Raw genomic sequence first — 115343 nt, forward strand, 5'->3', positions numbered from 1 at the left:
TCGCTGGAGTCCGCCTCTCGTTTCAAGCAACTTTTATACGTCAACCCCAGCTTACGGTGATGAACCATATAATTATAATTTATTATAATCTTTGTAACTGATAATTGGTCTAAAATGGTATAATGATAGTGTATATGTTTTATTAAAAGTGTTTTTGAAGGTCATATTATGTCTAAATGGAAATGTACAATAGACTTTAAGAGGTTTAATTATAAGTAATCAATAAGAATCTCAAATATATAGTGTGTTGTCGCTATATAAGCATTTAAAAACGGCATTGTAAAAGAGTGAATATATGCTAAGGAGTTTTAGATGTAGCTATGAGCGTGCTAAATAGTGTAGAAAATAGAATGACTGAAAAACAACAATCTATTCAAATGCTAACTAGTTTTTTAAATGATTGGGCATTTGAAAATAAAATATGAATTTTTGAAAAATGAAATATTATACTTAGCTTTGAAGAATCCAAATGCTGAAAACGAGTTGCAGTTAATTATAATTCCTGAAAGTTGACTTCCTAGCGGAGGCGTAAAGAAGTGGGTAAATAATTATTTAGCGCTACCATCCACTTTCAAATTAGATGTAATTGCAGCTGAGAAGTTTAGTGAAAGTTATAAAGATTCCAACTGTTGCAATACTGAAATAACAATTTTTGATTTCACCTTAGAGGAGAAAAATACGTTCAAAAATTTATTTCTTCCAAACAGCAGTACTAAGCTATGGTTAGGAATATACGATGAATATTTAAGTAGTAAATATGAAATTGTAAATAATAAGAGAAAAGATCTTAGTAATAAATATAAAGCGCTTTTTTATAAGGAAATATTCAAAGTTAATAAAAACAAAAAGGTTTGTGTGGTAAGTCCATTCACATACGGGAAATCAGCATTGATTAATAGCCTTTTAGGACAAAAGATTTTAGAGGAGGATATTTTAGTTAAAACGGCAAAAGTGACAATTATAAACCATCATACACAGTTTTGGCTAATGAAAGATGGTAAACATCTATTTTTAGAAAAATATGCGGATGTGTCTAATTATTTAACTAGGTTAGGTTACTTAGCCTCTATCAATGAAGAGCAAGGACATATTATTCATGCAACTGTTAATAATCCGATATTAGACAATCTAATTTTAGTTGATACACCAGGATTATTTGGTAAATTTAGTAATCATGACAAAATTACGGTTCATCACCGTAAGCTGGGGTTGACGTATAAAAGTTGCTTGAAACGAGAGGCGGACTCTAGCGGGAAAAGCGCGAGCCTCAAGACTCCGCAGTCGTGAGGCACGAACGACGAGGAGTCTTGAGCCGCGCCCGCGGAAAGCCTGCCTCGACGTGAAAAACAACCCCAAGTTATGGTGAAGAGCCAAAATTACGGAAAATATTATTAAAGATGTTGATCATATTGTTTATTTATTAAATCCGACGCAATTAGGATTTGAGCCATACACACGTAAAATTGTAGAATGGCAAAAAAATATAATAAGCGATGCATTTTTGTGATGAACAAAATGGACTTAGTCAGAAATGAATCTGACCGTCAGCGGTTAATAGAAGAATTTGATGGGGAATTAGGTCGATTAGTAGAACATGATGGAATTATTTTAACATCCGCGTATAGCGCATTAAAAGCGAGATTATATAAAAATAATAAAGTCGATTTAGTCACTTTAAAAAAAGATCGTTTCATTTCAGTAAATAAAGATGGAGAGGTAATAAGTGGTCGCAGTTTTACGGAGGATTGTGTAGAACTTCTAGAAAAAGAAAGTGGTATTACACAATTGGAATCGTATTTCAAAAGTATATTCGGAGGGTGAAAAAATTGAAAATTAGTTTATATGCAGCACAAAAGGCAATAGCTGATGATTTTATTGATTTTGTTGGTAGTGAATTTAGTTTTGAATATGAATGGAAACCTCTAAATGAAGAAAGTAAAGTTGGCACAGTTCCACATTTTTCCTTATTCCTATTAAGCTTACAAAGTGCTAATAGTTTATGGCTAAAAGAGCGTGTTAAGCAATTGTTAGAGTTAGGTGCACATGATCAAAGTATATATTTTATATTAATGAATAAAGAAACGGTATCTAAAAAGTCAGATATAGAACTTGTAATTACAGATTTAAGTAATCAGTTATCTAACTATTTAGTTAATCCACAAATTGATGTCATTTCATTAAAGGTATTTAAAGCGTTTAATGAAAAAGAAGAACGCTTTATGTATTACGATTTTGCATTAGAAGAGTATCGTACGATTAAGCAAATAGTGGTAGGCGATGCAGATGATTTTCAAGATTTCTTAAATTATCATGGCCAAGGTCAAGTGTTAAATAGGCTACAAATTTGGTCGAAAAGTCCGTATTTATTATTTTGGAAAAACGATGAAGTGTCAACAGTCGTAACATATAGTGTTCCAAATATTATTACAGATAAGTTACAACAACTAGCTAGAATCCAAGTAATAGAGACAAAAACATTAGATGAATTTAATATGTTAAAACAAGATCAGCAAGTAATTTCTTTACGATACGTAGCAGAGGATGAAATAAATGAGCAACTAGCATCAAATGAATTTTTGTTTGGAAAATCTAAGACGAATCCTCAAATACAATATTTCGATGAAGAAGTATATACATTAAAAAAATTACCTAAAGATAAGCTAGCTCAAATGGTAGATTTAGTCTTTTTAGATTCTAAGGGTTACCCTAAGCCTAAAAACAAAATTCAAAATTGGGGCGCTGAATTAGAAAATATTTCAGGTTTTACCCAACTAATAAATGAAGTTAAGGCGAAGTTAGTATGATCCAATTAACAAGAAAGAGTTTTGAAGAGATGAATGAAAGTATTAAAAATATTTTACAAGAAGCACGATTTTTAGAAGAAGCTTTAATTTTGGAAAATAAAGAAGTTTTTGTGAAATCATTAAATACAAGCCTATTCAAAATTGCAGTAATCGCACCATTTAGTACAGGTAAATCCACTTTTATCAACAGTCTTTTAGGTTTTGATTTACTTTCAACAAGTATTTTAGTAGAAACAGCTGCCATTACAACAGTTAAATACGCAGAAAGTCCACGTGCTGAAATTAATTATAATGATGGGTCACAAAAAGTTATTAAGAATATAGAAGATTTGTTTGAGTTTAAAGAAGAAATAAGGCGTTATACAGCTGTAAATCGTGACAATGACAAGTTTGAAGTAGAAGATGAGATTAGCCATGTTGATATCTATTGGCCAATTGATTTATGCAAACATGGTATTGAAATTGTAGATACTCCAGGATTATTTGCACAATATGAAAAACATAGTGATATTACATTAAATATTTTAAAATCAGTAAATGCTGTTATTTTCCTTATGGATCCAACAACAATTGGTGAAGTGAATTTCATGAAAGTTATTCGCGAATATGTAGAAAATGCGAAAAAAACGACTATGGATAACTCGGATAAGCATATTTTCTTTGTCGTTAATAAAATTGACCAATATCCCAATGCAGAGGTAGAAAAAGCATATACTGAATTAAAGAAAGTGCTTGAAAACGTAGTGAAGTCTCCAAAAATCTTCAAAGTTTCCTCTTATTTTGGGCTAATGGCAAAAATGTATGAAGATGGACATATTACACTTATGGACTTGCGAAAAGCTAAGAATATTAAATTCGTGGATCATGAAGGTTTTCCTGTATCAGGTAGGTCAATAAATGAAAAAGATGTACGAACGATTAAACGTATAAGTAACATTCAATCAATATATGATAGCTTAGTTACTTACTTTGAACGACAATATATTCAAAAAGTATTCCAAGAAGCTCAATTGTCAAAAGAAGTACTAAGTTCAACAAATATTAAAGAAAACTTAAATCGATTAAATAAAGATATATCCAAGGTTGCAGTAATTGGACCATATAATTCTGGTAAAACTACTTTTATTAATAGTCTGATAGGGAATGATTTACTTTCAACAAGTTTTTCTGAAAATACTGCTACTATTACAACGATTAAATATGCAGAAAGTCCACGTGCAGAAATTAACTATTATGATAAATCACAAGTAATTATTCATGGAGATCAGGATGATTTATTCAGTTTTAAAAATGAGCTTAAAAATTACACAGCATTAATTTATAAAGATGAATGTGAAGTAGAGAGTTCTATCAGTCATGTAGATATATATGGTCCTTTTGATTTATGTAGAAATGGTGTTGAGTTTATAGATACACCTGAATTATCTATATCATCTGAAGAACATAGAGAATTTTTGGAATTTACAAATACTGTGGTTTTTATTGTTGATCCGGGGCATATTAATTGTCAATATTTCGTTCTCGAATATGTTGAGAAATTGAAAAGAATGTTTATTGAGAATTCAAACATGCATATTTTCTTTGTAATTAATAAAATAGATCTTTATTCAGCTAAAGAGTTAGAAAAAGCCTATAATGACTTGAAAGTGCTACTTAAAGGTATAGTTAGCGCACCAAAAATCTTTAAAGTTTCTTCTTATTTTGCTCTAAAGGCAAAAATGTTTGAAGAAGGTCATATTAGCATTAATAAACTACAAAACAGTAGGGGTATAAAATTTGTAGATGTGGAAGGATTTCCTGTATCAGGTAAATCGATAAGTGACGGTGATGTACCAACGATTAAACGTATTAGTAATATTCAATCAATAGAAGATAGCTTATGTATGGATATTGAAGGCCAAAATAGTTGCTTAATTCAAGAAGCGTGGCAAAAATTAAATGGCGCAATTGAGTTAGAACTTGAAAAGGTAGCAGAGGAAATACAATTAGAAGAACATCGCCATAGAAAAAAAATTAAAGCTTTAAAAGATAAAGTAAAGAAATTAAATATGTATTCCAGAAAAGAAATTAAATCTGGAGGGTTAACTTAAGCTTTACACAATTAATTCATAATACTGGAGTGAAATTAACATGATTCAATCAACGAGATTGAAATTTGAACAAACGAATGAATATGTTCAAAAGGCGCTACAAGAGGCGCAATTGTCAGAAGAGGTTTTAGTTTCAACAGATATTGAAGCCAGTTTAAATCGATTAAATAACGGTATATTTAAAATTGCAGTGGTTGCACCATTTAGTGCGGGTAAATCAACTTTTATCAACAGTCTTTTAGGTTTTGATTTACTTTCAACAAGTATTTTAGTGGAAACAGCTGCTATTACAACAGTTAAATATGCAGAAAGTCCACGTGCTGAAATTAATTATAATGACGGGTCACAAGAAATTGTTGAGAATATAGCTGATTTGTTTGAGTTTAAAAAAGAAATAAAGCGTTATACAGCTGTCAATCGAAATGGTGACGATTTTAAAGTAGAAGATGCAATTAGCCATGTTGATATCTATTGGCCAATTGACTTATGCAAAAATGGTGTAGAAATTGTAGATACGCCAGGGTTGTTTGCACAATATGAAAAACATAGTGGTATTACATCAAATATTTTAAAGTCAGTAAATGCTGTTATTTTCATTATGGATCCAACAACAGTTGGTGAAGTGAATTTCATGAAGGTCATTCGTGAATATGTAGAAAATGCGAAAAGAACGACTATGGATAACTCGGACAAGCATATTTTCTTTGTCGTTAATAAAATTGACCAATATCCTGAGACAGAAGTAGAAAAAGCATATACTGAATTAAGAAAAGTGCTTGAAGGGGTTGTAACAGCTCCGAAAATTTTCAAAGTGTCTTCTTATTTTGGGTTTATGACGAAAATGTATGAAGATGGTCATATTACAATTAATGATCTTCGAAGAGATGAGAATATTAAGTTTGTAGATGATGAAGGCTTCCCGGTATCAGGTAGAGCAATAAATGACGCCGATGTGCCAACGATTCAACGTATTAGTAATATTCAATCAGTATATGATAGTTTAGGTATTTATTTTGAAGAAAAGAATGGTTATTTAATTAGTGAAGTATTCCAAAAGTTAAATCGTGCAATTGAATTAGAGATGGATACTTTAACGAAGCGTCTACAATTAGAGGAAAAACGTTATAAGGATCAAAGTGGTGAACTGAAAGAAAAGGCAGAGAAATTAAATACGTATTTCAAAAAAGAAATTTCAACTTTAAAAATGAAAATTGAAGAAATTATTGAGTACAATTTAAATGACTTGTCATCTAGGAAATCAATTATGAGTAAGCTTCGTCAATTATTCCATAGTGACGCAGCTGATACAGTAGAGGATGTTCGTAAAGAGTTTAATGCTGAATGGCGTAAATCTAAGCGTAACATAACTAAGAATAATGCAGATGATGTATTAGAAAAATATTTTAATATTATTGATTTGAAAATTGAAAATATAAAGCAACAATATCATCAAATGAGCTTTAATATTATTTCAAAAACTCTTGTATCAACAGTTCATCAATGTGAAGAGTTAATACAAGAGCTTGAAGAAAATTTCAAACGTCATTTTGAAAATGAGTTTGATATCGAGCAATCTAGTATTTCTTTCTTTAATTTCGATGAATTAATTGAAGAATTATCACAAGAAATTGAAAAACTTTTTAAAGGTAATTCATCTTCTGAAATCTATGAGGATATAGATGGAAATCTGGTTAAAATGAAATCTAATAACACTAGATTTGAACGTAAAAAAGGAGTAGTTAATTTCTTTAAGAGTTGGTTTGGTAAAGAAGAACGCATTACGATTTTTGAATTAGATGATTTTGTTGCAGACATTTCTAAAGAAGTTGATTATGCGTTGGATACTTTACAAGAAGAATTACATGATGCGCTAAGATCAGCACATAAACATATTAGTACAAATTTAGATAACGATATAATAGATATGTTAAATAGCCAATTAATTAAAGGACGTTTAGAACAATTCGGTCAATGGCAAACTAAACAGCTTACTTTATTATTCAATGAAACAAAAGTATCAAAAGAAAGTTTTAAAGAATTGAAAACTTTAAGTATAAATAAATGTGAGAAATTAGAAGAGTTACTAAATCATAATCGAAGTGCATTCGAAAATATAAATCATTTAGAAATGGAGGTTTTATGATGAATTTTGGTGATTTTGAAGTTGAAATCAAAAAATTTTTTGACGAGAATTTTAATAATTTAAAGCGTACAAAAGTTAGTAATTCAGAAAGAGCATTTACGGAGTTGCTTTTAACTGAACATGCAGATACTAATAATGCGATTAGAAGTGTTATGAAGAAAGTAATAATGGCAGCACGTGCGGAATTTGTTAAATTAACGGATGAGTTAAAAGGATATGAATTAGGAGAACAATTTAAAAAATCTGTAAAAGTTCCACAGTTAGAAATGATTAAAGTAGATTTTAATAGAGAAAGTGCGAAGGATACTAAAGGTACCGTTAATCAAACATATAAAAATACTCAAAGTGCAGCGGATAAATTTAAGCAAGGTTCACCAGTGAATCAGGAAAAAAAGAACAACGCAGCCCAAATGGCAGGGATTGCAGCTGCGGGGACAATAGTAGTTGGGACACCTTTATTGACAGCCTTAACACCGCTTGGAATAGGCACAAGTCTAGTAATAGCAGGAATCTCAGCAATCGTAATAGGCAGTATCGTTTACATCATCTTCAACGTACAGGACGAAAGTGGCAACGTCCAACAAGTGAAGATGCAACAGTCGACAACTCGCCCAGGGGCTACTAATACAACTTCTGCACAACCAGTGAAAAAGACGATGGATAAAGCTTCTGTTGATTTAATGTTAGATGCTCGAAGAGCAGAAGCAGAGTTAGCAGTGGAAAACGCGATTCAGCAGGCGGAAATAGAATATAAAAAAATTATTGCACAGTTAAATGCATAAGGAGGGTGTAGCTATGCTAGAGAGAACAACAATTGAAAAGTTTCAAGTAACTCAGCAGGATTTTTATAATCGCCAACCTAAAAGCATTAAAGAAAGTATTCAAGCTACTAGTAAAATTTCGTATTTTTACAGCGTTTCGGAGGTTTTTATTGAGCAGCAAAACGAAGTAACAGTGGAGCAGCAATTAAAGGAAAGTGCTAATGCTTTTGCAAAAGCACTTTCAGCTGTAAAAGGTCGCACTGCGTTTATTTTATCAGGCAATGGACAAGGTAAAATAAGCTTAGCTATAGCAAATTCTCAAAATGATTTACAATTACATGCTTTAGTAGGCTCTATTAAAGGGACTCTAAACTATTCGAAAATACAGCTTCCAGAGCAACAATGGAGTAATTATGCTGCGTTAACCTATACACCCGCTTTAGACTTAGAGGAAGAACGAGCATTTGTGTCTGTAATCGATAGCTTCTTGAAAGCGAATTGGCGCACTGCTTTTGAAATTCGTATCGTTATTCAACCAACGGACCAAAGCGAAACATTATTGACATTGTCATCAATGTATGAAGAAGCTTATCCTCTGCAGCAAATTCAAACATCTCTTTCTACTTCGGAAAGCATACAGAAACAAAAAAGTAAGAGCCATACCACAAATGAATCATTAATTTTAGCAGGGCGTAATATGGGGGAAACGGATAGTGAAACAGTTAGTAATGACACTTCTAATGATCGCTCGACAGAATACAAAAGCTATGCAATCGAACGTTATTGCGAGCAAATTTCATATTTAATGGATCGCCAGCTATTAGCAAAATCTATTGGTCAATTCCAAGTAGGGATTTATGTTGCTTCTAATAGAGTGACAGAAATTAATAGCTTACAAGCAGCTATTCAACAATCTAGCTTTGAAAAGGAATTCGGTGAAGGTGTAAAGATTCATACGTTACCGAATATTAAGCAATGCTTTGAACATTTTGTTTTCCCAAATGAAGAATCAGTATTTTCACCTGTTCAAGGCTATACATCACAAATAACAAGCGTTTTAACAGCCCATGAATTAGCTAGATTAGTTCAATTACCAAGTCAGTCTTACGATGGCTTTGAAGTGAAAGCGTTAAATGACTTTGAAGTGAACGCATTGCCTTATGAGCAAGAAGATGTTATTTGGTCAATTGGAAAGCAATTTGTACGTAATGTTTTAACTGAAAAGAAAGTGAAGTACAGCTATTCAAATTTGCGCCGCCACTGTTTGATTAGTGGTATTACTGGAAGTGGTAAAACGAATACGGTGATGTCTTTATTGAAGGATAGCCCTGTACCATTTTTAATTATTGAACCTACAAAACAAGAGTATCGCCATCTATTAAGTGTAGATCAATCAGTTAAAGTATATACACCAGGGAACGAGAGAATATCTCCTATTCGATTAAATCCGTTTTATTTCCCACAAGGGATTTCAGTGATGAGTCATATTGATTCGTTGAAAGCAGTGTTTATGTCTGCATTTTCAATGTATGCATCGATGCCGAATATTTTAGAGCAATGTTTGTATTCGATTTACCAAAAAGTCGGTTGGGATTTAAATCAATCGGTGAATGTATTTGCAAATGATGGTGTTGAGCTAGCTCATTTTCCAACACTGGAATTATTATATGAAGAAATTGATTCATATTTAGATCAATCTGGCTATGCAGAGGAACAAAAATCGAATATTCGAGCAGCTTTATTAACACGTATTAAAAGCTTGATGACAGGCAGTAAAGGAAAGCTACTTAATACACAAGAAACAATTGATTTTGCTGATTTATTAAATTCAAAGGTTGTCATTGAATTAGAAGAAATTGCTGATGAAGATGATAAAGCGTTAATTATGGGCTTATTCTTTATTCGATTATCAGAGCAGTTTAAAGTAGACGCTGATGAAGTGTTAGATGCTGAATTAAAGCATTTTACAATTATTGAAGAGGCGCATCGTTTATTTAAAAATCATGAGGAAAGCTCGAATCCTGAAATTGCGAATACTAAAGGCAAAGCGGTTGAATTTTTCTGTAATATTTTAAGTGAAATTCGTTCAAAAGGCGAAGGGATTATTATTATTGACCAAGTGCCTACTAAATTAGCGCCAGACGCATTAAAAAATACAGATACAAAAATTATTCATCGATTAGTTTCACAAGACGATGCAGAATATGTTGCACAAGCATTAGCAATCGCAAATGATGAAGATCTTTTGTTCTTATCGCAACTAAAGCGCGGGGAAGCGTTATTTTTCACGAGTGGAATGTATAAAGCTGGACATGTGCTAGTAAATGCGTCTAAGTCGAATTTATCTTATGTAAAAGAAAGTAAAGTTAAGCAGGTCGCAGAGCAGTATAATTCGTTTGTGATGAATGCAGAAGTAGAACATCCGATGGCAGAATATATTTTGCAACAAAATGAGCGTTTGACGAGTACGATGTTAAATGAGTACAGAAGATTTTATCATAATGCATTGTACGGTGATATGTTTAAAATGAACGATGTAGTAGCTAAATTTATCCACGGTCTTTCTCGAAACGTTGAAAAAATAGGCTACCTCATTCCAAAAGAACAACATACACAATTTATTGTAACGCTATGTAATGGCTTAACTGAAAAATATTTAAGTACGCGTGTGTATTTCTCGAATTTCAAGCATATCAAAGATGAAGTAAGTTATTACTTAAACTTGTTGTTAAAAAATCATGATTACATTTGGTCTGAAAATGAGTTACAAGTATTTGAACAGCAACGAATTAAATTAATTCATCCTTTATTAATCAATGCAACGGAGCTTTTACTGTTCGATGAAGAAAAGTATGAATGGATGGAATCAAGTAGAAAAGTTGTAGATGGTGAAGTTATTTACTTAGCGAAATATTTAGAACTAGCAGGTGTTCTTTCAAATGTAGATTTGAATAGTTCAGCAACAGACAACGCGGCTAAAGTTTTTGAGAAAGCGAATAATTTATTGCAAGAAGAGTTTATCGTATGGTCATGGAATGATTATACAAAGCAATTACTATTAAGGACTTTAACGCAACTATTTGGCTGGGAATCAAAAAGCTTACTTGTGCAGTTTGAAATATGGTTAGAAAAGGAGAGTATGTCATGTCGGTACTAGCAACTATATTCGGTGGCGCTGCTACTGAAGGTGTTAAAACAGCAGCTATCACAGAAGGTACGAGAGCAACAGTTATAACACCAGAAATTGTATATGGTAACTTAGAAAGTACGATGGCAATGCCTAATTTGGAAGTTAGCAACTTAGATAAGGTTGAAGCTACCAAAATATCAGCTGAAACAGTAAATGTTGAACTAGTTGAACGCTATAAAACGGTTGATGAAGCGTTAAAAGGAGCTTCTGAAGCAGAAAAAGCAATTTATGAAGAAGCCGGTTTAGAAAAAACATTGGTTAACGAGCGTGAAGTATTAGCTCGTACAGATATTGATTATGAAGCTAAAGATAAATTTGGTCAAACGAATTTAGAACGTATGGAACAAGGGTTAGCCCCTGAAATAGATGGAAAGAAAGTTGAACTTCATCATATTGGTCAAGAAATGGATTCACCATTAGCAGAACTAACACGTCCAGAACATCGTGGTGAAGGGAACTATTCTATTTTACATGATGTAGATAAAGAAAGTACGATTAATCGTAACGCCTTTAATGCAGAAAAAGAAGCACATTGGAAAGCGCGTGCAGAACAAATTAAAACCGCTGGAGGTACATCATGAAATTAAAGCAACTATTTCAAAATAAAAAAGTATTATTTACTGGTGGCGTGGAATTATCTGAAGTGGAAAAAGCCGAAAAAGAATTATCAGTAAGTTTTCCAGAAGATTATAAAGAGTTATTAATTGAATATGGAGCAATTTCAGTAGGGTCTCATGAAATTTCTGCATTAGGTGTAGAAGGGGATTTAAATGTAGTAGAGTTAACAAAAGAAGAGCGTGAGTTTGCTCCTAATAATGAATTACAAGAATATATTGTTATTCAAAATTTAGGTATTGAAGGATTGTTAATCGTTTTAGATTCTGAGGGAAATGTATACGAGTATGTTAATGGGAAATTTAAAAAGATTTATAAAGATTTTTATTCATATTTAAAAATGGAAATTTGTGTGTGATTTCAAATTAAAGTCTCCGTAAGCATTTTTCATAAACCTTATTAATTCCTTTGTAAGAGCTATTTTTGACCCTTCAAAAAGCCTTTCAACCGTTGAATTAATAAGGTTTTCCTGTTTTATAGTCCGAATCCCCGTCGTCTCCATACAATATGAATTAGCCCGAATTTCTTGAGTATTAAGAAATTCGGGCTTTTTTATTTTCTTTAATAAAACGTTACGTATTTGCAAACTGTACAGATCAAGCCAGTTATGTAATTGTTACTCATCAAAATAACGATCGACTAGTTCCTCATCGTATAAATCCGCCATCATAAATACAAGACCATCTGGATTCGATGTTGCTGCTTCCTCTTCAATTAATGGAATAAAGCCTCTGTTTACATACCAATCGTATCGCTCAATCAATGCTTCGAGTGTGATGTAGCGTTCATTTACGGTGTGAGCCACTTCAAAGATTTGGTAAAGCATTGCTGTGCCATATCCCTTTTTTTGAGCTGTAATGGATGTTGCAATACGAGCAATATCTAAGCAAGGAAAGTCGAGTTGTTCTCCTGCAATTTCAACTTGCAATGTCGATTTTCGTAAACTAAAAAAGCCTACTAACTCATCTTGATCGAATACAAGTGTCGTACTGCATTCTTTCGTAATGGTGAGGTAATAGGCTTCTTGTTTTAGGAAGTTTTCAATACTCGTATTGCCACATTTAAAACGTTGGATTTGCGAGAAATCCTCAAGTGTAATGAACCTACTTTTCAAATTCACGTTGTTGCTCCGTCCATTTCTTCATTGCGAGTGCTTTACGCTTCTCTAATTGCTTTTGATGTTGTTCAGCTCGCTTCAAAAAATTGAAGGCATCGTTACCTTTAATGACGGGACGTTTACGTATTTCTACTGCCATCATAATCACCCCTCTATGCTTTAAGTATATTAATTTTTGAGGCGAATCGCAAATGGCAAAGGGTGCTGTAGTAAGTACAACAAAATGTTGTTAATCCTTGTACAATAAAGGAAAATGGTTAAAAAGGAGATTTCAATGAAAAAGTTATTTATGCGAGGTTTACTCGTTATGGCGGTCGTTAGTGTCATTGCAGCGATTGCGTTTTACAGCTGGGCGATGGCGACGTACGGACCGAGTGAGGAGTTGCAACAGCTTGTACAGTTAGATGAAGTGGCAGTTGTGGACGATGCGCTCGTATTTGAACCAGGCGAAGCGGCGCGAAATGGCATTGGTGTGGTGTTGTACCCTGGTGCGAAGGTTGAAGGAGCAGCGTATAGCTATTATGCGCAGCAACTGATGAACGAAGGGGTGACCGTTATCATTCCGGCGATGCGGTTGAACTTTGCGCTATTTAGTCCGAATGTGGCGGCGGATTATGTCGAGCAGTTTGCGCATATTGATCGTTGGGTTGTCGGTGGGCATTCGCTCGGTGGGGTTGCAGCGGCAATGTATGCAGCAGAGCATGAGGTGGACGGGTTGCTGTTGCTCGCATCGTATCCGAGTGACGGGACGAATTTGCGTGAGGCGACGTTTCCAGTGCTGTCGTTGTCTGCGGAGTATGACGGTTTAACGACGCGAGCAGACATTGACGCGTCTAAGGAGCGATTGCCTAAGCATGCGATGTTTGTGGAAATCGCAGGAGGTAACCACGCGCAGTTTGGCATGTATGGTGCGCAAAAAGGTGATGGTGCGGCGACGATTTCAGCGGTGGAACAGCAAGAGGCGATCGTTACGTGTACGCTGGAGTGGTTAGCGCAGTAATTTCTGAAATTGGAGGAGCTAGCGATGAAGGATGAACGTTTAATTGAAGTATTTAATGCATGGGAAGAATTAAGTCAAACACCGGATACGATCATTGCTTATCACTCACGTCTAAAAAGTATTATTGATGAGGAAGCGAAGTTAGATTACGCTGAGCATAAGGGTATCGAAAAAGGAATTAAACAAATTGCGAAGAAGATGATTGATAAAGGTAAGAGCAATGAAGAAATTATGGAGTTTACGGATTTAAGCGTTGCGGAAATCGATCGTATACGACATGAAAAGTAGTAGAAAACCCATGAGCCTGTTGAGTAGCTCATGGGTTTTTTTGTGCTGTTATACTTGAACAAAGCAACGATCGTATTGTAAATGGGTTGGTTTGCGGTCAAGCCATAACGGTGCGTCTAAGTCGAAGTATTTAATGTTTGGATGGGCCGCAGCGACTTGTGCAGCAGCGGCAACGGAAATACATGATTCCATCATACTGCCAATCATGCAAACGATGCCTTTTGCTTCGGCAATACTTGCAATTTTCATCGCTTCTGCAATACCGCCACATTTCATTAGCTTAATGTTAATTAAGTCAACGTAGTCGCCTTCAATTAATGCGAGTGCATCGTGGGCAGAAAATAAGCTTTCGTCTGCCATAATTGGCGTTGTGACGTGTTCTTTCACATATTTCAGTCCTTCCCAATCATTTGCACGTACTGGTTGTTCAATAAATTCAATCGGATAGTTTTTTTGTTCAAATTGTTTAATAATATGAACGGCTTCTTTCGGCTTCCAACCTTGATTTGCATCTAAACGTAGAACGATATTTTTAGGTATAACGGAAGTAATTGCTTCAATTCTTTGTATATCGAGCAACGGGTTGTCACCGACTTTGATTTTTAATGTAGTGTAACCTTCAGCAACAGCTTGCTTAGTCGCTTTTTCCATATTTTGAATCGTATCAACACTAATTGTCATACATGTTTGTAGCGATTTTTGGCCACCTAAATATTGTGGAATCGAAATACCTAACATATTGCAATATGCGTTATGTAAAGCAATATCTATAGCAGCTTTAGCACTCGTATTATTAATACAGCACTTTTGAACGTTTTGTAAAAGCTCATTGAAGTTCACAATTGATTTCCCAATAATACTTTGTTTGATTGGACCTAATAACGCGGCTTCAATGCTTTCGCGGCTGTCTCCAGTAATGACATATGTCGGCGCAGCAGCACCAATGCCTGTTATGCCGTTCTCAAGCTGAATTGTTACAATAACATTTTCAATTTGATGCACTGTACGTAGCGCAGTAATAAAAGGTGTTTTTAAGGCGATAATTTCTGTTGCCACTTGTAAATCCTTAATGATCATTCGTAACTCTCCTTTACAGTAGCGATAAAATTTTACCGATAGCCATCCCGAAATACGTACCTAAAAATGAGCCCATTAATGCCATAATGACGCCGACTGGAATAAGCGCTTTATTGTAAGCGGCGGCGAGCATAGGTGCGGAAGCCATTCCGCCAATATTAGCAAGACTCGCAATACCTAGTGTGAATAAGTCGAGTTTGAATAATTTACCTAAAATAAGCATAATAATTAAATGAACACCCATAATTAAAAAGCCTGAAATAATATAAATCGGTGCTTGTGCAATATCAGAAAAGTCTGAGTGTGAAGCAATTAATGCAACGACGATGTATAGCATTACGTTCGATACATCAAACGTACCTGGAATTCGTGACAATGGTGTTAATGCTAAAATTAAACCTAATACAGAAGCGATTACAATTGTCCATGTCGTACCGTTAATAATATCTCCGATGACCGGTAATTGATTACCGAAGAAACTAGATAATGAAGAAACAAGTAAGCCAATTCCTAGTAAGTATAAAATGTGCTCGAATTTTGCGCCTTGATCGTCAGTAATGTTATCTGTATTTAGATTAATTGTGTTCGTAAAGCTAGTATCCGCTTTCGTCCATTTGTTAAAGCGATCTGCAAATGGTACGAGCCAAAACATAAACATAACCCATACAGCATAATTGATTGTATCCATCATTAATACGTAACCGAATATTGTTTCGGGTACGTCTAAAATACTTTGTAGTGCGACCATGTTCGCAGAGCCACCTGTCCAACTACCGGCTAATGCACCGAAAGCTTTCCAAGTATCCTCTACATAAAATGATTGTAATAGCGCATAAACTAGTACGAAACCACATGCGATACTAAACACCGCAACAGCAAATGAGCCTAACATTTTAGGTCCAAGTTTAATCACAACTCGAATATCACATTTCAGTAACATTAAAAATAGCATCGCCGGCAGTAGTGCCCAACGTACGTTACTATACGCTGCTTCTGTTGATTCATTCGATTCGAATAACCCAAATGTTTGCATTAATGCAGCTCCGATGTAAATGAGGACAATGCCAGGAATAAACTTCATAAATTTTGTTTTGCCAAACTTCTTTTCAATGAAAACCATCACAGCAGCTAGTGCAACGAGTACACTCACATACATAAACCCATCTTGAATCATTTTCCTAATCTCCTTTCAAACTATGCATTATAGGGGACTCACTATGCTTTAATACAAATAAAAAAATCCAGTTCACTGTAATAGCAAACTGGATTTCACCTATGTTGTTTTAGGTAAAGCAGTGATTTGATTATATTTTCTTTGCACATCTTTAAAGGCAACGAGCAACGCTTTTTGTGAAGAACCAAAGTAGCGATTTTGTATATTGCTAACGATTTTCTCGTCGTTAATATTGTAGTTCACGAGGAGCGAAGCGATAAATTTAACAGTCAATGATACGGTAGCAGAGCAATCTACATCTACAATAATACCGTTTGATCGATCCACTGCTACACCTAAAAAGAATTGATTATATTGCTTTGAAATCGGATTATTTTGAGAAACTTGTGCATCTCCAATAACGTAAATAATTTGATCATGGAACATATTGTGATATTCCCCTTAAAAATTTTATAGGCAAATATAGCGATAGGTAAAGACCCGACTATACTTATATAAAATTACTTTTATTTATTATAACTTTTTATTGAATATTCTTTCAATAGTTTTTGGAAATAATGATAGTATTTATAATTTAAGTACAAACTTTTCTATTTATACAGGTCTGGTGATTAGCCACTTTTATACAGCTGAATCGGTTGTTTTCACCAGCAAAACTGACATGAATGCATCATCGTAGTGGCACGGAGCGTACGGTGAGCCCTAGGTACTTTTGCCTCGAGTAACCGCAGAGGCAAAGCGAACCGCTATACGCGAAATGCCAGTTTAATAGTTAATCAACACGCTTGATACTTTTTCGGAGTGGCATATTTTTCGTTTAGGACGTTTTCTATTGTTCATGTATGAAAGAAAAAGGCATACAGCAATATTTACTTATAACTTTAGGCGCCAGTGATGAAAGTTTAATCGAAGCACTTAGCAAGTAGTTATTCCATGCAAAATAATTATTTGCTAAACTGTTAGTGAATTATTGTATGGAGAGGTGAGTATCGTGGGAGAAAGTATTTTCACGCCGATTTTCATTGGCTTTGTTGTGAATGTAGCTTTGTTTTTCGTTGTGCGATATGGGCTGAAGCGGAATTTTCGCCAAGCATCGCGCATTACACTCATTGCGGCGATCGTCGTCGGCATTAGTTCGTTGATCGTGTCGGGCTGGCAAGGAATAGGTATTGGCGTTGTGAGCTTAGGGATGTTTAGCTGCAGCGTATTATTGTATGTGCTTAGCTTTTTACCATCGAATCAGTAGCGAAAGAAGTATAGAAGTGTATACAGTTTATGCATAATAAGTACTATACAAAAGGTGTACTTAACTATTAAAATAGAACGAAAAAGCTGCTTAATCAGTTGAGTATTAAGTAGCTTTTTTACTGTATTTATAAAAAAATAGTTACTTCTTTGTGAACAAAAATGGTAGAAATTTCGGAAAGATGAACATAATAGAAATTATGTGCATATTTATAGGAAATTATATCATTGGAGTTGTATAGCGCATAAGTAAAAACCATGTTATGTTATTCAAGGAAATGCTATATTTACAATGAAAAAACATTTTGAAGGTAAAATTTAGAGATTATTATAGAGGAGAACACAAATGAATACAGTGCGTACAATGAATTTAAGCAACGCGTTACACCCGACTTTACAAAACTATTTAGAAACGTTACCTTTATTCCACGACATGTTACCAGACTTAGGGATTGGGTTAACCGATACGGAGAAGTGGCTTACATATTTGCCTGGTGAAAAAATTGATATCGGTGCAAGAGCGGGTACGAAAATTAATCCGAAAGAGCCTTTAGCTGATTGTATTCGTAAAAACATTACAATTCGTGATGAAGTGCCACCTGAGTTTTTTGGACTTCCATTTACCGGATTAGCAGCACCAATCGTACATGAAGGTCGAGTAATTGGCGCATTAGCGGTGCAATTGCAGCGACAAAATGAAAAGAAGCTTCGATGCATTTCAGATCAAATTTTAGATGCACTTGGCAATGCGAACAATCGTGTAGAAGCGATTACGACAAGCTCAGAAGGTTTATCAAAGACGAGTGATAAATTGTTAGCGCAATCGACACATGCGATGGCAGAAGTGAAAAATACAGACGAAGTACTAAACTTCATTAAACGCGTAGCTGATCAAACGAATCTTTTAGGGTTAAATGCAGCGATTGAAGCAGCACGTGCAGGGGATAAAGGGCTTGGGTTTGCGGTCGTTGCCGATGAAATTCGAAAGCTGTCGTTTGAAACCGTTTCTTCTACAGAAAAAATTCGACAAACGTTAACGAACATTCAAAACGCAGTGAACGAAATTACTGCATCAATTCAAGAAGTTGTCGTTGTCGGACATGAACAAGCATCGTATACAGATGAAATTTCAGAAATTTTCACGAAAATTGAAACGATGAGTAAAGAATTAAATAAATATGCATCTGAATTATAATGATGAAAAAAGACTCTTGCACGATTCGGCAAGAGCTTTTTAGCATAATAAGCGTGTTGCGGCTCGCTTTGTTTTTTGCGATTACTTGAGACAGAAAAACATATGCTCCTGCGATTACTCGTCGCAAAAAACATTTTAGCTGTTCTTTAAGGGGTGCGAATGTGCAGCATTATTTCTAGCTTGTTGCTGAAAGTTATGAAGTTCACTGTATAAAAATGGCGTATCAACAGATCTGTGTTCATTTTGTTATTTTTAACGTTTTCGTTGAGTAAACTGCGACCGTCCGCTTATAATGAAGCAAATTGTGAAGGCGAGGGGAGCGTATGGGATGGTTAATGTTATACGTCATCGTGTTACTTGTGCTGGCCATTGTCGCAAAACGGAATGTGTCAAAGCTAAAAGGCTAGACGCGTCGTAAGGAAGCTGCGGTGGCTAGGGAAGCATTATACGAGCTATCATGATGTATATGTGCCGAAAGCAAACGGTGAGCTTACGCAAGTTGATCATATTGTGACGTCACCATTTGGCATTTTTGTAATCGAGACGAAAAATTATCGAGGAATGATTTTTGGTTCGGAGCACGATAAATATTGGACGCAAATGCTCGGGTCGCATAAGTTTTCGTTTTACAGCCCTATTTTTCAAAATCGTGCGCATGTCAACGCAGTGAAGTATGCGGTGAAGCGAAATGTGCCGATTCATTCTGTCATCGTATTTTCGAACGAGGCGACGCTTAAGCTGCCAACGTTTGAACAAGCAACGGTCATTTCGCTAAAGCATGTACGAAAACAGTTAAAGCAGTATGACGAGCCGCTAATTGCTTCACAAGAGCTTACAGCGATTAACGAGGCGCTGCAGCAGCTCATGTCACAAACGATGTTTGAAAAATGGAAAAAAAAGCGTCGTCATTTGAAGCAGCTAAAGCGTGCTCGTGTACGTTCAAGATAGAAAAAATATGAATGAGTTCGTAGACGAGCATGCAATCGTTGAACACTTTGTTTGTAAAACGATTAACGGCATGAGCAATCGCTTCAAGCAAAAAGCGCCGCCTACATGTCAGAGCCGTTTATATAACGACGAAAAACCGAGCGTATGTGAGTGCGCTCGGTTTTTTTACGTTTATGTGGTGAATTGATTAAGCTGTTGCTCGAACGCCTCTGTTTGGTGACGAATGGCGTCTGTTGAGCTATGGATCGTATGAATTTCTTGTGATTGTAACTGCATGGACTGTGCGACTTCTTGGAGCTGACTAGACGTTTGCTCGATATGACTAGAAATGCCGGTAATCGAAGCGGACACTTGCTCAGAGGAAGCGGATAGCTGTTCTGATGCAGCAGACACCTCTTCCATTTCCTTTTGAATTTGGACGATCGCGTCGTTAATTTGTATGAACGAGTTACCTGCTAAGTTGAGCTGTGTAACGCTTTCTTTCACCGTTTTTAAGCTGCTATGTACCGCATCGTTTACGTCTGTCGTATCTTGTTGAATTTCTGCTGTGAGCGATACAATTTCTGTTGCGGCGCTCTTTGATTGCTCTGCAAGCTTACGAACTTCGTCGGCGACAACCGCGAAGCCTTTACCGTGTTCGCCAGCACGTGCCGCTTCAATTGATGCATTTAATGCGAGTAAATTCGTTTGATCTGTAATCGTCGTAATGACGTTTGACATTTCCTCGATTTTTGCAGATTGATTTACGAGCTTTTTCATTAAATCGTTCGTCGCCTGTGTAATTTCATACACGCCTTGCACTTGCTGTTCCGCCGCAGTAATCGTTGCGACCCCTTCATTTGCAAGATTTGTCGTTGCGACGGATAGCTCTAGCACTTCATGTGTTGATTCAGCAACCTTTTGTAGCGCCTGTGTCGTTTCCTCCATCACGAATGCGCCTTCCTTTGATGACGTCGCAATATGCGATGCGCTACTATGCATGTCATTTGTGTCCGCTGTTACTTCCTCAATTGATTGGGACACGTTCGACATGGAATGAAACATTGTCATTGTCGATGTGTTTAGCACATTCGATGTTTTTTGTAACGTATGAATAAATTCGTGCAGCTTATTTTTCATCATATTAAACGATTGTCCGAGTAATTCGACTTCATCGCCTGTATGAAATTGTACATCGCTTATGTTGAGGCGACCGTCCGCGATATTAGCCATCGAGTCGTGTAGCTGTAAAACTGGTTGAACAATTTGTGCATTCGTGCGACGAACAACGCGAACCCCCATATAAATTGCAATGCCGATAATGATGACAAACACAAATAGCGTCATAAACGAGATCGTATTTGTAATGTTAGTTGCAGAGTCAAATGAGCTGCTAATACGTAATGAAAAGGCGGTTGCCTCCTGTAAAAGTGCTTCTATTAAGCTCTCCTCGGAGTCGTGCAGCATCGCAATCGCCTCATCTGTACGCCCCGCTTGCTTTAATGCGACAACATCATATAAAAAGGATTCGTATTGTTCGATAGAGTCGTTTAAGTTATGTAGTGCATCTTTAGATTCCTGTTTGAAAAATAGTGCGTCGAGCGTCGTTACTTTTTGCTCGATGTTGGCTGTTAACGCCTCGAACTTAGCGAGCCCATTTTCATTGCCAAGTAAGTAGCTTTCGATGTATGCTTTTTCTTCAATGACATGACGTTCTAATTCTTTCGTGTACTCGATTTGATCGACACCTGTTTCAACAGTGGTGCTGTAAATTGTACCGACTGCTTTTAGCATCACTAAACTAATAATACTTGTTAAAATAGTAAGTAAGATGAGGTGTGTAAATGATTTTTTAAGTTTTCTTTGTATAGACATATGCATTCTCCTTCAATAACTGTAGTGTGATGTACATGAGGCAGCTATGTAAAACTACATGCCTGTCGTGCTATAGAAGGGAATAGAGTTCCTATATGATATGTGACGGAGATGTGAGTAGCATCTATAGCGCAAAAAAAGTTGTATTTTTCGAATATACGTATTATTTTAAAGTAAAATCATCTTGTATACAAGTTAGTGCTGTATAGAACATTTGAACGTTTTGTGTACAACTAAAGGACTATTATTTAAAAAGGTTATATGCTGTATGTTACTTTTGGTATGTTTAGTTGCACCGATATACATATAAATATTGTGAAGAAGTATACAATTTTAAAGCTATATTTCGAAGTAACATGTAGATGAATGTTCTGAAAATGAAGGTGGCGATATTTGTTACTAATGTAACGTCTTATCAATACGCTCAATAGACGGTGAATATTAACTATTCGACTCTTTACGTCATGTTCGCCGCCGAGCCGCAATACGTTCACTGCTCAGTTACTGGCTAATTAACACGTTTAATATAAAAATAGAAGTGTACAGGCATTTAGGAGGAATTGTAATGGAAGAACCATTAGCGAAGAAAGCATATTTTGTGTTAGAGGAGCAATTCATTAAAGGCTACTACATGCCAAATGAAAAGCTGTCGGAAAACCAACTATGCAAGCAGCTAAACATGAGCCGAACGCCGATTAGGCAGGCGCTCAGTCAGTTTATTGAAAAAGGATACATTACATCGGTCGACAAAAAAGGTATTTTCGTCAAGCCGATTTCAATTAAATATGCGCTAGATTGTCGAGATGTTGTGATGGTGCTAGAAAAGGAAATGTGCAGCCGATTATCGACATGTTATGAAGCGATTCGTTTTGACGAGTTACAGCAAATTATTGAACAGCAAAAGCAGGCGCAAGTAACGAACGATTACTATTTTTATTTGCATCATCATTTTGAGTTTCGCGCAACATTGTTTCGATACGTTAACAATAGTGCGTTGACGAATGCATACAAATATTTAGTGAAAGATATGATTCGCATCGCAATGGTTATTTGGCGCAAAACGGCGGAAAAGCAACATTATTCGCTTATCGAAAAGGATTACCGTTTTTTAACGTGCTTGCACGACAAAAATTTCGAAAAGCTTGCAGAAATTTGTTGTGATCCGTATACGTTTGAAATCGATGCGCTAAAAAGTAGCATGTATAAAATGTTTTTAGCCGACCCTGATTTTGTCGAGTAATTATCCATAAAGGGATTATATAGTAAACCAACGAACAGCGGTGCCATGACCAGTGAAGTCGATTTTGCCTGCTTTACGCAGCTCAGCAACGACTTTGTTAATGGTAGCCAAGCTGACATCTGGGCATGCTTGCTGAATGTGCGCTTTTGTAAACGGTTCAGTTTGTTTGACGATGAACGCTTCGACGCGCTGTGCTTTTGTTTCGACTTTGCGTTTTGGCGTCGGTCGCTCAGGGCTTAAAAACGCTTCTGCTAACGGATAAAATGTTGTTAAATCCTCAGATGACAATGTTAAGTAGCGAGGAAGGTTTGTTGCTGTTAAATTAGCTTTACTGCCTGCTGCTGTAATGTCTTCAGCAGAAGGAAGCGGATTTAACTTATATTTTGATTCGTACGTAATGATCAAGCTATTTGCAATGGCAGATGCAACGAGCTCACGTAATTGAAAATCAGATAAATGCTCGTAGCGGTCCGCAAAAAGCATTGCTTGATGATAATGGAAAATGGCTTGTTTATCATCGTCAAGCACTTGTAAAAGCTGAGCGATGGATAAGTGAGATTCAATTTGCATGTAGTCGAGCGCAATCGACTTTTCGTAAGCCGCCATCGCAAGTTCAGGTCGTGCGCCCATTTTATATACATTGCCGAGCTTGTTCCAAAGTAGTGCATTTTGACGGTCTTGAGCAATGAGGGTTAAATAATGCTCCTCTGAATCAGTTCCAAACGTTGGTCGAAAGCCATCTGATAACATATTTTCACCGAAATGAACAGGAAAACTCACGTATGGACTTAGCATAGCTGCCATTATAAGTAGCTGAATATCGAGTGGTTCTTCCCAACAACCAGCAGCGTTACATTGCTTACAGCGAAAATATCCTGAATACTGTTTGTCTTTTGGCTTTTCAGGATTTACGGCAATGACGCCGACATCGTATTGACCTTTTGCTCCGCATTGTGTGCAGCGAAGCATCATATTGTTTTTACCAAATGGTAGTTCAAATTTACGGATGTGATTGACAACGGATTTTACGTAGACACCGCCTAAATGTTTGAATGTTGGTTTCTCGGGAACTTTAGCTGACGAGTCGTCCAACAAAGCGTGAATAAATTTCGGATTAATTTGTTTGCTCATACAGCACCTCCATTTTTCATTTATTGTAACAGAGAATGAGCGTAAAAAATGCTATAATGGCTGCAAGAAATATTACGATTGGTTTGGTAGGTGTACATATGTTTAAGAAAAATTTATTGAACAAGTTACATGTCGATGAACAAAAACTAGAAGCGGCGAAAGCATCGACAGCGAGTTATTTCGGCGAGCTGAAGTCGATTATGACGAAAAAGGACGAGGAAGAAGCGAAGCAAGTGGAAGAGCCGCAAGCAACCGTTTCTGAACAGCCGACTGACCGTGACAAAAAGGCGTTGTTTACATATAAGCAAGGCGATAAGGAAATTGTGGTTGAGAAAAACGACGTGCTTGACACAGCGGAGCTACTTATTGACGTGTCGAGTCCACGTAGTGCAGCGAAGCGTTTAATAAAAATGATGCGAGATTAATCGAAAGAGCCGTTCGAAATGTACTTTCGAGCGGCTTTTTTTATGTGTCGCTTCATTAAAAAAACAATTCTGTAAATTGAATTTTCTAACATTTCAAACGATTGTTGTTGTACGATAGTGTTAATTTGTTTATCACATCAATATGATGAAGTTTGGAAGGAGATTATTATGTCAATTACATTTTATTCAGGTGAAAATATTCCGTTAGAGATGCACAAAGTACGCATCGTGCAAAAATTAAACTTACCTCCAGTCGAGGATCGTGTTGCCGCGATTCGCGAGGCGGGATTTAACACATTCCTTCTGAAGAACGAAGATGTTTATATGGATATGTTAACGGACAGCGGCGTAAACGCGATGTCTGACCGTCAGCAAGCGTCAATGTTAGAAGCGGACGATAGCTACGCAGGCTCAGCGACATTTACGCGCTTATCAAATAAATTAACAGAGCTATTCGGTACAAAATATTTCTTACCGACACACCAAGGTCGCGCATGTGAAAACATCATTTCACAAGTGCTCGTAAAGCCCGGTCAAACGGTGCCGATGAACTATCACTTCACAACGTCAAAAGCGCACATTACAGTAAACGGCGGTACAGTAGAAGAAGTGTTTAAGGACGAGGCGTTAAACTTAAACTCAGAAGACTTATTCAAAGGGAATATGGACATTGAGAAGCTAACGACGTTAATCGAAGAGCGCGGCGCAGAAAACATCGCGTTCGTACGTGTTGAATCCGGCACGAACTTAATCGGTGGTCAGCCACACTCAGTAGAAAACTTAAAAGAAGTTCGCGCAGTATGTGACAAGTACAACTTAAAATTAGTGTACGACATCAGTTTACTAGCAGATAACTTATACTTCATTAAACAACGTGAAGATGCATATAAAGAGAAATCAATTCGTGAAATTACGCGCGAGCTTGCAGACCAAGCGCACATTTTATACTTCTCAGCACGTAAGCTAGGCTTTGCACGTGGTGGCGGTATTATTACGAACAGCGAAGAGGATTACTTAGCAATGCGTGAGTTCATTACGCTTTACGAAGGGTTCTTAACGTACGGTGGTATGTCAGTTCGCGAAATGGAAGCGATCACAGTTGGTCTTGACGAAACGATGGACGAGCAATACATTTCACAAGGTCCTGAGTTCATTAAGTTCATGTCTGATGAATTACAGAAAAAAGGTGTGCCAGTCGTATTACCAGCTGGTGGCTTAGGCTGTCATATCGACGCATCAAAATTCCTTGAACATGTACGACAAACGGATTACCCAGCTGGCGCACTAGCAGCAGCGATCTACATCGCAAGTGGTGCACGTGGTATGGAGCGCGGTACGATGTCTGAGCAGCGTGACGAAAACGGCGTCGAAACGTTAGCGCACATGGAATTAGTACGTATGGCAATGCCACGCCGCGTATTTACGTTATCACAAGTGAAATACGCAGTAGACCGCATCGCTTGGTTATATGACAACCGCGAGCTAATCGGCGGCATGGAATTCGTTGAAGAGCCGAAAGTGTTACGTTTCTTCTTCGGTAAACTAGAAGCGAAAACGGATTGGCCGGAACAATTAGCGGCGAAATTCCGCGCTGATTTTGGCGATAGTTTATAATAATGAAACCTACTTCTCGAGCTGAGGAGTAGGTTTTTTTATGAACGCCTATAGTATAGCGAATCGTCTCTTTATTTTCATTTATACTGGATCTTGTCACACATTTTATGTACACTTAGTAAAATAGTAACAATTTCATGTGAGGATGGTTTCAATGACGATTAAAAGCTATAATTTTTACTCTGTCGAAAAATACTTAATGTCAAATACATATTATGTTCCTGATTATCAGCGTGAATATTCGTGGGTTACCGAGGAGCAAGTGCAAGATTTTTGGGTGGATTTAACGGATTTAATATTACATGAGCGTGAAAATCACTTTTTAGGTCAAATTGTTGTGCATGAAGATATGGAAACGAGACGTAAATATATTATTGATGGGCAGCAACGTTCATCGACGTCTGTTATTTTCATGTCCGTATTGCTGTCGTTGTTTGATGAATTATGTAAAGAAACAGGAAAAGAAGCGGCACGCAATAAAGTAGAGGATATTCGCATTCAGATTATCGGGCGATGGAGTGAAGAAGAAAACGATTTGAAATTCCATATGGGAAAAATAGATAATGAGTTTTTCCGCAACTATATTCAACGTAGCCAGCCGTTCCCGGAAGTCATCGGTGAAAGCTCGCATAAGCGAATTCAATCTGCATACAACTTCTTTTACAAGCAATTGCATAGTATTTTAGAGAAAGTACCAATTGACGAGCGTTATGACACACTTGTTACGTACTACAGGGCATTTAAAGATCGCTTTACTGTTATGTATGTAGAAACAGATGATATGAACGAAGCGTTTATTATTTTTGAGACGTTAAATGCTCGCGGCAAAGAATTAGAAACTGCGGATTTATTAAAAAATCACTTGTTTAAAATTGCAGCATCACAAATTAATGATGTAAAAAATAAATGGCTATGTATGCAAAATCAAGCAGAAGGAATAGAGTTAACGAAATATATTCGAACGTATTGGAACGCGAACTATCCGTTTACGCGCGAGCGCGAGTTATATAAACATTTGAAACGACACGTAACGAATTCGGCGGCGAGCATTCAATTTACAAATCAGCTCGTACACAATTTAGATGTGTATAAAGTGTTAGTCGATCCACAAAACGAAAGCTTTTTTGCGGATAAGGAAGTAGAGATGTATATTCGTAATTTAAAAATGTTAAGTGCAAGCACTTATTATCCACTTATTTTAGCGATGTATAATAAAGGCTATGACGAGGCACAAATAAAGGAAGTGCTAAAAGCGATTGAAAGCTTCATTGTACGAAATTGCGTCATTGCAGGACGTGTCGCGAATAAGTATGAGCTGACGTTCTCTAAAATTGCACAGCAAGTAAGTGACAAGCAATTGAGTGTATGTGATATTTTAGGTGAGATGCGAGTAGATGTAATTACAGATGAAGAGTTTGAAAGTTATTTTGTCATTGCAAATATTAAAAGTGCACCGGTCGCTAAATTTATTTTGCGCAAAATTGCGGACTATGAGCAAAAGGAACTTATTATTAACCCGAGCAATAAGGACATTCATTTAGAGCACATTATGCCAAAAAAATTAGGCAAATGGGATGTATCAGAAGAACAACATCAAAAGTATTTACATCGCATCGGCAATTTAACGTTGTTAGCAGACGAGTACAATACGTCGATCAAAAACAAACTGATTTATGAAAAGTCTGAAACGTATCGCGTGTCGAAAATTGAGATGACGAAAAAATTAGCAAACGTTCATGAATGGAGCGCTTCAACAATTGAAGAGCGCCAGCGAGAATTGTTCGACATTGCTAAACGTGTATGGCCTGCATTTTAAAGCTTTCCTAAAAGAATTCTCCTTCCTCAAGCATGAAAAATAAATAAAAGTATCAGGTCTGTTGATACGCCACTTTTATACAGCTGAATCGCTTGTTTTGAACAGCAGAATGGGAATTATTGCTGTTTTGTTCGTCGGATTTCCACATCGGGGCAAGCTTTTTCGCTTTTCCTGCTGGAGTCCCTACATTGTTTCGAGTCTCATGCGCATTATAAACTTCAATACCTTCTCTATAAATTAAATAAAGCCCCCGTTATTGAAAGTATGCATACTTTTAATAATGGGGGCTTTTTTACACATGTATACAAGGTTAAATATTTGTTAATAGGAATGTGTTCCTATTTTGAGTTTTTTTTGTTGAAGCGTATAAGAAAGCGGTTAATGTTAGCTTTTTTTACGATTTAATATTAATATACAAGGATAACTTATGTCCTATATAGGAATGCAATCTCATTTTAAAAGGAATTAAATGGTACTATAATCTTATGTATAGAGAAAGAGCAGGTGTAGAGGATGGATTATGATGAGCATGTACAAAATGCGCAATATGTCGTGTTTAAAATTAACAATCAATTATATTCCCTTTCTATTGGAGAAGTCGTTGAAATTTTAAGAGTACCAGAAATTACAGCCGTTCCGGGAACACATTCCGTGATTGAAGGTGTTATTAATTTGCGAGGTAATATTATTCCGATTGTTAATTTGCACAAGCGCTTTAACATGCCGCAGCTGAGTGAACGAACGAAAAAAAGTCGCATCGTCATCGTGCAAGGTGAGCAGGAGCATATCGGTTTCATTGTAGAGGAAGTACATATGGTCACAAACTTTGATGAGGATCATATTGAGGAACCACTAGGACAGGCGTTAGAGAAAGAAATTTTTGTTAATTTTGCGAAATCAGACGGACGAGTAATCGGTATTTTGAACTTAATGAAAGTGTTGTACGAATTAGAGAAATAAAATTGCAAGTGTGTTGATACGCTATTTTTATACAGCTGAATTGCTTGTTTTCAGTAGCAACACAAAGATGAAAACGGCATTTAGTGGCATGGAGCGTGCGGCGAGTAATCGCAGGAGCACACGTTTTTCTATCTTGAGTAATCGGACAGACAAAGCGAGCTGCAATGCGCGAAATGCCTAATCAACACGCTTTATAAAGTTGTTCTACAATGAGAGGAATGCAATCACCGAAAGATAAGAAAGTTTACCTCGACGTGTAAAGCAGCCTAATAGATGAGGAAGAGCTAATAGAAGATGGCGGTGAAGCAATGGGTGGATTTGATTTATCGGATTATTTAGGTGTGTTTTTAGATGAAGTAGATGAACAGCTGCAAATATTAGATTCGGAAATATTAATGCTTGAAAAAGATCCGTTTAACGAGAAAACGATTCAAGTAATTTTTCGTGCGGCACATACGTTAAAAGGCTCATCGGCAGCGATGGGCTTTGAAAAGATGAAGGAGCTTACGCATCATTTAGAAAACATTTTCGATAACATTCGACAAAATAAAATGACTGTGACGACGAGTTTAGTCGGCTTAATTTTTAGTAGTACAGATTTATTGCGTCAGCTGAAAGAAGAAATTGTAGCGGGGGCAAGCGATGTAGTCGATATCGAACCGATGCTGCGCAAGTTAAAGCTACAGCATGCGCAAAAAAGCGGGCAAACAGAAGGAACGAATGAGGCGCATAAAAAGCTTGCACTTGATGAATACCAACAGCTTGCAGTTAATGAAGCAGTTGCAGCAGGGCAGCACGTATATGACATTCACATTACGTTAGCGGACGATTGCGTGATGAAAAGTGTTCGCGCATTAGTGACGCACAATCATTTAGCGGAGCACGGCGATATCGTTGTCATTGAGCCGGCAGTTGAAGCGATTGAAGCGGTCGAAACGTTTGACGGTGTGATGCAATGCGTGTTTGTGACGAACGATGAGCGACAGTCGTTGGACGGTGTATTAAATCAATTAACGGAAATAAAAGCGTGTACAGTGCAGCAACTGAGCGAAAAGGTGAGCGAAAGCGTAAAGCAACCGGAAGCAATTGAGCCAGCAGACAAAGTGGAGAAAGTGCTACCGCCGAAGTTGAAAGTGCCAGCAACAGTGCGAGTAGACGTTGATAAGCTAGAGCTGTTAATGAATTTAGTCGGTGAGCTTGTCATTGATCAAACGCGCTTAGTCGATGTGCGCGGACGTTTTGCACAAAAAAACATTCATAACGAAGTCGAGTTTGAAATGCTTGATGATGTGACGAATCATTTGAATCGCGTCGTGTCGGAGTTACAAGAAGGCATGATGAAAACGCGTATGATGCCAATTGAACAGCTGTTTAATCGCTTCCCACGCATGGTACGAGACACGGCAAATACAGCGCATAAAGAAATTGACTTCATTATTGAAGGGAAGGAAACTGACCTCGATCGTACGTTAATTGAAGAAATTGGTGACCCGATTATTCATTTATTGCGCAACTCAATCGATCACGGTATCGAGCTACCAGAGGAACGATTAGCACAACGTAAACCGAGAAAAGGACGCGTCGTTTTAAGAGCAGCACATGAGGAAAACCACGTTGTCATTACGATTACCGATGACGGAAAAGGTATCGATGTGGACAAGGTGAAGCAATCGTCGGTAAACAGAGGTTTGTTAACGGCGGAAGCGGCAGAACGTTTAAGCGAGAAAGAAGCATTGTTTTTAATTTTTAGTTCAGGCGTGTCGACAGCTCAAAAAGTGACAGAGCTATCTGGTCGCGGCGTCGGCATGGATATTGTAAAGTCACATATTGAAAAGCTAAACGGTATTATTGACATTGAATCGACTCCTGGACAAGGAACGGTGTTTACAATTCAACTACCTTTAACGTTGGCAATTATTCGCTCGTTGCTCGTGAAATTTGCGGATCGTACATTTGCGATTCCACTTGCGAACGTCATTGAAATTGTACGTTTAAATCAAGATGAAATTCAAGAAATTCAGCATAAAGAAGTCGGTGTCATTCGAGGAAGTATTTTGCCGCTCATTCGAATGGATGAAGTGTTGCATGTACGTCAGCCAGAAGAGCGCGTTCATCGCAAGCGCGAATTTGTTATTGTCGTTGGTGTCGCAGATAAACGAATTGGCTTAATTGCAGAGCGCATGATTGGAAATCAAGAAATCGTCATTAAATCGCTCGGTTCTTACATCGGTACACCGAAACACATTTCGGGGGCGACAATTATGGGTGATGGTAGCGTGGCGCTTATTTTAGATGTGGCATCAGTCATTAAAGAGCAAGGGGCACAAACGATTGAGTCACATGCAATCGAACGGGCACAGCAAATTGTAGAGGACAATGAGCTCGTGACGTTTATGTGTAAAGATGAGGCGTACGGTATTGATATTCAGTATGTAAAAGACATTATTGCGGTGAAAAAACTTACGAGTGTAGCAAACGCATCGAACGAGCTGCTTGGCATTTTACAGCTGCGCGGCAACATGATGTCGGTATTTGATTTACGCGCACTGTTGCACGTAACAGCGACGCCGCAAACGAAAAAATCGCGCATTATTATTATTGACTATAACGGAGTAGAGTTTGGATTACTCGTAGATGAAGTAGCACAAGTATTGAAGCTTGGCGATGTACAAATCGAAGAAGTACAGCATAGTGCACGAACGACACAAACAAATATTATTCAAGGCGTTACGCAGCTACAACAACGCGCTATTTTCATTTTGGCGCTTGAGAAAATTGTCGCGACCGTCGTCCTTGAACGATAAAAGGAAGAAGGAAACAAAATGGGCTTTTTTAATAAATCAAAAATTCAAAAGCAACAATTTATTCGTTTCATTAATGAGATCGAAAGTGAAATGCTGCTACTCGAGCAATCTATTACAAAGCTAAAAAACGGTAAGTCACAACAACATAACACCGTTCAACATATTAACGCCGCGATAACGCAATTAATGACGTCAGTGCAAAACGTCGCAACGAATGCAACGGAGCTAAAAGATGACAACGCACAAGCGGTTCATAAGCTAGCAAGCGTTGCACAAGAGCTAGCACAGCTAAATAAAGAAATGGAAGGCAATTCGTTATCGCTGCAAGATATTTCTGCTGTATTAGAAGAAATGACGGTGCAAACGGAGCAAGTTGCAAGCAATTCAGTTGAAATGAAGAGCAGCGCGAGCACTGTATCTGAATCGATTCAAGAAATAGCGGCATCGATTGAGCAAGTAGCAAGTAATAGCGCCCATACGACAAATGCCATTTCCGCTATTTCAAGCTCGGTAAATACGATGAAGCAGTCGATTGGCAACGTTGAAGAAAGCACGCAAAGCTTAAATGGTTCGACGACAATAATGTACGACACGATGCAACATGTTGTAAATTCTGTGAAGCACGTAAAGGAGAATGCGAGCAATTCTTCAACAGCTGTTGAAAACATTGCGACGACGTTACATGAAGTAAGCAATTCAATTATCGGTGTGCAGCAAAATGCAGCGTCATTAGCAGCGATTACAGAGCAGGCAAACTACGCCATTCAAGAAATTGCAGCAACGACAACACAAGTAGCAAACAACGCTGCAACGACGACACTTTCTGTAGAGGAAGTAAGCAACGGCATTGAAGAAATTGCACAATCGACCGCTCAGCTAGTCGATAACGCGCTTAGTTTAACGCAATCAGCACAGGAAACGAGCGTCGGCATGCAAGAAATGGCCGCATCGATTGAGCAAGTGACGAACAATACGTTGAATACGACGACAGCAGTAGAGGAAGTATCGGCTGCAATTGAAGAAATAGGGACGCAAATTCGCATGGTTGCAAACAATGCTGAAGTGTTAACGAATTCGTCAACAGCAACAGGAGTGGCAATCGAACAGCTAAGCGCTTCTATTCAGCAAGTGTCAGGAAACGCAGGTAGCACGGCAAGTTCAATCGAGCAAATTGCCGCATCGTCTGAGCAGTTAAACAACACGAGTGCGACGATTTTTGACAATATGCAGGAGCTAGCGACAAATGTAGGTGAAGTGTCAGCAGCTACTCAAGAGATGGCGACGTCAATTGAGCAAGTGTCAGGCAATTCACGCAGCACATCAACGTCGATTGAGGAAGTGTCAGCTGCAATCGAGGAAATGGGTAGTCAAATTCAAGGTGTTGCACGCAATGCGGAATCGTTAAATGGTTCGTCTCTAGAAGTGTCATCATCTATTCAGGAGCTTGCGGCCTCGGTCGAGCAAGTAGCAGGTAATGCGGAAACGACAGCAGCGTCAGTTGAACAAATGTCAGCATCGATTGAGGAGATGAGCTCATCGATTGAGGACGTAGCGAAAAACGCGGAAAGCTTAGCGCAAACAGCAGAGGAAGCGAGCGAATCAATTCAAGAAATGGCCGCATCGATTCAGCAAGTAGCAGGCAATACAGCGAACGTTAATAACTTAGCAGCAGCTGCAATTGAAGATGCGCTACAAGGTCGTATCGCCGTACAGCAATCAGTAGAGGGTATGAAGGAAATTGGTGTCGTCATTGGACAAGCATCAAGCGTTATGCAAAATCTCGGCAAAAGCTCAGATGAAATTGGCAGCATTATTGAAGTGATTGACGACATTGCCGAGCAAACGAATTTACTCGCATTAAATGCGGCGATTGAAGCGGCGCGTGCAGGTGAACACGGTAAAGGATTTAGCGTAGTAGCAGATGAAGTACGTAAGCTAGCGGAGCGTTCAGCAGCGGCGACGAAGGAAATCGCGAAGCTCATTAAAGGCATTCAAGCAGAAACATCTGATGCGATTCAAGCGATTGAAGTTGGCGAGCAAAAGGTTGAAAATGGTCATGCGTTATCGGAGCGCGCAAGCAATGCAATCGAAAAAATCGTTGGCGGTGTAGAAGGAATTACTGTCCAAATGGGGCAAATTACGACAGCGACAGAGGAGCAGGCGAAGCAGTCACAAACGATTGTTGATTTAGTAGAAAACGTGACGAATCAAGCAGGCTTAGTAACAGCTGCAACAGTTGAACAAGCAAAAGGTGCTAGTGAAATTGTAAAAGCGGTGTTCGACACGAGCGAGCAAGTGCAGCAAATTAGCGAGGCCGTGCTAGCACAGGCAGCGCAGTCACAGCAAATCGTGCATTCAACAGAAAGCATGATGAGCCAAGTCGATCAAGTGACAGTAGCGGTGAATGAGCAAGCAGCTGGTGTGAAGGAAATTATTACAGGTGTCATTAATGCGCGCAATCAAATGCAGCAAATTATGACAGCAACCGAGGAGCAAACGAAGCATTCTCAAGGTATCGTGACATTACTATTAGAAGTAGATGAACGCTCAGACTTAGTCGCAGCAGCAACGGGTGAGCAAACGATCGCGATTCGTGAAATTGTAGAAGGCATTCGCAACTCACGTGAGCAAATGCGCCAAGTAACAGAGGCGGCGAATGAGCAATCAAATCAGTCGACGGTCATTACTGCAGAAGTAGCGAGCATGATTGATCAAACGAAGCAAGTAGCAAGTGCGATGAAAGAGCAAGCTGCTGGAGCAGACGAAATTGTACGTAGTGTTATTACAGCGCGCGAGCAAATTCGTGAAATTCAAGGTGCGCTTGAAGTGCAGGCGACGCAATCGCAAAGCATTGTAAAATCAGTGGAAAACATGACGAATCAAGCACAACTTGTTACGGATCAAACAGAAAATCAAGCTGTGAGCACGAAAAATGTTGTAGCGGGTGTTGTGAACGCTCGCGAGCAGGTGCGCCAAATTACAACAGCGATTGTCGAGCAAGCTGAACAGACGAAGCAAATTGCTACAAATATGGAAGGGGCAAAGGAGCAAGCAGTACAAGTGAGTGAGGAAGTAACAAATCAGGCAACATGTATTCATACAATGAACGAGGAAGTTGCGAATACGCGCAGTGAAATCGTCAGCATGGAAAATGTGACAACAGCTTTAATGACGAACACGGAAAGCTTAACAGCAGACATTGAGCGCATCGTTACACAAGCAGCACAAATTACGAATTCGATGACGGCGCAACGAAACGATGCAGAGGAAATTGCAGGTGAGCTAATGAAGGCGCAGCAGCAAGTGGAGCAAATTGCACAATCTGTTGAAGGGCAAGCGCAAGAGGCGACGACGATCGTGACGATGATGAGCAATGTAACGACTCAATCCGATGAAACAGCAGGCGCGATCGTTGAGCAGGCAAAATCGTTAAACGACATTGTAAAAAGCGTTGCAGCAATTCAAGACGGCATCGCTAATGTAGCGAACAAGTCAACATCAATGTCAGCAGAAAGTGACGATGTGCTAAACGTTATTAATAACATGGGCAACGTCACGCGCCAAACGACGAATGTAACAAATACGCAGCTAGACCAAGCGCGCAGCATCCAGCAGTTTATCATGGCGATCGATAGCAGTTTAAAACAATCTGACAATGATGTTCAAACGCTAGAGCGTAAATTCACGCAGCTACAAACGATAAAAAAGCAGGCGAAAGATACAATCGCTCAGTTGTAAGTATAGGTAAAATTCGTACAAATAGGCTGTCCAATGTTACGTATTGGGCAGTCTTTTTGTACATAATCATGAACGTAATTTCAGGTCTGTTGATACGCCACTTTTATACAGCTGAATCTGTTGTTTTCAGCAGCAAAACTGACATGAATACAGCAGTGTCGTGGCATGGAGCGTGCGGCGAGACTCCTTAGGGAAAAGCTCGTGCCTCATAACCAACGTCGTGTTCGCCGCCGAGCCCAAGGAAAGCGAGTCGCAATACGCGAAATGCCAGTTGAATGGCTAATCAACACGCTTGACGTAATTTTATATAAATGGAGTGTTTGAATACGTGATTACACAGCAATCTTTAAAACATTTAGCGCAAACAGTTTATGAGTTTTGTGGCATGGATTATACATCAAATTTAATGACGTTTGAAATGAAAATTACGCGTCGTTTAAAGACGTTGCAGCTTAGTAGCATTGACGAATATATGCGCCTACTTGAGAGCAGTCGACGCGAAATGGACGCATTAGTCGAGGTGATTACGATTAACGAAACGTACTTCTTTCGTGAGGAACGCCAGCTACATGTGTACGAGCAAAAGCTATTGCCAGAGTTGCAGCGAAAAAAGAAAGGCACGATTAACGTTTGGAGTGCAGCTTGTTCAACAGGGGAGGAGCCGTACACGTTAGCGATGCTTGCGGCGAATATAGGTCTCTATGCGAAAGAGCGCATTACGATTACCGGTTCAGATATTAATACGACGGTGCTGCAATTTGCACAGCAAGCAACATACGCGAAAAAATCGCTATCGTTTCGCCGCATCGAGCCGTATTGGATACAAAAATATTTCGATGAGCACGACGCCAGCTTAACGCTAAAAAAAGAAATACGCGAGCTTGTGGAATTTAGTGCGATCAATTTAACGAATCCGCGCATGTATGCAGCACACCTAGCATACGACATTATTTTTTGTCGCAACGTGCTCATTTATTTTGACGAGGCGACGACGAAGCAAGTCATTACGTCATTTCATAAAATATTAAATAAAGGCGGCTACCTATTTTTAGGGCATGCAGAAATGATTCCGAACATGAAAGAAATAGGCTTTGAACTAATAAACGATAGTGGTACATTCTATTATCGGAAGGAATAAATGATGAAAACATACGGCGTCTTAGTAGTAGATGATTCAGCACTAATGCGAAAATCGATTAGCGCACTCATTGAATCACATCCTGAATTTTACGTAATCGGGAAAGCAAGAAACGGCATCGACGCATTAGAAAAAATAAAGACATTACGCCCCGCACTTGTGACGATGGACGTGGAAATGCCAGAAATGAACGGCATTGAGGCAGTGCAGCACATTATGGAGCGTAATCCTGTTGCGGTCATTGTCATTGCGAATGAACGCGCGCAACAGGAAGCGGCGATGCAGTACGGTGCGGTCGATTTTTTATTGAAGAAATACGTATTTGAGGAGCAGGAGCTAAGTGAATTTCATGAGCGCTTAACGAAAGCGATGAAAGTGAAGCTACGTCAGCCCGTATTGGAGGAAGAAACAATTATAGTAGAGGAGCCGCATGTTGAAAGCGATATGGAGTTGCTCATCATTGGTGCATCAACAGGTGGTCCTACAGCACTACAAAAAGTCATTCAGCAAATGGAGCCGCATTTTCCGGTGCCTGTATTTATTATTCAGCACATGCCGCCTGGGTTTACGAAGTCTCTTGCGACGCGTTTTAACCACTCGTGTGCTATTACCGTGAAGGAAGCGGAGGATCATGAAGTGCTGCAGCGCGGCGTCGTATACATTGCGCCAGCTGGTTTACAGTCGTCGATTTTGCGTAATAAAGGCGGCTCGTTTACAGTAAAGCTACATGACAAAACCGAGGTTGAAACGCTCTATCATCCGTCAATTGATGTTGCACTATTATCGATTGCATCATCGGTAAAAAACGGATTAGTTAGCGTCATTTTAACCGGTATGGGAGACGACGGATTACGAGGCTGTCAAGAAGTGAAGCGCTACGGTGGTCGCGTCATTGTCGAGGCGGAGGAAAGCTGCGTCGTTTACGGCATGCCAAAAGTCGTCGCGCATGCAGGCTATGCGGATGTACAAGTGCCGATTAATGAAGTGTTTTCAGCTATTTTAAACGAATTAAACATATAACTCGCATCATGTACGTTATATTGTTAGAAACTTTCACCTTTTACATGTTTATATAAATTGATTCATTTAACCCGCGCTAAATGTTAAAATTTAGTTATAGGTTACGGCTTTAAAAATTTTTGGTACATGTGCCCATTGAAGCGTGTAATCTAGATGAATCAATATTAAAGGGTGAACGACATGCACATAGTACAAGATTTAATCACGGCATATTCAGAGCATATTGATTTACCAATCGCCTTAGTATCAACAGATGGACAAATTATTTATGAGGCAAATCGTTTCTCCGCTTTACCGAAGCGTGATGTCACAATGTGTTTAGCGCTAAGTAGTGATTTGAAATATCCAATGATCGTTTCTGCTACGACGCAATCTGACCAAGTAGAAACGTTTTATTTATTATCGCAGCCGTTTACGTTGCAGCAATGTACATACATACTTATTGCAGGTAAGTATACATTAACGGAAAGTATGCAACAAAACGAGCATTATCAATCAAAGCATAGCACAGACATCCCTTATATGATGGACTGTTTGCATAATTTATTATATGTATTCATGCTTAAGCACGAACAAGAAGAAAATTTAGTCATCTCAAAGGACATGAAAAACGTCTTCTATTTATTTGACGATGTTTCGATGCAAAACTTAACGACAGAACAGCTATTAATGAAAATTGTTGAGAAGTTGTATACGTTAAGTAATGTTGATTTCATCGGCTTTGCGCAAAAAAAGGTGAATAATACATATGAAATTCGGTTCGTTTTAGGTAAAGGTATGGACATTATGTGCGGAGAGCAATTTTATTATGGAGAAGGTTTACTCGGGCAGGCGTTTTTAAAGAAGAGCCGCTTTTTTTGGGAAAAGCGACAGGAGAGCGTCTACCCAGAGTTTTTTACGAGGCATAAAATTTATCCGGAGCAATTGTATGGCATTCCGTTAATTGACGAAAATGAGATCGACACAATAATTTTTGGCGGCATGTTTACGGAGGGGAAATTGCATACAACAGATGTTGAAATATTAAACAATATGATTCTTTTAATGACACAAAAAAATAAAGTTGATGTTGAGATTGCCAGTTTGAAAAAAGACCGTATGATTTTTATGGAGTGGCTCAACTTTGTGGAGCTTGTGAACGAAAATCCACATGATAAAAAAATGGCGATGCACTTATTAAATTTTTGTAGCGTATTAAATGGAGGTCTTGCGTGCTGTGTGACGATGTGTAATCAAACGGTCGTTACATTAAACACAATTGATGAGCAAATGCGCGCTCAGCATCAAATGTTTAAAGCGGTAAAAATGAAGAAGCCTTATTTCATTGAACAGACGCCTCATTACTTACATTTTTACTTACAGGATGTTGGGACATATACGATTTATTTTGCAGAAAGTGAATTTTTATATGATGAGGTTGCCATGATTACGTCTGTGCTGAAATTGTTTCAGCTCGCCGGTGCAGCGAAGCATACGGAAGTCGAAAAATCTGCTGTAGACTATTATTACAAAGCGATGAAGGAACTGAATAAAGCAAGCTATGACAACGCAACGACCGCTATTGAGCTCGTGACCAATTTATATAATAAAGAGCTGTTTGATGAACAAACATATGAATATTTGTGCGATGTTTGCAAAATATTGCCGTATTCACATTCGTTTTTACAGCAGTACGTTCAACATTTACCACCAATAAGCGAAAGCGCGGAGTTAGCGACATTTGAGCAAAAAGTCATCGCCTTCCTCGACCGAGAAATAATCGGCAACAATCGCTTTGCCACATTAAAGCATACGCCTAAAGAAGAGGAAGCATTACAATTAGCATTAGAAGAGGTTAACAATGTCAACTTGCTTCATAAAACGACGAAGAGCGCGTTCCAACTGAAGTTTCAAGAACTTATTGCCATTACCGATGTATTTCAAATTACACACCGCGAAAATGAAGTGCTCATGCTTCTCGTCGAAGGATATAGCAATCAAGAAATTGCCGAGAAGCTGCATATTAGCGCCCACACAGTGAAAAATCATATTACGAACATTTATAAAAAGCTAGACGTGACCGATCGTTACCAAGCGATGAAAAAGATTTTAAAGTTTTAACAAAAACAAGCGACGCGAATCATTCACCGCGTCGCTTGTTTTTTGTCGTTTTATAATAAAATTTGACCGCCTGCGCAATTAATTGTCGAGCCTGTCAGCATTTTGCCGTTGTTCATCGCAAAGATCATCGCCTCCGCTACTTCCTCCGCTGTTGCGGCGATATTCGGTGGCGTCGTCGCATGAATCGCCTTACCGATTTCCTCTGTGTACGTCACCGCTGCATTTTTCGAAATCGACGTTAACATGTTGTTCGGTGCAACACCGACAGCGAAAATGTTTTTGTCGTGGTAGTCTTGCCCGATTGATTTCGTTAAGCCGTTTAACGCGTGCTTTGACATCGAGTACACACCGTTGTATGCAGTTGGCTTAAATGAGTTAGACGATACCGTATTAACGATTGTGCCACCGCCATTTTCAAGCATATGAGAAATGACATACTTCACGCCGAAAAACGCGCCTTTTACGTTAACGTTCATAATGCGGTCGTACTCGTTTTCATCGTACTCATGCAGTAAGCGAAATGGAATCATTAAGCCGGCATTGTTGAAAAATACATCAATTGTGCCGAACGCTTCGATCGTTTTTGCAACGTAGTTTTGAACGTTTTCCTCGTTTGACACATCTGCCTGAATGAACAATGCATTCGCGCCAGCTTCTTTCGCAAGGGCAACCGTTTTTTCGCCTTCTTCAACGTTGAAATCAACGACCGCAATGTTGTGACCATTTTCAGCGAGCTTCAGTACAGTAGCGCGACCTAACCCTGTTGCCGCACCGGTAATTAAAATATTTTTCGTCATAACAAAACCTCCTACTATGTATTAATTTAATTGTAGCAGATTCGATAATGTGTGCAATTTTTTGCTCTGTTTGTCATAGTGAGGTTTATGACTGAAAAAAAGCATGGCATATGAAGCGTGCTTGAAATAATACGCTTGTCAATAAAATATCGTTCATCACCGTAAGTTATGGTTGTTGCATAAAGGTTGCTTGAAACGAGAGGCGGACTCCAACGGGAAAAGTATCCGCCGTAATGAAAGAACGATCAATAACATATTTTTTTAATATAAATATATCGTTTGTAGGTATATGAGTTTATTTTTAAAAAAGTTTTTAATTTAAAAGATGTTGATTACTATTCAGTATGTAGTTAATATGGAGTGGTTGTGATTATATATATGGTGGAAAGAGGTTATTTTGTGTATACAGTTTTTCTACGTGATGCAATTCATGAGCCGATTGAGCAAATAGGCTCAAAAGCGATGCATTTATCGAACATTATCGATCAAGCGGTTACTATTCCAAATGGTTTCGTCATTAAAGCATCTGCATTGCAAGCGTTTATGCGTGTCAATGATCTACATAGCAGTGATGCATCGTTTGAACAAGCATTTCATGACGCAGCGCTGCCAGAGGAAATGATCGCCGAAATAATGGATGCGTTTGCGAAACTGCAGCAGTTAACAGGTGATGACACGTTACATGTAGCGGTGCGCTCATCGTCATCAGCGGAGGATTTAGAAGATGCGTCATTTGCCGGGCAATATGACACGATTTTAAATGTGCAGCAACAAGGATTAGTGCAGGCTGTGAAAGCTTGCTGGCAATCGGTATTTTCAGCGCATGCAGCGAGCTATGCGCAGCAGCAAAACATTTCGCTTGATGCATTTCCGATGGGAGTACTCGTGCAGCAAATGGTAGAACCAGATGTGTCGGGTGTTATTTTTAGTATGAATCCGATTACAGAAAGTAAAGACGAACTAATTATTAATGCGAGCTACGGATTAGGTGAGGCAGTTGTATCAGGTATGGTCACACCAGACACATTCATTGTACATAAAGAGACAAAAGCAATTGAACGTGATTTAGGCTTGAAGGAAATGAAAATAATCGGCACGGACGATGGGCTTGTAGAAATAACGTTAACAGAGGAAGAGAGCGATGTTTTTTGTTTACGTGATGAAGCGGTGTTACAGCTAGCGGACATGACCGTATTACTTGAAGCGTTTTATCAATATCCGGTTGATATCGAATTTGCAGTAAAAAATGAGCAAGTATACGTATTACAATCAAGACCAGTAACAGCATAAAAGGAGCATACAAATGGTACAACTACAAAATTTTCGCGATGAATTATTATTAAACGACAACGATATTGAAAACAGCTTTTGGTTTTTAGATGAGCTGCATTTACCAGATACGTTAACACCGCTATTTGCGTCTTACATGGCACCAGCTGTGACAGAGGGAACGTTAAAGGCATATGAAACTTTAAAGCTACCGATTCACCAATTCCATATTAAAATTAAAGATTCTCATTACTACCAATGCACACGTCCGTATGAAGGTGACGTTATGGCACGCATTCAAGAAAACATTGCAGCAGATGGTGAGCGCTTCCCGAAGCTAAGTGAAATTTTCTGGGGCTACATTCATAATGAGCTATTGCCACAATATGAAAAAATGGACGGCTACCGCGAGCAAGGTGTAACGCTTGAAACGGCGAAAGATATATTACTTGAGCTGTATGCATTTTATAAGCGCGCATGGGAAATTCATTTCGAGGTCGTTATGCCACGTGGTTCACTTGGACTTGCGTTAGAGGACGCATATAAGCAATTAACCGGCGACGACAATGTGACAATTGTGTACGATTTCGTTGAAGGTGTGATGAACAAGTCGCTTGAAACAGACCGCGCTGTATGGCAATTAGCAGACGCTGTAAAAGCATCGGACGTGCTGCGTGCTGCATTTGACGCCAATGCATTACCACAGCTTGAAGAGGCGCTAAAGCAAACAGCAGAGGGCATCGCATTTTTACAAGATATGCATGCAGTTGTGCAGCAATACGGCTGGCGCATCGCGAAATCTCATGAGTTTTCAGACGAAACGTGGATTGAAAATAACGAATACATTTTCGAGGTTATCGCTGAATATTTAACGAAAGAGTATAACTTTGATGAAGAGTTTGCGAACGTTGTAGCAATACGTGAAGAAAAAGTGGCGAGCTTACTTGAGAAGTATGAGGATAGCCCACAAAAGGCGGCGTTTATGCAAGTGCATGAATGGGCACTACAATATTGGGGAGTTGACGAAGATCACCATTTTTACATCGATGCGATGCTACCGTCAAAATCACGCCTCTTATTGCTAGCAATCGGTGCGCTACTTGTTGAAGCGAATGTGATCGAAAACGACAGTGACATTTTCTACTTCTATTTAGACGAACTAGTGGAACTACTTGATGCACCAACGAATAAAGCAGAACTTGTTGCACAGCGTCGAGCAATGGTCGAAGAGGACGGCAAAAAAGACATTCCAGCAAACTACGGTACACCTCCACAGGAAGAGGCAGCGCCAGTTATTGAGCGTATTTTCGGTACGAAGGCAGCAGAAGTCAATGAAGTAGAAAAAAGCTTCAAAGGTTACGCTGCATCTAAAGGTGAGCATACAGGTATTGTGCGTATCGTGCGCGACCAACAAGACTTCGCAAAAGTAACAGAAGGCGACGTGCTCGTATGTAAAACGACGTTACCACCTTGGACAGTGTTATTTTCAATCGCAGGTGCGGTTATTACAGATGCAGGTGGAATTTTATCGCACGCAGGTACAGTCGCACGCGAATATAAATTACCAGCAGTGCTCGGTACAAAAGTTGGTACGTCATTGTTAAAGGACGGCGATGTTGTAAAGGTAGACGGAACTAACGGAGTCGTTTATATTGTTCAGCAATAAAAGCACGATCGCCATCGTTGCAATATTACTCGGCACTTTTATTGTTCCGATTAACTCAACGATGGTGTCAGTCGGCTTACAAAGCGTTGCGACGTCGATGAATATGAGCATGAGCAGCATTACGTGGGTTGTGACAATTTATTTAATCGTCATGACCGTTGCACAGCCGCTCGCTGGGAAAATTGGCGACTTGTACGGCAATCGACGCATTTTTTTAGTTGGCATCGTGCTATTTTTAGTTGCATCGATTGTATGTATGCTCGCTTCAAATTTCATCACGCTATTAATCGGTCGCGCTGTGCAGGCGTTTGGAGGTGCGCTCATTACACCGAATGCAACAGCAATGCTGCGATACATCACACCGAAAGAGAAGCTAGTGCAAACGTTTGGCATATTCGGATTTTCCATGTCACTCGGTGCGGCAATCGGTCCGTTGCTCGGTGCGCTGTTAATTGAGCAGTGGAGCTGGCATGCAACATTTGCGGTAAACGTACCAATTTTAGTTGTAGCGTTTATGGCGGCGATGCGTTACGTGCCGCATGTTGAGGTGCAAAAGCAGGCGAAGCTCGATTTAATTGGTTCAAGCTTATTTGCCATTACGTTAAGTAGCATCGTGCTCATCGTCACGCAGCAAAATTATACGAACGTTGTGCTATGGCTAATTGTTATTGTGGGTGCCATTGCATTTGTGCGATATGAGCAGCGCATTGAAGCACCACTTATTGATTTTCAGCTATTTCGTAAGCGCAATTTCCGTGCGGCGAACATGTCGATTTTATTAAACAACGGTGTTATGTATGGCACACTGTTGTTAATGCCGACGTTGCTCGTAATTGACGAGCGGTTTACATTAACGCAAATTGGTGCGGCGCTATTTACGTTTTCAGTAGCAATTTCGATTTTCTCGTGGATCGGTGGTAAGTTCGAGGGATCCATCGGGCGAAAGCGAACGATTACATTAGCGTTTATTATTACTGCATTAGCGATGTGTAGCTACTTCTTACTAATAACGAACAGTTCGCTCCTCGTGCTGCACGTCATTTTATTTGTAGCAGGCATCGGGCTTGGTATCGGCGTTCCATCGATGCAGGCAGCGTCATTAAGCGATGTTGACAAATCTGCATCAGGTGTCGCATCAGGCATTTATTCAACGTTTCGTTACATCGGTTCGACAATTGCATCGGTACTTATTAGTTTACAGCTAGGTGCATCGATTATGATGAGTGTGCTCGTTATCTTTGCGGTCGTTGGTATTGTTGTAAGTGCACAGTTTGAAGAAATGTAAAGAAACGAGGCAATCGATTTTTAAGTTGCCTCGTTTAAACGAACGAGCATCATAAAAAAAGGCGGTGAAACAATTAACTGTTTCATCGCCTTTTTGCATGCATTATTTACGTGTAGCTGTTTTTGCCCAAAGTTCTTCAACCCATGCGTCGAATTTTGTGCCCATTTCGCCTTCATATGTGTTGTAAATGTCGCTGCGCATTTTGCCAAGCTTCACTTTGAAGTCTTCTACTGTGTGATCAGCAGGTAAGCTTTTCTTCACACGGACGAATACTTTTTTCACGTCTTTTATTAAGTCGCCTTTAGGAGCTTCATATGCTGGTACGTTTTCGCCCATTGCTTTTAATGCTTTTGCCGCTGCTTCGCGCACTTTTGTTACTAAGTCGGCTTTCGCTGTGTATTGTAGCATTTTAATCGTTTCGTCTGTTTTGTAGGCGCTAAGCTCTTTAACCGCTTGTAGACGCTCTTCCCAGTTCGCTGTGCGATTAATTGATTTTTTCAGTTCGTTAAAGTTTTCTGGTAATTCTTGTTTGAAATTTTTCATGTTTTCTCTCCTTATCATCGTCTTATACGATGCCGTACGTTCAAGTATACCACGAACGAGACAGAAAGCGTGAAAAAAAGCTTTTACACCGAAGTATAAAAGCTTTATCAATTGTTTATGTTTGTACCATTTTTACGAGCACGAGCGCGATATGCTTTTTCGCATCCTCATCGGCTACGTTCCACATTTCTTGCAGTAGCTTTTGCTCGCGGTTACGTGGCTCCTCATTTTTTGCTAAGTGATCGGCTACAAACTTGGCGCTTTTTGCTAAAAATTCATCGCTAAGCCCGAGCTTTTTACCTTTTGACAGCTGTTCGTTTAAGTAATTTTTGAAATCGTTAAAGTCGTTCAAAATCGCTTCCTTTTCCTCGGCCGATAAATCCTCGATGTGCTGGTTCACGTTTTGTAATTCTTCTGACATAGTACGACTCCTGCTACTAAAAACGTGATCAAATGAATTCATTGGATTATACCCGATTAAGCGAATATGCTCTTTCCTAATATTCGCTAATCTAGCATGCAGCTTTGCATCTTCATAAGCTGTCGCTGCCTGTTTTTAGCGCAGAATTCACCTCACTTTCGCTGTTTGTTTTGTTAATCGGTGCGTGTAGCTTTCATTACTTTGACCATTTCCATTTTGTACGTAATTCATGTTTTCAAATGTCGGATCGTGAAGGACATCATTTTTTTGATAACAGCTTTAATCCTCCTTTGTATAGATTAAAAGTGCTCTCGATATATGTGTACCTTTTTTATGTGAAGATAAACATGAAATTTTTACAAAATATTATGATGAATGAAGAAAAGTCGTGGTGAAACAATATGAATGACAAAAATATGAATATTATGCAAGAAAATTCGCTTTTTGTTTTGAAGATGAGTAGAACTAACGAATTAATTCGTTTACTATAGAAATAGTCTTTTAGATTAAAAATAGGTTCATCACGTAAGCTAGGATTGACGCATAAAAAGTGCTTGAAAAGAGATGGGAATCGTGAGCCTCGAGTTCCCTAGTCGTGCAAAGCAACTTTAAGTTATTGTGAAAAGCCTGAAAATTGACAGAAGATGAAGGGTAGAAAAGAGATGAGTAGATGAGTTTTAAAAATAATCCATTATTAACGCGAATTGCAGTCGGCTTTGTAGCAATTGTTACCGTGCTTGTTGTCGTGATTGGAGCAACGTTAATTTGGGCGACGAATTCGATCGTTCAATATTCTTATATGGAAAAAGCAACATTAACAGCGCAAGAGCTCGTGCAAAATATTGACGTTTCCGCATATGAGCAGCTTGCGAAAAATCCTGAGGAAAATGCTCTTTATTATGAGCTACAAGAGCAGCTAACGCTCATGTTAGAACATAATCCGATTACATACATTTATGTAGCGGGACCGCCAAAAGAAGGTGAAGAGCATGCGACGACATTAGTCGATGCTGGGGATTTAAATTCAGGTGATACATATGCGATTGGTGAGCCAATTGATGGTGTGTATTACGATAAAATTGTTAGCGAGTTTGAAAAGGCAGGCTCGTTTTCAGAGTATGATTATATGGAGGAGTTTGGCGATTTAATTTCATCTTACGTACCGCTTGAAAATAAAAACGGCGAAGTGTTTGCGCTGCTCGGTGTCGATGATTCACTCGTATCGATGAGCAGTATTCAAAAGCGGGCATTAGAGGCGCTCATGCCGGTTGTATTAACGATAATTGTTGTGTTAAGTGCGGTCATTATGGCATGTTTAGGTTTGTATTTATACAACCTGCTTTCCCCAATTAGTTCAATGCGTGAAGCGACGTTTAGTTTACAAAAAGGTGATTTACGTACGGCTGAAAATACGATAGCATCTGTAAACTTATCAAAAAATACGAGCATTACGTTATTTGGGCGCACATATCATTTAGCGATTACAGCGTTAAAAGGAATGATTCAGCGGCTGTACCGCGTAGGTGGGGACGTAACGAACGCGACAGATGCGATGAACGATGTAGCGAACACAATTGAAACGTCAACAGCACAGCTCGGTGATAGCATGACGATGATCAACAATCAAGTACAGCATCAGCATAAGTTATCAGCAAACATGCTTCAATCGATGGATACGATGTCGCAGCAAATTACGACGATTACGACAGAAGTACAAAAAGCGGTTACGCATTTACATGAAACGGCGCAATTAATCGAACGCAGCACGCACCATACCGCCTCTGTTTCAACAAATGTACAGCATATGAGCGCTACTGTTGAAGCGACTGCTCATGATGTTGAAACGTTAGGTGAGCGTTACCGCGACATTGAAGCGATTGTCGATGTCATTCAAGGTGTTGCTGATCAAACGAACTTGCTTGCACTGAATGCGTCGATCGAAGCAGCACGAGCAGGCGAGCACGGTAAAGGGTTTACAGTCGTTGCCGAGGAAGTGAAAAAGCTAGCCCAGCAAACGAAGCATTCAACAGATGATATTCGTCAGCACATTGATCGCTTCAAGGAAATGACGGAAACGGTGTTAACGAATATGCAAAGCACGACGACGCAAGTAACGAAAGGCGCTGAGGAAGTACAATCTATTAGCGAGGAGCTTTCTCACATTTTAGTGGAGACAGATCACGTTATGCAAAATGTGCAAAGTGTTGTGCAAACGACTGAGACGATTCAGCAAACGGCAAAGGATGTTAGCCGCTCGATTACGGAGTCCACTGCTGCTGGTGAAGTTGTTGTGACGAGCTTACAAGATGTACACAACACGTCGCTTTTACAGCAGCAAACTGTCGAGAAGTTACATGAAACGTGCGAGCAGTTAACAGAGACTGTGAAGCTGTTTGAGGAAACGCTTCAGCAATATAAAGTGTAGTCATAGTTGGTACAAAAAAAGCGTTCTTGGAAAAGTTTTTTCCGAGAACGCTTTTTTGCTATAGCTCGATTTACGAAGCGGTAATTTTTTCAAACGTTTGTTGTAAATATTTTTTGTCGAGCGTGTCACGGAAGTTCGGTTCAACCCGTTTATACACATGTGTCGCAAATTGCTCCACTGCCTCTGCGTTGTGTGGCGAGGCGGCGCGTTTCATCGTATAAAAGCCGTCGAACAAGGCGAGCATGACCGAAATTTCGTTTTCAGCTGCAGGTATAATTTGGTTGTAGGCGTAATAGAGCTCCTCTTCCGTCGATGGTACGGTGTAAATGAGGTTGTTTGCCTCTTTACCTGCTGAGACGAATTGTCCGTCCGCCTGTAGCAACTCCGCCATTAACACGCTTAGCTTGCGAATGCAATGAATCGCATTGTTTAAGTCCGCTTTGCCAGGTGGTAAACTTTTTAACGTAATGTCAATGAGCTGAGACGTATGGTATTTATAATCAATTGCTGGAATTTTTGCATCTTGAATGACGAAATAGTCGCCTGTATGAAGTTCATCCTGCTCTTTCTCCGCATATAACGTCGCAATGACAGCCCCCTCTACCGTAAATTGCCCAATGCGCGTATGAATTTTTACGACGCCATCAAATGGGCGAATCGCTTTAGCGAGCTCCTCGTAATGAATCGCACTAACATAACCAGTTGCATGTGCACGAAGCGGTACTTCAAGCGCAGCAACTTGTGGCGTCGTATCCGCAAACTGTTGGCGTGCTTGCACTTCTACGCGAATAAGCTCGAGTGCCTCCTCAAAAATATCTTTAATTAAATTCGTGCTTTGGACGCCGTATAAAATTTGCTGCACGAATCGTACGAAGAAGGCAACGCAAACGAGCGCATACACGACGCCGACAGAGCCTGCAATTACGTAGTCGTGTTCATACGTCTCGCGCATAAATAATAGAGCTGTCACCGCATAGAAGAAGCCACCGATGAAAATGCCGAGTACTTTAAGGACAATATCCGATTTAACGAAATCATCGATCGTACTTGCTGTGTAGTTGCTTGAGTAAAAGTTGACGATCGTCATAATTGTCGAAAACGTAAATACGGTCATTGATAAAAGGGCACCTGCGAGGGCAGATAAAATCGTCGTCGCTAAGCCTACTTTCGTTAAAAAAATAGACGGTATGTATTGCTCGGCAGATAATGTACCTGTGTCAATTAAGATGACAATACTTAAAATGATGCATGAAATGAGCATGTACTGCAATGTAATGACCCACGTCTTATTATTAAAGATGAGGATTGAGAATTTTTTCCACATCATAACACCTCCTCATTCGTTTATAACCACATTTCTATAGATTGAAACGTTTCAGTGAAAACCGGTGCGCCGTTGTAAGCTAGCATTAACGCATATATGTTGTTTAAAACGAAGTCTGTTCATTAGCTTTTTTATACGATGAAATCTATTGTTTTTAGCAACAAATTGGAAATAATGCTGCAAGTTATGCCGAGCCCGAAGAAAGCGAGCCGCAATACGCGAACGACTAATCGACAGACTTGGAAAAAATTTTCGTGTACATATGCTGTGACATATAGATGGAACGTATACAGAGTCATGTTGTCATACATTTTTATGAAATCGTCATAAAGATGAAGTATGCAACATGTCGGCAATATATGTGAAGAAAGCGCCATCATGATAAATAGCGTAGCGCAAAAAAATAATAAAACGGTGAAATCGCATCAAATTCATGTGATGATTTACAGTTTTTGTACTGCGTGTTATATTTTCTCACATAAAGCACGTAGGTCTTTTTACTTGAAAAAAGAGGTGACGTTTATGATGAAGAGGAAAAGTATTGTCATGAAGCTATCGTTAACGATGATCGTTTCATTTTTATTGCTATTTACAATTTTTAATGTCATTACAAATCGCATTGCGTATACAGAAGGGCAACAAACAGGTGAACAGCTGATTGCGCAGTCGACGCAAAAAACAGCAGCTGAAGTCGGGCTATATATCGAAAACCTTATGACAGCGATGCGTGCAGATAGCGAGCTGTTGTTAGCACAGCTAGAAGATAATCGTTTATCGTCGGAGCTTTTACTAAACTATAAGAGCCGAACGCTACCGTATTATGAAGGCGTTGTTAGCTATTCGATGATGCTGCAGCAGTCTCGCTTTGCACAAATTAGCGAGCCGCACAAGCAATACGTAACAGCACAAGGCTATTTTGCGGCGCAGCTCGTAGCGAAGCAAAACAGCGTAACGATTGTGCCAATCGAGGAAACAGTGGCGATGACTGAAGAAGCGTACGCCGAAGCGATGGCAATCGACGTACCTGTTATTAGCGAGCCGCATACAGTAACGGTAGACGGACAGGAGCAGCGCGTCATTACTATTGCGCACCCCGTCGTATTAAATGGTGAAGTCGTTGCTGTTTCGATGACGCATGTTGCAACCGATTATTTAAACAGTATTATTGAGCGCAACATTCCGGCTGGAGCGATTCAGCGCGTGACGACGGAAACGGGTGAAATTATTGTCGATACGAACAACCCACAAATTGAGGCTGGTGACACGTTGCTTCATTACGTGCCAGATGGTCAGCAAGTAGTCGACACAGTCGCAAGCGGTAACGAGGTCGATATGTACGTGTACGCGCCGACGTTTGATGAGGAGGCGTACGGTTTATTCATTCCAGCGCACATCGGACAGCATCATCAAGTATTCATTGTGCAAACGTTTATTCCGCTATCGGTTGTAATGGCGAGCTTTTACACTACGTTACAACTATCAGCTATTTCAGCAGGGTTGATGGCAATCTTAATTGCACTCGTAATGTTCATCGCAATTCGTCGTCAGTTAAAGCCAATTGCGCACCTAGAGCATGCGTTAACCGAGGCAGCAAACGGCGATTTAACGACAGAAATTGACGAAACGCGCGTAGCAAACGATGAAATTGGGCTCGTTAGTAAAAGTTACAACACGATGCGCGCGCAAGTACATAGCATCGTGCAGCAAGTCGCAAAACAGGCGCAAAAGGTAGAGGAAGAAAGCGAGCAAGCGCGCAACGGTATGGAGGCAGTGTCAGCATCAAGCGAGGAAATGACAAAGGCTATTCAAGAAGTGGCGATCGGTGCGCAAACACAGGCGACGCATTTAGATACAGCGAGCCGCGAGATGAATACGTTTAGCACGAAAATTGATGAGTTATATAGCGTAGCAGAGCACATGTTACAAAGCGTGCAGCAATCGGTTGAGCAAGTGCAGCACGGTAACGCACAGCTAGAGCAGCTTCATGCGGACAATGAGGAGACGAACAACGGCAACCGCGCAATGGAGCAACAAATGCACGCGTTAACCGAGCACATTTCATTAATCGATGCGGTTATGCTGTCGATTCAAGGCATTACGGAGCAGACGAACTTGCTTGCGCTAAACGCGTCAATCGAAGCAGCACGCGCAGGCGAGCACGGAAAAGGGTTTGCGGTTGTCGCAGAGGAAGTTCGCAAGCTAGCAGAGCAGTCTCGTCGTGAAACGGAGCACGTGCAACAAATTGTGAGCAACATTTTACACGAATCAGCGCAGACGAAAATGCTTGTGTACAACAATTCAACGATTTTAAAGCAACAAACGAAGTCGGTTATAAGCACGAAAGATTCATTCGCGCTACAAATGCACTGCATGGATAAAGTCGAGCGCCATATTCAAACGTTTATGGAGGAGCTTGCTTACATCGTGCAAGAGAAGGAGAAAGTCGTCGCGAATTTACAAAACGTCGCCGCTATTTCGGAGCAGTCGACTGCAAGCGCCGAGGAAATGACAGCTAACGCGGAAGCACAAATGTACGAGATGGTAAAAATTATGTCGCTCGTGCAACGTCTCCATAGCGTATCAACAACGTTAAAAAAGGAAGTATCATTTTTTAAAACGACAGCGTAAGTTCAGCTGTGCTAAACGTCGAATGGACGATTAGCGCAGCTTTTTTATGGAAAACTTACGGTGGAATTACTCGTAGTAAGACGTGATACCAAACGATTTGCTATCCAATTAATTGTAATTTTATGCGTTTATGTATGAAAAACTGTACAATGTGTATAAAATATTACGAATAAATAGAAATGCTCTTTCAAGCTATTTATATCTACTACGTGTGAATATTTGCTATCAATTAGGTGGAAAGTATATAATTTTATTAGAGGCGATGAATGAATTAGTATCGTTGTTTGTATACTAAATTCAAAATGAACAGACGATGAAGCATCACGTTCTACTTATGTAATGTGTGCCAAATTTTTTATGGAGGTGAATCCCTTATTTTAAAGGGGAACTGATTGGACATAAACACCATTGTAAACATTATTTTATTAATTATCTTTTTAGCATTAACGGCGTTTTTCGTAGCGTCGGAGTTTGCGGTCGTCAAAGTGCGTACGTCGCGTTTAGACCAACTCATTTTAGAAGGCAATAAACGAGCGGTGACGGCGAAAAAAGTAGCGACCGATTTAGATTACTACTTATCTGCATGTCAGCTCGGTATTACCGTAACGGCGCTCGGGCTCGGTGCATTTACAAAGCCGTACGTTAAAGAGCTTATGTACCCGATTTTTCATTGGCTGAACGTATCGGACACTGTTGCTTCTGCATCGGCGTACGTTATCTCATTATTGATCGTCAGCTATTTACACGTCGTAATTGGCGAAATGGCACCAAAGACGCTCGCGATTCAGTTTTCAGAAAAGCTGACGTTAATGCTTGCGCCACCGCTTTACGTGTTTGGTAAAGTGATGTATCCGTTCATTCAAGCGTTAAACGGCACATCTCGTTTATTGCTTCGTGGCTTCGGTGTACAAGCAGCAGGGCATGAGCAGGCGTATTCGGAGGAAGAGCTAAAAATCATTATGGCGCAAAGCTTCCAAGGCGGTGCGATTGACCAAACCGAGCTACAATATTTAGAAAACGTTTTCTCATTCGATGAGCGTGTTGCTAAAGACATTATGGTACCTCGAACAGATTTAATCGTCATCGATAAAGATATGGCATATGAGGAAATTATTCATATTTTAGATGAGCACAACTATACGCGTTACCCAGTAGTAGAAGATGGTGATAAAGATAAAATTATTGGCATCGTTAACGCGAAAAAGCTGCTTAGCCATATTGTGAGCAATAAGGAAGCGCGTTTGGAAGAATACGTGCGCAGCGTTCCATACGTCGTTGAAGTCACGAGCATTCAAGATGCGCTACTGAAAATGCAGCAGGCGAAAGTGCATATGACGGTCGTAATTGATGAATACGGCGGCACGTCAGGTGTCTTAACGATGGAAGACGTATTAGAGGAGCTTGTCGGTGAAATTCGTGACGAGTTTGATGACGATGAAGTTGATGAAATTCGCAAAACGGCTGATTATGAATATATCGTTAGTGGTCGTGTTATTTTAGATGAGCTAGAAGATCGCTTCGGTTTGGAATTTGACGACCGCGAAGATATCGACACAATTGGTGGTTGGATGCAGCATAAAAATATCGACATAGTGGAAGTCGGCAGTGAAATTATTCATGGTGAGCATACGTGGGTTATTGCGGCAATGGATAACCATCAAGTGAAGGAAGTTTTATTTAAGCAATATGTAAACAAAAAAGAAATCGACGACATCGAAATTGACGAGCTGTAACGTCGTTTTTACTTATTGGAGGTGAACCCTTTAAGGGATATCATTGGACAGTATAATACTTATTAACTTAATTCTTGTAGCAATTTTCATCATTCTTACCGCGTTCTTTGTAGGCGCAGAGTTTGCGATTTTAAAGGTGCGTATGTCACGTCTCGACCAGCTCATTTCAGAAGGCAATAAAAAAGCGGTCATCGCGAAAAAAGTGACGAAAGATTTAGATTATTATTTATCTGCATGTCAGCTCGGCATTACCGTGACGGCGTTAATTTTAGGTGCGCTCGGTGAACCGACTGTCGCCAAAATGCTTGAGCCGTTAATGGAGCGCTTTGACGTGCCAGAAGCAGTTGCAACGGCATTATCATATAGTTTATCACTAGCTATCGTGACGTTTTTACATGTCGTATTAGGCGAACTTGCACCGAAAACGCTTGCCATTCAGTACTCAGAAAAAATGACGCTATTACTCGCACCACCACTTTATTGGTTCGGTATGATTACGCGTCCGTTCATTCGTGCGTTAAATGGTTCAGCTCGTTTATTACTGAAGCTATTTGGTGTGAAACCAGCAGGACATGATACGGTATTTTCAGAAGATGAGCTAAAGCTTATTGTGACGCAAAGCTATGAAGGTGGCGAAATTAACCAAACCGAGCTAGCGTATTTAGAAAACATTTTCGCCTTCGATGAGCGTAGTTTGAGTGAAATTATGATTCCCCGCGCGGATATGATTACACTTGAGAAGCATTTACCGTTAAAGGAAATGCTGCATATTATCGACGAGCAGGAATATACGCGCTACCCAGTAACTGATCAAGGCAGCGGAGTAACAGGCTTTATAGGTTTCATTAATACGAAGGAAATGTTAACCGATATTGCGGCAGGTCGCGTCAATGCAGTAGATGAATTTATTCATGATATTCCACGCTTTAAAGGCACGATGTCGATTAAAGATGTGTTTTTGAAAATGCAGCAAACACGCACGCATATGGCACTCGTAACGGACGAAAAAGGTGTCACAATCGGTCTTGTCACGATGGAGGATATTTTAACCGAAATTGTTGGTGACATTGAGGAAGAGGAAGACGGCGACGGTACATCAGCTGTGCTAACATAAAAAAATGGCGATGAAAAAGGATTCCTTTTTCATCGCCATTTTGATTTATACAATCAGGTCTGTTATAAAATAAATCGTTTTACGGCAACGTCTAACTCCTGTGCTACACGGTTTAAGTTTGCCGAAGCATCTTCAATTTGTGCAAGCGCGATAGACGATTGACCAGCAGAAGCAGATACTTCCTCTGCAACGGATGCATTTTCTTGTGCTTGACCTGTTAGCTGTTGTGTTGCGGCATGGACTTGTTGTAGAGCAGCGGCCATTTGCTGAGCAGAAGCGGCGATCGACTCGATACGCGGTGTCATATGCTGCGTACTTTGTAAAATCGTTTCAAATTTAATAGACGTTTCTTTTGTGATATCGATACCAGATGCTACTTCGACGTTTGCGCGCTCCATAAACTGTACCGATTGAGCTGTATCTTGCTGTACCGCTGTAATTAATGATGCGATTTGCGCTGTTGATGCTTGAGAGCTTTCAGCAAGCTTACGAACTTCATCCGCTACGACTGCGAAGCCTTTACCGTGTTCGCCTGCGCGTGCTGCTTCAATTGAGGCATTTAACGCAAGTAAATTCGTTTGTTCGGAAATCGAGCTAATGACATCTAAAATCGAGCCAATTTCTTTCGTTCGGTCGTATAACGTACGAATTTTTTCATCTGTTAACGATACGGACTGCTGAATAGACGACATTTGCGATACTGTTTGTGAAATCGAATTGCTACCTTCTACTGCAAGTAATGTTGCTTGCTGAGACAAGTCTAGCACTTCATTTGTATGATCAGCCGTTTCTGAAATGTTTTCAGCAATCGTTGAAATTGTTGAAATCGTTTCGTCAATCATCGACGACTGAGCATCAGTATTTTGCGAAATTTGCTTCATCGCTACGCTAATTTGCTGAGATGCAGCCATCGATTCAGCTGTGCTATTTGATAAAAGCTGGGCGGCACCTTTTACTTCTGTTGAGTTAGTTGAAGCTTCCTGTACAAGCTTTGCAATATTTGTTTTCATCTCATTGAATGAATGTGATAAGCTACCGATTTCATCGTTTGTATGAATGTTCACATGCGACGTTAAATCGCCTTTGCTCATTTTTTCCGTTGCCTCTTTTAATTCGCTAATAGGGCGTATGATAGAACGAATAAAGAAGTACATCGAAATAATGCCGCAAATGAGGAATACATTAATAATTAAAGCGATTAACATACGCGTTGAAGAGGCAGCTGCTTTTGCTTCAGAGAAAAACGTTGTGCCAACAATTTTCCAACTCGTTGCTTCGTTCGTTACGCTAATCACTGTTTTTTCATCATCTTCAAACGTTGTAGACGCTTGTGCATACACCGCTTCTACAAACGGCTCTGTTGCCTCGGTGCCACTTTCCACATGTGGTGACGTAATGTATAAGCCAGATGTATCGAGCAATGACACATAACCATTTTCACCGATTTCGACAGCATTCGCCACGTCAGCTAACGTTTGTAAGCTTAAATCGATACCAAGTACACCCGATTTATCATCTAACTGCTTAGCGATAGTTACAATTAGCTCACCTGTACTTGATGAAATGTAAGGTGCTGTTACGATCGGTTCATCTGATTCGGCTGCGCTCATATACCATGGGCGAACACGTGGATCGTAGTCGCTAGCATATTCGAACGTAGGCATGCGAACCATATCGCCCTCTGCAGAACCGATATAAGCCATTAATGTTTCTGGGTGCAATTCTAAGTAGTTATGAAGTGTGGCACGAATTCTCGCGCTATTTGGCTCATCTAACATATCCTTTGAAAACTGTGCGGCGAAATAATTAACGTCATGAATTTTAGGAGTAATGACATCATTAATTTGCTTATTTAATAGCTGTAAACTCGTTTGTGTTGACTTTACTTGCTCTTCTTTAATATTTTTGACGATGCTTTCATAAGCAACGATGCCAAGAATTAGAGAAGGAATCATTAAAAATAGTAATAATATTAAAATTAATTTTCTTCCTAAAGAAGGCTTTAACAATCGTTCTTTCATTTAACGTGCTCCTTTATCGTTGTATGTATTGAATTTAGTGCTAATATCCTTGAAATGTATTAGTGAATTACACTAAAAGCATAGTGTGATTATAGCGCAAAAGTAGCATCTACACATTAAAAAAATTATAAATGCATAAATTTCCATCAAAAGCAGTTATCAAGGTTAACACATCATTTTTTTGTCACAGAAATTGAAATGAGTCAAGCAAGCGCTATAAATTTTTTTGAGATATGTCGAAATTTGCGGTAATTTTGTTTAAAGGGGTGTATGTAAAAACTACTGTACCTTCATTTTTATCATAAAATGCAAACGATTTCAAAGTATTCTGCAATTGGGAAAACATTGTAAAATCAAGCTTTGTGCCCATTTTGTGAAAAAAGTTACTCGTAAGTATTAAAAAGTTTGAAAAAAATGTGAACGTGGTATATAATAAGTACAACAAGAAAATCACTTAAAGTACAAAAAAGGTGATTTTTTAACAATATCACACACGTTTTGGCGAGCACGATCATACTTACTTTAGGGGGCGTTTAGAATGACAAACGTAACAACAAATACAACACGTCGCGTAAAAGAGCTGCCGCTAGTCGAGGAATTTAAAAAACCGAGTGCAATCGTTGTACTAGGAGCTGCATTTGGAATGGGTGTACTGTATGCTATTGGATCATTTGGAGTTATGTTCTACGACATGCTAATGAAAATGATGTCGTAAACATTCGTATAAATGAAAGTGAGGTTGCATTGACGCAGCCTCGCTTTTTTGTGCGCTCTAGAAAAACAATTGTACATATTTTTGTATTTCAATATAGAAAAAAATGAAGTCATATGTTAGGATTGGGTATATTATTTGATTAGCGTATATACGTAGGCGTAGTGAAAGCGCAGCGTGTTTACAGTTAAACAGCATTTGGAGGAAATATCATGAGCAGCATTTGGCAAGCGTGGACGAACATGAGTTTAGTCGTGCGTATTATTGTCGGGATTATTGCTGGTATTGCATTGGCATTTATCGTGCCAAACGTAACAGCAATCGGTTTACTCGGTACGTTATTCATTGGTGCACTGAAAGCAGTTGCGCCTGTTTTAGTATTTATTCTTGTAATTCACGCAATTTCAACGCATAAAGCAGGTGCGAAAACGAATATGCGCACAATTATTATTTTGTATGCAATTGGGACGTTATCAGCAGGCTTAGTTGCAGTTGTCGCAAGCTTCTTATTCCCAACGAAGCTGACGTTACCAACATCAACAGAGGAAATTTCAGCACCGAGTGGCATCGGTGAAGTGCTTGAAACGTTATTTGTGAGCTTAGTAGCAAATCCAATTACAGCGATTGCAGACGCCAATTACATCGGTATTTTAGCGTGGGCGTTATTGCTAGGTTTTGCATTAAAAGCCGCAAGCGATACGACAAAAACAGTGATTACGAATTTATCAGAGGCGATTTCAAAGGTCGTACAATGGGTTATTCAATTAGCACCACTTGGTATTTTAGGTTTAGTATTTAACGTCGTAGCGGAAACTGGTTTATCGACGTTAAGCGAGTATGGGCGATTAATTGTCGTGCTCGTATCATGTATGTTGATCGTTGCGTTAGTTGTAAATCCGTTAATCGTGTTTGTAGCGACGCGTCGCAATCCGTATCCACTTGTGTTCATGACGTTACGTGAAAGTGCGATAACGGCATTTTTTACGCGAAGCTCAGCAGCGAATATTCCGGTGAACATGAAACTATGTGAAAAGTTAGAGCTAGACGAAGATACATACTCTGTATCGATTCCACTAGGCGCAACGATTAACATGGCAGGTGCAGCTGTAACGATCGCCGTGTTATCACTTGCAGCAGCACATACGCTAGGCATAGAAGTAGATTTATGGACAGCGCTTATTTTAATCGTGTTAACAGCTGTTTCAGCATCAGGTGCTTCAGGCGTGCCAGGTGGTTCGTTATTACTCATTCCACTTGCAGCTAGCTTACTTGGCGTACCAGCAGATGTGGCAGTTCAAATTGTCGGCATCGGCTTCATTATCGGCGTCGTGCAAGACTCTTGTGAAACAGCATTAAACTCATCATCAGACGTTGTGTTTACTGCAGCAGCACAATATGCAAAAGAGCGTTAATCATAATGCGTAAAAAGGTGTACGGCATGAAGCAATTCATGTCGTATGCCTTCTTTTTTTAACGTTTTTCATGCATCATTTTATGGTAGGATAGACGAGGAGGTGAGGACATGAACTATACATTAACAGAAACAGGCGCGTTTACGACACGCTTTGAATTTGGCGATTTAACAGTATCGGGTAACGCGGAAATCGGCTTCCGTCCGTATCAGCTACTTGTGTCAGCAGTCGCAGTTTGTAGCGGTGGCGTACTGAAGAAAATTTTAGAGAAAAAGCGCATCGTATTCACAGACATTTCGTTTACAGCGGATGTGGAACGCGACCCAGCACAAGTTGATAAAATTACGAAAATCGCTGTACACTTCGTTGTAACAGGTACGGGCTTAAAGCAGGAAGTGTTAGAAAAATCGCTGCATATGGCGACGAAAAACTGCTCGATGGTCGAATCGGTGAAAGACTCAATTATCGTAACAGAGACGATCGAAGCAAAAGAGGCGTAATGAATCGGCATTAGTAGGAGTATCTGCTAATGCCTTTTTCTATGCAATTGTCGCAATCATTTCACATGTGTCACCTGCGCATTTACGGTATAATTAACGTATTGAGGAGGGAGTTTTGTGACGAAATTAACGTTAGAATCCCCAGCGTTTAAACGTGTTTCGAAAAACTTGTCGCTTGAAAATTTTCAAATTGACAAATCGCTCGCACTGCAGGCTTTAGAAGTAATCAATTCGAAAAAAAAGCTGACACCATCGATGATTCGCGAGGCACTAAATGCAAAGGTATAACTTCGGTGCAGATGACGACTACTTATTGAAAAACAATAAGCTCGGCATTACGACGATGGAGCAGCTAGAGCGAGCTGAGCAATACGCCTTTATGATTCGTGCTTTGCAAGTAGAAACAGAGCGCTATACAATTAAGCATTTTACGAAGCAATCATTTTGTTCGTTGCATCATCATTTATTTCAAGATATTTTCACGTTTGCGGGTGAGTTCCGCGACGTGCAGCTATCGAAGGGCAATACTCGTTTTTGCCAAGCGCAGTTTTTAGACGATATGGCAGACGAATTGTTTGCGGAGATGCGACGAGAAGGTAACTGGGACACGACAGTACAAGCAGTAGAGCGCCTTGCATATTTCAAGGCAGAGCTCAATATGCTGCACCCGTTTCGTGAAGGCAACGGACGCACGATTCGCATTTTTTTACATGCGTATGCGCGAACGAAAGGGTATGAGTGGCACTATATGAATTTAGTGAAAGATGCGTACATGAACTCGATGATTCAGTCCGTAACGAACACGAGTGAGCTGCGACGCATTTTATATGACACATTGCAACCGATATGAGCTACTAGTACTGCTAGTGGCTTTTTTGTTGCAATCACGTTACTATAGAATGTGGATTAAACGCACGATAAAGGAGCGACTTAAATGGAAATTACAGTGTTAGAACGTTTAAATAAAGAAACAGAGGAATTGATCGCAGTAGCAGGTGTAAATTTTTTACAGCAACCGCTTAGCTACTTTGCGCAAAATCAGTCAGAGTATTTGTATGTAGAATCACCTGCGTTTGAAGCGTTAAAAATGGACGCGGTAGCGCTAGAGTTTGATGAAGCATTTGAAGTACCAATGGCGTTATTTGGTTTACGCTATAAAAAAAGCGCAAGCCAAAAGCTAAAGGAATTTTTAAAGCATAATTTAGCACAAGGATTAGTGTCAGGTGCGATGTTTTCAGGTGACGAGGGCATTTGGGAAATTAACATTAGCTTAAATGCGATGAACGATTACGATGAAAACCAAACGATTGAGCAAACTTTACAAAAGTTAGAGGCATTTGTAGCACAGCTTGTACAGGCGATTGAAGCGTAATGACGAACTTTTTATATGTATATACTTGGCAAGTTGATGAATATGAGCTTGTGCAGCTAGAGCAACGCAGCTTTTTTAGTACGAGCAGTGGAGCGAGCTACGTCCTTAGCGACATTGACGTAGCGATTAATCGCAGCCCATTCATTAAAACGAAATTAAAGGTGCTTGCAAGTGGCGAGACGCTTGATGATATCGTGCCGTTTGCAGAGCAGTTAACATATCAAGGTGAAACGTTTCGTGTGCTTTCGCTTAACAGTGCAGCACTAGGCGACGAGCCGAAGCAGCCGTTTCCAGAGCGTCAACTAGCAGAGCGCACACTCGGCAACGTCATTCCAGGTGAGCCTGATTTAAAGCATGCGGACTGCGTATTTGGCATCGTAAAAATTGACGGTGTTTGGCATTTCGGTGCGCTTGAGCAAACGGAGCCGATGTGGTTGAAGCATCAAGTAAAGCCGCATTCATATTCAACAGCGCTTGGTACACGTCTTGCTCGTGCGCTCGTAAATATTGCGGCGCCGCGACCAGAAGGCGTAACAATCATTGATCCGTGCTGTGGTATTGGGACGGTGTTAGTTGAAGCGTTGTCGATGGACATTCCGATTTTAGGGCGTGACATGAATTGGTTCGTCGCGCAAGGCTCGCGTAAAAATATCGCGCACTTTGGCTATGAGGGAACAGTGGAGCTTGGGCCGATCGAGGACGTGACGGAGCATTACGACGTTGCAATTATCGACATGCCGTACAATTTATTTACGAGCGCGTCGTATGAGGAGCAATACGCCATTGTGAAGGAAGCACGCCGCATTGCAGACCGTGCTGTATTCGTCGCAATTGAACCGATGGACGACATGTTTAAAGAGGCGGGCTTTACGATCGTCGATAAGGCGAACGTGCCAAAAGGATATTTTTTACGTTTAGTGTACGTATGTGAATAAAAAAGTGTTGGCAAGGAAATCGATCTTTCCGAGCCAACACTTTTTTCTATTATAAATATGTATCGTGCTGCGAGAGCGATTGGCGATGGCGATGTGCATGCCAGCGAACGAGTAAATAAAACAGAACGTTAAATAAGACGCTATAAATGAAAAACGAGTAAAACGTTGCATCGCTCATATCGACATAGAAGAGCGACGGCAAGTTGGCGCCAACGACATCATCTGACGTAATGAAAATGTAAAGGAAAATGTTGTTTGCTGCATGTGCTCCAATCGCGTATTCAGTCGCATTGAATTTCACTGACATGTACGTTAAAAAGAAGCCAGCGAACACGTAATCAAGCCCAATCCATAGCGCACCCATACTCATTTCAGGGTTGCCAAAATGCAATGCACCGAAAATGCCGCCCATAATGAGCGCGATAATAAATGGCTGCTGTGTAAACTTTGCCACTAATTGTACGCCGAGCCCGCGATAAATGAATTCCTCAAGCGTCGTTTGAATCGGCACGAGCAGTACGACGAGTATCGCAAACAAAATAAATGTGCCGACACCGTCAAGATTTAATGTGTACGCATCTTTATGTAATGCGTAATCGATAAATTGAATGGCTGCGAGCATGATGAAAAATACGCCAAACGCCCAACCTATTTTTTTAAAGTCGAAGCGGCTGCGCGATGTGAGCACCGTATACCACGGGCGCTTTAGTAGCCAGCTCGTTAAAAACGCAAGCGCGACAAAACCGATGAGCAAGCCGATATGTTCCAATATGAAAGAAACGAGCGGTGAGGCTGAAATTACGCGCGGATCTGCCTCGTCTACAATGAACTCGATTGTCGGTGACACGGTCGTAACGAGTAATAAAAAGAGAAGAACGCTCGCAATCATGACGATATTTGAAAATAAGAAAAAGAATAATAAGCGAAGCCAGCCGTTTTTACCGTAAGAAGGCAGCATGTAATGTTTTTGCATGAATCGACCATCCTTTCATAGCTTTACTACTACTATACGGGAAAATAATAGTAACGGTGTCTCTTTTTCTGCAAAATGTAGTAAATGGTAAGGAAGGCTTGGGTGAGCGAGAATGACGATTGAAAAGTACAACAATGTGTTATGAATGTATAAAAAGGCGGTATTGGGAAAGTGCATTTTCCCAATACCGCTTTTTGTTAGTTTTGTACTTCTACGTCTGCTCGGTCAACGATTTTAAAATCTTTGTTTGAGTTTTTGTCATTCATTGTAAGCATGACGTTATGAATGAAGCCTAAATAATGCGCAGCTTCCTCTACACCTTCTTCAAATACGAAAAAGTCGTAATCGGTTTTGTTCTTTTTGCGCACGATGATGCTGCCTGTTGTCGTCGTCCAGCGCACATATTTTCCTTTGTTTAATGCTTGCATTACTTGTGATTTTGTTAAAGCCATGAGTGACGCTCCTTTATTATTCGATGGGCTTTACTATAGCGAACCGCGTTTTAAATGTCAATTGCGACAATAGCGCGTTAAAAACGTCACGAGCCGCTCGAACGTTTGTTGTGCGTGTGGCGTGTCGAGCAAAAATTGATATTCGTGTAAAAGTTGTGCGTCCGCCTCGTCATACAACACGACGTCATGCTCGATTTGCTTGTCGGCAAGCTCTTGAGCAAGTGCTTGTGTATGCGACGTAAATGTAAACGCATTGCCGTCTGTTAAAAACGTCGGCGGGAAGTTCGGCGGGATATGTCCAATTAACGAAGCATTCGCTGTGTTCGTCGATGTTTGCCAGTGGCGGTCGTTCATATATGCCCAACCGGCGCGGTGAAGCAAGGCGGCGAGCCATTTTTTACTGCTGAGCGTATCGAGCTGTGCTAAATCGTACGGACCACAGCAAAGAATCGTACCAGCAATTGACGCGGGAGGTACAACTTGTGGTACAGTGATCTTTTTAGCGTACGACTCATCAAGCTGCGAGACGACGAACTGAGCAGCAATTTGCGCACCGGCTGAATCACCAGCGAAAAAAATATTGTTTATAGTAACTGTATCGGCGTGATGCGTGACGATATGTGTGTATAGCTCAGCTAGTTGGAGAAGTGGTGTCGGGTACGTTGCTTCCGGTGCGAGCGCGTAGTTCATCGTTACGACGTCGAAGCCATTTGCAGCAAGCATCGATGCATAAATCGCTACGTCCTCTTTATCACCACCTACGTAAGCCCCACCGTGTACCCAAATAATTAATGGTTTTTGCTGTTTTGTACGATTTACAAATAAATCATACGTGTTCATGCTAAAATGGGAACGATATCGCAAGTTTCGGTTTACGGAGTAGTGAGCTCGTAATGTATGAAAGTTTGGAGGCGCAGTAGCAAGCCCGTTTTTAAATGCAGCACGTACAATGTAGCTTGCAGGCTTAGGTGATAAATAGCAATACGCAGCAGCTGCAATCGCTAGTCCAGCAATTCGTTTTTTCATAGACGACAACCTTTCAAAAAGACGTTTTATTTTTAGTTCATCACCGTAAACTGGGGTTGACACATAAAGGTTGCTTGAAACGAGAGGCGGACTCCAGCGGGAAAAGCGTGAGCGCGAGACTACAGGCTCAAGCCACGCCCGCGGAAAGCCTGCCTCGACGTGGAAAGCAATCCCAAGTTATGGTGAAGAGCCTTATTTTTAGTATAAAGGATGGAGATGTAAAATGATTCATCATTTTCAGTTACAGACGACGTGGACAGGTGGACGTAACGACTCCGCAACGATTCATGCCGGTAATTTGCAGACGGCTGTATCGATTCCAAAAAATATGGGCGGCCCGGGCATCGGCACGAACCCAGACGAAATGCTGCTCGGTGCGGCGGCGACGTGCTACATCATTACGCTTGCTGCGATGCTTGAACGCAGTGGCATCGAGGCACAAATTGATTTGCAGTCGCATGCACAAGTAGATGTCACAAACGGCGTATTTACGTATAAGCGCATTACACATATGCCGACAATTACGCTTGCTGTAAAGACTGAAGCAAGGAAGCGAGACGTCGCACAGCGCTATGCACAAAAGGCGGAGGAAACGTGCATGATTAGTAAAGCGTTGCGCGGAAATGTCGATATTGATGTGCGGGCGATCGTTACGGTACGAGATGAGCTAGAAGAGAGAGGATTTATAGAATGAAACACTTATTATTAGTAGACGGCATGGCGTTATTATTCCGTTCGTTTTTCGCATCAGCAGCGATGAACCAATACATTCGATTAGAGGATGGGACACCGACGAATGGCGTACAAGGTTTCGTCCGCCATGTAATGACAGCAGAGACGATTTTTCAGCCGACGCATATCGCCATTTGTTGGGATATGGGAGCGCATACGTTTCGCAACGAGCTGTACGATGGCTATAAAGCAAATCGTCCAGCACCACCAGAGGAAATGAAGCCGCAATTTGATTTAGCGAAAATGATTGCTGCAGAGCTTGGTTGGACGAATTTCGGTCAAATCGGTATGGAAGCAGATGACTCGATCGGCTCAATGGTCGAGAAGTGGAAGCGTGATGCGAAAATTACGGTCATTAGCGGCGACCGCGACTTATTGCAGCTGCTTAATGCTTCAACGACGATTGCATTAACGAAAAAAGGCTATACACAATATGAGCTATACGATGAGGCGCGTTTCGTTGAGGAGTACGGCATTGCACCAGCGCGCTTTGCGGATGTGAAGGCGTTTATGGGCGACAGCAGTGATGGTTACCCAGGCATTAAAGGCATCGGCCCAAAAACGGCGTTACAACTCATTCAAACATACGGCTCAATTGAAGGAGTACTTGCGAATTTAGATGTATTAAAGCCAGCGCAGCGCACAAAAATTGTCGACAATTTAGAAATGCTTAGTTTATCGCATCAATTGGCGACAATTCAGTGCAGTATGGACATTGCGTTACAGTTAGACGATTTAGCGCGCAGTCCTTACACCGCAACGCATGAGCAAATGCTACAGCAAAAAGGCTATCGTCTCATTGTGAAGCATGCAAAGTCATTAGGTGTGCTGTAACGGTGTGATGCGAATGAACGTTAGAACGTTTTTTTCTTTTTTATATTGAAATGAACGGACGCGACTTTCTCGGTTGCGTCCGCCATTGTCGTGGATGAATAACGTCAGCTCATTCGTCGCATCGTAACCAATGAGCGGCACCCAATGATACGCAAATAATGCAGGCGTAAAAAAGCGCAGCGAAAAATATTTGTCGAACTTCACGGCAACAAGACGACCGGCATCAATTTCGGCCATCGCTTGCTCGACTGTGCAGTTGTCAACGAGCCAGCCCGGACCTAAGTAGCGGCGCATATTTCGTTTGAAGCGCCATGTGAATAAGCCGATTTTCGTGCCGCCGAGCATGTCATAAAAGTCGTTGATTGATTTGTTAACCGCTTGCTCGCCGAATAAATAGTTCATCATAACGTACGCGGTCGTCGGGCCACAAGCAGAAGGGCGATATTGTTCTTTGACGTCGGTGCTATATTGTGAGCACCCTTTTACGTTCAATCGCTTTTGCATAACATTCCTCCAATCCATTGAAAAAGGGACGAGCTACGTGTCAGCTGACATATGCTCATCCCTTTTTGATTATTTTTGTGCGTCTAAAAAATCTGTTACTTGCTCTGGAGATTTTGCGTTTGCACTATGTAAGTGTGCAAGCTTTTCGCCGTTTTTGAAAATAAGTAAGCTTGGAATGCCGCGAACTTCTTGTTGTTCTGCGATGTCCATTAACTCGTCACGATCAACCTCGAACCATTTGTATTCGTTGTACTCTTCAATAATTGGATCGATAAACATGTTCATGCGTACGCAGTCAGGGCACCATCCAGCTGTAAATTTAACGATAACTGGTTGCTCTGTGCTTGTGATTTCTTGGAATTTCTCTACTGTGCTAATACGTTCCATGTTGAAACACCTTCCTTTTCTCAATTTAGTGTACACAATTTTTAATAGGCAAGATAGTGAAATGCTTATGCTAGCGGATTTTATGCATATTCGAGAATAAATGTATGATAAACGAAAGAAAAATGTTGCGTTGTGACATGAAATATTTTACACTTAGAGCAGAAAAGCAGTTTCACATTTTTTTTGCATCAAAAATGAATGACTATTCATTCGTGTGTAAAAGGGGGAAATGAACGTGACGTATCGTATTCAAAAAGCAGCTGTTTTAGGGTCAGGTGTAATGGGCTCAGGTATTGCGGCACATTTAGCAAACATCGGGATTCCAACACTTTTATTAGATATCGTACCAAAGGAAGTAACAGAGGAAGAGGCGAAAAAGGGGTATACGCTAGAGCATCCAGCTGTGCGCAATCGCTTCGCAGCAACGGCGGTCGAGAAATTAAAAAAGCATAAGCCAGCACCGCTCGCATCAAAGGAAAGTTTGCACCGCATTACAGCATGTAACTTAGAGGATGATTTAGACAAGCTAAAGGACGTTGATTGGATTATCGAAGTCGTTGTCGAAAATTTAGCGGTGAAAAAGTCGCTGTTTGACAAAATTGAAACGGTGCGTAAAGAGGGGACGATCATTACATCGAATACTTCAGGCATTTCAATTGAAGCGATGGCAGAAGGTCGCTCAGACGATTTCAAACGTCACTTTATGGGCACGCATTTTTTCAACCCACCGCGCTATTTAAAGTTACTTGAAATTATTCCGCATGCGGAGACGTCACCAGAAGCGCTAGCGTTCATGAAAACGTTCGGTGAAGACGTATTAGGTAAAGGAGTCGTTGTCGCAAAGGATACGCCAAACTTTATCGCAAACCGCATCGGCACGTACGGCTTAATTGTGACGCTGCAAGAGGTGGAGCGTAACGGCTACTCAGTCGGTGAAGTCGATTCCGTAACAGGTCCGTTAATCGGTCGCCCAAGCTCTGCGACATTCCGCACGCTTGACGTCGTAGGACTCGATACGTTCGTACACGTATCACGCAACGTATACGACAACACGACGGGCGAGGAGCAGCAAGTGTTTGCCGACTCACCTCTTATGGTGAAAATGGTCGAACAAGGCATGCTCGGCGCAAAATCAGGCTCGGGCTTTTTCAAAAAAGAAGGCAAGGATATTTTAGAGCTCGACGTCGCATCATTTAGCTACGTGCCAAAGAAGAAATTGAAAACACCATCGATTGAAATGGCGAAGCAGCTAAAGGGCAAGCAAAAAATGCAGACGCTCGTATACGCAGACGATCGCTCAGGACAGCTTCTTTGGAACGTATTTTCAAAAACGTTACGTTACGCCGCACAGCTTCACGGTGAAATTGCGGATGATATCATTGCAATCGATAACGCGATGAAATGGGGATTCGGCTGGAAGCAAGGACCGTTTGAGCTATGGGATGCAATCGGCGTTGAACAATCGGTTGCGAAAATGAAAGCAGAAGGAAGCGACGTGCCGGCGTTTGCTGAGAACTTACTTGCAAAAGGTTACACGACGTTTTATAGCGAAGTGGACGGTGAGCGTGCGTACTTCGATGGTAACGATTACGTAGTCATTGAGACGAACGATAAAGCAATCGACTTAGCGCGCTACAAAAAGAAGCACGGCATTATTAAAGGCAATAGCGGTGCAAGCTTAATCGATTTAGGTGATGGCGTTGCGCTACTCGAGTTCCATTCACAAAGCAACGCAATCGGCTTAGATATCGTTGCGATGATTAACGAGTCGATTGACATTGTCGAACGTGACTTTAAAGCGCTTGTTATCGGCAATCAAGGGAAAAACTTCTGCGTCGGTGCGAACTTAGGCATGATGCTCATGGAAGCGCAAGACGACAACATTTTTGAGCTTGATTACGTTATTCGCTCATTCCAAAAGGCGATGCGCCGCATTAAATATAGCAATAAGCCAGTCGTTGTCGCACCGTTTAATATGACGCTCGGTGGTGGTGCAGAAGTGTGCTTACCAGCAGCGCACATTCAAGCGGCACATGAGACGTACATCGGCTTAGTTGAAACAGGTGTTGGTTTAATTCCTGGCGGTGGCGGCAGCATTGCGTTATACGAAAAAATGTTAAGCGGCTATCCAAAAGGAGTGCGCTTTGACTTACAAGAAGTGGCGAACAAAGTATTTGAAACGGTAGCGATGGCAAACGTGTCAACGTCAGCAGCGGAGGCACGCAGCTTAAACTTCTTACATGAAGCGGACGGCATTTCGGTAAACGTAGATCATCTATTATATGATGCAAAGCAAGCGGCAATCGCACTCGCGGACGCAGGCTACAAAGCACCGACGCGCAAAAAAATTCCAGTAACGGGCGCAACAGGCTACGGGACGTTAGTAATTGGCGCACAAGGACTGCTTGATTCAGGCTTTATTTCAGAGCACGACTTCTTCATTGCGAAAAAGTTAGCGTTCGTGTTAGCAGGCGGCATGGTGCCATACGGAACAGAAGTCGATGAAGATTACTTATTAAACTTAGAGCGCGAAGCATTTTTACAGCTCATTGCCCATCCGTTATCGCAGCAACGTATGCAGCATATGCTCGTAAAAGGAAAGCCACTGCGCAACTAATTTGTAGTTCATAAAGGGGGAAATATCGTATGCGTGAAGCAGTTATTGTAGCAGGTGCACGTACAGCCGTTGCAAAGGCGAAAAAGGGGTCGCTTGCAACAGTTCGTCCAGATGATTTCGGTGCAGCTGTCGTAAAGGAAACGTTAAAGCGAGCAAATTATACAGGGCCGGTCGATGATGTTATTTTAGGTTGCGCGATGCCAGAAGCGGAGCAAGGGATGAACGTATCACGCGTAATCGGCGCACTTGCTGGCTTACCAAATACAACGCCGGCAATTACGATTAATCGTTTTTGCTCATCTGGTCTACAGTCGATTGCGTACGCAGCAGAGCGCATTATGATTGGACATGCAACAGCAATTATTGCAGGGGGCGTTGAATCGATGTCGATGATCCCAATGGTCGGCAACAACCCGCGCTTAAACCCGAAAGTTGCTGAAGAAATGCCCGCGTACTACATGGGCATGGGACATACAGCGGAGCAAGTCGCACAAAAGTATAACGTATCGCGTGAGGACCAAGATGCATTTGCCGCACGCTCGCACGAATTAGCTGAAAAGGCGATTAAAGAAGGTAAGTTTAAAGATGAAATTGTACCAATCGACGTGACGCATCATTACGTAGATGGTGACAACAAAGCGGCATCGCGCACGTTTACATTCGATACGGACGAAGGGGTACGTCCAGGAACGTCAGTGGGATCGCTAAGCAAGCTGCGCCCTGTATTTCACGTAAAAGGCTCGGTAACAGCTGGCAATGCCTCTCAAACGTCTGACGGTGCAGCAGCAGTGCTCGTCATGGATCGTGAAGAAGCGGAGAAGCAAGGGCTACAGCCAATCGCGAAGTTTTTAAGCTTTGCAGTAGGCGGCGTACCACCAGAAGTGATGGGCATTGGACCAATTGTTGCGGTACCGAAAGCGTTAAAGCTAGCAGGGCTAACGATCGACGACATCGACCTTTGGGAAATTAACGAAGCGTTTGCCTCACAATCGATTCAAGTTGTACGCGAGCTCGGCATCGACATCGACAAAGTAAATGTCAACGGTGGCGCAATTGCACTTGGGCATCCACTTGGGGCAACGGGAGCAATTTTAACGGTGAAGCTACTAAACGAGCTGAAGCGACAAAATAAAAAGTACGGTGTTGTCACAATGTGTATCGGTGGCGGTATGGGAGCAGCGGGCGTGTTTGAAGTTTTATAAATGGAGTTGAAGCACTTCTTTTAAGCGTGAAAACGAAATTAGTGTTGTATTGTCGTGGCAGAGCACGCGCGGCGAGACTCCTTGGGGAATAGCATGAGCTTGAGACTACAGGCCCAAGTCATGCCCCAGGAAAGCGAGCCGCAATATGCGCACTGCCAGTTACGTCGTATCAACATACTTATTATGAAATACCAGTTTGCTTAATATTGTTCGACATAAAGAGCCAACACAAAGGACAGGGAGGAATTTCGTATGACAGAAACGACAAACATTATTAAAGGTGGCGCATTTTTAATTGAAGAAACGGAGCTAGCACGCGTGCTAACACCAGAGGATTTCACAGATGAGCAAAAAATGATTGCGAAAACGACGGAAGAATACGTATCAAACGAAGTAATGCCGTTAGTTGAAAAGCTTGAAAACCACGAGTTTGAGCATTCTGTGCAGCTTCTAAAAAAAGCAGGCGAGCTCGGCTTACTAGCAGCGGACGTACCTGAAAAATACGAAGGCTTAGGCTTAGATAAAGTTTCTTCAGCACTCATTACGGAAAAAATGGCAGTTGTCGGTGGCTTCTCGATTACGCATGGTGCACATGTTGGCATCGGTTCATTACCAATCGTACTATTTGGCAACGACGCACAAAAATCGAAATACTTACCGAAGCTGGCAAGCGGTGAATTGATCGCTGCGTATGCGTTAACGGAGCCAGGATCAGGTTCAGATGCACTCGGCGCGAAAACGACGGCGAAGCTAAGCGAAGACGGCACGCACTACATTTTAAACGGTGAAAAGCAATGGATTACGAACGCAGGCTTTGCGGACGTGTTCGTTGTGTATGCAAAAATCGACGGTGAGCGCTTCACAGCATTTATCGTAGAACGCGCATTTGACGGTGTATCAGTCGGCGCTGAAGAAAAGAAAATGGGCATTAAATCTTCATCAACGCGCACGCTCATTTTACAAGATGCAAAAGTGCCAGTTGAAAACTTACTTGGCGAAGAAGGTCGCGGTCACGTTATTGCGTTTAACATTTTAAACATCGGACGTTACAAGCTAGGTGTCGGCACAGTCGGCAGCTCAAAGCGTGCATTCGAGCTTGCAGTGAAGTATACGAATCAGCGTCAGCAGTTCGGCACACCGCTTTCGAAATTTACGTTAACACAAGAAAAGCTTGCGACGATGGCAGCGCGTATTTACGCATCAGAGGCGCTGAACTACCGCACAGTTGGCTTGTTCGAGGATCGTTTAAGCCAATTGTCAGAGGCGCAGCAAGATGACGGCAAGCAAATTGCGGCGGCGATTGCAGAGTACGCGATTGAATGTTCAATTGCAAAAGTATTCGGTTCGGAAACGCTTGATTACGTAGCTGACGAGGCAGTGCAGTTACACGGTGGTTACGGCTTCATGGCAGAGTACGAAGTGGAACGCATTTATCGCGATTCACGTATTAACCGCATTTTCGAAGGCACGAACGAAATTAACCGATTAATTGTACCTGGCACGTTTATGAAAAAGGCGTTAAAAGGTGAATTGCCATTGCTACAAATTGCACAGCAGCTACAAAGCGAGCTGTTATCGATGATGCCAGAAGATGTTGGTACGTCACCGCTTGCACAAGAGGCACAAATTGTGAAAAATGCGAAAAAGCTCGGCGTGTTAGTCGCAGGTGTCGCAGCACAGCGCTTCGGTGCAAAGTTAGAGCGCGAGCAAGAGGTGTTAATTAACATCGCAAATATCGCAAACGAAATTTTCGCAATGGAATCAGCATTACTGCGCACGCAAAAGGCGATTGAACGCGACGGTGTAGAAAAGTCAGCACAGAAAATTTTATACACAGAAATTTTCGTGCAAGAGGCGTTTGAGCGCATTGAGAAGGAAGCGAAAGATACAGTGCTTGGTGCATTAGAAGGCGATCAAGCGAAAATGACGTTATCGGCGTTCCGCAAATTACTGCGCAGCAACCCGCATAACTTAATTGCAAAGCGTCGTGAAGCAGCAGCGAAGTTAATTGAGGCAGAGCGATATATCGTTTAATGATTAGCCAATATTTGTAATCAATAAAATAAAGTAGCTGGAAGCGGACAGCTACTTTGAGTTTATTGATAATTGTAAAAATGTGGTCGTTTCGTATGAGACGTCCGCATTTTTTTATGCTTTTGTAGGTGAAAAGTACAGTGTTGTGACGATATATAACTAAAACTATACAACGAAAGGTTGGTGTCGTATGGTTCAGTTTTTTAAGCGTCTATTTTCTTCGCGACCTGTGCCGCCTCAGGATCAATACGATGAGCGAGGTTTTAACGTTTATGGAGACCATCGAAATGGAACGAAATACGATGATGAAGGCTACGATATACGCGGCTTCCATCACGAAACAGGAAAAACTCGCCAGCGCAAATATTACGACGAAAATGGTTTCGATGCAAAAGGTGTGCATCAATCAGGAAAAAAATATGTAAATGGGTACGATTGCTTCGGCTACGACGCGCTCGGCTTTAATAAAGAAGGTTATAACCGACAAGGATTTTATAAAGATGGCTTTAATAAAGACGGGTATGACGAGGATGGATTTAACCGACAAGGTATAAACGAATTCGGCTTTAATCGAGAAGGCGTTCATAAAAATGGCACGCTGTATGATACGAAAGGCTTTAATGCGAGCGGCTTTAATAAGGACGGGCTCGATCGACAAGGCTATAACCGTGGTGGCTTTAATAAAGAAGGTTACGACCGACAAGGTTATGACGAAACAGGCTTTAATAAGAAGGGCTATGATAAAGAAGGATACAATCGAAGCGGCTTTGATAAGGAAGGGTACGACCGCTACGGCTTTAATAAAGATGGCTACGATAGCGAAGGGTATGACCGACGCGGCTTCAATAAAAAAGGCATCGACCGAGAAGGCTTTAACGAGCAAGGCTTCGATAAATATGGCTTCAATCGTACAGGGAAAACAGCGCAAGGCTATGATAAAGACGGTTACGATGAGGACGGCTTTAATAAGGAAGGCTTTAACCGACAAGGATGGAATCGCGAAGGCTACAATAAAGAAGGGTTTAATGCGGCAGGCTACAATGAGGCAGGGTATGACCGTTTTGGCTATGACGAAGACGGGTACGATAAAGACGGGCTCGATAAGGAAGGATTTGATCGTGCTGGCTATGACCGACAAGGCTACAATCGTTTCGGTGAGCGCAAGCAGGACGGTGTATGATATTAGTTTGATTTCGAGACATTGTTGCGTATAATAAAGGCAGAAATAACGAGGGAGAGAATGAACATGACAATTACTTTGATTCAATATCCGAAATGTACGACGTGTCGTAAAGCGAAAGCATGGTTAACGCAAAATGGCGTAGCGTTTCAGGATATTCATATCGTTGAGCAAACACCGAGCGCTGCACAAATTCGCGCATACCATGAAGCAAGTGGCGTGCCGCTGAAAAAGTTTTTCAACACGTCAGGACAAAAATACCGCGAGCTTGGTTTAAAGGATCGTTTAGCGACGATGAGTGAGGACGAAATGTACGACTTGCTTGCATCAGACGGCATGTTAATTAAACGTCCAATCGTAACAGACGGGCAAAAGCTAACGTTAGGCTTTAAGGAAGCGGAATTTGAAGCGACGTGGAAGTAACGAACTGTCTTGATTGGACACAACAATGTAGCTTGTTTTCGTATGGAAACTATGGCACACTTACATTAATATAGCTCTCTGTTGCCTCATACGATAGCGAGCTTGTTATTACATATTTGGAGGGATTTTCATGAGCGTACCAGCAGGATTATTTTATTCAAAAGAACACGAGTGGGTAAAAGTAGAAGGCAATAAAGCGTATATCGGTATTACGGAATTCGCACAAAACGAATTAGGTGACATCGTATTTGTAGAGCTACCAGAAGTAAACGACACGATTGCAGCAGGTGACGTGTTCGGTAACGTAGAATCAGTTAAAACTGTTTCAGATTTATATGCGCCTGTTTCAGGTACAGTCATCGAAATTAACGAAGCGTTAGCAGATAGCCCAGAGCTTGTGAACGAATCACCATACGAAGATGCATGGATGATCGCGATCGAGCTAGAAGATGCATCACAGCTAGACGCATTATTAGATGCAGCTGGCTACGAAGCAGTCATTGCAGAATAATAGATGATGAGCCGTTTCACGCATTCGTCGTGAAGCGGTTTTTTTGTGCTGCTTGCGCCTTTGTTTTACAATACAACAAAAGGAGGCGATTGCGTAATGCAATGTATTATCGTCGAAGGAAAGGCGGACGTTGCGCAAATTGCACCGCTGTTAACGGGTGACGTGCACGTGTTAAAAACGAACGGCACGATGAGTGAAGTGGCGTTAGAGGAACTAGTCGAGCCGTATGCGCATATGGAGCTGTTTACGCTATTTGATGCAGACTATACAGGTGACAAGCTGCGTGCGCTCATGAACCGACTGTATAGCGAATGCACGCACATTTACATCGATGAGCAGTTTGAAGCTGTAGAGAAAACGCCGCGCCACGTGCTGTATACATTGCTGCACGACGCCTCACTACATGTAAAGGGTGACAACGGATGCAACAGTGGACGAGAGATGAATGGGAACAAACAATAGCGAGCGAGCGACGAACGGCGTTTTATTTATATACGCCGATGTGTGGCACGTGCGCGGTCGCAACGAAAATGATGGATGTTATTGAGCAGCTGCTGCCAACACTTCCAATCGGTAAAGCAAATTTGAATTATATGGAGCAAGTCGCATACGATTATGAAATCGAAAGCGTGCCGTGCTTACTCATTGCACAAGACGGTAAAGTGACGGAAAAAGTATATGCATTCCAATCCGTACCTCATTTGTACGAATTGTTGAAAAAATGATTGACGCTTCACAATTCATTATGGTAAAGTACGATTAATTCATTTAAAATTGCATATCGTTACTCTTATAAAGAGCGGTGGAGGGAAGTGCCCTATGAAGCCCGGCAACCATCACGCAGGTGAAAAGGTGCCAAATCACGCAAAGTTTAGCTTTGGAAGATGAGAGAACGTTTTTACGTATACGTTGAAACCTTCTACATCGAGTTATTGTGTAGGAGGTTTTTTCAAAGTTTAAAATGTAAGTGGTAAGTGTAAAAGAATAACTGGGTAGCTAACTACTTAGTTGTTGATGAGACAGAAAGTATATTGCTCGACGTAAGAGGCGGACTCCAGCGGGAAAAGCTCGTGACTCAAGACCCCACAGACGCGACGTAGGAGTGTCGAGGAGGCTTGAGGAAGGTGGTAAACGCCACGTCCATGTGGCACCACCTTCAGAACAAACATCGTATTCGCCCCCGAGCCCGCGGAAAGCCTGCCTCGATGCGGAGAGCAATGTTTATTTAAAATGAAACGTCATAATATGAAAAAGTAGGAGAAAACATGATTTCGTTAAAAGATATTAAAAAAATATACAAAACGAAAAACGGCGACTTAACAGCAGTGAACGATGTAAACCTCGACATTCGCCAAGGTGAAATTTTTGGCATTATCGGGTACAGTGGCGCTGGTAAAAGTACGATGATTCGTTTATTAAATGGTTTAGAAAAGCCATCGACTGGCTCTGTTACAATTAACGGACAGGAAATTTCAAAAAGCACAGGTGCAGAGCTGCGTGCGATGCGCCAAAAAATTAGTATGATTTTCCAACACTTCAACTTACTTTGGTCGCGCACAGTAGCAGAAAACATCGAGTTTCCACTTGAGATTGCTGGTGTGCCAAAGGAAGAACGTAAAAAGCGCGTTGACGAATTAATCGAGCTAGTTGGTTTATTCGGGCGCGGCAATGCGTACCCGTCTCAATTATCAGGTGGGCAAAAGCAGCGTGTCGGCATTGCGCGAGCGCTTGCGAACAACCCGGAAGTGCTGCTTTGTGATGAAGCGACATCTGCACTTGACCCGGAGACGACCGATGCGATTTTAGATTTATTGCTTGATATTAACAAGCGCCTTAATTTAACGATCGTACTCATTACACATGAAATGCACGTCATTCAAAAAATTTGTGATCGCGTTGCCGTAATGGAAGCAGGAAAAGTTGTTGAAATGGGCGATGTGCTACAAGTGTTCCAATCGCCGCAGCAAAAAATTACGAAGCGCTTCGTATCGAAAATTTCAGGTGAGGATCAGACGAAGGAAGCGATTCGTGAGCTGAATAAAAGCTATCGTTCAGGTAAGCTCATTAAAGTGACGTTCGTCGGTGAGCAAACGAATGAGCCAGTCATTTCGCATATGATGAAAAAATTTGCGATTGATGCGAACATCGTACACGGTTCGATTCAGCATACGCAAAGCGGTCCATACGGTACATTAATTGTGCATCTTGAAGGCAATGTATCGGACGTACAAGCAGCAATTCAGTTTTTACAAGATAGTAATTTACAAGCGGAGGTAGTAAGCAATGATTGAGACACTTTTTCCGAATGTAAATTGGGATAAAATGCTAGAGGCGACGTATGAGACGCTGTACATGACGGCAATTTCTACTGTTGCGACATTCATCATCGGCTTAGCAATCGGCATTTTATTATTTTTAACGAGCCCGCATCAACTATGGGCAAACAAGCTCGTGTACTTTTTAACGGGATCACTCGTTAACATTTTCCGCTCGATTCCGTTTATCGTGCTCATCATTTTATTAATTCCGATTACGAAATTAATGCTCGGCACGATTCGTGGTGTGAACGCGGCATTGCCAGCACTCATTATCGGGGCAGCACCGTTTTATGCGCGTCTTGTGTTGATCGCCTTACGTGAAGTTGATAAAGGTGTTATTGAAGCAGCTCGCTCAATGGGGGCAAAAACGTCGACGATCATTATGAAAGTGCTCGTGCCAGAGTCAATGCCAGCGCTTATTTCAGGTATTACCGTAACGGCGATTGCGCTCGTAGGTTACACAGCGATGGCAGGTATTATCGGTGCAGGCGGTTTAGGGAACGCCGCATTTATTGACGGGTTCCAACGTAGCCGACCGGATGTTACACTAATGGCAACGATTATTATTTTAATTATCGTCTTCATCATTCAGTTCATCGGTGACTTCATTACGAACCGTGTGGACAAGCGATAATATAATGAATGAGTTTATAGCGCTTTATTAGGAAGATGCTGTATTTGTATAATTGAGCGCGTGCGACGAGACTCCTTGGGGAAAAGCTCGTGACTCAAGACCCCGCAAACGTGAGGTAACGAACGTTGAGGAGGCTTGAGCCGAGCCCCGGGAAAGCGAGTCGCAATACGCGCTCAATAGGTTGCTCATTAATGATGAACTAAGCTTCACCAATAAATGAAATAGGGGTTTTGAGACATGAAAAAGCAAACGAAAATTTATTCATTTTTAGCAGTATCAGCATTAGCGTTAGCAGCATGTGGCGCTGAAGAAGAAAAAACGAACGACAACGCAGCAACAGATGAAAACGAAACGACAGAGCCAGCAGAAGAAACGACAATTACAGTTGGTGCTTCATACGGCTTACATGACATCATTTTAGAAGAAGCAGCACCAATTTTAGCAGAAGAAGGCATTACGCTTGAAGTAGAGCCGTACCAAGATTACATTTTACCGAACCAAGATTTAGAAAACGGTGACTTAGATGCGAACTACTTCCAACACATTCCGTATTTAAACAACCAAATTAAAGAGTTCGGCTACGATTTCGTTAACATCGGTGGCATTCACGTTGAACCGATGGCGATCTACTCTAAAAAATATACGTCAATTGAAGAAATTCCAGAAGGTGGCACAATCATTATGTCAAACTCTGTAGCAGAGCAAGGGCGTGTATTATCACTTCTTGAATCAGCAGGCTTAATTACGCTTGATCCAGCTGTAAACAAATCAGAGGCGACGTTAGATAACATCGTAGAAAACCCGAAAAACTTAGTGATCGACGCAGAGCCATCACCAGAAATTTTAGTATCGTTTTACGAAAATGAAGAAGGCGATGCAGTTGTTATTAACTCAAACTTCGCCATCGATGCAGGCATTAGCCCAGTAGATGATTCAATCGCAATCGAAGGCGGCGCATCTGACTACGTAAACGTTATTGCAACGACGAAGGAAAAAGAAAATGACCCAGCATTAAAACGTTTAGTTGAAGTGTTACAATCAGAAGAAATTTCAGACTTCATTTTAGAGGAATGGGACGGAGCGGTTGTACCAGTAGGCAACAAATAATAAAGTATCCCACTCGAGACAAGCTTGTTTCGAGTGGGATTTTTTTTATTGAAATTGCGTTAATCGAGAGAAAAAGTCATTTACAAACGTTAAAAATACTTGCTCAGAAGGTGCGAGATCTCGGTTGATTGGCGAAATAATGCCGACTGTTCGACGGATGTCGGGAAGCGCAATCGGAATTTTGACCATAAAGCGCGGCGAGGAATCATAAAATGAGCTTTCCGGTAGTAAGCTTACGCCGACGCCCGCTGCAACAAGTCCTTTGATCGCGTCCATATCCTCACCTACTGATGTAATATTTGGTACGAAGCCGACTGAGCGACATGCATCGACTGCCACCGTATATAAAATATAATGTTCAGGAAACAGTACGAAGTCTTCATCTTTTAAATCAATTAAATTAATGCTTTTTTCTTTTGCGAGACGATGGTTTGCTGGGAGCAATGCAGAGATGTTTTCGCTAAATAAAACGGTAGGCTCAATTGCCTCGTCTTTTGGTGGTAGTGGTCCTAAAAAGGCTAAGTTTAGCTCGCGGTTTTTGACAGCTTCGATTAAAAATCGGTACGAACCTTGTCGTAGCTGGAATGAAACGTCGGGATATTCTTTTTTGAAGGCGGAAATGATCGTCGGTAATAAGTAACTTGCTAAGCTTGTTGGGAAGCCGATTTTAATCGTTCCCTTTGATGGGTCTAAAAATTCTTCCACTTGTTTTGAGGCGAAATCGATTGCTTTTAATGCTGTAATGGTATGTTCTAAAAAAATTTTGCCCACTGGCGTCAATTTTACGTTGCGTCCGATTCGTTCAAATAATGCTGTTCCTAATTCGTCTTCTAAGTTTGCAATTTGGCGGCTAATCGCAGACTGGGCAACGTGTAAATGCTCGGCTGCTTCCGAAATATGTTCGCGTTCTGCTACCTCCACGAAGTAACGTAATTGTCGTAATTCCAATACTTTTCACCCCATTTATCTCGTATTTAGATTGTTTCTATCCAAATTATATATTGTTTATATTATTTTGAAAACTTTAAAATGAGAATTAGCGAAACGTAATGAGAAAAACTTTGGGGGGATTTACAATGACATTTCATCAATATCCAAATGAACAAGGTTTATATAGACCACAATTTGAGCATGACGCATGTGGCATCGGTATGTATGCGAATATTAAAGGGGTTGCCTCGCATGACATCGTGTTGAAAGGTTTAGAAATGCTTTGCCGACTAGAGCACCGTGCAGGTCGTGGCGGTGACGGTACAGGAGACGGTGCAGGCATCATGGTCGAAATTCCACACGAATATTTCAAATCATATGTGAGCGAGCTTGCGTTACCTGAGCGTGGCAAATACGGCGTAGCGCAAATTTTCTTCACACATAACGATGCAGAGCGCGAGCAAATTGAAGCGAAATTTAACGAGCTGATCGCAGAGGAAGGACAGCAATTGATCGGCTGGCGCACAGCACCGACGAACGCCGCAACACTACGTAAAAGTGCAAAAGATACAGCGCCGTTCGTTCGCCAATTATTTATCGGTGCGGTCGGAGTGGAAGGGCTAGCGTTTGAACGCAAACTTTACATCATCCGCAAGCAAGTCGAGCATTGGGCAACAGCACAAGGATTTACGTTTTACTGCCCGAGCATGTCGAGCCGCACGATGGTATTTAAAGGGCTACTGAACCCGGAAGAAGTAAGCACATTTTATGAAGACCTACAACATGAACAGTTTGTATCAGCATTTGCGCTCGTACATTCTCGTTACTCTACAAACACGTTCCCGAGCTGGCAGCGTGCACATCCTAACCGCTACATCATTCATAACGGAGAAATTAACACATTACAAGGCAACATGAACTGGATGCGCGCACGTGAGCAACGTTTCGTGTCAGAAGCATTCGGAGACGACCTACAAAAGCTATTACCGATCATTGATACGACAGGCTCTGACTCATCGATGTTAGACAACGCGTTTGAATTTTTCGTACTTGCTGGGCGCACACCAGCACATACAGCGATGATGTTAATTCCAGAACCTTGGACAGAAAACCCCCACATTTCAGACGATAAAAAAGCATTTTACTCATATCACGCAAGCTTAATGGAGCCTTGGGACGGACCGACTGCGATTTGTTTCACAGATGGCAAACAAATTGGTGCAATTTTAGACCGTAACGGCTTACGACCAGCGCGCTATTACGTAACGAAGGACGACCATATTATTTTCTCTTCTGAAACAGGTGTCGTTGATGTAACAGAGGAAGAAGTATTATACAAAGAAAACGTTGCGCCAGGACGCATGCTATTAATTGATTTAGAAGAAGGCAAAATCGTATCAGACGACGAGCTAAAAGCACAAATGGCAGCAGCACAGCCTTATGCGGATTGGTTAGAGGAAAACTTGTTAACGGTAAAGTCACAAGAAGAAGTACCGACGCCGCTTGCTGACATTACGACGCGTCAAAAAGTGTACGGCTATACGTTTGAGGACGTGCAAAAATATATCGTGCCACTTGCGCGTGACGGCAAAGACCCACTCGGCTCGATGGGAAATGATACGCCACTTGCCGTTTTATCAGACCGACCGCAATCGCTATTTAATTACTTTAAGCAGCTGTTTGCACAAGTGACGAACCCACCGATTGACTCGATTCGTGAGCATATTGTGACATCAACTATGACGATGCTCGGAGCAGAGGGGGATTTATTACACCCGAACGCCAACAACGCAAAACGCATTTTACTTGATGCGCCAGTGTTGACGACGTGCGAGTTCGATCAAATTACGTCCAACATTGAGCTGGAATTCCAAGGTGCGGCATTGTCACTTCAATTTACTGAACAATTAGAAAATGAACTAGCGCGTTTACACGAAGAGGCAGACCACGCGATTGCACAAGGCGTGACGTTGCTCGTGCTAACAGATGAGCTTGAAAACCCATTAACACCGACGATTCCAGTGTTGCTTGCCGTAAGTAGCTTACATCAATATTTAGTGCGCACAGGAAAACGTACGCAAGTGAGCTTAATCGCCCATACAGCTGAGACGCGTGAAGTGCATCATTTCGCCGCATTGATTGGCTTCGGTGTCGATGCGATTCATCCGTACTTAGTATACGCGACGATTCAAGAAGCGATCGAAAATGGTCATTTAAAGCTAGCGTATGACAAGGCGGTGCGCAAATTCCGTAAAGGTGCGAGCGAAGGCGTAGTGAAAGTCATGTCGAAAGTCGGCATTTCAACGGTGCAATCATACCGCGGCGCACAAATTTTCGAAGCAGTCGGCATTTCACAGCAAGTTATTGACGCACATTTCACAGGAACAGCATCGCAAATTGATGGCATCGACTTAGCAACAATCGGCGAGGAAGCAAAACGACGCTTCCAACAAGCAGACGACAAAGCCGAGCTTGAATCAGGCTCACAGTTCCAGTGGCGCGCAAACGGAGAGCACCATGCGTTCAATCCGAAAACGATTCATACGCTGCAATGGGCGGCACGTAAAAATGACATCGGCTTATACCGCATGTTTTCAGAAATGGCAAATGAGGAGCGCTTAGGCTTTTTACGTAACTTGTTTACATTCAAATCGCGCACGCCAATTTCAATCGACGACGTAGAACCGATCGAATCGATTGTGAAACGTTTTAAATCAGGTGCGATGTCGTTTGGCTCACTTTCGCAAGAGGCGCATGAAACGCTTGCGATTGCGATGAACCGTTTAGGCGCACGCTCAAACTCAGGTGAAGGCGGCGAGAACCCAGCGCGCTACACGAAAGATGCAAACGGTGATGACCGTCGCAGTGCGATTAAGCAAATTGCATCCGGACGTTTCGGCGTAAAGTCGCACTACCTCGTAAACGCAGATGAGCTACAAATTAAAATGGCACAAGGCGCAAAGCCAGGTGAGGGCGGACAGCTACCAGGCAACAAAGTGTATCCGTGGGTAGCGGATGTGCGCGGTTCAACGACAGGTGTTGGTTTAATTTCTCCGCCACCGCATCACGATATTTACTCAATTGAAGATATGGCACAGCTCATTCACGATTTAAAAAATGCGAACCGCTTTGCACGCATTTCAGTAAAGCTCGTATCAAAAGCAGGTGTCGGTACAATTGCAGCAGGCGTTGCAAAAGGTGCAGCAGACGTTATCGTCATTTCAGGCTACGACGGCGGAACAGGCGCATCGCCTAAAACATCGATTCAGCATACAGGATTACCGTGGGAGCTCGGCTTAGCGGAGGCGCACCAAACGCTTATGTTAAACGGACTTCGAGACCGCGTCACACTTGAGACAGACGGCAAGCTCATGACAGGTAAAGACGTTGTGATGGCAGCATTGCTTGGTGCGGAGGAATTTGGCTTTGCGACAGCACCACTCATTGTGATGGGCTGCATTATGATGCGTGCATGTCATTTAGATACGTGCCCAGTCGGCGTCGCAACGCAAAACCCAGAGCTGCGTGCGAAGTTTACAGGCTCGGCCGATCACATCGTTAACTACATGCGCTTTATCGCTCAAGAAATGCGTGAAATAATGGCAAGTCTTGGCTTCCGCACGGTGGAGGAAATGGTCGGACGCACAGATATTTTACAAGCGAGCGAGCGTGCGAAAAATCACTGGAAAGCATCGCAGCTTGATTTATCGAAGCTACTATACCAAGTAGATGGCGTGCGTACGAAGCAGCAGGAGCAAAATCACGGCATCGACGACAGCTTCGATATGATTCATTTACTGCAAGATGCAGCACCGGCCATTGAGCGCGGTGAAAAGGTGGAAGTAACGTATCACATTAAAAATACAGACCGCGTTGTCGGGACGATCGTCGGCAGTGACATTTCGCGCAAATACGGCGAGCAAGGGCTACTAGACGATACAGTGAAGTTCAACTTCATCGGCGCAGCAGGGCAAAGCTTCGGCGCATTTATTCCACGTGGTATGACGATGACGTGTACAGGTGATGTTAATGACTACTTCGGTAAAGGGCTATCAGGTGGGAAGCTCGTAGCGATTGCGCCAATTAAAGGGGAGCAGGAGAAAAACGTCATCGGCGGGAACGTTTGTTTATACGGTGCGACGAGCGGTAAAGTGTTTATGAACGGACGTGCAGGGCATCGATTCGCAGTACGTAACTCTGGTGCAAACATCGTCGTTGAAGGTATTGGTGATCACGGTTTAGAGTATATGACTGGTGGACGCGTCGTCATTTTAGGCGACACGGGGAAAAACTTCGCAGCTGGTATGTCAGGTGGTATTGCGTACGTATTACCGACGAATGAAGCGGAATTTAAAGCGCTGTGCAACATGGAGATGATTCGCTTTGAGCAGCTTGAATCACACGCTGAAAAAGAAGCGGTGCGCCAATTAATTATTGAGCACTTAAACGAAACGGGCAGCAATAAAGCGCTAGACGTATTAGCGAAATGGGAACAAAGCGTGAAGCGATTCGTGAAAGTTGTACCGACAGATTACCAAGCAATGCTTGATGAGATGGAGCACTTCAAGCTGCAAGGCTTTAACGAAAAAGAAGCGGCATTGCAAGCGTTCGCAAAGGCGACAGGCACGGAATACGCAGCGTCAAAATAAATGTGAGGACGGAGGGGTTAGCATGGGGAAACCAACAGGATTTATGGAGTTTAAACGACAAAAGACGACGGAGCAAAAGCCGCTCGCACGCATTGACCATTTCGGTGAATATGCGGAGCGCTTGACGGATGAGCAGCTGCAAACACAAGGGGCACGCTGTATGGATTGCGGCACACCGTTTTGTCATATGGGCATTGAAATTCGTGGATCAGCAGCGGGCTGTCCGATCAACAACGTTATCCCAGAATGGAACGACTTAGTATACAACGGTAAATGGCAGGAAGCACTCGACCGCCTCCATTTAACGAACAACTTCCCAGAGTTTACAGGGCGCGTTTGTCCAGCGCCGTGTGAAGGCTCATGCGTGCTCGGCATTAACGAGCCGTCTGTTGCGATTAAATCGATTGAACGTTCGATTATCGATAAAGGGTTTGAAGAAGGCTGGGTCGTGCCACGTATTCCGCGCCGTCGCACAGGAAAAACAGTTGCGATTATCGGCTCAGGGCCAGCTGGATTAGCGGCAGCAGATGAGCTGAATCAGCAAGGGCATAGCGTCACAGTGTATGAGCGTGACGACCGCGCTGGTGGCTTGCTTATGTATGGCATTCCGAACATGAAGCTTGAAAAAGAAGTGATCGAGCGTCGCATTCGCCTCCTTCAGCAAGAGGGCATCGATTTTATTTACAATACAGAAATCGGCGTCGACATGACGTCGGACGAGCTGCGCGCTCAGTACGATGCAGTGTTAATTGCAACGGGCGCACAAAAGCAGCGTGCACTGCGCATTGAAGGTTCAGAAGGAAAAGGTGTCGTGCTGGCGATGGATTATTTAACGAGCGTGACGAAAAGCTACGTGCAGTCTAACTTTGAAGACGGCAACGCATTAAACGTCGAAGGGAAGAACGTCATCGTCATCGGTGGTGGTGATACGGGAGCAGACTGTGTCGCAACAGCCATTCGCCAAAACTGCAAATCGGTCGTACAGTTCGGAAAGCATCCGAAGCTACCGAACGCGCGCACAGAGGAGACGATGTGGCCAAAAAACCCAGATACGTTTACGTTCGATTATGCGTACGAGGAAGTGGACGCCAAGCTCGGCCGTGATCCGCGCGAGTATTGCATTCACACGGAAAAAATCGTGTCGGACGCAGACGGCAACATTCAAGCGTTACACACCATTTATATGGAGAAAATTCTCGGTGAGGACGGCTTCCATTACTTTAAAGAGTTACCGGGTACCGAGAAAGCTTGGCCAGTTGACTACATTTTCGTTGCAATCGGCTTCGAAGGTGTAGAGAAGGCATTACCAGAGCAATTTGGTGTCGAGCTCATTAACAACCGCATCGCCGCAACGATTAAAAACTATGCAACGAACGTACAAGGCGTCTTTACAGCAGGAGATGCACGCCGCGGTCAAAGCTTAGTCGTATGGGCAATTAAAGAAGGGCGAGAAGCAGCCGCCGCGATGCATGCGTTTTTAGAGCAGGAAGCAGCCGTTGTGTAATGTAGAATTTTTAACTGTTTAATTGTTCATTACCGTAAGTTGGGGTTGACGCATAAAGGTTGCTTAAAACGAGAGGCGGACTGCAGCGGGAAAAGCGCGAGCCTCGAGACCTAGGAAATCAACGCCATGACACGAGCTATCACCTTCCATAAGGAGTCTCGTCGCACGTTACTTACCATTAGAAAGCTGCATTTATTTTGGATGTAGCTATAGACAAGTGGCGAATTAACAGACCTATTATAACGATTAACTATTAGGCAGAAACGAGGCATCTCCCCCCCAAAAGGACGCCTCTTTCTTATACAGTTAGCAGCTTGTACATTTGCCGTACAAGCTGTTTTCGCGCGCTTTAAAACGCTTTCATACAAAGTTGCTCGAACTGAAATTGATTCTCATTTAAAGGTGTCTTATTGAAAATAAAAAGCAAGTATGAAGACAAATTTATGATATTTATTTTACGATGTGAACGGTTCATTACCGAAAGCTGAGGGTAAAGAATGCTATGTCACTTGAAGCAGCAGGCGGTATTCGACGACAAAAACGCGACGGTTATGAAGCTGTATTTGTGAGCTATGAGCGGCAAGAAAGCTCAAACTACGCTAATGAAAAATTCGTCTTAATATGAAAAAAAAGCGCAACTAATTATTAACGGTCACATAAGAAAAAATGCTGATATATAAAATTGCCTACAAAAACTGTTACATTAAAATGATTCTAATTTGTTGCATTGCTTTTCTATTTCGGTTAAGATGATGATTGACGATAAATGAGGGGCAAACCTCTCATAATGAACATATATACGGAGGTATAATAATGGCAACTTTAGAAATTAAAGATTTACACGTTGAAATCGACGGTAAAGAGATTTTAAAAGGTGTAAACCTTACAATTAATACAAACGAAGTACACGCAATCATGGGTCCAAACGGTACAGGTAAATCAACGTTAGCTTCAGCAATTATGGGTCACCCTAAATATGAAGTAACACAAGGTGAAATTTTACTTGATGGCGAAAACGTTTTAGAAATGGAAGTTGACGAGCGCGCAAAAGCTGGTTTATTCCTAGCTATGCAATACCCATCAGAAATCGCTGGCGTAACAAACGCTGACTTCTTACGCTCTGCAATTAACGCACGTCGTGAAGAGGGCGATGAAATCTCATTAATGAAATTCATCAAAGAGTTAGACAAAACGATGGACTTCTTAGAAATGCCTGAAGAAATGGCGCAACGTTACTTAAACGAAGGCTTCTCTGGCGGTGAAAAAAAACGTAACGAAATTTTACAAATGATGATGATCAAACCAACATTCGGTATTTTAGATGAAATCGATTCTGGTTTAGATATCGACGCATTAAAAGTAGTGTCTAAAGGGATTAACGCAATGCGTGGCGAAGGCTTCGGCTGCTTAATGATCACTCACTACCAACGTTTACTTAACTACATCACACCTGACCACGTGCACGTAATGATGCAAGGTAAAGTTGTGAAATCTGGTGGCCAAGAATTAGCTCAAAAACTAGAAGCTGAAGGTTACGAGTGGATCAAAGCTGAACTAGGGATCGAAGACACTGACGCAGTAACAGAAGAAGCATAATTTAAGGAGGGCGTAGAAAGATGACGGTTGAAACAAAATTAGCGTTATCGGTAGAAGAAGTTCGCGCGTTCTCACAACAAAACGGAGAGCCACAAGCATTCGCTGATTTCCGCGCTAACGCACTACAACAAGCGGCTGAGCTTGCATTACCAAAGCCAGACCGCACAAATATTTCAAAATGGAACTTCATCGACGTAGCAGCACATACAGTTGAAAGTGCAGCATATGCTTCATTAGATGAGTTACCAGAAACAGTGAAGGCAATTATTGATGCAGATGCACAACAAAACCTTTACATCCAACGCAATAACACACCAGCGTTCATTCGTGTATCAAACGAATTAACATCTAAAGGTGTCATCATTACAGATATCGAAACAGCTATTCGTGAACATGCGGATTTAGTTGAGCAATACTTCATGACAACTGCTGTAAAAGTAGATGAACATAAATTAACAGCTTACCACGCTGCACTTGTAAACGGTGGTGTATTCGTATACGTACCACGCAACGTCATCGTGGAAGAACCGATTCAAGTTGTATTCGTACACGACAACGCAGAAGCTTCATTATTCAACCACGTATTAATCGTTGCTGAGCAATCTTCAGCGGTAACGTATGTTGAAACGTACATCTCAACAGTGGAAGAAGCAAAAGGTCAAGTGAACGTCGTAACAGAAGTTATCGCAAAAGATAATGCACAAGTAACATTCGGTGCGGTAGATAACTTAACAACGGGCTTCACAGCTTATATGAACCGTCGTGGTCACGTTGCGCGCGATGCAAAAATCGACTGGGCATTAGGTTTAATGACGTCTTCAGATACAATTTATGAAAACACAACAGACTTAATCGGCGATAACTCAACGTCTGATTTCAAAATGGCGACAGTTGGTACTGGTACACAAAAGCTAAACTTCACAACGTTAATTCGTCAATGGGGTAAAAACTCTGATGGACAAATTTTAAAACACGGTGTAATGAAGGATAAAGCGCAATCAATCTTTAACGGTATTGGTCACATTATGAAAGGCGGCACGAAAGCAAATGCAGAGCAAGAGTCTCGCGTATTAATGCTTTCTGAAGGTTCTCGCGGTGATGCGAACCCAATCCTTTTAATTGATGAAGATGATGTAACAGCAGGACACGCAGCATCTGTAGGACGTGTTGACCCGACTCAACTTTACTACTTAATGAGCCGCGGTATTTCACAAACAGAAGCAGAGCGCCTTGTAATTCACGGATTCCTTGCGCCAGTTGTGAATAACTTGCCAATCGAAGGCGTTAAAAAGCAGCTGACGGAGGTTATCGAAAGGAAAGTTCGATAATGCTAAAAGACATTAAAAGCTATTTCCCAATTTTAAATCAAGAAATTAACGGGTCTCCACTTGTATATCTTGATAGCGCAGCGACTTCACAAAAGCCAATTCAGGTTATTGAAGCAGTGAAAAGCTATTACGAGCTAGACAATTCAAACGTTCATCGCGGCGTGCATACATTAGGTAATCGCGCGACGGATGCGTATGAAGGAGCACGTGAAAAGGTACGAAAATTCATTAATGCAACATCAACGCAAGAAATCATTTTTACACGTGGGACAACAACTTCGATTAATATGGTGGCGAGCGGCTATGCGCGTCAAAATTTAAAAGAAGGTGACGAAATTGTCATCACGTATATGGAGCACCATGCGAACTTAATTCCTTGGCAGCAAGCTGCAAAGGCAACAGGCGCGGTGTTAAAATACATCGACTTAGAAGCAGACGGCACGATTTCTTTAGAAAACGTCCGCAAACAAATTACATCGAACACGAAAATTGTATCGATGGGTATGGCTTCAAACGTGATGGGCAGCATTAACCCGATTAAAGAAGTAACGCAAATTGCACATGAACACGGTGCGATCATGGTCGTTGATGCAGCGCAAGGCGCACCGCATTTACGCATTGACGTACAAGATTTAGACTGCGAATTCCTTGCGTTTTCTGGGCATAAAATGTGCGCGCCTACAGGTATTGGTGTACTATATGGTAAACAAGCAATCCTTGAAGAGATGGAACCAGTGGAGTTCGGCGGCGAGATGATCGATTTCGTCGGACTACACGATGCAACGTGGAAAGAGCTTCCGTGGAAATTCGAAGGCGGTACCCCAATTATTGCAGGTGCAGTAGGGTTAGGTGCAGCAATCGACTTTTTAGAGGAAATTGGGCTTGATAAAATCGCAGCACACGAGCATGCATTAGCAGCTTATGCGATGGATCAGCTTGAAACAATCGATGGTTTAGCAATTTACGGACCACGCGATGCGAATAAGCGATGCGGTTTAGTAACATTCAACTTAGACGATGTACATCCACACGACGTGGCGACTGTGTTAGATATGAATGGCATTGCTGTTCGTGCAGGTCATCACTGTGCTCAACCGCTTATGAAATGGTTAAATGTGAGTGCTACTGCACGCGCGAGCTTCTACGTTTACAACGACGAGGAAGATATCGACAAGTTAGTAGCAGGATTGCGTACGGCGAAGGAGTATTTTAACGATGTCTTTTAATAATTTAGATCAATTATACCGCTCAGTCATTATGGATCATTATAAAAACCCACGTAATAAAGGTGCTTTAAATGATACGAGTGTCACAATCGATATGAATAACCCGACTTGTGGCGACCGCATTCACTTAACGCTTTTAGTGGAAGATGGCATTGTACAAGATGCTAAATTTGACGGCGAGGGCTGTTCAATTTCAATGTCTTCAGCATCAATGATGACACAAATTATCAAAGGAAAAACAGTCGAAGAAGCAAACGAGCTTGCGGAGATTTTTTCTAAAATGATGCTTGGTGAACAATACGATGATGAAAAATACGACCTTGGTGATGTGGAAGCATTACAAGGTGTTGCGAAATTCCCAGCGCGTATTAAATGTGCGACGCTATCATGGAAAGCAATGCAAAAAGGCGTAAAGGAACAATAAGTTATTCGTGCTGCAGAGGTCGTGTCCGCGCGACCTGCACGACATAGCAATCGAACGGAGGACAACAACATGGCGAAAAAAATGCCAGATATCGGCGATTACAAGTATGGTTTCCATGATAAGGACGTATCAATTTTCCGTTCAGAACGTGGTTTAACTGAAGAAATCGTTCGTGAAATTTCAAGTATGAAAGAAGAGCCACAGTGGATGTTAGACTACCGCTTAAAAGCTCTACACAAATTTTATGAAATGCCGATGCCTCAATGGGGTGGCGACCTTTCATCATTAAACTTTGATGAAATTACGTATTACGTAAAGCCATCTGAAGCAACGCAAAAGTCTTGGGATGAAGTACCTGAAGAAATTAAAGCAACATTTGATAAATTAGGTATTCCTGAAGCTGAGCAAAAATATCTTGCCGGTGTATCTGCTCAGTACGAATCTGAAGTAGTTTACCACAACATGAAGCAAGATTTACAAGACATGGGGATCGTGTTCAAAGATACAGACTCTGCATTAAAAGAAAACGAAGATATCTTCAAAAAATATTGGGGTACAGTAATTCCTTACACAGATAACAAGTTCTCTGCGTTAAACTCAGCTGTATGGTCTGGTGGTTCATTCATTTACGTACCAAAAGGCGTAAAAGTAGACACACCGTTACAAGCGTACTTCCGTATTAACTCTGAAAACATGGGTCAATTCGAGCGTACATTAATTATCGTAGACGACGAAGCATCTGTACACTACGTAGAAGGTTGTACAGCACCAGTTTACACGACAAACTCACTACACTCAGCCGTAGTTGAAATTATCGTTGGTAAAAATGCTTACTGCCGTTACACGACGATTCAAAACTGGGCGAACAACGTTTACAACTTAGTAACGAAGCGTACAGTTGTTGAAGCGGGTGGTACGATGGAATGGATCGACGGTAACATCGGTTCAAAATTAACGATGAAATACCCAGCTTGTATTTTAAAAGGTGAAGGCGCTCGTGGTATGACATTATCGATCGCTCTAGCAGGTCGCGGTCAACACCAACACGCTGGTGCGAAAATGATTCACTTAGCACCAAACACATCTTCAACTATCGTTTCTAAATCGATTGCAAAACAAGGTGGTAAAGTAACGTACCTTGGTCAAGTAAAATTCGGTAAAAACGCTAAAGGCGCTCGTGCAAACATCGAGTGTGATACGTTAATTATGGATAACGAGTCAACTTCAGACACAATTCCGTATAACGAAATGTTAAACGACCAAGTTTCTTTAGAGCACGAAGCGAAAGTTTCAAAAGTATCTGAAGAGCAATTATTCTACTTAATGTCTCGTGGTATTTCTGAAGAGGAAGCGACAGAAATGATCGTAATGGGCTTCATTGAGCCATTCACAAAAGAATTACCAATGGAATACGCAGTAGAAATGAACCGTCTAATCAAGTTCGAGATGGAAGGTTCAATCGGTTAATTCGATTTTTCAAAACTCTCATGCAGCTGCATGAGAGTTTTTTTGTATAATGGGAGGGAAATAGTTTTTTAATTTTGTTGCTCGTCGCTGTCGTGGCAGGCACGGATTAAAGAATCGTTCTTTTATTGCGGCGGACGCTTTTCGCGGTGGACGACACGATGTCGGTTACGAAGGCGTTGTCGCATAGACGCGACGCATTTAGCCTTTGTTCGTCGATTTTCGGCTCGGTGCTCCTGCGATTACTCGTCGCAAAAGAACTTTTGCTTGTCCCGCAGAAGTCGCCGCCTACATTTCAGAACGATTCCACGCATTTTCTTTGAAATATCCAGTTGAATAAGGATTGGAAGTAGAAATGAATTTGAGTTTGTTAAATTGGATAGGTACTACAATCAAGTACAAAAAAATGAAAAAGATTCAGTATAAGTTAGAGGACAGTTACGAGCAACATGTTGCAACAAGAATTTCATCTGTAATAAGTTTGAGTGTATATTCAATTCAGCTAAATAGAGATACATTTCATATTGAATACAAAGATGAATTTTCGAGTTAGTATAGGTGTTAGACAGTGCGAGCTGAAATAAAGAAGTAAGCTGGAAATGTTGATTAGCCTTCTGACAGCTAGCATAATCAGTGTTTAATTTTATATTTTAATTTGTACACGAACGTTGTAGCTGGTGGCGTAGCGGCGAGACTCCTTGGGGAAAAGCGTGAGACTTGAGACCCCACAGACACGACGTAGGAGTGTCGAGGAGGCTCAAGCCACGCCCCAGGAAAGCGAGCCGCAATACGCGACCAGTAAAAGCAAGGCTAATCAACATATAAAAAATAACATTGAACGGAGGCGTGGGCATTGATTTATATTGGTGCTACGGGGTGGAGCGATCACCCTTTATTGTATAGCGAGGCAACTGCCGCGCGTGACAAACTATTCGATTATAGCGGACATTTTCCATGCGTGGAGCTGGATACGTCCTTTTATGCAATCCCGCGCCCGGAGACGATAGACAAGTGGTGCAGCGAGACGCCGGATGCTTTTCAGTTTATCGTGAAGGCGTATCAAGGCATTACTGGGCATCAGCGCGGTGACGATGTGCCGTTTGAGACGAGAAATGATATGTTCAACGCCTATCGTACGGCACTCGATGCGTTCGAGAAGCACGGCAAGCTTGCATGTGTATTAGCGCAGTTTCCACCGTGGTTCGACTGTAAAAAGGAAAACATTACGTATTTGCGTTATTTGCGTCAGCAGCTCGTCGATTATTCGGTAGCGATCGAGTTTCGCAATGAAACGTGGTATCAAGAGCAATATCGTGAGCGTACGCTTGCATTTTTACGTGAGCAACGTTTCATTCACGTCGTCTGTGATGAGCCGCAAGCAGGCAGTGGCTCGGTGCCGCTCGTGCCGGTTGCGACGCATGAGAAGGCATTTTTACGCATTCATGGGCGCAATTTGCACGGCTGGCGTAATATTGGCAGTGCCGCAGATTGGCGAAAGGTGCGCACGCTTTATGATTATAACGATGCAGAGCTGATGCAGCTTGTTGAACATACGAAAACACTTGAGCATGATGCACAGCACGTTTTCGTTATTTTTAACAACAACTCAGGTGGGCATGCGGCAAAAAATGCGAAACAGTTTCAACAGATGATGAACATTACGTATACGCATTTGTCGCCGAAACAAATTGATTTATTTGAAGGGGAGTTTTGATGGGAGCGTTTATATTAGCGGTCATTGCGATTTGCGCAGGATTTTTAGGTGCGCTGCTTGGGCTAGGTGGCGGCGTTATTTTAGTGCCCGGTGCGCTGTTTATTAGTAGCGCGACCGATTGGATTTCGCCGCTCACACCGCAGTCTGCTGTTGGCTTGTCGGTTATGATGATGATTTTTACAGGGCTTGCGTCGACGATTTCGTACATGAAGTCAGGGTTTGTCGATTATAAAGCAGGGCTGCTCTTTTTTGCGGGGGCAGCACCAGGAGCCATTGTTGGTGCGATGTTAAACGGTCGCTTTAATGTGGATTCATTCAATTTATTTTTCGGTGTGCTGCTCATTGTGCTTGCGACGATTATGCTTATTCGTGATTATATGAAGCCGATTGATTTTTTCGTGAAGCGAGCGAAGACGAGGACGTTTACCGATAAGCAAGGGGCGACATATACGTACGGTTACCCGATTAGTATTGCGCTCATTTTGTCATTTGTTGTCGGTACGCTGTCTGGCATGTTCGGCATTGGTGGTGGTGCGCTGCTTGTGCCGGCGCTGCTCGTGCTATTTCATTTCCCGCCACATATTGCGGTGGCGACGTCGATGCTGCTTGTGTTTTTATCATCACTTGTGAATGCAGGAAGTCATATGGCGCTTGGCAACATTCCGTGGGCAGTAGTGTTACCAGTCATTATCGGTGGATATATTGGTGGGAAGCTTGGCGCGTCGACGAGCAAAAAATTGCAGTCGAAAACACTTGTTGTTATTTTGCGCATTGTGCTACTCATCATGGGGATTCGTTCTGTTATGATTGGGTTAATCGGTTAATTTGAAAAGGGGGGCGCAGCGTGAATAAAGAAACTATTCGCATATTACATACAAATGACGTGCATAGCCATTTTACATATTGGCCGCAAATGACACGTTTTATTCAGCAACAACGTCAAGAAACGCGCATGCAAGGTGAGGAGCTCATCGTCGTTGATTTAGGCGACCATATTGATCGCTCGAACTTTTTTACAGAGGCGACGCTCGGAAAAGGCAATGTGACGTTGTTAAACGAGGCGGGCTACGACATTGTAACGATTGGTAACAACGAAGGCATTACGCTTGACCATGACGATTTAAAGACGCTATATGACGGGGCGAGCTTTGAAGTCATTGTCGGCAATTTAGAAAGTAAAAATCAGCTCAATCCATCATGGCTAAAGCGTTCGACGATTTATACAACGGCGCAAGGGACGAAAATTGGTTTCGTTTCTGCAACAGCCGATTTCCGTCTATTTTACGACAAGCTCGGCTGGGAGACGACAGAGCCGCGTCAGGCGATTATTGATGAGGCGACGGCACTACAGCCATATGTAGATTTCATCGTCTGCTTGTCGCATTTAGGGCGCTATGAGGACGAACTGCTCGCACAGGAATGCCCAGAGCTAACCGTCATTTTTGGTGCGCATACTCATCACGTCTTTTTACACGGTGAAGTGCATCATGGTGTGCTACTAACAGGTGGTGGCAAGTACGGGCAATATATTGGCGAATTGACGCTCCAATACGACGAAGCACAGCGCAAAATTGTCTATCGTAATACGCGATTGCTCGATTGTTCACAGTTACCGAAAGAGCAGGACGACGCGGCGTTTGAAGTCGCATTAATTGAGGAGGCGCGAAATCAACAGCAAGAACCGCTCTTTCACTTGCCGAAGTTTTTCAATAAGGAATGGTATCATCACTCACAGCTATCACGCTTTTTTGCGGAAGCATTATTTGCGCAAATTGAGGGCGACTGTGCAATGTTTCATGCCGGCATTTTCAAGGATGATTTACACGAAGGTGATGTGACCGCGTACGATTTGCACCGCATTTTGCCGCATCCGATTAACGTATGTGTTGTGGAACTTAGCGGCGCACAGCTAAAGGAGGCATATTTGCAGTCATTTAACGAGGAATGGCCGCGTAAAGAGATGAAAGGGCTTGGCTTCCGTGGTGTCATTCTAGGTAAAATGCTCCACTATAAAATGAGTTTAAATACCTATCACGAGCTAGAAGTGAACGGGCAAGTCGTTGATCCGAAGAAGTATTATAAGCTTATAACGCTTGATATGTATACGTTTGGCTTCTTTTTTCCGAGCTTCAAGTATGCGCCGAAAGAGTACATTTTGCCCTATTTTTTACGCGATATTTTCAAACATTATGCGCAAAAAATATTTATTTAAGCGTTGTATTACGTATTTCTAAATATTAAATTAGCGGCTATAATAAGAAATAGTTACTTCTATACTAGAGAGGATGCGATATACGATGCGGTTGATCTCAATTGATACGCTAAAAGTAGGAATGATCATTGGGCGTACAATATGGAATGAAGCTGGACATCCGTTATTACAAAGAGGCGTCAAAGTTTCACCGACAATGTTAGATCGGTTAAAGCAATTAAATATAAAATATACGTACATTGATGATGAACTCACAGCAGGCATTGAGATTGAGGAAACAGTACCGGTTAAAGTACGTCAGCAAGTGGTTGCAAATATTACGCAATCATTTGATAGCATTCGTAAAATGGAAGGAAAAAAAGCATCTTTCGTCATTGAGAAGCAAGCGAAAGTGCTAAATTCATTAGTCGATAATTTATTAGATACGATTTTAAATAGTAAGGAAATTTTGACGGTGTTAACAGATGCGTATTTATACGATGAATACATTTACCAGCATTCGTTTCAAGTGTCGTTATATGCGCTAGCAATTGGTCGAGAGCTGGGCTATAACGCGAATGAGCTACATATTCTTGGTCTAGGGGCAATTTTACATGACGTCGGTAAAATGTCGATTCGTACAGAGCTGTTACAAAAGCCGACGCGTTTAACCGATGCGGAATACGAGGAAGTGAAAACGCATGCACGTCATGGCTTTGATATTTTACGCAACTTGCATACGATGTCGCTCATTGTGGCGCACTGTGCGTTCCAGCATCATGAACGACTGGACGGCAGCGGTTATCCACGCGGACTTGTCGACTTCGAAATTCATCCGTACGCAAAAATTATTGCAGTGGCGGACGTGTTTGATGCGATGACGTCAAACCGTGTGTACCGCGACAAAATGTTGCCATACGAAGCAATCAAAATTATTGAAAGCGGCAAAGGGACATTGTATGATGCGAAAGTCGTCGATGCACTTAAACGTACGGTCATGCATTATCCAAATGGTAGTGTCGTATTACTAAGCGATGGGCGCCGTGGTGTCATTTCACGTCAAAATACGGCGACACCAGGCATGCCGTGGGTGCGCATTTTTGAAGAGAACGGGCAGCATTTAGCGGCAACGTATGAATGCAATTTACAGCAGCACGCAGAAGTGACGATCGAAGCAGTCGATTTATCATATACATATACATCGGACGTGTAAAACAGCAGGCGACAGCGCTCATACAGTGCTGCTCGTCTTTTTATTTTGTAGAGAGAATATTACGTAGGACGATATACTACTTGTTGAGCATGTTGAAAATATGTTACATTGGCTTCAATGAATGATACAAAAAGCAATGGGGGCGGGAGTATGACATCTTGTAAACCGACATTACAAACAGGGAAAAAAGAACACGTACGTAAACCGGAATGGCTTAAAATCAAATTGAACACAAATGACGAGTATAAAGGGTTAAAAAAATTAATGCGTGATAAAAACTTGCATACTGTATGCGAGGAAGCACGTTGCCCAAATATTCACGAGTGCTGGGGTGAGCGCCGTACTGCAACGTTTATGATTTTAGGAGCTGTTTGTACACGCGCATGTCGCTTTTGTGCAGTGAAAACAGGATTACCGACAGAGCTTGATCTAGAAGAACCAGAGCGCGTTGCAGATTCAGTTGAACTAATGAACTTAAAGCACGTCGTTGTCACAGCGGTTGCGCGTGATGACTTAAAGGACGGCGGGGCAAACGTATTTGCAGAAACAGTTCGTGCGATTCGCCGACGTATGCCGTTTACATCAATTGAAGTATTACCTTCAGATATGGGTGGCATCGAGGAAAATTTACAGCTATTAATGGATGCAAAGCCAGACATTTTAAATCATAATATCGAGACGGTGCGCCGTTTAACACCGAGAGTTCGCGCACGTGCTACATACGATCGCTCACTTGAATTTTTACGCCGCGCAAAAGAAATGCAGCCGGACGTGCCAACAAAATCGTCGCTCATGATTGGCTTAGGCGAAACGTGGGAGGAAATACTTGAAGTAATGGACGACTTACGTGCAAACAACGTCGACATTATGACGATTGGTCAATATTTACAGCCAACAAAAAAACATATTGCAGTACAAAAATATTATTCGCCTTTAGAGTTTGGCAAGCTGCGCAAAATTGCGATGGAAAAAGGGTTTAGCCATTGCGAGGCAGGACCGCTTGTGCGAAGCAGTTACCATGCTGATGAGCAAGTGAATGCTGCTGCGAAAGAGCGTCAACGCCAAGGGGAACAAACGAGCGAAATTAGTTAATGAGGTGAGATGCTTTGAACGTAATAGTAGATGGATTTGAGTATGAGCTGATCACAAACTATCGAGAAAGCTTTAAAGAGGAAGATTTTAAAGGGCGATACGCCGAAATTTTAAATAAATATGATTACATCGTTGGCGACTGGGGATACGGTCAGCTGCGCTTAAAAGGCTTCTTTGACGATAAAAATCAAAAGGCGTCGTTTGATACGAAAATTAGCACGCTTGCCGATTACTTATATGAGTATTGCAATTTTGGCTGTGCGTATTTCGTGTTAAAGAAAATCGGCAAAATTGCTGTCGAAGCGCCGGTGGAAGTTGCCGAGGAAACGGTAGAAGTGCAAGAGGTAATATCTGAAGAAAAGAGCTAGAGCAAAAAGAAATTTAATTCTAAATAGCAAGCTTTATGAAGAGTGTAATGCTAGCGGAGAAAATTTTCCGTTAGCATTTTTTAGGTTTTTCCTTTTTAAATAGGTTGTTTTAATGGTAAAATTTAGCTAAGTTTTATGATTTTTTATGGGGGGAGAATGTATGAACCATTTAGTTAGTTTAGTTTTTAAAGATACTGAAAAAGAAGTTAATTTTGAATTAAATAAAAATACCCTGTTTTTTGGAAATAATGGTCGAGGGAAAACCAGGGTTCTGAAAACCTTAGAGTCTTTATATGAATTAATACACAAATCAGACCCTAAAGAAGCATATGATTTGATTGATAAAATGTATTTAGAAAAACTACATATAGGAGATTTTGATTGCGTAGATTTATTTAAGAATAGTAATAGTTTAAAGAGACAAAATATACAGCAATTGAATAAGTATTTAAGAGTAAATCGATTATATTTTAGAAGAATTCAAAAAGATATAATTGAACTTAGAAAAGAACTTAGAGAAACTTTTGACATTGACATTTATAATTTACATCTTGTATTTGATAGAAAAATCGAAAGTATACTCAGCAAATTAAATTTTATTTCGCACAACCAGAGGACATTTGAATATTTATCGGATTTAGAAACTTTTTTTAGCGATTTAGAAAGCTTATTGGATCAATATAGAATATTAATAAGATACGAGGAACCATCATTTTCTTATTTTGCTACTGATAATGTGAAAAAAGTATCGTCAAATCTACATCGAGTTGAATTTCATTTGCAAAAATTGAAATCATCGTACTATGAAGAAAGTTTGCAATTTAATAACTTAGATGAAAAAGAGCGTAAGAAATTCGAAAAAAATAGAGATAAAATTATAACTTTTTTAAAATCTAAAAAAGCACATTTTATTACTACAGATAAGGCAGATATAGAAGAAGTTATAGGTAAAATTAAAATTAATATTTCATCGGTTAATTCTAAAATTCAAAAGTGGATTTGGAATAATGATGAAGAGCTATATAATCAAGCTTTGAGTGAAAAAGAAAAAATACTTGTTAAGATTCAAAAATTCAATAAACTTATGATGAAGTACGGTAATATTACATTGGAATTAGACAATAACGCAACTTTAAAGTTTTCTAAAGAACAGAGGGGTATTTCATTTGAAAAGTTTTCCTCAGGTGAAAGAAAAATTACTTATTTATTTTTAGAAATATTATTTAACGAAGTAGATGTGTTTTTAATTGATGAACCGGAACTATCTATTTCTTTAAACTATCAAAATAAGATTGTATGGGATTTGCATTGTTTAACAGAAGGTAAGGCTTTATTTATAGCTACTCATGCACCATTTGTATATGAAGATTTCAAAAAATTCCCTGGTAATACGGTTGTAGAGGTGAAATAAGTTTTGGAAAATAGTTCTAGATTCTTTGAAATTTCAAAGGAAATGGTCAAATATGTATATGTTGAAGGTACAGATTATTTTTTCTATCAAGGATTGGTAGAATTATCTGATTTTGTAGTACATGCTGCAGGTACAAAGGGAAATGATAATTCTGAAGTGAAAGGCAGCTCTTCTAGTGATGTAATCCGAAGAGTAAAAGATGAACGAAAGAAAGGAGTAAACGCATTTGGAATAATAGATAAGGATTATAACACTGAATTTGATGAATATATTTATCCTATAGATTTTTATTGTATTGAAAATATAGCACTGTTAAATATAGAAGAATTTTATGAGTTGAGAAGGGCTCTTGAACAGTTAATCGAAGGAAATATAGGAGTATATAGATTATGGCTACTAGAGTTGAAACTTGTCAGAAATGCTGATAGACGTGTAGAAACTTTTGAAATTAATAAGGTTAGAGAATTAAGTGATAATATTAAAAGTTATTTTGAAAGTGTCATTAATTGTGTTCAGACATTTATGAGGTATATGAATCTGAAATCATTGATAGTGAAATATTGTGATTTTCACAAACAGAAGTATGGTAAAGAAAATCAAATAAAATACAAGTCAAACGATTTAATAGGGAAGTTGCCTGAAAGTAGCTTGAAATATGTATTTAGTGATAGTACATATTTGAGATTTAATGCTGATATTGAAAAAATCACATAGAAAATATAAAGAGATGATCAATTATGGTTGAACTTGTCGGTATGTCAGTGAATAATCTGAAATTTCTTTTTTCTAAGTAACTAAAAGATCAATTTGAAAACGTAATAGAAAAAGATGTGTAAAAGTCACATGATGAATTTTTACACATCTTTTTTTATAAAAACTAGCTCAGCAGCTCACGTAAATATTCGCGTAAGTCCTCTGCTTCGTCACCTTCACGTTTATACACGTGCTCGATGTAACCAGGCTCCTCGACATCATCTGGCCCCATAATCGCAAAGCGCCCAAACTGCATATCAAGAACAAGCACCTTCCCGAAGAAGCGGCTCGACTGTACAATCGCTAAATCGTAACGCAGCGTGCGACCTGTAAAGCTCACAAAGCGCGTTTTCGTATCTTCTACGTCATCATATAAGAAAAAACGTTCCATTTTTCATCACCTACCAATTCTACAGTTATGGTACTATAGAAAGGAAAAGCACCGCAACTTAAAATTCGTGGTGATTATCGTAACAGTTGAAATGGAGGATTCTACTATGTATTTCGTAGATCGTACAAAAATTACAGAAACATGTAAGCATTTAGATGAGATTTTAGCTATTTTTGAAGCGGGGACGAATTGGACGACAGAGCCGGTTGCACAGCTTGCCCTTCAACGTATTGCCCATAATGCAATGGAGTCAATGATGGATGTCGGCAACGTCATTATCGACGGCTTTGTAATGCGTGACCCAGGTAGCTACGACGACATTATCGATATTTTATTAGATGAAAAGGTCATTCCAGCTGACATGGAGGCGCCGTTAAAAGAAGTTGTCGCGTTACGCAAAATGCTTGTGCGCGAATTTACAGCAGTAGATAACGAGCGAGTAGTTGACGTATTAACGCGCAACATCGAATCGTTAAAGCAATTTTCACCGCTCGTACAAAGCTATTTAGAAAATGAATTAGGTCCAATTTCGGCGTTTTTACCGGAGAAGGAATAAATGAAACAATATAAGGCGTATTGCTTTGATTTAGATGGTACGGTTTATAAAGGGAAAGACGTCATTGACACAGCAGTTGCGTACATTCATATGCTGCAAGCGCGTGGCATCGAGCCGTTTTACGTGACGAACAACTCGTCTAAAACGACGGCACAAATTCAAGAAACGTTACGTGCATTTCGCATTGAAGCACCAGCGACGCACATTTATTCAAGTGCGATGGCAACCGCTCAGTACGTGAAGCACCATTACCCGAATGCGAGCGTTCGGGTAATGGGGGAGGACGGCATTCGTAATGCGGCACAAACGGTTGGGCTACAGCTTGTAGACGGCGTGGAAGCGGACGTGTTTGTCATGGGCATTGATCGTCAACTAACGTATACGACGCTTGCAGATGCGTGCAAAACGGTTCAAAATGGCGCGGCATTTGTCGCAACGAACGAGGACGTCAAGTTTCCAGCTGAGCAATATTTTTTACCAGGAAATGGCTCGCTCGCTCGACTTGTGCAAGGGGTGACAGGTGTTGAACCGACATACATTGGCAAGCCATCACCTGTTATGCTTGAGCTCATTGCCGAAACGTTTGGTTACGACAAGTCGGATATGGTCATGATCGGTGACAACTACGACACCGATATTTTAAGTGGCATTCGCTTTGGCATCGATACGATTCATGTGAACACAGGCGTTACATCGACAGAAGCGGCATATGCAAAAGAGCAGCCGCCGACGATGCTTGTTGAAAACATGATGGTGTATGCGGAGTTAGAGAAGGAATAAATGAAAAAGGATTGTACTACCGTCATCTTGACGTGTAGCACAATCCTTTTTGTTTGAACGAATATTGTTTAAGCATAACTCGTTGTAGGTATATGTTAGGAAAGCATAAAGCGTGATATTACCACATCGGATTGTCTTCAATATATTGATAAATGTTTTTCACAAGCGCATCTGCGTCGTCGCCAGTTACTAAATCACCGTTAACGACAGCGTATAGCCCTTCAGCACATTCCATACAAAAGCTTAAGCAGCCGTACTCAAGCACATCAATATTTGGGTCATTTTCAAGTATGTCATACGCAGTTTGTGCGCCGTTTGCTAAGTTTGTAATGCAAAATTCTACCATTGGATTCATCGTGTTGTCACCTCGCTATACGCTATGCTACGCTGTTTTTTTTTCTACGTCAAATGACACGTAAATCGCTTGTGAAAGTTCTCACAATGTTATATACTCGTAGTTGAACTTTGTTACAAACTAGTGAACTATGCACAATTGAAGGAGAACAACATATGCGAAACTTAGTATTATTAGGTGGCGGATATGGTAATATGCGCGTATTACTACGTCTTTTACCAAACCATTTACCTAATGACGTACAAATTACGTTAATCGATCGCACGCCATTTCATAGCTTAAAAACAGAATTTTATGCGCTGGCAGCAGGTACATCAACAGATAAGGAAGTACGTGTAGCGTTTCCAGACAATGCACGGTTAAAATGCGTTTATGGGGAAATCGTAAAAATTAACCGTGAAGAAAAACTGGTTGAGCTAGCAGACGGCACAGTTGTAGATTATGATGATTTAGTGATCGGGTTAGGGTGCGAAGATAAATACCACGGCGTACCAGGTGCACCAGAGTACACGCACAGCATTCAAACAATCGCAAAAGCACGCGTGACGTTTGAAAAGCTTTGTAGTTTACCACCTGGCTCAACAGTAGGGATTATCGGCGCTGGATTAAGCGGTATCGAGCTTGCGAGTGAGCTACGTGAAAGCCGCGCAGATTTAAATATTAAACTATTTGACCGTTCTCATCGTATTTTACGCGACTTCCCAGAGAAGCTAAGCGAGTACATTAAAGAATGGTTTGAAAAGCATGATGTAGAAGTTATTGCGAAGGCGAACGTGACAGCGGTAGAGCCTGGTAAAGTACACAACAATGACCAAGTGATTGAATGTGATGAAATCGTTTGGACAGCGGGCGTGCAGCCAGTAGAACTCGTGCGTCATATGGATGCGGAAAAAGATAAATTTAACCGTCCAGTTGTAACGCAATATATGAACTTGATCGATGATGAGCACGTATACGTAATTGGAGACGCAGCATCATCTGATTTACCACCGACAGCACAGCTTGCAGAGGCGCAAGGTGAAATCGTCGTGAAAGTATTAAAAGCGCGCTGGATGAATCAGCCACTACCTGAGAAAATGCCGGAAATTAAGCTAAAAGGTTTCATGGGCTCTTTAGGGAAAAAGCAAGGCTTCGTACACTTAGCAGATACGACAGTAACAGGTCGCATTGCACGTTTAATGAAGTCAGGCTTACTGTGGATGTACAAGCGTCAAAACTCAAACTAAAAACAAAACCTTTACGTCAGCTGGAGTGGCGTAAAGGTTTTTTATCATGTTTGTGGATTTATCCATTGTTATACAGCTAAAGCGCTTGTTTTTAACAGCACAACTGAAATCAATGCAACATTACTGGCAAGGAGCGTGCGGCGAGACTCCTTGGGGAATAGTATGAGCTTGAGACTACAGGCTCAAGCCATGCCCCAGGAACGCGAGCCACAATACGCGTATTGCCAGTTACACGACATGATTAATTTCGTTACTCTGCTGTAAACCCGAGCTCCTCAAGCTTTTGGAACACCGGCTTTAACTGGATGTAGCCTTCACCGATCACCTCGTCATTAATTAACACGAGCGGGTAAAAAAATTCATCGTCTTGAATACGCGCAGCATAATCGGCATCGCGAGCATCGAGTGGATCATTCTCAATATCGATGTAACGAATGATAAAAGAATATTCTGGATATTTTCGGCGGATTGCGGCATCGAGCCATTCGTACGTATCTTTTGAAGAAGGGGCATTGACGCAACTTGCGCATAAAATGTCCGCACCGTAAATTTCAATCGTTGGCTGTAAGTCGTGCATGAAAATTCCTCCGTTTCGTATTCTCCAATGGACTTTTACGTTGCATATAATTATAATCATTATAAAGAAAGGAGTCGAGTGACAAATGACAGAAGCAGCACAAAAAGAACAAGTACAAGAAGTTTTAGATAAATTACGCCCATTCTTATTACGCGATGGTGGCGACTGTGAATTAGTAGATATTGAGGACGGTATCGTAAAGTTACGTCTACTTGGTGCATGCGGTAGCTGCCCATCTTCTACAATTACATTAAAAGCTGGTATTGAACGCGCATTATTAGAAGAAGTACCAGGTATTATTGAAGTAGAGCAAGTGTTTTAATAAACGAAGCGGCCACATTCGACGTTGAATGTGACCGCTTTTTTTAAGATTGTAGCTGTGCGCGGCGTTGCTCACGAATGGCACGCACTTGCTCCCAGCGCTCTTTTGCCATCTCAACAATTTTCGCATCGCCACCGAGTGATTGGCGTTCGATAATGCGTGAGAAGAAACGCGTCGCTTGATCGATTTCATCAAGGCGTACGCCGAGCTCACCAATCATGTATAGCACGCGCATTTCTGACATGTTCATTTTTTCGTAGTCGCCAGTTGAATACGATTGCTCATACTGCGTGTAAGCAAGACGAAGGAAGCGCATTTCTTGAGGCTTGTTTTGAATTTCACGATACAGCCAAGCGATACGAAGCAATAAGCCGGCTAAAATAATATGACGCTCCTGTTTGATCGTTCCACATAAAAAGGCGAGCTTATATGCTTGAATTGCTTGTTGGGCAGTACGTTCACCGTTGAAATGATGAGGCGTCCAGTAAGCGCACACTTGGTCGTTCAGCTTTTGCTGTACCCCAGGCGCAAAGTAAGGTGAAAAGTCTTCTGTAAATGAATAGCCACAATGCTCGCAAACGAACACATTATAGTAGTAACCTTTTGGTGAGTTTTCTTTGTACGTCGGGTAAAAATCCGTATCGGTATGCTCGATGCGCACCGCATTTTTACGGATTTTTAACGATTTAAATGATGTTTTGCAATGTGGGCAATCGATCTTTTTTTCATAATATGGCGAAATTTCCATCGAAAGAACCTCCTTTTTATGTGAATTTATGTATATTAAAAAAAGCTTAAAGTAGTTACATTATATCAGTAGTTGTAGACATCTGCTCGCATTTCAAGCGAATTGATTGAAAAATGTTTCTGAAATATAGATAATGAGTGTATAAAGGAAGGTGACCGGAAATGGCAGTAGAAAATCAAGTAGTAATCATTACCGAAGCAGCAGCATTTCGCATTAAAGAAATGATGGAGCACAATGAAGAAGTAGGCGCATTTTTACGCGTAGGCGTGAATGGCGGTGGCTGTAGCGGCTTAACGTACGGCATGTCATTTACGATGGATAAAAATGACGATGACCTCGAAGACGAACAGCACGGCTTACAAATCGTCGTATCCGCGGAGGACGCACCGATCTTAAAAGGCACGAAAATCGACTACAAGCAATCGCTAATGGGCGGTGGCTTCACGATCGACAATCCGAATGCGATTGCGAACTGCGGCTGTGGCACAAGCTTCAAGGCAGCAGCACGACCAGCAGAACCACAACCTTGTGAATAAATGAGTACCTCCTTCGTTTGTATGTTATGGAACATGCAGGCGAGGGAGGTTTTTACTTTTTACTATGTTTATTAGAAAGAATAAGTATAATTATTTATAAATAGAATTTGGCATGACATTAAAGAATGTGAGTGATAACAGTGAAATTTAATGAACTAGTAATCAAATTTGAGCATGATACGTTCAAACGAGAAAAAAGATTAATTGACTATATAGAAAAATTGCAAAATGAACAAGTGGAAGTAATAAGTAAAGGCATGTTATTCGTTTTAGTGAAAGAGCTAAATAAAAATTATGTAGTGATTATGAATAAAAACCAAATTGAATTTAGATTTGCAGCACAGTATAAGGAGAAAAAACAGCGCATTCAAGAGGTTTTACATGCGTTAGGATCATTAGATAATATTAGGAACGTCGAGGCATTGGCTTTAGTTGAAATCCCTCATAAAGAAAAAACATTTAATCATTTATTTCAATCATTGCCAAAGAGTGTGGAAGTAGAATTTTTAGGATTTAAAATAAATGATGCTAATGATGTGTATCATGTATCATTAACAAACTTCATTGAAAGCGGGAAGCGTAAGTGCATTATTAAACGAGAATTAAGTAATATTTCATATGACAACTTAATTAATTATGACACCGCAATCATTGAAATGAAGATGGAAGAAATGATGAAGAAAACATATTACGTTATTAATACGGAGGTGTAACGTATGTTTGAGCTAAATGAATTTTATCGGAATGAAAGTGTATATTATGAAACGGTAGAACAAGTAAATGATGAGTTAAATGAAATGTTAACTGATTTAGACATAATTCCGTTAGAACATTTTTTTACAACACAGTATTTTTTCTCTACGAATATGTATGTAATGACAGAGAAAATGAGTGAAAGGTCTCTCGATACAACTTTAATAGTAGACAAAACGGATGAAGAGCTTTTTGCAGAGCTATATGCGAGCGAAGATATTCCGAATGTAGAAGACTTCGACGTTGAAAGTTTTGTTCAATATTGTGAAAACGTATATGGCATGTCGACCGAACAATTTAAAGTTTGGTTTGAAGCCGAAGAATATGAAGGTAATGTCGATATGCAGCGATGGTATCATTTTACGAAACATAAAATGTCAGATGGTGAGTGGAAATAGTGTCACAGCAATATATAACACAGCGTCAAATAGATGAAAAATCAATAAAGATAACGGATTTGCATTCGCTGGGACGATACGACAAAATTATTCATTATCGTAACCAGTTGACAAAATATATCAGTGAAATATCGCATACGTTATCGATCGAAAGTTCTCAAAATGGGCTTTTATTCGAATTATATAGACAAGAGAACCCAATTAAAATAGAGAATAAATTATTTGCGGTATATTTAATTTGTAATCCGATTCCTACTCTAAAAAGAGAAAAGCCAAATGGTTTAGTCATTGAGCAAGATTTAAGCTTCATTCAAATGCAAGAAGTTTTGTTATATGATGTCCGAACGAAAGAATTATATTGTTTTGAATACAGTTATCATTATTCTGTTTGGGATTATAACGAGAATAAAGAAATATATTATTTTAGATATGATAAGGACATTTTGCTAAGTAATCCACCGAAGAAATCAATTCATCATTTACATGTAGTAACGAAGAAGCCGCATTTTGAAAGTCCGATTGTTAATTTACAAAAATTTTTAGAGGTGATTGTACACAATTGGAATATGAAAGAGCAAAGGTTAGACTATTAAACGACGAGGCAAAGGGCTTTCGTCGTTTTTTACTGTTCAGAAACAAGGGGAAAACTTTTTCATGAGTGAAGTGCTATGCAAATAACTTCACTCCCGACCGATATCGGTTGAAAATCGCCTTCGAAACAAATAGAATAAAAATATAGGAAAATGTTTGAAAACAACTGCGGCGATCAGTGCAAGTTGAAAAGCGGTAGTGTGAAACGAAGAAAAGGTGGTTGTGCGTGTGAGTAAACCAAATATTGTCGTCTTAGGTGCAGGTTACGGTGGATTAACAACAGCTGTTAATTTAAAGAAAACAGTCGGAACACAAAACGCAAATATTATTTTGGTCAATAAAAACGATTATCACTACGAAACAACGTGGCTACACGAAGTAGCGGCGGGTACCATTTCACCACAGCGAGCGAGCTATGCGATTGAAGACGTCATCGGTAGCGGCGTAATTTTCAAAAAGGAGACGGTGACGAACATCGACGTAGCAGCGCGTAAAATCGAAACGGATGCAGGCGAGCTAACGTATGATTATTTAGTAATCGGCTTAGGATTTGAAGGGGAAACGTTTGGCATTACTGGCTTGAAGGAGCACGCGTTGTCGCTTGCAGATTTAAACCAAGCACGTCGCGTACGTGAGCATATTGAGCAGCAGTTCGTGTCATGGACGAAAGATGCTGTGAAGGACGATACGAAGCTAACGATCGTCGTTGGTGGGGCAGGATTCACGGGCATTGAACTGTTAGGTGAGCTTGCAAACCGCGTGCCGGAAATTTGTGCGGAGTTCAATATTCCAACTGAAAAGGTGCGCATCATTTGTGTTGAGGCAGCACCGACTGTATTACCAGGCTTTGATGAGGAGCTTGTCACATTTGCGAAAAATTACTTATCGTCAAAAGGTGTCGAGTTCTCAATCGGTACACCGGTTGTCGAAGCGACAGCAGCAGGCGTGAAAATTAAAACAGGTGAAGATACGTTTGATTTCATCGAAGCGGGAACTGTTATTTGGGCAGCAGGTGTGCGCGGCAACTCGTTAATTGAATCAAGCGGCATCGAAAATAACCGCGCGCGCATTATGGTCGAGCAAGATTTACGCGCGCCAGGCTTTGACGATGTGTTTATCGTCGGCGATTGCAGCGTCTTTTTAAATCCTGAAACGGAGCGTCCGTACCCACCGACTGCACAAATTGCGATGCAGCAGGCGGTCACGATTGCAAAAAATATTCAGCATTTACTAAACAATGAGCCGACAGAAGGATTCGTCTATAGCGATAAAGGGGCGGTTTGCTCGCTCGGTCATAGCTCAGCAATCGGCGCACCATTTGGCAAAAAGGTTGTTGGTAAGCCAGCAGCTGCGCTGAAAAAAGTTGTCGATAACCGCGCGTTGTTGTTAATTGGCGGCCCAACACTTGTTGCGAAAAAAGGGAAGTTTAAGCTGTTTTAACGAAGTACATAGCTGTCCGAGCATTCGGGCAGCTATTTTTACATAAGGGGGATGTTAGATGAAAAAGGAACGTGGAAAAGTGTGGCTAGGAGCAGGGGTTATTGTGACGAATGATCAAGGGGAATGGCTCGTCGTGAAAAAAACGTATGGCGGCTTAAAGGATGTCTGGTCAATTCCAGCAGGCTTTGTCGATGTCGGTGAGACGCTTGATGCGGCGGCAAAGCGTGAGGTGCTAGAGGAGACAGGCATCGATTGCGTCATTCAAGGGGTGTACGGTGTGCGAAGTGGCGTTATTCGTGATGAAGTGAGCGACAACATGGTTATTTTTTATGCGCATGCAAGTGATGCGACGATTACGATTGATGAGCGTGAGTTAAGCGATGCGCGTTGGATTCATCCGACCGAGCTTGCGACAGATCCAGCATCGTCGTTTATGCTGCGTATTTTTGCGACCGAGGGGAACTTACAGCAGCCACTTCAAGTGCAAAAGGACGTCGAGCCCGATTCGATTTTTGGCTACACCGATTACAAAGTATTTTTATAAATGTAAAAATGATGTAGAAATTGCGAGAAATTGCTCGTTCATGTACACTTAAGCTAGCGAGGGGGTATGTGGAATGGGTGAAATTGCAATTGAGCAAGTAATCGTTTCAGTCGTACTATTTTTTGTCATGTTTTTTGGTATTGGATTTTTATTAAATATGTTGCTGCGCGTAACATGGATGATGGCGCTCGTGTACCCGATCATCGTTGCACTCATTGTCGATGAAGTGAGCTGGTATGAATACATAATGAATCCGACGTCTGCATGGCCGGCGCTTATTGAACGGTTTAGTGCGCTACAGCTTGGCGATGCGGTCATTTTAACGGGTGGTTTTTTAGGGGCGGTCGTATCAGGTATAACGATGCGTATGCTACGAGCAGCAGGGTACCGAATGTTTTAGGCGGCGCAATCATTTGTGCCGTTTTTTTATTGTTTATCATATAAATTTGTTATTTTAAAGGATGTAAAGATTTCTCCTATAATTTTGAGTACAATAGTATATGGAGAAAGGAAGTTTAGCAGATGATTAAGAAATGGGGACTCGCTTTTTTTCTGAGTATGAGTGCTTTTAGTGCGCACGCCGCAGCAGAAGGCATCGTTACAACAGAGGAACGAGCAATATATGACGCAACGACGAATGAGCAAATTGGGCGCATTATGCCGAATGTGTATTATGAAACGTTGTATGATACGACGAAGCAATTTTATGTGCAAGTCGAAACAGCGACAGGCTATGTGCTAAAGGATGAAGCGGTGCAGCCAGCTGACTTGCAAGTACGCACGCCGAAAAATACGATGGTGACGATCGCGACAAATGGCGAAACGACCTTTTATAAAGGAACAGATTTCCGCGAAAAACTGTACGTTGCTGCGGCAGACCGTCGCTTTTTTGTGACGAACGAAACGAACGACTATTATGAGGTGCTACTATTCGGTCAAGCGGCGTACGTGAAAAAGAGCGACGTGCGCGAAGACCGTGGTATACCGGTGCTGCTCTATCACCATTTACTGCGTGATCGCGAAAATGAAAACTACCGCAACAACTCAACCGTTGATCCGCTAACGTTCATTATTCAAATGGAGTACTTAAAGGACGCGGGCTATGAAACGATTACGCTAGATGATTTGTATGCGTACATTAACGGCGAGAAAAACATTTCAGCGAAGTCATTTGCGCTAACGTTTGATGACGGCTTATCAACGACGCAGCGCTATGCATATGAGCTGTTAAAAGCGTTTAATTTTAAGGCGACGAACTTTATTATTACGTCGCGCATTCCACCAGTGGAGCGCTTATTTGACCCGAGCACACTACAGTTTTTAAGCTTGAAAAATATGAACAGCATGCGCGATGTGTTTTCATTTGAAGGGCATACGCACAATATGCATTATTTCATGACCGGCAGTTGTGGAGCGCTCGTGTGTGGCACAGCAGAAGCCGTTGCAGCAGATATTGCGACGAGCTTAGCCGTTATGCCGCACAATTATTTTGCGTATCCGTTCGGGCAGCATAAAGAAGAAACGACGCGTCTGTTAAAGCGAGCAAACATTAGCATGGCATTTACGACGCGCAAAGATTACGTGCATGTCGGCGAAGATTTATACCGCGTGCCACGCATTGACGTACAGCGCTCGATGACGTTCCCGCAGTTTAAAGCGTTATTTGAATAAGCAAAAAGGGGTGTGCGAAAAATCGCGCATCCCTTTTTAAAATAAAGTGTAAAACAATGTCGAGACGAGGACGCCGGTTAAACAGCCTGCGTATACCTCGCTTTTTTTATGCCCAAGCAGCGTTTTTAAATCTTCCCGAATGACCGCATCACGTGTTGCATCATTGACGGTGCGCAAGTCGTCAAATAGTTGTGCCACTTGATTGTACAAGTCGTTAATGCTTGCGGCGTGCTGACCTGCCTCGTAGCGAACATGCGATGCGTCGTACATGACGATGACCGCAAACATCGCTGCGACGGCGAACAAGCCAGAATCGAGCCCGTGCTCAAAGCCAATTGCGGTAGCGAGTGCACATACAGCCGCGGAGTGAGAGCTTGGCATACCACCTGTTGAATTGAGTAAAGATAGATCGAACTTTCGCGTTAATGCGTAATGAATGGGTACTTTTAACAGCTGTGCAATGAACACACAGGCAAGTGCTAATAATAACGGTTCGTTTGCTAATAATTCCACAACATCGCCCCCAACCTCATTGTTACTATTAGTATAACGTGAACGACTTGAAAAAATAGATAATTCGGATGTCGGAATATTCGCCAAGCGTTGAAAGTGCGCTATAATAAAAGGAAGTATTGAAATTGGAGGGGTCATGTATGCAACTTACATTTACAGAACAAGTACAAACAGCGACGATCATTGTCGGCGTGGCGAAAAACGTGCAGCGTGCAACCGTGCAGGCAGTAGAGGCATTCGTGCCAGTGAGCGATTTCGTGAAATTAGGCGATATTCAAACGGAGGCAGGTACGTTAACGAAAATTCCAGTCGCACACGAAACAGTAAAGCGCATTTTGTTCATCGGCTTAGGAAGCGGTGACGTATCAACAGAGACGATTCGTAACGGCTTCGGTGCAGCAGCGAAAGCGTTAAAGGAATCAAGCGTAACGATTGCGCTTGACACGTTCACGAACGACACAATCGATGCACAGCAGGCGGCGTACTTAGCAGCAGAAGGGCTTGTGCTTGGCGGCTACCGCGTGCCGAACTACAAAACGACATCGAACGCACAGGACGTCACGCTTGAAAAAGTCGCGTTCATCGGTGAAGAGGACGAAGCGGTGCTTGAGAGCTTCACAGTCGGATGCATTTATGCGGAGGCACAAAACGAGGCGCGCAGCTTAGTAAACATGCCACCGAACTTATTAACAGCAACAGCACTAGCTGATTATGCAGTCGACATGGCAAATGAGTTTGGCTTAGAAGTAGAAGTGCTGACGAAAGCGGAAATTACCGAGCTTGGCATGGGCGGTATTTTAGCAGTAAACCAAGGTTCTAGCGAGGAGCCGCGCGTCATTACGTTAAAATATAAAGCGACAGACGACTGGAGCGATGTGCTAGGGCTTGTCGGCAAAGGGGTAACGTATGACACAGGTGGTTATTCGTTAAAGCCTAAAGACGGCATGGTTGGCATGAAAGGTGATATGGGCGGTGCAGCAGCAGTGCTTGGTGCAATGCGTGTCATCGCGCAGCTAAAGCCGGCGAAAAACGTTGTCGCAGTCATCGGCTCAACGGATAACATGGTGTCAGCTGATGCGATTAAGCCAGACGACGTCATTACGATGTATAACGGCAAAACAGTTGAAGTGTTAAATACCGATGCGGAAGGTCGCCTCGTGCTAGCCGATGCTGTTGTGTACGCGCAGCAGCAAGGTGCTAATGCGATTGTCGATGTCGCAACATTAACAGGTGGTGTCATTATTGCGCTTGGCATGGATAAAACTGGGGCGCTCACGAACGATGACGAATTGTTTGAGACGTTACTCGAAGCGTCGATTGACACAGATGAGTTCATTTGGCGCTTGCCGTTAACAGAAAACGACAAAAAGCGCATTCGTAAATCGAACGTGGCGGATTACAACAATTCACCAGGACGCGACGGGCATATGATTTTTGGCGGCGGCTTCGTTGGTGAGTTTGTTGGCGACATGCCGTGGATTCATTTAGACATCGCCGGTACGTCAGAGGCGAAGTCAGCGTCACCAATCGGGCAAGCAGGTGGCACAGGTGTCATGGTGCGCACGTTAGCGGCGTTTGTCGAGGAGCTAGCGGAGAATTAAGGAGCACTTAAAAAAGGGATTGTACAGCACGTCAATAAGACATGCGTACAATCCCTTTTTTTGTTTATTTCAACCCTTGCTCTTTTTTCATGCGCTCGATTTCTGGCGCTAAATCATCTTGCACTGTATTTTTCCATGGCTTCACACCGGCAATGTACGACGAGCGCCCCATAATGTGCCCGCCGACTGGACCGGTAATGAATAAAAATAAAATGCCGAGTAAAATACGCGGGTTGAACGTGTCCTCAATGAGCCAAAAGTGGAAGAACACTCCGAGTAATATACACATCACACCGAGCGTAGCGCTTTTAGATGCTGCATGCGCCCGCGTATACAAATCAGGGAGACGTACTAAACCAATGGCCGTCACGACGACGAACAGCACCCCAACAGCAATGAAGAAAATTACAACGCTATTTGCTAGAATTGTCACGGTCAATAATGTCTCCTTTCTCAATGAATTTTGAGAAGGCAACGGTGCCGATAAACGATAAGATCGCCAGCAATAAAATAATTTCTAAAAAATATGATGTTTCGACAACAATCGAGAACAAACCGATGAGTGAGATGAGTGCAACACCAATTGAATCAAGTGCTACGACGCGGTCAGACGCATCAGGTCCTTTCACCATACGATAAATCATCGGCAGCATCGAAAGCGCGACGATGGCAATTGCGCCAATAATAAAATACGTCATGCGCGGCTCACCTCCAATATTGCTTTCTCAAATGAATCACGAATGGATGCGACGACTTCATCGACATCGTTACAATCAATCGCATGAATGTACAGCGTTTTTGCATCATCCGATACGTGAATAACGACCGTTCCTGGTGTGAGCGTAATTAAGCTCGACAACAAGACGATTTCCCAGTCTTCTGTAAGTGTCGTCGGGTATGCAAAAAACGCAGGCTGCATATCGAGCTTTGGTTTTAGCACGACTTTTAGGACGGCGATGTTTGCTAGTATGAGCTCCTTTATAAACAGCACACATAGCTTCACAGCGGCCCATACACGGTGAACGTATAGGCGCACTTTAAAGAAGCGGCGCATGCCGATGAGTGCAACAAGTCCGAGCACGTAGCCGACGATGAAGCCTTGCCCAGAGAAGTTTTGCACTAAAAACATCCAGACGAACGCAACGATGACGTTTAATAATATTTGTAATGCCATGTTATTTACCTCCTAACACAGCTTGAATATAAATTTGCGGTTGCATGAGTGCTTCACTCGCTGCAGCCATGTACGGTGCGACAGCTTCTGCTCCAACGCCGTAAGCAATTGTAACGCATACAAGTAAAATCGCTGGTGTAAGCTGCTGTGCATACGTCGTGCTCGTAATCGTCGTCGCCGTTTCTTTTTCTTCACCCCAAAACGCATAAATGAATATGCGAATGACCGACAGTAATACGACGAGCGATGATAATAAAATAATGATGCTCATCCACGGGTTATTAGCCGCAAATCCTGATTCGACGATAAGTAATTTGCCGATAAAGCCGCTTAATGGAGGAATACCTGCTAAGCTAAACGCGGCAATTAAAAATGTCCAGCCAAGCAGTGGATAACGTTTCATTAAGCCACCCATTTGACGTAAGTTTGCCGTGCCGCTAATTGCAACGATGATTCCACCGAGCATGAACAGTGCTGCTTTAATGAGCATATCGTGCACTAAGTAATACATCGCACCTTCAAGCCCAACTGTATTCATTTGCGATACGCCGAACAAAATGACGCCGACCGCAATGACGATGTTGTAAATGATAATGAGTGTGACATCGAAATAAGCAAGTGCGCCGATGCAGCCGAAAATAATCGTTAATATGCTCAACACCATGAGTAGCTCATGCGTAAAGCTTGGATCATGTACGAAAATGAGCGTGTACGTGCGCAGTATCG

104 protein-coding genes, 2 pseudogenes and 1 riboswitch (1 of these 107 running past the window's edge) are annotated in these 115343 nt (G+C 41.4%); of the genes and pseudogenes, 79 read left to right on the forward strand and 27 right to left on the reverse strand.

Annotated elements, in window-relative coordinates:
* Positions 1 to 855 precede the first annotated feature (855 nt).
* From A6K76_RS16725 to A6K76_RS03885, 9 genes are all read left to right on the forward strand, one after another.
* Complete coding sequence (locus A6K76_RS16725) at positions 856 to 1287, forward strand: dynamin family protein (RefSeq protein ID WP_066462275.1); 432 nt, start codon at positions 856 to 858, stop codon at positions 1285 to 1287.
* 216 nt (positions 1288 to 1503) lie between these two features.
* A complete protein-coding gene (locus A6K76_RS03850) occupies positions 1504 to 1821 on the forward strand; it encodes a hypothetical protein (protein WP_139108642.1) in 318 nt (105 codons plus the stop codon).
* Between the two features lie 5 nt (positions 1822 to 1826).
* Entirely contained in the window at positions 1827 to 2804 is a 978-nt protein-coding gene (locus A6K76_RS03855) for a hypothetical protein (protein ID WP_066462280.1), read from the forward strand.
* A complete protein-coding gene (locus A6K76_RS03860; RefSeq protein WP_066462282.1) occupies positions 2801 to 4894 on the forward strand; it encodes a dynamin family protein in 2094 nt (697 codons plus the stop codon). Before A6K76_RS03855 ends, A6K76_RS03860 begins: the two co-directional genes overlap by 4 nt.
* 40 nt (positions 4895 to 4934) lie before the next feature.
* Entirely contained in the window at positions 4935 to 7037 is a 2103-nt protein-coding gene (locus A6K76_RS03865; protein WP_066462284.1) for a dynamin family protein, read from the forward strand.
* Positions 7037 to 7819: a hypothetical protein gene (locus tag A6K76_RS03870; RefSeq protein WP_066462286.1), complete on the forward strand. Its 783-nt coding sequence runs from the start codon at positions 7037 to 7039 to the stop codon at positions 7817 to 7819. The genes A6K76_RS03865 and A6K76_RS03870 overlap by 1 nt, the downstream gene beginning before the upstream one ends.
* 13 nt (positions 7820 to 7832) lie before the next feature.
* Entirely contained in the window at positions 7833 to 10955 is a 3123-nt protein-coding gene (locus tag A6K76_RS03875; RefSeq protein ID WP_066462288.1) for an ATP-binding protein, read from the forward strand.
* Entirely contained in the window at positions 10943 to 11569 is a 627-nt protein-coding gene (locus A6K76_RS03880; RefSeq protein ID WP_066462289.1) for an HNH/ENDO VII family nuclease, read from the forward strand. Before A6K76_RS03875 ends, A6K76_RS03880 begins: the two co-directional genes overlap by 13 nt.
* Positions 11566 to 11961 (forward strand): SMI1/KNR4 family protein, encoded by a 396-nt coding sequence (locus tag A6K76_RS03885; RefSeq protein WP_066462291.1) that lies wholly within the window; start codon positions 11566 to 11568, stop codon positions 11959 to 11961. Before A6K76_RS03880 ends, A6K76_RS03885 begins: the two co-directional genes overlap by 4 nt.
* A gap of 258 nt (positions 11962 to 12219) precedes the next feature.
* Here the strand turns inward: A6K76_RS03885 and A6K76_RS03890 are convergent, their stop codons facing one another.
* On the reverse strand, positions 12220 to 12723 hold the full coding sequence (locus A6K76_RS03890) for a GNAT family N-acetyltransferase (protein WP_066462298.1): 504 nt from the start codon (positions 12721 to 12723) through the stop codon (positions 12220 to 12222).
* Positions 12707 to 12859 carry a hypothetical protein gene (locus A6K76_RS16730; protein ID WP_169817980.1) on the reverse strand — a complete coding sequence of 51 codons (153 nt, stop codon included), beginning with the start codon at positions 12857 to 12859 and terminating at the stop codon, positions 12707 to 12709. Before A6K76_RS16730 ends, A6K76_RS03890 begins: the two co-directional genes overlap by 17 nt.
* Positions 12860 to 12994: 135 nt before the next feature.
* Here A6K76_RS16730 and A6K76_RS03895 point away from each other — a divergent pair, with 135 nt between their 5' ends.
* A complete protein-coding gene (locus A6K76_RS03895) occupies positions 12995 to 13720 on the forward strand; it encodes an alpha/beta hydrolase (protein WP_066462299.1) in 726 nt (241 codons plus the stop codon).
* A gap of 24 nt (positions 13721 to 13744) precedes the next feature.
* Entirely contained in the window at positions 13745 to 14008 is a 264-nt protein-coding gene (locus A6K76_RS03900; RefSeq protein WP_066462304.1) for a hypothetical protein, read from the forward strand.
* A 48-nt stretch (positions 14009 to 14056) separates the two neighbouring features.
* On the opposite strand, the gene A6K76_RS03905 is transcribed toward A6K76_RS03900, so the two are convergent.
* The 3 genes from A6K76_RS03905 to A6K76_RS03915 form a co-directional block, all read right to left on the reverse strand.
* Positions 14057 to 15085 carry a dipeptide epimerase gene (locus tag A6K76_RS03905; RefSeq protein WP_066462305.1) on the reverse strand — a complete coding sequence of 343 codons (1029 nt, stop codon included), beginning with the start codon at positions 15083 to 15085 and terminating at the stop codon, positions 14057 to 14059.
* Positions 15086 to 15098: 13 nt separating this feature from the next.
* On the reverse strand, positions 15099 to 16259 hold the full coding sequence (locus A6K76_RS03910; protein ID WP_066462307.1) for a DUF819 family protein: 1161 nt from the start codon (positions 16257 to 16259) through the stop codon (positions 15099 to 15101).
* A 99-nt stretch (positions 16260 to 16358) separates the two neighbouring features.
* Positions 16359 to 16685, reverse strand: coding sequence for a DUF3870 domain-containing protein (locus tag A6K76_RS03915; protein WP_066462309.1), 327 nt, complete (start codon positions 16683 to 16685; stop codon positions 16359 to 16361).
* Positions 16686 to 17250: 565 nt separating this feature from the next.
* Here A6K76_RS03915 and A6K76_RS03920 point away from each other — a divergent pair.
* From A6K76_RS03920 to A6K76_RS03930, 3 genes and pseudogenes are all read left to right on the forward strand, one after another.
* Positions 17251 to 17505 carry a hypothetical protein gene (locus A6K76_RS03920; protein ID WP_066462311.1) on the forward strand — a complete coding sequence of 85 codons (255 nt, stop codon included), beginning with the start codon at positions 17251 to 17253 and terminating at the stop codon, positions 17503 to 17505.
* Positions 17506 to 17937: 432 nt separating this feature from the next.
* The gene (locus A6K76_RS17175) at positions 17938 to 18699 is read left to right on the forward strand and encodes a methyl-accepting chemotaxis protein (protein ID WP_425393860.1); all 762 of its coding nucleotides are present in this window, start codon (positions 17938 to 17940) and stop codon (positions 18697 to 18699) included.
* A 417-nt stretch (positions 18700 to 19116) separates the two neighbouring features.
* Positions 19117 to 19647: pseudogene (locus tag A6K76_RS03930) on the forward strand (nuclease-related domain-containing protein); the annotation flags it as partial.
* A 171-nt stretch (positions 19648 to 19818) separates the two neighbouring features.
* Here the strand turns inward: A6K76_RS03930 and A6K76_RS03940 are convergent.
* A complete protein-coding gene (locus A6K76_RS03940) occupies positions 19819 to 21501 on the reverse strand; it encodes a methyl-accepting chemotaxis protein (protein ID WP_066462319.1) in 1683 nt (560 codons plus the stop codon).
* Positions 21502 to 22066: 565 nt separating this feature from the next.
* Between A6K76_RS03940 and A6K76_RS03945 the strand changes: the two genes are divergently transcribed.
* On the forward strand, positions 22067 to 22741 hold the full coding sequence (locus A6K76_RS03945) for a GntR family transcriptional regulator (RefSeq protein ID WP_066462321.1): 675 nt from the start codon (positions 22067 to 22069) through the stop codon (positions 22739 to 22741).
* A gap of 15 nt (positions 22742 to 22756) precedes the next feature.
* On the opposite strand, the gene A6K76_RS03950 is transcribed toward A6K76_RS03945, so the two are convergent.
* Entirely contained in the window at positions 22757 to 23872 is a 1116-nt protein-coding gene (locus tag A6K76_RS03950; protein WP_066462323.1) for a tetratricopeptide repeat protein, read from the reverse strand.
* A 98-nt stretch (positions 23873 to 23970) separates the two neighbouring features.
* Here A6K76_RS03950 and A6K76_RS03955 point away from each other — a divergent pair, with 98 nt between their 5' ends.
* The 9 genes from A6K76_RS03955 to A6K76_RS16895 all read left to right on the forward strand — a co-directional run bounded on the left by A6K76_RS03955 (position 23971) and on the right by A6K76_RS16895 (position 39487).
* Positions 23971 to 24297: a hypothetical protein gene (locus tag A6K76_RS03955; RefSeq protein ID WP_066462324.1), complete on the forward strand. Its 327-nt coding sequence runs from the start codon at positions 23971 to 23973 to the stop codon at positions 24295 to 24297.
* A gap of 168 nt (positions 24298 to 24465) precedes the next feature.
* Positions 24466 to 25911: a tryptophanase gene (locus A6K76_RS03960; protein WP_066462326.1), complete on the forward strand. Its 1446-nt coding sequence runs from the start codon at positions 24466 to 24468 to the stop codon at positions 25909 to 25911.
* Positions 25912 to 26065: 154 nt separating this feature from the next.
* Complete coding sequence (locus A6K76_RS03965; protein WP_066462328.1) at positions 26066 to 27727, forward strand: DUF262 domain-containing protein; 1662 nt, start codon at positions 26066 to 26068, stop codon at positions 27725 to 27727.
* A gap of 513 nt (positions 27728 to 28240) precedes the next feature.
* Positions 28241 to 28687, forward strand: a complete 447-nt coding sequence (locus A6K76_RS03970) for a chemotaxis protein CheW (RefSeq protein ID WP_066462329.1) — start codon at positions 28241 to 28243, stop codon at positions 28685 to 28687.
* A gap of 308 nt (positions 28688 to 28995) precedes the next feature.
* The gene (locus A6K76_RS03975; RefSeq protein ID WP_066462334.1) at positions 28996 to 31491 is read left to right on the forward strand and encodes a chemotaxis protein CheW; all 2496 of its coding nucleotides are present in this window, start codon (positions 28996 to 28998) and stop codon (positions 31489 to 31491) included.
* An 18-nt stretch (positions 31492 to 31509) separates the two neighbouring features.
* Entirely contained in the window at positions 31510 to 35229 is a 3720-nt protein-coding gene (locus A6K76_RS03980) for a methyl-accepting chemotaxis protein (protein ID WP_066462335.1), read from the forward strand.
* A 328-nt stretch (positions 35230 to 35557) separates the two neighbouring features.
* On the forward strand, positions 35558 to 36367 hold the full coding sequence (locus A6K76_RS03985) for a CheR family methyltransferase (RefSeq protein WP_083995271.1): 810 nt from the start codon (positions 35558 to 35560) through the stop codon (positions 36365 to 36367).
* The gene (cheB, locus tag A6K76_RS03990; protein WP_211271731.1) at positions 36368 to 37387 is read left to right on the forward strand and encodes a chemotaxis-specific protein-glutamate methyltransferase CheB; all 1020 of its coding nucleotides are present in this window, start codon (positions 36368 to 36370) and stop codon (positions 37385 to 37387) included.
* Between the two features lie 180 nt (positions 37388 to 37567).
* The gene (locus tag A6K76_RS16895; protein WP_066462337.1) at positions 37568 to 39487 is read left to right on the forward strand and encodes a helix-turn-helix transcriptional regulator; all 1920 of its coding nucleotides are present in this window, start codon (positions 37568 to 37570) and stop codon (positions 39485 to 39487) included.
* 50 nt (positions 39488 to 39537) lie between these two features.
* Here the strand turns inward: A6K76_RS16895 and A6K76_RS04000 are convergent, their stop codons facing one another.
* Positions 39538 to 40284: an SDR family NAD(P)-dependent oxidoreductase gene (locus A6K76_RS04000; RefSeq protein WP_066462339.1), complete on the reverse strand. Its 747-nt coding sequence runs from the start codon at positions 40282 to 40284 to the stop codon at positions 39538 to 39540.
* A gap of 399 nt (positions 40285 to 40683) precedes the next feature.
* Between A6K76_RS04000 and A6K76_RS04005 the strand changes: the two genes are divergently transcribed.
* From A6K76_RS04005 to A6K76_RS04015, 3 genes are read left to right on the forward strand one after another with little or no spacing between them, the layout of a single operon-like run.
* Positions 40684 to 41574: a PEP/pyruvate-binding domain-containing protein gene (locus A6K76_RS04005; RefSeq protein ID WP_066462344.1), complete on the forward strand. Its 891-nt coding sequence runs from the start codon at positions 40684 to 40686 to the stop codon at positions 41572 to 41574.
* Positions 41575 to 41587: 13 nt separating this feature from the next.
* Complete coding sequence (locus A6K76_RS04010) at positions 41588 to 43219, forward strand: PEP-utilizing enzyme (RefSeq protein WP_066462346.1); 1632 nt, start codon at positions 41588 to 41590, stop codon at positions 43217 to 43219.
* Positions 43206 to 44504 (forward strand): MFS transporter, encoded by a 1299-nt coding sequence (locus A6K76_RS04015; protein WP_083995273.1) that lies wholly within the window; start codon positions 43206 to 43208, stop codon positions 44502 to 44504. The genes A6K76_RS04010 and A6K76_RS04015 overlap by 14 nt, the downstream gene beginning before the upstream one ends.
* A gap of 102 nt (positions 44505 to 44606) precedes the next feature.
* Here A6K76_RS04015 and A6K76_RS04020 read toward each other — a convergent pair whose 3' ends face one another.
* Both A6K76_RS04020 and A6K76_RS04025 read right to left on the reverse strand, forming a co-directional pair.
* Entirely contained in the window at positions 44607 to 45047 is a 441-nt protein-coding gene (locus A6K76_RS04020; RefSeq protein WP_211271732.1) for a HEAT repeat domain-containing protein, read from the reverse strand.
* A gap of 115 nt (positions 45048 to 45162) precedes the next feature.
* Positions 45163 to 45468 (reverse strand): DUF3243 domain-containing protein, encoded by a 306-nt coding sequence (locus A6K76_RS04025; protein WP_066462350.1) that lies wholly within the window; start codon positions 45466 to 45468, stop codon positions 45163 to 45165.
* A gap of 670 nt (positions 45469 to 46138) precedes the next feature.
* Between A6K76_RS04025 and A6K76_RS04030 the strand changes: the two genes are divergently transcribed.
* Positions 46139 to 47893, forward strand: a complete 1755-nt coding sequence (locus A6K76_RS04030) for a methyl-accepting chemotaxis protein (RefSeq protein ID WP_066462352.1) — start codon at positions 46139 to 46141, stop codon at positions 47891 to 47893.
* Between the two features lie 70 nt (positions 47894 to 47963).
* On the opposite strand, the gene A6K76_RS04035 is transcribed toward A6K76_RS04030, so the two are convergent.
* Complete coding sequence (locus A6K76_RS04035; RefSeq protein ID WP_066462354.1) at positions 47964 to 49217, reverse strand: DUF2254 domain-containing protein; 1254 nt, start codon at positions 49215 to 49217, stop codon at positions 47964 to 47966.
* A 522-nt stretch (positions 49218 to 49739) separates the two neighbouring features.
* On the opposite strand from A6K76_RS04035, the gene A6K76_RS04040 reads away from it, so the two are divergent.
* The 3 genes from A6K76_RS04040 to A6K76_RS04050 all read left to right on the forward strand — a co-directional run bounded on the left by A6K76_RS04040 (position 49740) and on the right by A6K76_RS04050 (position 54692).
* On the forward strand, positions 49740 to 51845 hold the full coding sequence (locus A6K76_RS04040) for a methyl-accepting chemotaxis protein (protein WP_169817981.1): 2106 nt from the start codon (positions 49740 to 49742) through the stop codon (positions 51843 to 51845).
* Between the two features lie 392 nt (positions 51846 to 52237).
* On the forward strand, positions 52238 to 53578 hold the full coding sequence (locus tag A6K76_RS04045) for a hemolysin family protein (RefSeq protein WP_066462359.1): 1341 nt from the start codon (positions 52238 to 52240) through the stop codon (positions 53576 to 53578).
* Positions 53579 to 53621: 43 nt separating this feature from the next.
* Positions 53622 to 54692: a hemolysin family protein gene (locus A6K76_RS04050; RefSeq protein WP_066462360.1), complete on the forward strand. Its 1071-nt coding sequence runs from the start codon at positions 53622 to 53624 to the stop codon at positions 54690 to 54692.
* Positions 54693 to 54754: 62 nt separating this feature from the next.
* Here the strand turns inward: A6K76_RS04050 and A6K76_RS04055 are convergent, their stop codons facing one another.
* On the reverse strand, positions 54755 to 56713 hold the full coding sequence (locus A6K76_RS04055) for a methyl-accepting chemotaxis protein (protein ID WP_083995276.1): 1959 nt from the start codon (positions 56711 to 56713) through the stop codon (positions 54755 to 54757).
* Positions 56714 to 57251: 538 nt separating this feature from the next.
* On the opposite strand from A6K76_RS04055, the gene A6K76_RS16735 reads away from it, so the two are divergent.
* The 7 genes from A6K76_RS16735 (at position 57252) to A6K76_RS04080 (ending at position 61644) form a co-directional block, all read left to right on the forward strand.
* On the forward strand, positions 57252 to 57428 hold the full coding sequence (locus A6K76_RS16735; RefSeq protein WP_169817982.1) for a hypothetical protein: 177 nt from the start codon (positions 57252 to 57254) through the stop codon (positions 57426 to 57428).
* Between the two features lie 209 nt (positions 57429 to 57637).
* Positions 57638 to 58837 (forward strand): serine/threonine transporter SstT, encoded by a 1200-nt coding sequence (gene sstT, locus A6K76_RS04060; protein ID WP_066462361.1) that lies wholly within the window; start codon positions 57638 to 57640, stop codon positions 58835 to 58837.
* A gap of 110 nt (positions 58838 to 58947) precedes the next feature.
* On the forward strand, positions 58948 to 59337 hold the full coding sequence (locus tag A6K76_RS04065) for an OsmC family protein (RefSeq protein ID WP_066462366.1): 390 nt from the start codon (positions 58948 to 58950) through the stop codon (positions 59335 to 59337).
* A gap of 117 nt (positions 59338 to 59454) precedes the next feature.
* Positions 59455 to 59625 carry a hypothetical protein gene (locus A6K76_RS16740; RefSeq protein WP_169817983.1) on the forward strand — a complete coding sequence of 57 codons (171 nt, stop codon included), beginning with the start codon at positions 59455 to 59457 and terminating at the stop codon, positions 59623 to 59625.
* Positions 59612 to 60187 carry a Fic/DOC family protein gene (locus A6K76_RS04070; protein ID WP_066462367.1) on the forward strand — a complete coding sequence of 192 codons (576 nt, stop codon included), beginning with the start codon at positions 59612 to 59614 and terminating at the stop codon, positions 60185 to 60187. The genes A6K76_RS16740 and A6K76_RS04070 overlap by 14 nt, the downstream gene beginning before the upstream one ends.
* 84 nt (positions 60188 to 60271) lie before the next feature.
* Entirely contained in the window at positions 60272 to 60709 is a 438-nt protein-coding gene (locus A6K76_RS04075; RefSeq protein ID WP_066462368.1) for a hypothetical protein, read from the forward strand.
* Complete coding sequence (locus tag A6K76_RS04080; protein WP_066462369.1) at positions 60709 to 61644, forward strand: TRM11 family SAM-dependent methyltransferase; 936 nt, start codon at positions 60709 to 60711, stop codon at positions 61642 to 61644. Before A6K76_RS04075 ends, A6K76_RS04080 begins: the two co-directional genes overlap by 1 nt.
* A gap of 49 nt (positions 61645 to 61693) precedes the next feature.
* Here the strand turns inward: A6K76_RS04080 and A6K76_RS04085 are convergent, their stop codons facing one another.
* The 3 genes from A6K76_RS04085 to A6K76_RS04095 all read right to left on the reverse strand — a co-directional run bounded on the left by A6K76_RS04085 (position 61694) and on the right by A6K76_RS04095 (position 64095).
* The gene (locus tag A6K76_RS04085) at positions 61694 to 62617 is read right to left on the reverse strand and encodes a CPBP family intramembrane glutamic endopeptidase (protein WP_066462370.1); all 924 of its coding nucleotides are present in this window, start codon (positions 62615 to 62617) and stop codon (positions 61694 to 61696) included.
* A gap of 197 nt (positions 62618 to 62814) precedes the next feature.
* Positions 62815 to 63069 (reverse strand): hypothetical protein, encoded by a 255-nt coding sequence (locus tag A6K76_RS04090; protein ID WP_066462371.1) that lies wholly within the window; start codon positions 63067 to 63069, stop codon positions 62815 to 62817.
* 57 nt (positions 63070 to 63126) lie between these two features.
* Positions 63127 to 64095, reverse strand: a complete 969-nt coding sequence (locus A6K76_RS04095; protein WP_066462373.1) for an alpha/beta hydrolase — start codon at positions 64093 to 64095, stop codon at positions 63127 to 63129.
* A gap of 223 nt (positions 64096 to 64318) precedes the next feature.
* On the opposite strand from A6K76_RS04095, the gene A6K76_RS04100 reads away from it, so the two are divergent.
* Positions 64319 to 64789 (forward strand): SACOL1771 family peroxiredoxin, encoded by a 471-nt coding sequence (locus tag A6K76_RS04100; RefSeq protein ID WP_066462375.1) that lies wholly within the window; start codon positions 64319 to 64321, stop codon positions 64787 to 64789.
* Positions 64786 to 65661: a 5'-3' exonuclease gene (locus A6K76_RS04105; RefSeq protein ID WP_066462377.1), complete on the forward strand. Its 876-nt coding sequence runs from the start codon at positions 64786 to 64788 to the stop codon at positions 65659 to 65661. Before A6K76_RS04100 ends, A6K76_RS04105 begins: the two co-directional genes overlap by 4 nt.
* Here the strand turns inward: A6K76_RS04105 and A6K76_RS04110 are convergent.
* The gene (locus A6K76_RS04110) at positions 65647 to 66165 is read right to left on the reverse strand and encodes a C39 family peptidase (protein WP_066462383.1); all 519 of its coding nucleotides are present in this window, start codon (positions 66163 to 66165) and stop codon (positions 65647 to 65649) included. The genes A6K76_RS04105 and A6K76_RS04110 overlap by 15 nt on opposite strands.
* Positions 66166 to 66234: 69 nt before the next feature.
* Positions 66235 to 66552 carry a thioredoxin family protein gene (locus A6K76_RS04115; protein ID WP_066462384.1) on the reverse strand — a complete coding sequence of 106 codons (318 nt, stop codon included), beginning with the start codon at positions 66550 to 66552 and terminating at the stop codon, positions 66235 to 66237.
* A 235-nt stretch (positions 66553 to 66787) separates the two neighbouring features.
* Between A6K76_RS04115 and A6K76_RS04120 the strand changes: the two genes are divergently transcribed.
* From A6K76_RS04120 to A6K76_RS04170, 11 genes are all read left to right on the forward strand, one after another.
* Positions 66788 to 69169: a 3-hydroxyacyl-CoA dehydrogenase/enoyl-CoA hydratase family protein gene (locus A6K76_RS04120; protein ID WP_066462385.1), complete on the forward strand. Its 2382-nt coding sequence runs from the start codon at positions 66788 to 66790 to the stop codon at positions 69167 to 69169.
* 29 nt (positions 69170 to 69198) lie between these two features.
* The gene (locus A6K76_RS04125; RefSeq protein ID WP_066462386.1) at positions 69199 to 70371 is read left to right on the forward strand and encodes an acetyl-CoA C-acetyltransferase; all 1173 of its coding nucleotides are present in this window, start codon (positions 69199 to 69201) and stop codon (positions 70369 to 70371) included.
* Between the two features lie 252 nt (positions 70372 to 70623).
* A complete protein-coding gene (locus A6K76_RS04130; RefSeq protein WP_066462391.1) occupies positions 70624 to 72405 on the forward strand; it encodes an acyl-CoA dehydrogenase family protein in 1782 nt (593 codons plus the stop codon).
* A gap of 190 nt (positions 72406 to 72595) precedes the next feature.
* Positions 72596 to 73585 (forward strand): hypothetical protein, encoded by a 990-nt coding sequence (locus A6K76_RS16900; RefSeq protein ID WP_211271733.1) that lies wholly within the window; start codon positions 72596 to 72598, stop codon positions 73583 to 73585.
* Positions 73586 to 73651: 66 nt separating this feature from the next.
* Positions 73652 to 74008, forward strand: coding sequence for an arsenate reductase family protein (locus A6K76_RS04140; protein WP_066462393.1), 357 nt, complete (start codon positions 73652 to 73654; stop codon positions 74006 to 74008).
* Positions 74009 to 74138: 130 nt separating this feature from the next.
* The gene (gene gcvH / locus A6K76_RS04145; RefSeq protein ID WP_066462395.1) at positions 74139 to 74519 is read left to right on the forward strand and encodes a glycine cleavage system protein GcvH; all 381 of its coding nucleotides are present in this window, start codon (positions 74139 to 74141) and stop codon (positions 74517 to 74519) included.
* 96 nt (positions 74520 to 74615) lie between these two features.
* Positions 74616 to 74981, forward strand: coding sequence for a toprim domain-containing protein (locus tag A6K76_RS04150; protein WP_066462397.1), 366 nt, complete (start codon positions 74616 to 74618; stop codon positions 74979 to 74981).
* On the forward strand, positions 74942 to 75244 hold the full coding sequence (locus tag A6K76_RS04155; protein ID WP_066462400.1) for a thioredoxin family protein: 303 nt from the start codon (positions 74942 to 74944) through the stop codon (positions 75242 to 75244). Before A6K76_RS04150 ends, A6K76_RS04155 begins: the two co-directional genes overlap by 40 nt.
* 62 nt (positions 75245 to 75306) lie before the next feature.
* Positions 75307 to 75410, forward strand: a riboswitch (SAM riboswitch).
* Between the two features lie 374 nt (positions 75411 to 75784).
* Complete coding sequence (locus A6K76_RS04160) at positions 75785 to 76810, forward strand: methionine ABC transporter ATP-binding protein (RefSeq protein ID WP_066462405.1); 1026 nt, start codon at positions 75785 to 75787, stop codon at positions 76808 to 76810.
* On the forward strand, positions 76803 to 77471 hold the full coding sequence (locus A6K76_RS04165) for a methionine ABC transporter permease (RefSeq protein WP_066462407.1): 669 nt from the start codon (positions 76803 to 76805) through the stop codon (positions 77469 to 77471). The genes A6K76_RS04160 and A6K76_RS04165 overlap by 8 nt, the downstream gene beginning before the upstream one ends.
* A 237-nt stretch (positions 77472 to 77708) precedes the next feature.
* The gene (locus A6K76_RS04170) at positions 77709 to 78578 is read left to right on the forward strand and encodes a MetQ/NlpA family ABC transporter substrate-binding protein (protein ID WP_066462409.1); all 870 of its coding nucleotides are present in this window, start codon (positions 77709 to 77711) and stop codon (positions 78576 to 78578) included.
* Positions 78579 to 78623: 45 nt separating this feature from the next.
* Here the strand turns inward: A6K76_RS04170 and gltC are convergent, their stop codons facing one another.
* The gene (gene gltC / locus A6K76_RS04175; protein WP_066462411.1) at positions 78624 to 79526 is read right to left on the reverse strand and encodes a glutamate biosynthesis transcriptional regulator GltC; all 903 of its coding nucleotides are present in this window, start codon (positions 79524 to 79526) and stop codon (positions 78624 to 78626) included.
* A gap of 128 nt (positions 79527 to 79654) precedes the next feature.
* Here gltC and gltB point away from each other — a divergent pair, with 128 nt between their 5' ends.
* The 15 genes from gltB (at position 79655) to A6K76_RS04255 (ending at position 100402) form a co-directional block, all read left to right on the forward strand.
* Positions 79655 to 84157, forward strand: a complete 4503-nt coding sequence (gltB, locus tag A6K76_RS04180; protein ID WP_066462414.1) for a glutamate synthase large subunit — start codon at positions 79655 to 79657, stop codon at positions 84155 to 84157.
* A gap of 22 nt (positions 84158 to 84179) precedes the next feature.
* Positions 84180 to 85661 (forward strand): glutamate synthase subunit beta, encoded by a 1482-nt coding sequence (locus A6K76_RS04185; protein ID WP_066462420.1) that lies wholly within the window; start codon positions 84180 to 84182, stop codon positions 85659 to 85661.
* A gap of 813 nt (positions 85662 to 86474) precedes the next feature.
* Positions 86475 to 87257: a Fe-S cluster assembly ATPase SufC gene (gene sufC / locus A6K76_RS04190; RefSeq protein WP_066462422.1), complete on the forward strand. Its 783-nt coding sequence runs from the start codon at positions 86475 to 86477 to the stop codon at positions 87255 to 87257.
* A gap of 20 nt (positions 87258 to 87277) precedes the next feature.
* Positions 87278 to 88585 carry a Fe-S cluster assembly protein SufD gene (sufD, locus tag A6K76_RS04195; protein WP_066462427.1) on the forward strand — a complete coding sequence of 436 codons (1308 nt, stop codon included), beginning with the start codon at positions 87278 to 87280 and terminating at the stop codon, positions 88583 to 88585.
* Complete coding sequence (locus A6K76_RS04200) at positions 88582 to 89811, forward strand: cysteine desulfurase (protein WP_066462429.1); 1230 nt, start codon at positions 88582 to 88584, stop codon at positions 89809 to 89811. The genes sufD and A6K76_RS04200 overlap by 4 nt, the downstream gene beginning before the upstream one ends.
* Positions 89801 to 90235, forward strand: a complete 435-nt coding sequence (gene sufU, locus A6K76_RS04205) for a Fe-S cluster assembly sulfur transfer protein SufU (protein ID WP_066462432.1) — start codon at positions 89801 to 89803, stop codon at positions 90233 to 90235. Before A6K76_RS04200 ends, sufU begins: the two co-directional genes overlap by 11 nt.
* A 69-nt stretch (positions 90236 to 90304) precedes the next feature.
* A complete protein-coding gene (gene sufB / locus A6K76_RS04210) occupies positions 90305 to 91702 on the forward strand; it encodes a Fe-S cluster assembly protein SufB (protein ID WP_066462433.1) in 1398 nt (465 codons plus the stop codon).
* Between the two features lie 850 nt (positions 91703 to 92552).
* On the forward strand, positions 92553 to 93413 hold the full coding sequence (locus A6K76_RS04220; RefSeq protein WP_066462437.1) for a DUF72 domain-containing protein: 861 nt from the start codon (positions 92553 to 92555) through the stop codon (positions 93411 to 93413).
* Complete coding sequence (locus A6K76_RS04225) at positions 93413 to 94237, forward strand: sulfite exporter TauE/SafE family protein (protein ID WP_066462438.1); 825 nt, start codon at positions 93413 to 93415, stop codon at positions 94235 to 94237. Before A6K76_RS04220 ends, A6K76_RS04225 begins: the two co-directional genes overlap by 1 nt.
* A 20-nt stretch (positions 94238 to 94257) precedes the next feature.
* Complete coding sequence (locus A6K76_RS04230) at positions 94258 to 95625, forward strand: bifunctional metallophosphatase/5'-nucleotidase (RefSeq protein WP_066462439.1); 1368 nt, start codon at positions 94258 to 94260, stop codon at positions 95623 to 95625.
* Positions 95626 to 95710: 85 nt separating this feature from the next.
* Entirely contained in the window at positions 95711 to 96817 is a 1107-nt protein-coding gene (locus A6K76_RS04235; RefSeq protein ID WP_066462440.1) for an HD-GYP domain-containing protein, read from the forward strand.
* A 150-nt stretch (positions 96818 to 96967) separates the two neighbouring features.
* Positions 96968 to 97909: a lipoyl synthase gene (lipA, locus tag A6K76_RS04240; RefSeq protein ID WP_066462445.1), complete on the forward strand. Its 942-nt coding sequence runs from the start codon at positions 96968 to 96970 to the stop codon at positions 97907 to 97909.
* A gap of 14 nt (positions 97910 to 97923) precedes the next feature.
* Positions 97924 to 98277 carry a YutD family protein gene (locus tag A6K76_RS04245; RefSeq protein ID WP_066462447.1) on the forward strand — a complete coding sequence of 118 codons (354 nt, stop codon included), beginning with the start codon at positions 97924 to 97926 and terminating at the stop codon, positions 98275 to 98277.
* A gap of 160 nt (positions 98278 to 98437) precedes the next feature.
* Positions 98438 to 99688, forward strand: coding sequence for an ATP-binding protein (locus A6K76_RS16905; RefSeq protein WP_211271734.1), 1251 nt, complete (start codon positions 98438 to 98440; stop codon positions 99686 to 99688).
* Between the two features lie 3 nt (positions 99689 to 99691).
* Positions 99692 to 100402 carry a hypothetical protein gene (locus tag A6K76_RS04255; protein WP_066462449.1) on the forward strand — a complete coding sequence of 237 codons (711 nt, stop codon included), beginning with the start codon at positions 99692 to 99694 and terminating at the stop codon, positions 100400 to 100402.
* Positions 100403 to 100565: 163 nt separating this feature from the next.
* Here A6K76_RS04255 and A6K76_RS04260 read toward each other — a convergent pair whose 3' ends face one another.
* A complete protein-coding gene (locus A6K76_RS04260) occupies positions 100566 to 100832 on the reverse strand; it encodes a DUF3055 domain-containing protein (protein WP_066462451.1) in 267 nt (88 codons plus the stop codon).
* 106 nt (positions 100833 to 100938) lie between these two features.
* On the opposite strand from A6K76_RS04260, the gene A6K76_RS04265 reads away from it, so the two are divergent.
* Positions 100939 to 101388, forward strand: a complete 450-nt coding sequence (locus A6K76_RS04265; RefSeq protein WP_066462452.1) for a DUF86 domain-containing protein — start codon at positions 100939 to 100941, stop codon at positions 101386 to 101388.
* Positions 101389 to 102168 carry a TIGR01457 family HAD-type hydrolase gene (locus A6K76_RS04270; protein ID WP_066462453.1) on the forward strand — a complete coding sequence of 260 codons (780 nt, stop codon included), beginning with the start codon at positions 101389 to 101391 and terminating at the stop codon, positions 102166 to 102168.
* Between the two features lie 118 nt (positions 102169 to 102286).
* Here A6K76_RS04270 and A6K76_RS04275 read toward each other — a convergent pair whose 3' ends face one another.
* A complete protein-coding gene (locus A6K76_RS04275) occupies positions 102287 to 102523 on the reverse strand; it encodes a YuzB family protein (protein ID WP_066462454.1) in 237 nt (78 codons plus the stop codon).
* Between the two features lie 155 nt (positions 102524 to 102678).
* Here A6K76_RS04275 and A6K76_RS04280 point away from each other — a divergent pair, with 155 nt between their 5' ends.
* Entirely contained in the window at positions 102679 to 103749 is a 1071-nt protein-coding gene (locus tag A6K76_RS04280; protein WP_066462455.1) for an NAD(P)/FAD-dependent oxidoreductase, read from the forward strand.
* Positions 103750 to 103999: 250 nt separating this feature from the next.
* Here the strand turns inward: A6K76_RS04280 and A6K76_RS04285 are convergent, their stop codons facing one another.
* Positions 104000 to 104326 (reverse strand): YuzD family protein, encoded by a 327-nt coding sequence (locus tag A6K76_RS04285; protein WP_066462456.1) that lies wholly within the window; start codon positions 104324 to 104326, stop codon positions 104000 to 104002.
* A 27-nt stretch (positions 104327 to 104353) separates the two neighbouring features.
* Here A6K76_RS04285 and A6K76_RS04290 point away from each other — a divergent pair.
* Positions 104354 to 104648, forward strand: a pseudogene (locus A6K76_RS04290) (NifU family protein).
* 43 nt (positions 104649 to 104691) lie between these two features.
* On the opposite strand, the gene A6K76_RS04295 reads toward A6K76_RS04290, so the two are convergent.
* On the reverse strand, positions 104692 to 105396 hold the full coding sequence (locus A6K76_RS04295) for a DUF2225 domain-containing protein (RefSeq protein ID WP_066462460.1): 705 nt from the start codon (positions 105394 to 105396) through the stop codon (positions 104692 to 104694).
* A 161-nt stretch (positions 105397 to 105557) separates the two neighbouring features.
* Here A6K76_RS04295 and A6K76_RS04300 point away from each other — a divergent pair, with 161 nt between their 5' ends.
* From A6K76_RS04300 to A6K76_RS04335, 8 genes are all read left to right on the forward strand, one after another.
* Complete coding sequence (locus A6K76_RS04300; protein ID WP_066462461.1) at positions 105558 to 105932, forward strand: HesB/IscA family protein; 375 nt, start codon at positions 105558 to 105560, stop codon at positions 105930 to 105932.
* Between the two features lie 140 nt (positions 105933 to 106072).
* Positions 106073 to 106645 (forward strand): hypothetical protein, encoded by a 573-nt coding sequence (locus A6K76_RS04305; RefSeq protein WP_066462462.1) that lies wholly within the window; start codon positions 106073 to 106075, stop codon positions 106643 to 106645.
* A 3-nt stretch (positions 106646 to 106648) separates the two neighbouring features.
* Positions 106649 to 107083 carry a hypothetical protein gene (locus tag A6K76_RS04310; RefSeq protein ID WP_066462464.1) on the forward strand — a complete coding sequence of 145 codons (435 nt, stop codon included), beginning with the start codon at positions 106649 to 106651 and terminating at the stop codon, positions 107081 to 107083.
* Positions 107083 to 107676 carry a toxin-antitoxin system TumE family protein gene (locus tag A6K76_RS04315; RefSeq protein ID WP_066462465.1) on the forward strand — a complete coding sequence of 198 codons (594 nt, stop codon included), beginning with the start codon at positions 107083 to 107085 and terminating at the stop codon, positions 107674 to 107676. The genes A6K76_RS04310 and A6K76_RS04315 overlap by 1 nt, the downstream gene beginning before the upstream one ends.
* A gap of 226 nt (positions 107677 to 107902) precedes the next feature.
* Positions 107903 to 109114, forward strand: a complete 1212-nt coding sequence (locus A6K76_RS04320) for an NAD(P)/FAD-dependent oxidoreductase (RefSeq protein WP_066462467.1) — start codon at positions 107903 to 107905, stop codon at positions 109112 to 109114.
* A gap of 58 nt (positions 109115 to 109172) precedes the next feature.
* Positions 109173 to 109658: an NUDIX domain-containing protein gene (locus A6K76_RS04325; protein ID WP_066462470.1), complete on the forward strand. Its 486-nt coding sequence runs from the start codon at positions 109173 to 109175 to the stop codon at positions 109656 to 109658.
* Between the two features lie 73 nt (positions 109659 to 109731).
* Complete coding sequence (locus A6K76_RS04330; RefSeq protein WP_066462471.1) at positions 109732 to 110058, forward strand: YuiB family protein; 327 nt, start codon at positions 109732 to 109734, stop codon at positions 110056 to 110058.
* Between the two features lie 122 nt (positions 110059 to 110180).
* Positions 110181 to 111329, forward strand: a complete 1149-nt coding sequence (locus A6K76_RS04335) for a polysaccharide deacetylase family protein (protein ID WP_066462473.1) — start codon at positions 110181 to 110183, stop codon at positions 111327 to 111329.
* A 36-nt stretch (positions 111330 to 111365) separates the two neighbouring features.
* Here A6K76_RS04335 and A6K76_RS04340 read toward each other — a convergent pair whose 3' ends face one another.
* The gene (locus A6K76_RS04340) at positions 111366 to 111842 is read right to left on the reverse strand and encodes a divergent PAP2 family protein (protein WP_066462474.1); all 477 of its coding nucleotides are present in this window, start codon (positions 111840 to 111842) and stop codon (positions 111366 to 111368) included.
* A 140-nt stretch (positions 111843 to 111982) separates the two neighbouring features.
* Here A6K76_RS04340 and A6K76_RS04345 point away from each other — a divergent pair, with 140 nt between their 5' ends.
* Positions 111983 to 113443 (forward strand): leucyl aminopeptidase, encoded by a 1461-nt coding sequence (locus tag A6K76_RS04345; RefSeq protein ID WP_066462476.1) that lies wholly within the window; start codon positions 111983 to 111985, stop codon positions 113441 to 113443.
* A 64-nt stretch (positions 113444 to 113507) separates the two neighbouring features.
* Here the strand turns inward: A6K76_RS04345 and mnhG are convergent, their stop codons facing one another.
* The 4 genes in view from mnhG to A6K76_RS04365 are tightly spaced (at most 1 nt apart) and all read right to left on the reverse strand, a layout consistent with a single transcriptional unit that may run on beyond the window.
* Positions 113508 to 113876, reverse strand: a complete 369-nt coding sequence (gene mnhG / locus A6K76_RS04350; RefSeq protein ID WP_066462478.1) for a monovalent cation/H(+) antiporter subunit G — start codon at positions 113874 to 113876, stop codon at positions 113508 to 113510.
* Complete coding sequence (locus A6K76_RS04355) at positions 113857 to 114141, reverse strand: Na(+)/H(+) antiporter subunit F1 (protein WP_066462479.1); 285 nt, start codon at positions 114139 to 114141, stop codon at positions 113857 to 113859. Before A6K76_RS04355 ends, mnhG begins: the two co-directional genes overlap by 20 nt.
* Positions 114138 to 114617, reverse strand: a complete 480-nt coding sequence (locus A6K76_RS04360) for a Na+/H+ antiporter subunit E (RefSeq protein ID WP_066462481.1) — start codon at positions 114615 to 114617, stop codon at positions 114138 to 114140. The genes A6K76_RS04355 and A6K76_RS04360 overlap by 4 nt, the downstream gene beginning before the upstream one ends.
* A gap of 1 nt (position 114618) precedes the next feature.
* Positions 114619 to 115343: the final stretch of a Na+/H+ antiporter subunit D gene (locus A6K76_RS04365; RefSeq protein ID WP_066462483.1), read on the reverse strand. The gene runs 766 nt beyond the window's last position; only the last 725 of its 1491 coding nucleotides appear in the window; its start codon lies off the right edge, out of view — the gene reads right to left on this strand; it ends in the stop codon at positions 114619 to 114621.

It is taken from the genome of Caryophanon latum, from assembly GCF_001700325.1.
GTDB lineage: Bacteria > Bacillota > Bacilli > Bacillales_A > Planococcaceae > Caryophanon > Caryophanon latum.

What these genes read in the sequence shown, in the direction of transcription:
- A6K76_RS03860 (WP_066462282.1), top strand. Translation starts at nt 2,801, where the DNA reads ATGATCCAATTAACAAGAAAGAGTTTTGAAGAGATGAATGAAAGTATT.
- A6K76_RS03865 (WP_066462284.1), top strand. Translation starts at nt 4,935, where the DNA reads ATGATTCAATCAACGAGATTGAAATTTGAACAAACGAATGAATATGTT.
- A6K76_RS03870 (WP_066462286.1), top strand. Translation starts at nt 7,037, where the DNA reads ATGAATTTTGGTGATTTTGAAGTTGAAATCAAAAAATTTTTTGACGAG.
- A6K76_RS03875 (WP_066462288.1), top strand. Translation starts at nt 7,833, where the DNA reads ATGCTAGAGAGAACAACAATTGAAAAGTTTCAAGTAACTCAGCAGGAT.
- A6K76_RS03880 (WP_066462289.1), top strand. Translation starts at nt 10,943, where the DNA reads ATGTCGGTACTAGCAACTATATTCGGTGGCGCTGCTACTGAAGGTGTT.
- A6K76_RS03885 (WP_066462291.1), top strand. Translation starts at nt 11,566, where the DNA reads ATGAAATTAAAGCAACTATTTCAAAATAAAAAAGTATTATTTACTGGT.
- A6K76_RS16730 (WP_169817980.1), bottom strand. Translation starts at nt 12,859, where the DNA reads ATGGCAGTAGAAATACGTAAACGTCCCGTCATTAAAGGTAACGATGCC.
- A6K76_RS03895 (WP_066462299.1), top strand. Translation starts at nt 12,995, where the DNA reads ATGAAAAAGTTATTTATGCGAGGTTTACTCGTTATGGCGGTCGTTAGT.
- A6K76_RS03900 (WP_066462304.1), top strand. Translation starts at nt 13,745, where the DNA reads ATGAAGGATGAACGTTTAATTGAAGTATTTAATGCATGGGAAGAATTA.
- A6K76_RS03905 (WP_066462305.1), bottom strand. Translation starts at nt 15,085, where the DNA reads ATGATCATTAAGGATTTACAAGTGGCAACAGAAATTATCGCCTTAAAA.
- A6K76_RS03910 (WP_066462307.1), bottom strand. Translation starts at nt 16,259, where the DNA reads ATGATTCAAGATGGGTTTATGTATGTGAGTGTACTCGTTGCACTAGCT.
- A6K76_RS03915 (WP_066462309.1), bottom strand. Translation starts at nt 16,685, where the DNA reads ATGTTCCATGATCAAATTATTTACGTTATTGGAGATGCACAAGTTTCT.
- A6K76_RS17175 (WP_425393860.1), top strand. Translation starts at nt 17,938, where the DNA reads ATGTTACCAGACTTAGGGATTGGGTTAACCGATACGGAGAAGTGGCTT.
- A6K76_RS03940 (WP_066462319.1), bottom strand. Translation starts at nt 21,501, where the DNA reads ATGTCTATACAAAGAAAACTTAAAAAATCATTTACACACCTCATCTTA.
- A6K76_RS03945 (WP_066462321.1), top strand. Translation starts at nt 22,067, where the DNA reads ATGGAAGAACCATTAGCGAAGAAAGCATATTTTGTGTTAGAGGAGCAA.
- A6K76_RS03950 (WP_066462323.1), bottom strand. Translation starts at nt 23,872, where the DNA reads ATGAGCAAACAAATTAATCCGAAATTTATTCACGCTTTGTTGGACGAC.
- A6K76_RS03955 (WP_066462324.1), top strand. Translation starts at nt 23,971, where the DNA reads ATGTTTAAGAAAAATTTATTGAACAAGTTACATGTCGATGAACAAAAA.
- A6K76_RS03960 (WP_066462326.1), top strand. Translation starts at nt 24,466, where the DNA reads ATGTCAATTACATTTTATTCAGGTGAAAATATTCCGTTAGAGATGCAC.
- A6K76_RS03965 (WP_066462328.1), top strand. Translation starts at nt 26,066, where the DNA reads ATGACGATTAAAAGCTATAATTTTTACTCTGTCGAAAAATACTTAATG.
- A6K76_RS03970 (WP_066462329.1), top strand. Translation starts at nt 28,241, where the DNA reads ATGGATTATGATGAGCATGTACAAAATGCGCAATATGTCGTGTTTAAA.
- A6K76_RS03975 (WP_066462334.1), top strand. Translation starts at nt 28,996, where the DNA reads ATGGGTGGATTTGATTTATCGGATTATTTAGGTGTGTTTTTAGATGAA.
- A6K76_RS03980 (WP_066462335.1), top strand. Translation starts at nt 31,510, where the DNA reads ATGGGCTTTTTTAATAAATCAAAAATTCAAAAGCAACAATTTATTCGT.
- cheB (WP_211271731.1), top strand. Translation starts at nt 36,368, where the DNA reads ATGATGAAAACATACGGCGTCTTAGTAGTAGATGATTCAGCACTAATG.
- A6K76_RS16895 (WP_066462337.1), top strand. Translation starts at nt 37,568, where the DNA reads ATGCACATAGTACAAGATTTAATCACGGCATATTCAGAGCATATTGAT.
- A6K76_RS04000 (WP_066462339.1), bottom strand. Translation starts at nt 40,284, where the DNA reads ATGACGAAAAATATTTTAATTACCGGTGCGGCAACAGGGTTAGGTCGC.
- A6K76_RS04010 (WP_066462346.1), top strand. Translation starts at nt 41,588, where the DNA reads ATGGTACAACTACAAAATTTTCGCGATGAATTATTATTAAACGACAAC.
- A6K76_RS04020 (WP_211271732.1), bottom strand. Translation starts at nt 45,047, where the DNA reads ATGAAAAATTTCAAACAAGAATTACCAGAAAACTTTAACGAACTGAAA.
- A6K76_RS04025 (WP_066462350.1), bottom strand. Translation starts at nt 45,468, where the DNA reads ATGTCAGAAGAATTACAAAACGTGAACCAGCACATCGAGGATTTATCG.
- A6K76_RS04030 (WP_066462352.1), top strand. Translation starts at nt 46,139, where the DNA reads ATGAGTTTTAAAAATAATCCATTATTAACGCGAATTGCAGTCGGCTTT.
- A6K76_RS04035 (WP_066462354.1), bottom strand. Translation starts at nt 49,217, where the DNA reads ATGTGGAAAAAATTCTCAATCCTCATCTTTAATAATAAGACGTGGGTC.
- A6K76_RS04040 (WP_169817981.1), top strand. Translation starts at nt 49,740, where the DNA reads ATGATGAAGAGGAAAAGTATTGTCATGAAGCTATCGTTAACGATGATC.
- A6K76_RS04055 (WP_083995276.1), bottom strand. Translation starts at nt 56,713, where the DNA reads ATGAAAGAACGATTGTTAAAGCCTTCTTTAGGAAGAAAATTAATTTTA.
- A6K76_RS16735 (WP_169817982.1), top strand. Translation starts at nt 57,252, where the DNA reads ATGACAAACGTAACAACAAATACAACACGTCGCGTAAAAGAGCTGCCG.
- sstT (WP_066462361.1), top strand. Translation starts at nt 57,638, where the DNA reads ATGAGCAGCATTTGGCAAGCGTGGACGAACATGAGTTTAGTCGTGCGT.
- A6K76_RS04065 (WP_066462366.1), top strand. Translation starts at nt 58,948, where the DNA reads ATGAACTATACATTAACAGAAACAGGCGCGTTTACGACACGCTTTGAA.
- A6K76_RS04070 (WP_066462367.1), top strand. Translation starts at nt 59,612, where the DNA reads ATGCAAAGGTATAACTTCGGTGCAGATGACGACTACTTATTGAAAAAC.
- A6K76_RS04075 (WP_066462368.1), top strand. Translation starts at nt 60,272, where the DNA reads ATGGAAATTACAGTGTTAGAACGTTTAAATAAAGAAACAGAGGAATTG.
- A6K76_RS04080 (WP_066462369.1), top strand. Translation starts at nt 60,709, where the DNA reads ATGACGAACTTTTTATATGTATATACTTGGCAAGTTGATGAATATGAG.
- A6K76_RS04085 (WP_066462370.1), bottom strand. Translation starts at nt 62,617, where the DNA reads ATGCAAAAACATTACATGCTGCCTTCTTACGGTAAAAACGGCTGGCTT.
- A6K76_RS04090 (WP_066462371.1), bottom strand. Translation starts at nt 63,069, where the DNA reads ATGGCTTTAACAAAATCACAAGTAATGCAAGCATTAAACAAAGGAAAA.
- A6K76_RS04095 (WP_066462373.1), bottom strand. Translation starts at nt 64,095, where the DNA reads ATGAAAAAACGAATTGCTGGACTAGCGATTGCAGCTGCTGCGTATTGC.
- A6K76_RS04100 (WP_066462375.1), top strand. Translation starts at nt 64,319, where the DNA reads ATGATTCATCATTTTCAGTTACAGACGACGTGGACAGGTGGACGTAAC.
- A6K76_RS04105 (WP_066462377.1), top strand. Translation starts at nt 64,786, where the DNA reads ATGAAACACTTATTATTAGTAGACGGCATGGCGTTATTATTCCGTTCG.
- A6K76_RS04110 (WP_066462383.1), bottom strand. Translation starts at nt 66,165, where the DNA reads ATGCAAAAGCGATTGAACGTAAAAGGGTGCTCACAATATAGCACCGAC.
- A6K76_RS04115 (WP_066462384.1), bottom strand. Translation starts at nt 66,552, where the DNA reads ATGGAACGTATTAGCACAGTAGAGAAATTCCAAGAAATCACAAGCACA.
- A6K76_RS04125 (WP_066462386.1), top strand. Translation starts at nt 69,199, where the DNA reads ATGCGTGAAGCAGTTATTGTAGCAGGTGCACGTACAGCCGTTGCAAAG.
- A6K76_RS04130 (WP_066462391.1), top strand. Translation starts at nt 70,624, where the DNA reads ATGACAGAAACGACAAACATTATTAAAGGTGGCGCATTTTTAATTGAA.
- A6K76_RS16900 (WP_211271733.1), top strand. Translation starts at nt 72,596, where the DNA reads ATGGTTCAGTTTTTTAAGCGTCTATTTTCTTCGCGACCTGTGCCGCCT.
- A6K76_RS04140 (WP_066462393.1), top strand. Translation starts at nt 73,652, where the DNA reads ATGACAATTACTTTGATTCAATATCCGAAATGTACGACGTGTCGTAAA.
- gcvH (WP_066462395.1), top strand. Translation starts at nt 74,139, where the DNA reads ATGAGCGTACCAGCAGGATTATTTTATTCAAAAGAACACGAGTGGGTA.
- A6K76_RS04150 (WP_066462397.1), top strand. Translation starts at nt 74,616, where the DNA reads ATGCAATGTATTATCGTCGAAGGAAAGGCGGACGTTGCGCAAATTGCA.
- A6K76_RS04155 (WP_066462400.1), top strand. Translation starts at nt 74,942, where the DNA reads ATGCAACAGTGGACGAGAGATGAATGGGAACAAACAATAGCGAGCGAG.
- A6K76_RS04160 (WP_066462405.1), top strand. Translation starts at nt 75,785, where the DNA reads ATGATTTCGTTAAAAGATATTAAAAAAATATACAAAACGAAAAACGGC.
- A6K76_RS04165 (WP_066462407.1), top strand. Translation starts at nt 76,803, where the DNA reads ATGATTGAGACACTTTTTCCGAATGTAAATTGGGATAAAATGCTAGAG.
- A6K76_RS04170 (WP_066462409.1), top strand. Translation starts at nt 77,709, where the DNA reads ATGAAAAAGCAAACGAAAATTTATTCATTTTTAGCAGTATCAGCATTA.
- gltB (WP_066462414.1), top strand. Translation starts at nt 79,655, where the DNA reads ATGACATTTCATCAATATCCAAATGAACAAGGTTTATATAGACCACAA.
- A6K76_RS04185 (WP_066462420.1), top strand. Translation starts at nt 84,180, where the DNA reads ATGGGGAAACCAACAGGATTTATGGAGTTTAAACGACAAAAGACGACG.
- sufC (WP_066462422.1), top strand. Translation starts at nt 86,475, where the DNA reads ATGGCAACTTTAGAAATTAAAGATTTACACGTTGAAATCGACGGTAAA.
- sufD (WP_066462427.1), top strand. Translation starts at nt 87,278, where the DNA reads ATGACGGTTGAAACAAAATTAGCGTTATCGGTAGAAGAAGTTCGCGCG.
- sufU (WP_066462432.1), top strand. Translation starts at nt 89,801, where the DNA reads ATGTCTTTTAATAATTTAGATCAATTATACCGCTCAGTCATTATGGAT.
- sufB (WP_066462433.1), top strand. Translation starts at nt 90,305, where the DNA reads ATGGCGAAAAAAATGCCAGATATCGGCGATTACAAGTATGGTTTCCAT.
- A6K76_RS04225 (WP_066462438.1), top strand. Translation starts at nt 93,413, where the DNA reads ATGGGAGCGTTTATATTAGCGGTCATTGCGATTTGCGCAGGATTTTTA.
- A6K76_RS04235 (WP_066462440.1), top strand. Translation starts at nt 95,711, where the DNA reads ATGCGGTTGATCTCAATTGATACGCTAAAAGTAGGAATGATCATTGGG.
- lipA (WP_066462445.1), top strand. Translation starts at nt 96,968, where the DNA reads ATGACATCTTGTAAACCGACATTACAAACAGGGAAAAAAGAACACGTA.
- A6K76_RS16905 (WP_211271734.1), top strand. Translation starts at nt 98,438, where the DNA reads ATGAACCATTTAGTTAGTTTAGTTTTTAAAGATACTGAAAAAGAAGTT.
- A6K76_RS04260 (WP_066462451.1), bottom strand. Translation starts at nt 100,832, where the DNA reads ATGGAACGTTTTTTCTTATATGATGACGTAGAAGATACGAAAACGCGC.
- A6K76_RS04265 (WP_066462452.1), top strand. Translation starts at nt 100,939, where the DNA reads ATGTATTTCGTAGATCGTACAAAAATTACAGAAACATGTAAGCATTTA.
- A6K76_RS04270 (WP_066462453.1), top strand. Translation starts at nt 101,389, where the DNA reads ATGAAACAATATAAGGCGTATTGCTTTGATTTAGATGGTACGGTTTAT.
- A6K76_RS04275 (WP_066462454.1), bottom strand. Translation starts at nt 102,523, where the DNA reads ATGAATCCAATGGTAGAATTTTGCATTACAAACTTAGCAAACGGCGCA.
- A6K76_RS04280 (WP_066462455.1), top strand. Translation starts at nt 102,679, where the DNA reads ATGCGAAACTTAGTATTATTAGGTGGCGGATATGGTAATATGCGCGTA.
- A6K76_RS04285 (WP_066462456.1), bottom strand. Translation starts at nt 104,326, where the DNA reads ATGCACGACTTACAGCCAACGATTGAAATTTACGGTGCGGACATTTTA.
- A6K76_RS04295 (WP_066462460.1), bottom strand. Translation starts at nt 105,396, where the DNA reads ATGGAAATTTCGCCATATTATGAAAAAAAGATCGATTGCCCACATTGC.
- A6K76_RS04300 (WP_066462461.1), top strand. Translation starts at nt 105,558, where the DNA reads ATGGCAGTAGAAAATCAAGTAGTAATCATTACCGAAGCAGCAGCATTT.
- A6K76_RS04310 (WP_066462464.1), top strand. Translation starts at nt 106,649, where the DNA reads ATGTTTGAGCTAAATGAATTTTATCGGAATGAAAGTGTATATTATGAA.
- A6K76_RS04325 (WP_066462470.1), top strand. Translation starts at nt 109,173, where the DNA reads ATGAAAAAGGAACGTGGAAAAGTGTGGCTAGGAGCAGGGGTTATTGTG.
- A6K76_RS04330 (WP_066462471.1), top strand. Translation starts at nt 109,732, where the DNA reads ATGGGTGAAATTGCAATTGAGCAAGTAATCGTTTCAGTCGTACTATTT.
- A6K76_RS04335 (WP_066462473.1), top strand. Translation starts at nt 110,181, where the DNA reads ATGATTAAGAAATGGGGACTCGCTTTTTTTCTGAGTATGAGTGCTTTT.
- A6K76_RS04345 (WP_066462476.1), top strand. Translation starts at nt 111,983, where the DNA reads ATGCAACTTACATTTACAGAACAAGTACAAACAGCGACGATCATTGTC.
- A6K76_RS04355 (WP_066462479.1), bottom strand. Translation starts at nt 114,141, where the DNA reads ATGACGTATTTTATTATTGGCGCAATTGCCATCGTCGCGCTTTCGATG.
- A6K76_RS04360 (WP_066462481.1), bottom strand. Translation starts at nt 114,617, where the DNA reads ATGGCATTACAAATATTATTAAACGTCATCGTTGCGTTCGTCTGGATG.